Annotated in this window: 97 protein-coding genes, 4 tRNA genes, 1 pseudogene and 1 riboswitch; of the genes and pseudogenes, 54 read left to right on the forward strand and 48 right to left on the reverse strand. The window is 44.2% G+C overall.

Translation table 11 applies throughout. From position 1 onward, the window contains the following. Positions 1–273: 273 nt before the first annotated feature. From FTT83_RS02380 to gspF, 3 genes are all read right to left on the reverse strand, one after another. Positions 274–609: a hypothetical protein gene (locus FTT83_RS02380; RefSeq protein ID WP_086195246.1), complete on the reverse strand. Its 336-nt coding sequence runs from the start codon at positions 607–609 to the stop codon at positions 274–276. A gap of 280 nt (positions 610–889) precedes the next feature. Beyond that, positions 890–1,327, reverse strand: a complete 438-nt coding sequence (gspG, locus tag FTT83_RS02385) for a type II secretion system major pseudopilin GspG (protein WP_086195245.1) — start codon at positions 1,325–1,327, stop codon at positions 890–892. 45 nt (positions 1,328–1,372) lie between these two features. Then, complete coding sequence (gspF, locus tag FTT83_RS02390) at positions 1,373–2,578, reverse strand: type II secretion system inner membrane protein GspF (protein WP_086195244.1); 1,206 nt, start codon at positions 2,576–2,578, stop codon at positions 1,373–1,375. Positions 2,579–2,730: 152 nt separating this feature from the next. Here gspF and FTT83_RS02395 point away from each other — a divergent pair, with 152 nt between their 5' ends. The 8 genes from FTT83_RS02395 (at position 2,731) to FTT83_RS02430 (ending at position 11,164) form a co-directional block, all read left to right on the forward strand. Beyond that, on the forward strand, positions 2,731–4,953 hold the full coding sequence (locus FTT83_RS02395; RefSeq protein ID WP_086195243.1) for a primosomal protein N': 2,223 nt from the start codon (positions 2,731–2,733) through the stop codon (positions 4,951–4,953). 59 nt (positions 4,954–5,012) lie between these two features. Continuing rightward, a complete protein-coding gene (locus tag FTT83_RS02400; protein WP_086195242.1) occupies positions 5,013–6,854 on the forward strand; it encodes a monovalent cation:proton antiporter-2 (CPA2) family protein in 1,842 nt (613 codons plus the stop codon). 50 nt (positions 6,855–6,904) lie between these two features. After that, positions 6,905–7,780 carry an Hsp33 family molecular chaperone HslO gene (locus FTT83_RS02405; protein WP_086195241.1) on the forward strand — a complete coding sequence of 292 codons (876 nt, stop codon included), beginning with the start codon at positions 6,905–6,907 and terminating at the stop codon, positions 7,778–7,780. A 225-nt stretch (positions 7,781–8,005) separates the two neighbouring features. Then, positions 8,006–8,461: a DUF2147 domain-containing protein gene (locus FTT83_RS02410; RefSeq protein ID WP_086195240.1), complete on the forward strand. Its 456-nt coding sequence runs from the start codon at positions 8,006–8,008 to the stop codon at positions 8,459–8,461. A 429-nt stretch (positions 8,462–8,890) separates the two neighbouring features. After that, positions 8,891–9,352, forward strand: a complete 462-nt coding sequence (locus FTT83_RS02415; RefSeq protein WP_086195239.1) for a DUF2147 domain-containing protein — start codon at positions 8,891–8,893, stop codon at positions 9,350–9,352. Positions 9,353–9,495: 143 nt separating this feature from the next. Further along, positions 9,496–10,461 (forward strand): DnaJ C-terminal domain-containing protein, encoded by a 966-nt coding sequence (locus FTT83_RS02420; RefSeq protein ID WP_086195238.1) that lies wholly within the window; start codon positions 9,496–9,498, stop codon positions 10,459–10,461. A 10-nt stretch (positions 10,462–10,471) separates the two neighbouring features. After that, positions 10,472–10,810, forward strand: coding sequence for a chaperone modulator CbpM (locus FTT83_RS02425; protein ID WP_086195237.1), 339 nt, complete (start codon positions 10,472–10,474; stop codon positions 10,808–10,810). A 96-nt stretch (positions 10,811–10,906) separates the two neighbouring features. Further along, positions 10,907–11,164 (forward strand): YdcH family protein, encoded by a 258-nt coding sequence (locus FTT83_RS02430; protein ID WP_086195236.1) that lies wholly within the window; start codon positions 10,907–10,909, stop codon positions 11,162–11,164. 110 nt (positions 11,165–11,274) lie between these two features. On the opposite strand, the gene FTT83_RS02435 is transcribed toward FTT83_RS02430, so the two are convergent. From FTT83_RS02435 to FTT83_RS02460, 6 genes are all read right to left on the reverse strand, one after another. After that, entirely contained in the window at positions 11,275–12,510 is a 1,236-nt protein-coding gene (locus FTT83_RS02435; RefSeq protein ID WP_086195235.1) for a magnesium transporter CorA family protein, read from the reverse strand. A gap of 259 nt (positions 12,511–12,769) precedes the next feature. Then, the gene (gene pnp, locus FTT83_RS02440) at positions 12,770–14,857 is read right to left on the reverse strand and encodes a polyribonucleotide nucleotidyltransferase (protein WP_171263155.1); all 2,088 of its coding nucleotides are present in this window, start codon (positions 14,855–14,857) and stop codon (positions 12,770–12,772) included. Between the two features lie 268 nt (positions 14,858–15,125). Then, a complete protein-coding gene (gene rpsO / locus FTT83_RS02445; RefSeq protein ID WP_005007057.1) occupies positions 15,126–15,395 on the reverse strand; it encodes a 30S ribosomal protein S15 in 270 nt (89 codons plus the stop codon). A gap of 962 nt (positions 15,396–16,357) precedes the next feature. Continuing rightward, the gene (gene recD / locus FTT83_RS02450; RefSeq protein ID WP_180176185.1) at positions 16,358–18,121 is read right to left on the reverse strand and encodes an exodeoxyribonuclease V subunit alpha; all 1,764 of its coding nucleotides are present in this window, start codon (positions 18,119–18,121) and stop codon (positions 16,358–16,360) included. Positions 18,122–18,184: 63 nt separating this feature from the next. Then, positions 18,185–21,883, reverse strand: coding sequence for a UvrD-helicase domain-containing protein (locus FTT83_RS02455; protein WP_180176186.1), 3,699 nt, complete (start codon positions 21,881–21,883; stop codon positions 18,185–18,187). A gap of 8 nt (positions 21,884–21,891) precedes the next feature. Further along, entirely contained in the window at positions 21,892–25,584 is a 3,693-nt protein-coding gene (locus FTT83_RS02460; RefSeq protein ID WP_086195231.1) for an exodeoxyribonuclease V subunit gamma, read from the reverse strand. A gap of 184 nt (positions 25,585–25,768) precedes the next feature. Here FTT83_RS02460 and FTT83_RS02465 point away from each other — a divergent pair, with 184 nt between their 5' ends. After that, the gene (locus FTT83_RS02465; protein WP_180176209.1) at positions 25,769–26,275 is read left to right on the forward strand and encodes a hypothetical protein; all 507 of its coding nucleotides are present in this window, start codon (positions 25,769–25,771) and stop codon (positions 26,273–26,275) included. A gap of 46 nt (positions 26,276–26,321) precedes the next feature. Here the strand turns inward: FTT83_RS02465 and FTT83_RS02470 are convergent, their stop codons facing one another. Beyond that, positions 26,322–27,740, reverse strand: coding sequence for a phosphate--AMP phosphotransferase (locus FTT83_RS02470; protein ID WP_180176187.1), 1,419 nt, complete (start codon positions 27,738–27,740; stop codon positions 26,322–26,324). Between the two features lie 206 nt (positions 27,741–27,946). Here FTT83_RS02470 and FTT83_RS02475 point away from each other — a divergent pair, with 206 nt between their 5' ends. The 16 genes from FTT83_RS02475 (at position 27,947) to FTT83_RS02550 (ending at position 46,928) form a co-directional block, all read left to right on the forward strand. Then, positions 27,947–28,651, forward strand: a complete 705-nt coding sequence (locus FTT83_RS02475; protein ID WP_086195229.1) for a hypothetical protein — start codon at positions 27,947–27,949, stop codon at positions 28,649–28,651. Between the two features lie 168 nt (positions 28,652–28,819). After that, a complete protein-coding gene (gene ubiE, locus FTT83_RS02480) occupies positions 28,820–29,764 on the forward strand; it encodes a bifunctional demethylmenaquinone methyltransferase/2-methoxy-6-polyprenyl-1,4-benzoquinol methylase UbiE (RefSeq protein WP_086195228.1) in 945 nt (314 codons plus the stop codon). Positions 29,765–29,775: 11 nt separating this feature from the next. Continuing rightward, positions 29,776–30,462 carry an SCP2 domain-containing protein gene (locus tag FTT83_RS02485; RefSeq protein ID WP_086195227.1) on the forward strand — a complete coding sequence of 229 codons (687 nt, stop codon included), beginning with the start codon at positions 29,776–29,778 and terminating at the stop codon, positions 30,460–30,462. Between the two features lie 12 nt (positions 30,463–30,474). Further along, on the forward strand, positions 30,475–32,094 hold the full coding sequence (locus tag FTT83_RS02490; RefSeq protein WP_086195226.1) for an AarF/ABC1/UbiB kinase family protein: 1,620 nt from the start codon (positions 30,475–30,477) through the stop codon (positions 32,092–32,094). Positions 32,095–32,297: 203 nt separating this feature from the next. Then, positions 32,298–33,992, forward strand: a complete 1,695-nt coding sequence (locus FTT83_RS02495) for a hypothetical protein (protein ID WP_086195225.1) — start codon at positions 32,298–32,300, stop codon at positions 33,990–33,992. Between the two features lie 53 nt (positions 33,993–34,045). Next, positions 34,046–35,146: an autotransporter outer membrane beta-barrel domain-containing protein gene (locus FTT83_RS02500; RefSeq protein WP_086195224.1), complete on the forward strand. Its 1,101-nt coding sequence runs from the start codon at positions 34,046–34,048 to the stop codon at positions 35,144–35,146. Positions 35,147–35,309: 163 nt separating this feature from the next. Then, positions 35,310–36,389, forward strand: a complete 1,080-nt coding sequence (locus tag FTT83_RS02505; protein ID WP_180080178.1) for a patatin-like phospholipase family protein — start codon at positions 35,310–35,312, stop codon at positions 36,387–36,389. A gap of 230 nt (positions 36,390–36,619) precedes the next feature. Continuing rightward, positions 36,620–37,402: a bifunctional phosphoribosyl-AMP cyclohydrolase/phosphoribosyl-ATP diphosphatase HisIE gene (gene hisIE / locus FTT83_RS02510; protein ID WP_180080181.1), complete on the forward strand. Its 783-nt coding sequence runs from the start codon at positions 36,620–36,622 to the stop codon at positions 37,400–37,402. A 13-nt stretch (positions 37,403–37,415) separates the two neighbouring features. Next, positions 37,416–38,921 (forward strand): 3'-5' exonuclease, encoded by a 1,506-nt coding sequence (locus tag FTT83_RS02515; RefSeq protein WP_180176188.1) that lies wholly within the window; start codon positions 37,416–37,418, stop codon positions 38,919–38,921. 30 nt (positions 38,922–38,951) lie between these two features. Then, on the forward strand, positions 38,952–40,319 hold the full coding sequence (locus tag FTT83_RS02520; protein WP_180176189.1) for an AAA family ATPase: 1,368 nt from the start codon (positions 38,952–38,954) through the stop codon (positions 40,317–40,319). A gap of 390 nt (positions 40,320–40,709) precedes the next feature. Further along, entirely contained in the window at positions 40,710–43,547 is a 2,838-nt protein-coding gene (locus tag FTT83_RS02525) for a monovalent cation/H+ antiporter subunit A (RefSeq protein ID WP_086195219.1), read from the forward strand. Between the two features lies 1 nt (position 43,548). Next, positions 43,549–43,914 (forward strand): Na+/H+ antiporter subunit C, encoded by a 366-nt coding sequence (locus FTT83_RS02530; protein WP_086195218.1) that lies wholly within the window; start codon positions 43,549–43,551, stop codon positions 43,912–43,914. Continuing rightward, positions 43,914–45,722 carry a monovalent cation/H+ antiporter subunit D gene (locus FTT83_RS02535; RefSeq protein WP_086195217.1) on the forward strand — a complete coding sequence of 603 codons (1,809 nt, stop codon included), beginning with the start codon at positions 43,914–43,916 and terminating at the stop codon, positions 45,720–45,722. Before FTT83_RS02530 ends, FTT83_RS02535 begins: the two co-directional genes overlap by 1 nt. Positions 45,723–45,724: 2 nt before the next feature. Continuing rightward, positions 45,725–46,246 (forward strand): Na+/H+ antiporter subunit E, encoded by a 522-nt coding sequence (locus tag FTT83_RS02540; protein WP_086195216.1) that lies wholly within the window; start codon positions 45,725–45,727, stop codon positions 46,244–46,246. Next, positions 46,243–46,518, forward strand: a complete 276-nt coding sequence (locus tag FTT83_RS02545) for a monovalent cation/H+ antiporter subunit F (protein ID WP_086195215.1) — start codon at positions 46,243–46,245, stop codon at positions 46,516–46,518. The genes FTT83_RS02540 and FTT83_RS02545 overlap by 4 nt, the downstream gene beginning before the upstream one ends. Positions 46,519–46,529: 11 nt before the next feature. Next, positions 46,530–46,928, forward strand: a complete 399-nt coding sequence (locus FTT83_RS02550) for a Na+/H+ antiporter subunit G (protein ID WP_086195214.1) — start codon at positions 46,530–46,532, stop codon at positions 46,926–46,928. A 121-nt stretch (positions 46,929–47,049) separates the two neighbouring features. On the opposite strand, the gene FTT83_RS02555 is transcribed toward FTT83_RS02550, so the two are convergent. The 10 genes from FTT83_RS02555 to tpiA all read right to left on the reverse strand — a co-directional run bounded on the left by FTT83_RS02555 (position 47,050) and on the right by tpiA (position 54,147). Continuing rightward, complete coding sequence (locus tag FTT83_RS02555) at positions 47,050–47,457, reverse strand: ribosome-binding factor A (RefSeq protein ID WP_086195213.1); 408 nt, start codon at positions 47,455–47,457, stop codon at positions 47,050–47,052. After that, complete coding sequence (infB, locus tag FTT83_RS02560) at positions 47,457–50,162, reverse strand: translation initiation factor IF-2 (protein WP_086195212.1); 2,706 nt, start codon at positions 50,160–50,162, stop codon at positions 47,457–47,459. The genes FTT83_RS02555 and infB overlap by 1 nt, the downstream gene beginning before the upstream one ends. Positions 50,163–50,172: 10 nt before the next feature. After that, complete coding sequence (gene nusA / locus FTT83_RS02565) at positions 50,173–51,657, reverse strand: transcription termination factor NusA (RefSeq protein ID WP_086195211.1); 1,485 nt, start codon at positions 51,655–51,657, stop codon at positions 50,173–50,175. 40 nt (positions 51,658–51,697) lie between these two features. Then, entirely contained in the window at positions 51,698–52,222 is a 525-nt protein-coding gene (rimP, locus tag FTT83_RS02570) for a ribosome maturation factor RimP (RefSeq protein ID WP_086195210.1), read from the reverse strand. Positions 52,223–52,433: 211 nt separating this feature from the next. Then, positions 52,434–52,510, reverse strand: a tRNA-Met gene (locus FTT83_RS02575). Between the two features lie 92 nt (positions 52,511–52,602). Next, positions 52,603–52,679: transfer RNA gene (locus FTT83_RS02580), tRNA-Met, on the reverse strand. A gap of 72 nt (positions 52,680–52,751) precedes the next feature. Next, positions 52,752–52,828, reverse strand: a tRNA-Met gene (locus FTT83_RS02585). A gap of 46 nt (positions 52,829–52,874) precedes the next feature. Continuing rightward, a tRNA-Leu gene (locus tag FTT83_RS02590) sits at positions 52,875–52,959 on the reverse strand. 53 nt (positions 52,960–53,012) lie between these two features. Next, complete coding sequence (secG, locus tag FTT83_RS02595) at positions 53,013–53,342, reverse strand: preprotein translocase subunit SecG (RefSeq protein WP_086195209.1); 330 nt, start codon at positions 53,340–53,342, stop codon at positions 53,013–53,015. Between the two features lie 13 nt (positions 53,343–53,355). After that, the gene (gene tpiA, locus FTT83_RS02600; protein ID WP_086195208.1) at positions 53,356–54,147 is read right to left on the reverse strand and encodes a triose-phosphate isomerase; all 792 of its coding nucleotides are present in this window, start codon (positions 54,145–54,147) and stop codon (positions 53,356–53,358) included. 280 nt (positions 54,148–54,427) lie between these two features. Between tpiA and pilB the strand changes: the two genes are divergently transcribed. From pilB to coaE, 4 genes are read left to right on the forward strand one after another with little or no spacing between them, the layout of a single operon-like run. Continuing rightward, the gene (gene pilB / locus FTT83_RS02605) at positions 54,428–56,140 is read left to right on the forward strand and encodes a type IV-A pilus assembly ATPase PilB (RefSeq protein WP_086195207.1); all 1,713 of its coding nucleotides are present in this window, start codon (positions 54,428–54,430) and stop codon (positions 56,138–56,140) included. A 27-nt stretch (positions 56,141–56,167) separates the two neighbouring features. Beyond that, the gene (locus FTT83_RS02610; protein WP_086195206.1) at positions 56,168–57,394 is read left to right on the forward strand and encodes a type II secretion system F family protein; all 1,227 of its coding nucleotides are present in this window, start codon (positions 56,168–56,170) and stop codon (positions 57,392–57,394) included. After that, positions 57,394–58,254, forward strand: a complete 861-nt coding sequence (locus FTT83_RS02615; protein ID WP_086195205.1) for an A24 family peptidase — start codon at positions 57,394–57,396, stop codon at positions 58,252–58,254. The genes FTT83_RS02610 and FTT83_RS02615 overlap by 1 nt, the downstream gene beginning before the upstream one ends. Positions 58,255–58,269: 15 nt before the next feature. Next, on the forward strand, positions 58,270–58,860 hold the full coding sequence (gene coaE, locus FTT83_RS02620) for a dephospho-CoA kinase (protein WP_086195204.1): 591 nt from the start codon (positions 58,270–58,272) through the stop codon (positions 58,858–58,860). A gap of 19 nt (positions 58,861–58,879) precedes the next feature. Here coaE and FTT83_RS02625 read toward each other — a convergent pair whose 3' ends face one another. The 3 genes from FTT83_RS02625 to FTT83_RS02635 form a co-directional block, all read right to left on the reverse strand. Beyond that, the gene (locus FTT83_RS02625; protein ID WP_086195203.1) at positions 58,880–59,797 is read right to left on the reverse strand and encodes a DMT family transporter; all 918 of its coding nucleotides are present in this window, start codon (positions 59,795–59,797) and stop codon (positions 58,880–58,882) included. A gap of 31 nt (positions 59,798–59,828) precedes the next feature. Continuing rightward, positions 59,829–60,578 carry a 23S rRNA (guanosine(2251)-2'-O)-methyltransferase RlmB gene (rlmB, locus tag FTT83_RS02630; protein WP_086195202.1) on the reverse strand — a complete coding sequence of 250 codons (750 nt, stop codon included), beginning with the start codon at positions 60,576–60,578 and terminating at the stop codon, positions 59,829–59,831. A 141-nt stretch (positions 60,579–60,719) separates the two neighbouring features. Then, complete coding sequence (locus FTT83_RS02635) at positions 60,720–61,043, reverse strand: pyrimidine/purine nucleoside phosphorylase (RefSeq protein ID WP_086195201.1); 324 nt, start codon at positions 61,041–61,043, stop codon at positions 60,720–60,722. A gap of 514 nt (positions 61,044–61,557) precedes the next feature. Between FTT83_RS02635 and recN the strand changes: the two genes are divergently transcribed. From recN to ruvX, 3 genes are all read left to right on the forward strand, one after another. Continuing rightward, positions 61,558–63,219 carry a DNA repair protein RecN gene (recN, locus tag FTT83_RS02640; protein WP_086195200.1) on the forward strand — a complete coding sequence of 554 codons (1,662 nt, stop codon included), beginning with the start codon at positions 61,558–61,560 and terminating at the stop codon, positions 63,217–63,219. A 113-nt stretch (positions 63,220–63,332) separates the two neighbouring features. After that, positions 63,333–63,887, forward strand: a complete 555-nt coding sequence (locus FTT83_RS02645) for a YqgE/AlgH family protein (protein WP_086195199.1) — start codon at positions 63,333–63,335, stop codon at positions 63,885–63,887. Further along, the gene (ruvX, locus tag FTT83_RS02650) at positions 63,880–64,323 is read left to right on the forward strand and encodes a Holliday junction resolvase RuvX (protein ID WP_086195198.1); all 444 of its coding nucleotides are present in this window, start codon (positions 63,880–63,882) and stop codon (positions 64,321–64,323) included. The genes FTT83_RS02645 and ruvX overlap by 8 nt, the downstream gene beginning before the upstream one ends. A gap of 363 nt (positions 64,324–64,686) precedes the next feature. On the opposite strand, the gene FTT83_RS02655 is transcribed toward ruvX, so the two are convergent. Genes FTT83_RS02655 through FTT83_RS02665 form a run of 3 tightly spaced genes read right to left on the reverse strand, consistent with a single transcriptional unit; the run spans position 64,687 to position 68,025 of the window. Then, entirely contained in the window at positions 64,687–65,697 is a 1,011-nt protein-coding gene (locus FTT83_RS02655) for an HlyD family secretion protein (protein WP_086195197.1), read from the reverse strand. Between the two features lie 32 nt (positions 65,698–65,729). Next, a complete protein-coding gene (locus tag FTT83_RS02660; protein WP_086195196.1) occupies positions 65,730–65,936 on the reverse strand; it encodes a DUF1656 domain-containing protein in 207 nt (68 codons plus the stop codon). After that, positions 65,929–68,025, reverse strand: a complete 2,097-nt coding sequence (locus FTT83_RS02665) for an FUSC family protein (protein WP_180176190.1) — start codon at positions 68,023–68,025, stop codon at positions 65,929–65,931. The genes FTT83_RS02660 and FTT83_RS02665 overlap by 8 nt, the downstream gene beginning before the upstream one ends. 475 nt (positions 68,026–68,500) lie before the next feature. On the opposite strand from FTT83_RS02665, the gene FTT83_RS02670 reads away from it, so the two are divergent. Further along, complete coding sequence (locus tag FTT83_RS02670; RefSeq protein WP_180176191.1) at positions 68,501–69,277, forward strand: IclR family transcriptional regulator; 777 nt, start codon at positions 68,501–68,503, stop codon at positions 69,275–69,277. A 182-nt stretch (positions 69,278–69,459) separates the two neighbouring features. Here FTT83_RS02670 and FTT83_RS02675 read toward each other — a convergent pair whose 3' ends face one another. Then, positions 69,460–70,092, reverse strand: coding sequence for an alpha-ketoglutarate-dependent dioxygenase AlkB (locus FTT83_RS02675; RefSeq protein WP_180176192.1), 633 nt, complete (start codon positions 70,090–70,092; stop codon positions 69,460–69,462). 143 nt (positions 70,093–70,235) lie between these two features. Between FTT83_RS02675 and FTT83_RS02680 the strand changes: the two are divergent. Further along, positions 70,236–70,487, forward strand: a pseudogene (locus FTT83_RS02680) (ABC transporter); the annotation flags it as partial. Positions 70,488–70,749: 262 nt separating this feature from the next. Here FTT83_RS02680 and phoU read toward each other — a convergent pair. Both phoU and FTT83_RS02690 read right to left on the reverse strand, forming a co-directional pair. Then, positions 70,750–71,466 carry a phosphate signaling complex protein PhoU gene (phoU, locus tag FTT83_RS02685; RefSeq protein WP_086195193.1) on the reverse strand — a complete coding sequence of 239 codons (717 nt, stop codon included), beginning with the start codon at positions 71,464–71,466 and terminating at the stop codon, positions 70,750–70,752. A gap of 94 nt (positions 71,467–71,560) precedes the next feature. Beyond that, positions 71,561–72,913 (reverse strand): TolC family outer membrane protein, encoded by a 1,353-nt coding sequence (locus FTT83_RS02690; protein WP_180176193.1) that lies wholly within the window; start codon positions 72,911–72,913, stop codon positions 71,561–71,563. Between the two features lie 270 nt (positions 72,914–73,183). Here FTT83_RS02690 and FTT83_RS02695 point away from each other — a divergent pair, with 270 nt between their 5' ends. The 7 genes from FTT83_RS02695 (at position 73,184) to FTT83_RS02725 (ending at position 79,931) form a co-directional block, all read left to right on the forward strand. Beyond that, positions 73,184–74,251, forward strand: coding sequence for a hypothetical protein (locus FTT83_RS02695; RefSeq protein ID WP_180176210.1), 1,068 nt, complete (start codon positions 73,184–73,186; stop codon positions 74,249–74,251). A gap of 89 nt (positions 74,252–74,340) precedes the next feature. After that, positions 74,341–74,473: riboswitch (TPP riboswitch) on the forward strand. Positions 74,474–74,581: 108 nt separating this feature from the next. Then, positions 74,582–76,465, forward strand: coding sequence for a phosphomethylpyrimidine synthase ThiC (gene thiC, locus FTT83_RS02700; protein WP_180080869.1), 1,884 nt, complete (start codon positions 74,582–74,584; stop codon positions 76,463–76,465). A gap of 77 nt (positions 76,466–76,542) precedes the next feature. Continuing rightward, positions 76,543–77,163, forward strand: a complete 621-nt coding sequence (locus FTT83_RS02705) for an NUDIX domain-containing protein (protein WP_180176194.1) — start codon at positions 76,543–76,545, stop codon at positions 77,161–77,163. 10 nt (positions 77,164–77,173) lie between these two features. Beyond that, on the forward strand, positions 77,174–77,983 hold the full coding sequence (cpdA, locus tag FTT83_RS02710; RefSeq protein WP_180176195.1) for a 3',5'-cyclic-AMP phosphodiesterase: 810 nt from the start codon (positions 77,174–77,176) through the stop codon (positions 77,981–77,983). A 209-nt stretch (positions 77,984–78,192) separates the two neighbouring features. Then, positions 78,193–78,720 (forward strand): RNA polymerase-binding protein DksA, encoded by a 528-nt coding sequence (gene dksA, locus FTT83_RS02715; RefSeq protein WP_086174133.1) that lies wholly within the window; start codon positions 78,193–78,195, stop codon positions 78,718–78,720. A 4-nt stretch (positions 78,721–78,724) separates the two neighbouring features. After that, positions 78,725–79,642, forward strand: a complete 918-nt coding sequence (gene gluQRS / locus FTT83_RS02720; protein WP_373456100.1) for a tRNA glutamyl-Q(34) synthetase GluQRS — start codon at positions 78,725–78,727, stop codon at positions 79,640–79,642. A 55-nt stretch (positions 79,643–79,697) separates the two neighbouring features. Next, positions 79,698–79,931, forward strand: coding sequence for a zinc-ribbon domain-containing protein (locus FTT83_RS02725; protein WP_180176196.1), 234 nt, complete (start codon positions 79,698–79,700; stop codon positions 79,929–79,931). A gap of 15 nt (positions 79,932–79,946) precedes the next feature. Here the strand turns inward: FTT83_RS02725 and ftsW are convergent, their stop codons facing one another. From ftsW to FTT83_RS02750, 5 genes are all read right to left on the reverse strand, one after another. Continuing rightward, complete coding sequence (ftsW, locus tag FTT83_RS02730) at positions 79,947–81,143, reverse strand: putative lipid II flippase FtsW (protein WP_166169579.1); 1,197 nt, start codon at positions 81,141–81,143, stop codon at positions 79,947–79,949. 21 nt (positions 81,144–81,164) lie between these two features. Continuing rightward, the gene (gene murD / locus FTT83_RS02735) at positions 81,165–82,511 is read right to left on the reverse strand and encodes a UDP-N-acetylmuramoyl-L-alanine--D-glutamate ligase (protein WP_180176197.1); all 1,347 of its coding nucleotides are present in this window, start codon (positions 82,509–82,511) and stop codon (positions 81,165–81,167) included. A 177-nt stretch (positions 82,512–82,688) separates the two neighbouring features. Further along, complete coding sequence (locus tag FTT83_RS02740; protein WP_180174162.1) at positions 82,689–82,940, reverse strand: DUF6587 family protein; 252 nt, start codon at positions 82,938–82,940, stop codon at positions 82,689–82,691. A gap of 30 nt (positions 82,941–82,970) precedes the next feature. Next, on the reverse strand, positions 82,971–84,833 hold the full coding sequence (locus FTT83_RS02745) for a ferrous iron transporter B (protein ID WP_180176198.1): 1,863 nt from the start codon (positions 84,831–84,833) through the stop codon (positions 82,971–82,973). Continuing rightward, positions 84,830–85,090, reverse strand: coding sequence for a FeoA family protein (locus FTT83_RS02750; RefSeq protein WP_086195419.1), 261 nt, complete (start codon positions 85,088–85,090; stop codon positions 84,830–84,832). The genes FTT83_RS02745 and FTT83_RS02750 overlap by 4 nt, the downstream gene beginning before the upstream one ends. Before the next feature lie 172 nt (positions 85,091–85,262). Between FTT83_RS02750 and xerD the strand changes: the two genes are divergently transcribed. The 4 genes from xerD (at position 85,263) to thrC (ending at position 89,714) form a co-directional block, all read left to right on the forward strand. Continuing rightward, positions 85,263–86,180, forward strand: a complete 918-nt coding sequence (xerD, locus tag FTT83_RS02755) for a site-specific tyrosine recombinase XerD (RefSeq protein WP_086195418.1) — start codon at positions 85,263–85,265, stop codon at positions 86,178–86,180. A gap of 93 nt (positions 86,181–86,273) precedes the next feature. Next, positions 86,274–87,089, forward strand: a complete 816-nt coding sequence (locus FTT83_RS02760) for a DsbC family protein (RefSeq protein WP_166169589.1) — start codon at positions 86,274–86,276, stop codon at positions 87,087–87,089. A gap of 124 nt (positions 87,090–87,213) precedes the next feature. After that, the gene (locus FTT83_RS02765) at positions 87,214–88,518 is read left to right on the forward strand and encodes a homoserine dehydrogenase (protein ID WP_180176199.1); all 1,305 of its coding nucleotides are present in this window, start codon (positions 87,214–87,216) and stop codon (positions 88,516–88,518) included. Between the two features lie 56 nt (positions 88,519–88,574). Beyond that, entirely contained in the window at positions 88,575–89,714 is a 1,140-nt protein-coding gene (gene thrC / locus FTT83_RS02770) for a threonine synthase (RefSeq protein WP_086195181.1), read from the forward strand. Between the two features lie 102 nt (positions 89,715–89,816). On the opposite strand, the gene FTT83_RS02775 is transcribed toward thrC, so the two are convergent. After that, positions 89,817–90,863, reverse strand: coding sequence for a serine hydrolase (locus FTT83_RS02775; RefSeq protein ID WP_180176200.1), 1,047 nt, complete (start codon positions 90,861–90,863; stop codon positions 89,817–89,819). 220 nt (positions 90,864–91,083) lie between these two features. On the opposite strand from FTT83_RS02775, the gene FTT83_RS02780 reads away from it, so the two are divergent. Genes FTT83_RS02780 through FTT83_RS02790 form a run of 3 tightly spaced genes read left to right on the forward strand, consistent with a single transcriptional unit; the run spans position 91,084 to position 94,744 of the window. Continuing rightward, positions 91,084–91,719: a response regulator gene (locus tag FTT83_RS02780; protein WP_092819249.1), complete on the forward strand. Its 636-nt coding sequence runs from the start codon at positions 91,084–91,086 to the stop codon at positions 91,717–91,719. 27 nt (positions 91,720–91,746) lie between these two features. Next, positions 91,747–93,312 carry a PAS domain-containing sensor histidine kinase gene (locus tag FTT83_RS02785; protein ID WP_180176201.1) on the forward strand — a complete coding sequence of 522 codons (1,566 nt, stop codon included), beginning with the start codon at positions 91,747–91,749 and terminating at the stop codon, positions 93,310–93,312. 19 nt (positions 93,313–93,331) lie between these two features. Further along, the gene (locus FTT83_RS02790) at positions 93,332–94,744 is read left to right on the forward strand and encodes a sigma-54 dependent transcriptional regulator (RefSeq protein WP_171263153.1); all 1,413 of its coding nucleotides are present in this window, start codon (positions 93,332–93,334) and stop codon (positions 94,742–94,744) included. 25 nt (positions 94,745–94,769) lie between these two features. Here the strand turns inward: FTT83_RS02790 and FTT83_RS02795 are convergent, their stop codons facing one another. The 4 genes from FTT83_RS02795 to lptF all read right to left on the reverse strand — a co-directional run bounded on the left by FTT83_RS02795 (position 94,770) and on the right by lptF (position 99,817). Further along, positions 94,770–95,948, reverse strand: a complete 1,179-nt coding sequence (locus tag FTT83_RS02795) for a S41 family peptidase (RefSeq protein ID WP_180176202.1) — start codon at positions 95,946–95,948, stop codon at positions 94,770–94,772. Positions 95,949–95,974: 26 nt separating this feature from the next. Beyond that, a complete protein-coding gene (gpmI, locus tag FTT83_RS02800) occupies positions 95,975–97,522 on the reverse strand; it encodes a 2,3-bisphosphoglycerate-independent phosphoglycerate mutase (protein ID WP_180176203.1) in 1,548 nt (515 codons plus the stop codon). A gap of 122 nt (positions 97,523–97,644) precedes the next feature. Continuing rightward, on the reverse strand, positions 97,645–98,715 hold the full coding sequence (gene lptG / locus FTT83_RS02805) for an LPS export ABC transporter permease LptG (RefSeq protein ID WP_166169603.1): 1,071 nt from the start codon (positions 98,713–98,715) through the stop codon (positions 97,645–97,647). 1 nt (position 98,716) lies between these two features. Next, entirely contained in the window at positions 98,717–99,817 is a 1,101-nt protein-coding gene (gene lptF, locus FTT83_RS02810) for an LPS export ABC transporter permease LptF (protein WP_180176204.1), read from the reverse strand. 159 nt (positions 99,818–99,976) lie between these two features. Between lptF and FTT83_RS02815 the strand changes: the two genes are divergently transcribed. From FTT83_RS02815 to FTT83_RS02825, 3 genes are read left to right on the forward strand one after another with little or no spacing between them, the layout of a single operon-like run. Then, positions 99,977–101,425: a leucyl aminopeptidase gene (locus FTT83_RS02815; protein WP_180080839.1), complete on the forward strand. Its 1,449-nt coding sequence runs from the start codon at positions 99,977–99,979 to the stop codon at positions 101,423–101,425. Further along, positions 101,418–101,825, forward strand: coding sequence for a DNA polymerase III subunit chi (locus tag FTT83_RS02820; protein WP_086195170.1), 408 nt, complete (start codon positions 101,418–101,420; stop codon positions 101,823–101,825). The genes FTT83_RS02815 and FTT83_RS02820 overlap by 8 nt, the downstream gene beginning before the upstream one ends. 25 nt (positions 101,826–101,850) lie before the next feature. Continuing rightward, positions 101,851–102,486, forward strand: a complete 636-nt coding sequence (locus FTT83_RS02825; protein ID WP_349927960.1) for a hypothetical protein — start codon at positions 101,851–101,853, stop codon at positions 102,484–102,486. A 130-nt stretch (positions 102,487–102,616) separates the two neighbouring features. Here FTT83_RS02825 and FTT83_RS02830 read toward each other — a convergent pair whose 3' ends face one another. From FTT83_RS02830 to glnK, 7 genes are all read right to left on the reverse strand, one after another. Continuing rightward, the gene (locus tag FTT83_RS02830) at positions 102,617–103,162 is read right to left on the reverse strand and encodes a VTT domain-containing protein (RefSeq protein WP_180080835.1); all 546 of its coding nucleotides are present in this window, start codon (positions 103,160–103,162) and stop codon (positions 102,617–102,619) included. A gap of 112 nt (positions 103,163–103,274) precedes the next feature. Further along, positions 103,275–103,934 carry a riboflavin synthase gene (locus FTT83_RS02835; RefSeq protein ID WP_180080833.1) on the reverse strand — a complete coding sequence of 220 codons (660 nt, stop codon included), beginning with the start codon at positions 103,932–103,934 and terminating at the stop codon, positions 103,275–103,277. Between the two features lie 27 nt (positions 103,935–103,961). Beyond that, complete coding sequence (locus tag FTT83_RS02840) at positions 103,962–105,254, reverse strand: DNA adenine methylase (RefSeq protein ID WP_166169613.1); 1,293 nt, start codon at positions 105,252–105,254, stop codon at positions 103,962–103,964. After that, on the reverse strand, positions 105,251–106,354 hold the full coding sequence (gene ribD, locus FTT83_RS02845; RefSeq protein WP_180042633.1) for a bifunctional diaminohydroxyphosphoribosylaminopyrimidine deaminase/5-amino-6-(5-phosphoribosylamino)uracil reductase RibD: 1,104 nt from the start codon (positions 106,352–106,354) through the stop codon (positions 105,251–105,253). Before ribD ends, FTT83_RS02840 begins: the two co-directional genes overlap by 4 nt. A gap of 37 nt (positions 106,355–106,391) precedes the next feature. After that, positions 106,392–106,850 carry a transcriptional regulator NrdR gene (gene nrdR / locus FTT83_RS02850; protein ID WP_086174158.1) on the reverse strand — a complete coding sequence of 153 codons (459 nt, stop codon included), beginning with the start codon at positions 106,848–106,850 and terminating at the stop codon, positions 106,392–106,394. A gap of 138 nt (positions 106,851–106,988) precedes the next feature. Next, positions 106,989–108,395, reverse strand: a complete 1,407-nt coding sequence (locus tag FTT83_RS02855) for an ammonium transporter (protein WP_180080831.1) — start codon at positions 108,393–108,395, stop codon at positions 106,989–106,991. A gap of 58 nt (positions 108,396–108,453) precedes the next feature. Then, positions 108,454–108,792, reverse strand: a complete 339-nt coding sequence (gene glnK, locus FTT83_RS02860; RefSeq protein WP_086174160.1) for a P-II family nitrogen regulator — start codon at positions 108,790–108,792, stop codon at positions 108,454–108,456. Positions 108,793–109,071: 279 nt separating this feature from the next. On the opposite strand from glnK, the gene FTT83_RS02865 reads away from it, so the two are divergent. Continuing rightward, positions 109,072–109,299, forward strand: coding sequence for an accessory factor UbiK family protein (locus tag FTT83_RS02865; RefSeq protein WP_180080829.1), 228 nt, complete (start codon positions 109,072–109,074; stop codon positions 109,297–109,299). Positions 109,300–109,367: 68 nt separating this feature from the next. Beyond that, on the forward strand, positions 109,368–110,855 hold the full coding sequence (locus tag FTT83_RS02870) for a YifB family Mg chelatase-like AAA ATPase (protein WP_180176205.1): 1,488 nt from the start codon (positions 109,368–109,370) through the stop codon (positions 110,853–110,855). A gap of 286 nt (positions 110,856–111,141) precedes the next feature. On the opposite strand, the gene FTT83_RS02875 is transcribed toward FTT83_RS02870, so the two are convergent. Beyond that, complete coding sequence (locus tag FTT83_RS02875; protein ID WP_373456101.1) at positions 111,142–111,912, reverse strand: TorF family putative porin; 771 nt, start codon at positions 111,910–111,912, stop codon at positions 111,142–111,144. 1,361 nt (positions 111,913–113,273) lie between these two features. On the opposite strand from FTT83_RS02875, the gene FTT83_RS02880 reads away from it, so the two are divergent. Beyond that, on the forward strand, positions 113,274–114,608 hold the full coding sequence (locus FTT83_RS02880; protein WP_180080823.1) for an OprD family outer membrane porin: 1,335 nt from the start codon (positions 113,274–113,276) through the stop codon (positions 114,606–114,608). Positions 114,609–114,695: 87 nt separating this feature from the next. Here the strand turns inward: FTT83_RS02880 and ppa are convergent, their stop codons facing one another. Continuing rightward, positions 114,696–115,232, reverse strand: coding sequence for an inorganic diphosphatase (ppa, locus tag FTT83_RS02885; RefSeq protein WP_005233448.1), 537 nt, complete (start codon positions 115,230–115,232; stop codon positions 114,696–114,698). Positions 115,233–115,343 lie beyond the last annotated feature (111 nt).

Genomic DNA, 115,343 nt, shown 5'->3' on the forward strand with positions numbered 1-115,343 from the left:
TGCAATATTGGCAGGACTTTCGATTTTACTGAACACTCTTCAACTGCTCTCGGAATATTCAATAGATGAACTGAATGAAATCGCAACAATTGCATTAGGTACCTAAAGATGTGTAGATACCTATGCCTTCTAGGAGAGGGCTAGGGAGAGGTTAATTATTTATGATTAATCACCCTCATCCTCTTGCGGAATATATTCCTCATCCCAGAGGGAGAAGAAATAAAAAGGCACTAAAAACCGAGGTCAATACCTCGGTTTTTTATTACCTTTAATTTATAGCTGAGTCACCAAATAAGACATCATGGCTGCTAAAAATAGCATCGGCATATAACGATAAACTTTCACCACACCCTGTTCTAAAGTTGAAGACTGTTGTTGTTTTAAGTTGAGTACAGTGGCTTTTAATGCAGACCAAAAACACAATACAAATAATGTGCTAAATACACTGATGGCAAAAAAGCCAACCATGATCTGGCTACTGCCTTCGGTTGCATTCCATAAACTTAGAATGCCCTGGCTAATGGGAAGCAAGCTCAAAATCAAAAGAACAGACTTGAGCATTGCCCAGTGAAATTGGTTAATTTCATCCGATACTATTAATGCTTTCATTCCATTCTCCTTGGCTAAAAAATACCATTAAGGATATTATGCTCAGTTTTAATTAAATAAAAAGACTATATTTATTCATATTTTACAATTCTTGTAATCAATAAATATGGGAATAATTCTTATTATAACTCTCAAATAATGATTATTATATATTCTGTTTAAATTCAATATTTTAATATATATTTTATAATTAAGATTTATTATCACTTCAGCTTCTATTGAATATTCAGATGAAGTGAAGTGATATATTCGATAAATTAAAATAAATAGTGATTTCTAATTAAGGCTGATAATAAATATCGGCATCCGTATCTTCACCACCCTCTTTGCCATCAGCACCAAAAGAATATAAATCAAATGGGCGGCCTTCAGCGCCTGGAATCACATATTGAATATCATTGTCCCAGCTGTCTTTCGGATAACCACCTTTAACATATCCGCCCGGCATCCAGTTTTTAGCCGAAGCAGGCTGATTCACCAGTGCATCTAAACCACCATCTTGCATAGACGGATATTTACCATTATCCAGTTTATATTGATCTAAAGCACCAGCAACGCCTTTTAAGGTAATGGAAGTGGTATCAACCTTGGCCTTTTCACCACGCCCCATCACATTAGGAACAATCAGTGCAGCCAATACACCTAAAATTACAATCACCACCATCACTTCAATGAGGGTAAAGCCAGACTGCTTCACTTGATATCGTTTCCCTTGCATCTCACTCTCTCGCACAATCATTATCTTTATAAAATGTAAAATCAGTTAAATCATATTGTTCATATTCACAATTGGCATCATCACAGCAATCACGATTACCAGCACGATACTTGCCATCAAGACCAGCATTAAAGGCTCAAGTAATGCCAGTAAAGTGGAAATCAGTGTAGTCACTTCCCGATCCTGCATGGTCGAGGCGCGCTGCAGCATACGATCAAGCTCGCCGGATGCTTCACCACTTTTGATCATTTGTACCATCATCGCTGGAAAATAACCACTGCGTTCCAATTGTGTCGCCAGGTTACCACCTTCAGTGACACGCTCGGCTGCCTGGTTAACAGAGTCACGGATCACCCAGTTATTACTTACCGCGGCGCCAATTTTAAGTGCATCAACCAAAGGTACACCAGACTGGGTCAAAATCGATAAGGTGCTGGCAAAACGTGCTGCATTTATACCACGCGATAATTTACCAAATAATGGCAATTTGAGCGTTAAACGATCAAAGGCATAATGCCCGGCAGACGTTCTTAAAAAACGTGCCAAAGTGATGAAACCCAGTACACTGGCGATCAGTAAAAACGGCCAGGCCACACGGATGAAATCACTGGCTTTCATCAGCACAACCGTAATCCACGGCAAGGCATCTTTACTTTGATCAAAAGTCTTGACGATGTCGGGAACCACATAGGTCATCAGCCCCATCACAATGGCAAAAGACATCAGCATGAGAATAATCGGATAAATCATCGCGCCCTGCACTTTCTTTTGCATGGCAAAGCGGTTTTCGGTGTAATCGGCCAATTGATCCAGAATTAAATCCAGATGTCCCGAGCGTTCACCCGCTGCAATGGTGGCAATATATAAATCCGGTAAGCGTCCGGCCTGCTGCAAGGCATTGGCCAGTGAATAACCTTCCATTACTTTGGAATGCACTGACATCAACAGGTTTTGCACATGAGCCTTTTCATTTTGCTTGCCTACCGCCCGCAGCGCTTCTTCCAAAGGAATTCCAGCTGCCACCAGAACTGAAAGTTGACGGGTAAACAGGGCTAAATCATAAGCCGTGATTTTTTTCTGAAACCAGCGTTTTGAGTTATGCTTGTCTTTTTGCTCAACAGGATCAACCGTCACAGGAATAAGCGCTTTGTCTCTGAGCTGTTGACGGATTTGACGTGCCGAATCACCCTCTAACACGCCTTTTTGCTGCTTCCCTGAAGCATCAATGGCAGTAAATTGATATGCAGGCATTGTGATGCTCTAATTTTCTAAAATTTGCTTCAGCGCGGTTGCGTCTGACCACCAAAATCATTCATATTCTTAGCTATAAATGATTTGCTCACTCTAACATAACTCTATCCTTAGCACGACGAAATTTGATCAGGACCATTTGACCTTTATTTATGCCAAATACACCACCGACTCCAGCCGACATTTATCGCATTCGTGTTGCCGTACCTGTACATCTCTATGACTGTTTTGACTACACTTTAACGGCTGAACAATATCAGCAAGCTGAAGTTGGGGCACGTGTGGCCGTGTCGTTTGGACGGCAAAATCTGGTGGGCATTATTGTTGAAAAATTAACGGCCGATACCCCGATTGATCCACATTTTAAGCTCAAAGCCATCACTGAACTGCTGGATGAACAAGCGCTTTTAGATCAAAAAATTTTAAGCTTGCTCACCTGGTCCGCGCAATATTATCAATTTCCGATTGGTGAAGTATTTCAGAGTGCCCTGCCGACATTTTTACGTCAGGGCAAACCCTATAATTTATTGGCCCGCATGTGGAAAGTTCTGGATTTGCATGCTGAAGACAAGCTGATGCGCTCTGAAAAACAGCAACAAGCCTATAAAGTGCTGAAATTACATCCTCAAGGCACCACAGAAAATATTTTAAATTTAGCCGGAATTGAAACGGCGACACTCAAGGCACTGGAAAAAAAGGCGATTGTGCAATGCATTCTGGAACATCAGGACTTTAGTCCTCAACCGGTCACCCTGGCACAAATGCCCTTAACCGCAAATGAAGATCAGAAAAAAGCCATTCAACAGGTGTTGAAAGCCCAGAAAAAATATCAGGCTTTTTTACTGGATGGCTTGACCGGGAGCGGTAAAACCGAAGTGTATTTGCAAATCATGCAAGAGGTGCTGAAACAGGGTAAACAGGTCTTGGTTTTAGTGCCTGAAATTGGCCTGACCCCGCAGACCATCAGCCGGTTCCAGTCACGTTTTCATGGCAACATTGTACTACTGCATTCAGGACTGAACGATTCAAAGCGCCTGCAAGCCTGGCAGGCTGCACAAACTGGCAAAGCTTCGATTATTTTAGGGACCCGTTCAACCATTTATACGCCGCTGCCCAATCTGGGCCTGATCATTCTGGATGAGGAACACGACCTGTCTTTCAAACAGCAGGAAGGCTTTCGCTACCATGCCCGTGATGTCGCAATGTACCGTGCCCATCTGGAAAATTGTCCGATTATTTTAGGCTCAGCCAGCCCAAGTATTGACAGCTATGCACTGGTTGAAATGGGGAAAATGACCCGTTTAGAACTGAATCAGCGTGCCGGTGCAGCCGTGATGCCAAAAATTCATCTGATTGACCTGAAAATTGCACAAAAACAGAATGGCATGAGCCAAAGCCTGATTGATGAAATTCAAAAACGTCTGGATAAAAAAGAACAGGTATTGGTGTTTTTAAACCGTCGCGGTTATGCCCCGGTACTGATTTGTGAAAGCTGTGCCTGGCAAGCCAAATGTCCGCATTGTGATGCCAACTTTACCGTGCATCGCCAGCCTTATCAGCATTTGCATTGTCACCACTGTGGCAGCATTCACCGTCTACCGGAACAATGCCCGCAGTGCAAGCATAGTGAATTAAAACCGATTGGCCTGGGCACCGCCAAAGTGGAAGAAAACCTGCAACAACTGTTCCCCCATTTCGATGTGATCCGGGTCGACCGCGATTCCACCAGCCGGGTCGGCAGCTGGCAAAAAATTTATGACAAAATCCAGAAAAGTGAACCGGTGATTTTGCTCGGCACCCAGATGCTGGCCAAAGGACATCATTTTCCCTATGTCACTTTAGTGGCTATTTTAGATATTGATTCCGGCCTGCTCAGTGTCGATTTCCGTGCCACCGAACGCACGGCACAACTGATTGTACAGGTCGCTGGTCGTGCCGGACGCGGTGAACGCAAAGGTGAAGTCTATTTACAAACCCTGAGACCGGATCATCCACTATTAAATACCTTAATTGACAAAGATTACCGGCATTTCGCCAGACAGACCTTAAAAGAACGTCAGGCCGCTGCTTTACCGCCTTTTCGTTATGCAGCCTTAATACGCTGTGAATCGAAAAGTCAGGAACAGAACCAGGAATTTTTACAGCAGCATGCTCAGGCGTTAAGACAGGTTTCGGAAAACCTGATTGATATCTGGGGACCGATTCCTGCCCCGATGGAACGTAAGGCCGGGCGTTATCAGGCGCATATGGTGCTGCTGTCACAAGATCGTGCCCGATTACATTTTTATATCCGTACCTGGTGGCAAAATATGTTGCATGAAAAGCCCTCAAACATGAAACTGACACTCGATATAGATCCTCAGGAATTAAGCTAAATCAAAGGTCAGACGTTGCTTAATTCTTTTGACATTAAAATAAATTCCAGGACAAACTGATGTCGCTACTGTTACAAATTACGATTTTTCTGGGTGCTTCGCTGCTCTTGGTGCCGCTCGCCAAGCGTTTTGGCATTGCCACAGTACTCGGCTATTTGTTTACAGGTATTTTGCTCGGTCCCAGCGTATTGAATATGGCCAGTGACCCGGAGGCGATTCAGGAACTGGCAGAATTTGGTGTCATCTTGCTGATGTTCATTATTGGTCTGGAGCTGCGTCCGCAACGGCTGTGGGAAATGCGTAAATCCATTTTTCTGATGGGCAGCTTACAAGTCGGCATTACCGGAGTTATTCTGGCAGTCGTGACTTTTTTTGCCTTACAGCAGAACCTGGCCGCCAGTTTTGTGATTGGTATGGCGCTGGCGCTATCCTCCACTGCCTTTGTGTTACAGCTGCTCTCAGAAAAGCAGCAACTCAACACCACCTTCGGGCAACAATCTTTTTCCATTTTACTGTTTCAGGATATTGCGGCCATTCCGCTGCTGGCGATTATTCCCTTACTGGCAGGTACTGAATCGACCCACCATGGAGTGGCCTACTTTGCCGCCATTATTGCCACCTTTAGCGGTTTGTTCCTGTTTAGCCGCTATATGATGCGGCCATTCTTCCGCTTTGTGGCCAAAAGCGGGGCGCATGAACTGATTACCGCAGTCGGCTTGTTTATTGTACTGGGTGTCGTGGTGCTGATGGATGTACTCGGCATCAGTACCACCCTGGGCGCTTTCCTAACCGGGGTGTTGCTGGCCGACTCTGAATTCCGTCACGAACTGGAAGCTAGTATTGCACCGTTTAAAGGACTGCTGCTGGGCTTATTCTTCATGACGGTGGGTATGACCACACAATTATCCCTTCTGGTAGATATGCCCTGGTTGATTATTGGCGGTGCCCTCATTTTAATGCTGGTCAAAAGTATCACCCTGGCGGCGATTGCCCGTTATTTAAAATACTCATGGCGTAACAGCTTACTACTTGCGACCTGCCTGGCCCAAGGCGGTGAATTTGCCTTTGTGGTGCTGAAAGTCGCGACGAGTGAAAAAGTTCTTACTCAAGCCATGCTTGAGCCTTTGACCCTGATTGTGACCCTTTCCATGGTGCTCACCCCGATGTTTTACTGGTTGATCAGTCGCTGGATTATTCCTTTAATAGATAAAGAAAAAACGCCAGTTTATGATGAAATTCCAGACATCCATAACCCGATGATCATTGCCGGTTTTGGCCGTTTCGGACAGATTATTGCTCGTATTGCCCATTTACAACACCAGTCTTTTACCGCGATTGACAGTAACCTGGAAAAAGTCGATTTCGTACGCAACTATGGCGGCACGGTATACTATGGGGACGCGACACAACCCGATATTTTACGTTCCGCAGGCATTGAACACGCCAAAGTTTTTGTTCTGGCGATTGATGATATTGAAGACTCCATGAATGTGGCACGTCATATTCGTTTAAACTATCCCAATCTGAAACTTTTGGTGCGTGCCCGAGACCGTCATCATGTGCATTTACTGCGCGATTTAGGTGTCGAACAGATCTGGCGTGAAACTTATTTATCATCGCTAGGTATGGCTTATCGCGCTTTACGCGAATTAGAGATTAGCGAAGAAGATGCGTATAAGAGTATTGAACTGTTTCGTGATTACGATGAGAAATTATTGCTTCAACAGCAACGGGTTTATACTGATGAACAGAAAATTTATGAGACCCATCGTAATGCACTGGCAGAACTTGAGCATTTATTTGAAAGTGATGCTCAAATTCGTCAAGAACCCACTGGCGTCAATTTACAACGCGGCTTAGCACATCAGCGTATTGATGTCACAAGAGATGATAGTAACTAGCTTGTGTTTTACAATATAGACACCATTAACACGGGCTATTGGAGAAATTTATGTCTGAATTACGTCAACGCTTTTATATTGAAAATTGCCCGATTCGTGGTGAAGTGGTTCATCTGGAAAGCGTTCTGCAAACGATTCTCGCGCAACGTGACTATCCGCAAGCCATTCAAATCCTTTTGGGGGAAATGCTCAGCGCTACCGCATTGTTAGCCAGTACCCTGAAAATTAAAGGCCGGATCAGCCTACAAATTCAGGCAGCTGGCACTTTTAAATGGGCTATGGCTGAATGTAACCATCTAGGCCAGCTACGTGCATCAGCCGATTATGAAGAAGATCCACGCTTTTTTCAGGCAGAAAACAGCAGCACGGTATTTAATGCCCTGGTCAATCCGATACTGTTTATTAATATTGAGCCTGAATTCGGTGAACGCTATCAGGGTATTATTGCGCTTGAGCATGATACTTTGGCTGGCTGTTTGATGCAGTACTATGATTTATCTGCACAAATTCCAACAAAAATCGTTTTATCCAGCACAGCTGAACGTTCTGGCGGTCTGCTGATTCAGCTCTTGCCACGCAATAGTGAAGAAGAGCAGCAACGTGTGGATGAAGACCTCTGGCCACGCCTGACCATACTGACCGAGACATTGAAAGCGGAGGAACTCACAGATCTGGAACCGACTGAAATTCTTTACCGTCTGTACAATGAAGAAGATGTGCGTTTACCTGAAGCTGAACAATTAAGCTTTGGTTGTACCTGTTCTAAAGAGCGTTGCGCCAATGCCTTGATTCAAATTGGTGTGGAAGCAGTACGTGAAACTTTAGAGTTCCAGAATCCCATTACCATGGATTGCCAGTTCTGTAGTACCCGCTACACATTTACTGCGGAAGAAGCCTTTGGTTTATTTGGCAAACACTTAAGTTAATTTGATCAAGTAAACAAAATCAGAGCAGCAATAATAATTACTGCTCTTTTTTTATCTTTCCAAAATAAAATACATCATTTTTTACTTTATTTTATAGCGTTTTTTTACACTTGTATTTTAAATATTTTAGCGTAAAATCCGCTTTTAAAATAAAGCAAAACTATCTCAAATAATGCTTTATTTCTAATGCATAAAAATAAATTAATAATTGGAAATATTGACCACATGAACACAAAAATAATGCTTAGTCTATTATTACTGCTGACCTGTCCTTTTATTCATGCAAAAGCTCCTGACTTGGTGGGAACATGGAAAACGATTGATGATAAAACAGGATATGCCCGTGCTGAAGTTCTCATCACTAAGCAAGAAAATGGAGCTTATCGGGGAACAATTATCCAAGTCCATGCCATTCCAAACCGTAGTGCTATTGATCATTGTGAAAAATGCAAAGGAGCACTCAAAAATGCGCCTCTGATTGGCTTACCGATCTTGTCAGGCTTTAAGCAAAACCCTAAAAAGACAGATGAATTTATTGATGGTCAAGTACTTGATCCCCTTTCAGGTCATGTCTATCAAGGTAAGGGACGTCTCAATACACGAGGCAATGTCCTAACCTTACGTGGCTTTATTGGTACTAGCCTGCTGGGCCGCACCGTGTCCTGGATTAGAGTGAATTAACATGCTTTTCATTCAGCACAAGTTTTTATCTCCATCCTGTTAAAAACTTGTGCATCCTCCAGATTTATAATCTTAAGAGTCAGTTCAAGTCTCATTTATGAACTATGAAATAAATTATTTTTTATTAATAACTTGGATATACTAAAAGATAAACTCCCTTACTAAAAATTATAAGAATAATAATTTCTTCATAAAAAACTGTATTTTGGCATTCAGCTAAAATATTAATTAAATAAAAATTTAAATTTTTAATATCTAAATCGAATACTTTTTAATCAAAAAGAAATTAAAAAATAACTCCCTTAGCACTATTAATTATTTATGTGACTTACTCATCAATTTAATCATTTGATTTTATAGATACTTATCGCTATAAATTAGGCGTTTTACTCTAAAATTAAAAAATAGTTCATTCAACAGGGGAAATTAGTGAAGAATTTATATAAAGGGATTTTGACCGGGGTAATTTTAGCTGCTGTTTCATCTTTCAGTTTTGCTGAAAATGATCCATTGGTGGGCAAATGGAAAACCATTGATGACCGGACCGGCTATTCTCGTGCGGATGTAGAAATCAGTAAAAAGCCAGATGGCACTTATGAAGGAATCATCGTCGCAACCCGCAATGTACCCGGTACAGAAAAAATGGTCATCTGTTCCAGTTGCCCGGGCAACTTAAAAAATAAGCCTTTTATTGGCTTACCTTTTATTTGGGGCTTTACCCAAAATTCGGACAATCCTCGTGAATTTAACAATGGCCGTGTACTTGATCCGGTTGGCGGCAAAATCTATAAAGGCAAGGCACGTCTTAGTGCCAGTGGCAAGCATTTGAATCTGCGCGGTTATGTCGGAATTTCCGTGATTGGGCGTAGTGTGACCTGGATTAAATATTAATCGCATTCAGCATTTTTCAAGGTTCCGGTTACGGAGCCTTTTTTTGTCATAATTTGAAACAATAAGGCACAGATCAATACTGTTTCAGAACTATGAAAAGCATAATAATGATTAAAACATGATCAAACCCAGATTCCCATTATATGCCTCAAAATCATTATGAAGTTCTTGGCATTAACCGAAATGCCACCCAAGATCAAATCAAGAAAGCCTACCGGAAATTGGCTCGAAAATATCATCCCGATGTCAGCAAAGAAACCGATGCTGAAACAAAAATGCAAAGTATTAATGTCGCTTATGACACGCTAAGCAATGAAGAGAAAAAAGCTGAATACGATTTCCAGCTGGATCATCCTGAAGCTTTTTATCAATCTGGAGCACAGACTGGCACAGGAGGTTTTGACCATAACCAATTTTACCGTCAGGGTTTTAACCAGCAGCAGTCCGATTTTAGTGGTTTTGAAGACCTTTTTGGACGTTTTGGTTCTGGTTTTGGCGGAGCAAACTACCAATATCAAAAGCAACAGCGCCAACAACAACGCAGTTATCAGGGTGAAGATCAACATGCCAGCATAGAGGTTGATCCGGCAATTGCTTATCAGGGAGCCACTCAGCAGATTACCTTGCAGATTCCGACCTTAAATGCCTATGGCGAGCCGGAGGTTCAACGCAAAACTTTGCAGGTCAAAATTCCTAAAGGCATGAAAGAAGGACAAAATATCCGTCTCTCTGGACAAGGACAAAGTGGCATCAATGGCGGTAAAAATGGTGATTTGTACATTGAAATTCACTATAAGGATACTGCACGGATACGGGTTGAAGGTGCCGATATTTATTACAATGTGAATATTGCCCCTTGGGAAGCCGCCTTAGGTCAAAGCATTGAAATATCTACGCCTGAAGGTAAAAAAATTCAGGTAAACGTGCCTAAAAATGCCAAAACCGGTCAACAGCTACGACTCAAGGACCAAGGGGTTCCAAGCAAAGTACCCGGTCATCTCTATCTGGTTTTAAATATTGTTTACCCAACTGCGCAAACTGAACATGAACAGCAGGCTTACCAGGCTTTTTCCGAAGCCTTTACCAAATTTAAGCCTCGCAATGATTAAGGAGAACATCATGACGACCATTCATTATCGTGAAATTATATCTGATGAATTTAATCCTGCAGATATCATTGATGAACATTACAGTTTTGATTTAAAGCACTTCGCGGATGCATGCGGACAAAGTCCGGAGTGGGTTTTACAGCTACTTGAATACGATATTTTAGACACGCGCCCAGAAGAAAGAATTCATCAATTTTTTGGTCACGATGTTTCGCGTGCACGTCGGGCCTACCGTTTGCAGCGCGACTTTGATGCCAGTTTTTCTGCGGTGGCAATGATGCTGGATTTAATTGATGAGGTACAGCAATTACGTAAACAGGTCAGACACTTGAATGTCAAAAATGCTTAAAGGTACTTTTCAGTCTCCCTGCTATCTTTTATAGATAGGTAGGTGATGACTGACTATTTTGTTCTGAAATTCAATGCTGGAGAATAATCTAGGCTTATGAAAACCAAAGAATGTAATAAAAAAGTGAAGCGCATGTTTCCTGAGCATCAGGAACTCATCCACAAATTGCGTCATGATGATCCTCATTTCGCAAAAATATTTGAGAGTCATCAGGAACTGGATAAAGAAATCGCTCAACTTGAGCTTAATCCGGTTAATTTAGTTAATGAGGATATTGATTTATTGAAGCGCAAGAAGCTGAAAATGAAAGATGAAATTTATAGAATATTGACTCAAAATGCTCAGGTCAGTTGATCTGGCAGCATACAGAAAATGGCCGAGAGCATTTTTTGAATTTAATTGAACTGTGCTGATTGTGCATCGAACACAGTGAATATGGATAAAAATTTGCTGAAAACTGACCTTTATTTAAACTTGGTCAGTTTTTCAACTTCTTTCATGGTTTCTTTGACCGAGTGCTTAATCGGCTCATAGTTTAAAAACCAGAACAGGTTCACGCGTTGATCCTGATGCTGTTGGGCCAGTAAATCAATGACGCTCTTTTCCCCACGACCCACCAGATGGCGACGATAAAAATAATAAACCAGCAGTATCGTCGTGATCAGCATCACGATCAGCATGCTCCAGAACCCGGTCGGAGATTTTAAGCCTGGAATAAACTCAAAATTCATTCCGTAAACCCCGGTCAATAAGGTTAAAGGGGCAAATATCGCGGTAATAATGGCCAGAATCCGCATGTTTTCATTGGTCTGGTTGGCGATTGCAGAAAAATGTAAATCGATGGCTGCCTGAATGGAAGCACGAAGACGAACCGTATGTTTTTGAATTCGACCCACATGGCTAACCAGATCGTCCATCCGTACCAGCATAATATCCTGCCGTTCAGACTTCTTCTTGCCTTTTAAATGAGGGTAATTATCGACAATTTCGTCCCGCAGTTCTTGTAAGACATCTATTTGTTCTTCGCAAAGATTCTCCACTTGTTGAAAAGACATACTTTCCTGTAATAACTGATTCCATTTGGCAAATCTGCGATGGCCTTGCAGTAATTCTTGCTGCCAGAACTCGACACGTCGGGTCAGAGGTACACGCAAATCTAAATAACCATCGATCATGCTATTTAGCAAGCGTAAAGCTAAATCTAAAGGTGTGGTAGAAGCCTTACGCGATTTGTTCTGATCTTGCACAGAACGGGTGAAATTCATTTCAATCCGGGAAATATAATTTTCAACTGCTCTATTGCCTTGTTCACGCACCGTAATCAGCGCCTGAGGTGTAATGATAAAACTCACCGGTGTGGTGGCTAAACCAAACATCTTTTCATGCTGTTCCAGCGCTTGTGCTCCGGTTTTTATATCATCATCCGGGCTAATCAGTTTACGGAAAATCAGCAGGTCATAATCTTCCAGGGTATCGAAACTACAAGGATGCTCCAGATTTAAAATATCTTTCACATGAAATTCATTTAATATCAGCTGAGTATATTGATAGATTTCTTTTTGCCACTCATCCGCACGATTCACGACATCTTCCCGAGTACAATCAATCCACAAAAAGACCGGTTCAGCTGTAACATTTTGGGTTTTCTGTACAAAAATATGCTGTTCAGTGGGATGTTGGTAGAAATAATAAACCTGCATATCAACAATTCTCTAGGGTACTTTTTTATTGTTTAATTAATGGAAATTTCAATAATTTAATCATACTATCTGCGATGAAATTATCAGCTGTGCGAAAGTGTTAAGCAATAACATACAACTGGATTTACATATTTTAAACCGAATTTTTTCGCTGCCCACAAAAAAGCCCCGAGCCAGCCAAAGTGATTGCTTTGACGAAGCTCAAGGCTTTTTTAATCATTTTCATTCACATGAGCTTAGTCATGTGAAATTCAAACCATTAAGCTTGTTCGATGTCTTTCATGGTCAGTTTGATACGACCACGGTTGTCAACATCGGCCACTTGAACCTTGATTTCCTGACCTTCAGACAATACGTCTGAAACGTTGGCAATACGTTCGTTCGAAATTTGAGAGATGTGAAGCAAACCGTCAGTACCCGGAAGAATGTTCACGAATGCACCGAATTCAACGATACGAATCACTTTACCTGTGTAGATTGTACCTGGTTCGATTTCAGCAGTAAGCGCCTGGATTTTCGCAACTGCAGCCATCGCAGCAGCTTTAGTTTCACCAAATACGCGAACTGTACCGTTGTCTTCAATGTCGATTGCTGCTTTGGTTTCTTCAGTAATTGCGCGGATGGTCGCACCACCTTTACCAATCACGTCACGGATCTTGTCAGGGTTGATGCTGATCACCTGGAATGTCGGCGCGTGCATAGAAATTTCAGGACGGGCACGTGAAATCACCTGGTTCATCGCATTCAGGATGTGCATACGACCTGCATATGCTTGATTTAACGCAACTTCCATGATCTCTTCAGTGATACCTTCAATCTTGATATCCATTTGAAGTGCAGTAATACCGTTTGCAGAACCTGCAACTTTAAAGTCCATGTCGCCAAGGTGGTCTTCGTCACCCAAGATGTCAGAAAGTACTGCGAAACGCTCGCCTTCTTTCACTAGACCCATTGCAATACCGGCAACTGGTGCTTTAAGTGGAACACCTGCATCCATAAGTGATAATGAAGCACCACATACAGAAGCCATTGAAGATGAACCGTTTGATTCTGTGATGTCAGATACAATACGGATCACGTACGGGAAGCGGTCAGCTGCAGGAAGTACGGCTTGAACACCACGACGCGCCAGACGACCGTGACCAATTTCACGACGTTTAGGACCAGATTCACGACCAGTTTCACCTACCGAGTATGCAGGGAAGTTGTAGTGAAGCATGAAGTTATCAGTTTTAGTACCCGCTAATGTATCTACCATTAACGCATCACGTGTATTACCCAAAGTCGTTGTTACCAAGGCCTGAGTTTCACCACGTGTGAATAATGCAGAACCGTGAGCACGGTCTAGAACGCCAACTTGTACATCAAGTGCACGAACTGTTTTGGTGTCGCGACCATCAATACGTGGTTTACCTGACAAAATGTTGTCACGTACGGTACGGTATTTAAGGTCTTCAAACAATTCATTCAAGTCATCTGCAATACCAGTTTCGTCATTTTCTGGAACGAACTGAGCAACTGCTTCAGCTTGAAGTGCATCCAATGCCGCATAACGGTCTTGTTTCACTGCAATGGTATAGGCTTCAGAAATTTTCGCTTCAAATGCTTCTTTTAATTTTACACGAAGGTCTTCATTTTTCTCAGGAGCCGTCCAAGTAGACTCTGTTGCACCCGCAGCTGCAGCGAATTCTTTAATGGCCTGGATTGCAATTTGCATTTCGTCATGACCGAAAAGCACAGCGCCTAACATTTGGTCTTCAGAAAGTTCTTTCGCTTCAGATTCAACCATCAATACTGCAGATTCCGTACCTGCAACCACAAGGTCAAGGTCAGATTCTTTTAACTGTTCATTGTTCGGGTTAAGAACGTATTCACCGTTGATTAAACCAACACGCGCACCACCGATTGGACCACGGAAAGGCGTACCTGCAATGGCAAGTGCTGCTGAAGTACCGAGCATTGCTGCAATATCAGCTTCCATGGTTTTATCAGAAGATACCACAGTCGCAGTGACCTGAATTTCGTTGTAATAACCTTCTGGGAACAATGGGCGGATTGGACGGTCGATCAGACGTGAAATTAAAGTTTCAGCTTCAGACGCACGGCCTTCACGTTTACCGTAACCACCCGGGATACGACCAGCAGCATATTGTTTTTCTTGATAGTTAACAGTCAGTGGGAAGAAGTCCTGACCTGCTTTAGCAGTCGGTTGAGCAACCACGGCAACCAGTACGGTTACACCGCCCATAGTGATTAGAACGGTGTTGGCTTGACGCGCAACACGACCTGTTTCTAGTACAACTTGATGTTGACCAAATTGAAATTCTTTACGAACAATATTAAACATTGACATGTATTTTTCTTTCCTAGTTCTTTTGAACAGTTATTCTAGTGGAGACCCCTAAGGTTTGGCATTCACATCAACTGCATAAATGACAAAGCTTAGAAGCCGACCTCACTAGACTATAAAATGTATGAATACACTATTTTTAAACACAAAGAAGGAGCGAAACAATCGCCCCTTCCCCATTACCTAACCAAAGCCAGGTATATTCTTAATTTTCAGCAATACAGCATTTAACATGCAATAGTCCGAAAAAATAAGTTTAATCGAATTAACGACGTAAACCTAAAGCAGCGATCAAAGCGCTGTAACGAGTAGCGTCTTTACCTTTAAGGTAGTCAAGAAGCTTACGACGTTGGTTAACCATACGGATAAGACCGCGACGGCTATGGTGGTCGTGTTTGTGTTCTTTAAAGTGACCTTGCAAATCATTGATTTGGGCAGTTAAAAGAGCTACTTGAACTTCAGGTGAACCAGTGTCGTTTTCAGCGCGAGCAAATTTAGCAACGATCTCTGCGCGATCTGCGTTTGTTAAAGCCATTCGATTTCTCCGAGATGCTTAAAAATTACATTTGATAGAAATCAATTGATTTCTCAATTGACTGCCGTGCATCACTACAGCAAGTGCGTTATTTTAAGGGAAAATCCGGGGGATTGCAAAAAGAGAAACCGCTTTTCATTTTTTTATATCAATTCATTGAAAATTATTCATTTTTTATTTTATCCCTTCCACTTTGAATTGATACCTTAACGCTTAACGTTCATTCTAAAAACTGGGAAAATTGTGTTACCCATGAAAAGCGCCTCTTTTTATTTTCCCGTTACGGATTGAAGATAAAAAAAAGCCCAAGCTGGGCTTGGGCTTTTTTTGCGCTGTAGTTTCTTATGTTTTAATTATTATTCTTTTATTTATAGTCATAATTTACGCTTTTCGCGTTTATCGTTATAAACATTCCTTGTGTGAAGCTTTACTTCCTTATGTGGTAGATTCTGCCACAAAACATTGTGTAAAAAAGTCGACTTTCTCGTATCTCCTTGTAAGTCTTTTCGTACATTAATTATTATTTCTTATATTTCATGTAACCAAAAAAATTAAATATATCCAATAAAATCAAATATGTTAATACAAACCAAAGATGTAATTCATACAAAAACACCTCTATCTACCGTATTTGATTTTTAGCGCTACAACCAGAGTTCAATAGTGGTCATTTCAGCCAATCATTTTTGTAATAAATCGCCTAATTGTGCATATAAAAAAGCCCTGTAGTCTCTCCCAAAACTACAAGGCTTAGCGGCTGTAAGTTTCCTCTTTATACTTACTTCATTGTAAGTTCGCTGCCTTTCGGCATTATTATTATGTTATGGCGATTTTACCCAACTTTCCGTGTTGAGCTTTTTATGTGCAGCCATCATCTCAAAAACATTCCTAAAGCTCTATGCGCCAATTTCTCGAATTGATGTAAGCAATTTCGTACAAATCTTTAAATTATTTATTTACGATTAACAATTTAGCAAATTATTAATTTTATCTAATACTCCGCTTTTTCTTATGGTTTTAATGGTTAAGGCTTGTACAAAAGCCTCTTGATCAGCCAGCACACTCACTACTTTTTTGGCGCGGGTAATTGCGGTATACAGCAATTCTTTACTGAGTAAATTTTTCGCAGCCTCATCCAATACCACTGCGGTATGGGTAAATTCCGAACCTTGTGATTTATGAATGGTCAGTACAAATGCCGTTTCAATACTTTTCGGTAAGCGAGTAGCAGGTACCCATTTTTCCAAACTCGGGAAATAGACTTCAAACTGTGACTGTCCATCGCGGTTACGCTTAAAGCAGATTCCGATATCCCCGTTCGACAAGCCCAGTTGATAATCGTTATAGGTCATCATCACTGGTCGACCAACATACCAATCACCTTGCCTGCTCATCTGTAGCGATAAAGCCTCCAGTAAGCGCTTTTCAATCTGCTGATTCAGCTGGTCTAAACCGAAGGCACCATGACGAATTGCCGCCAAAATCCGGTAATCATCAAAAGTCTTGATCACCGGTGCTACCCAAAGCTCAGGTTCATCGGCGGTTAAATAGCTTTTCAGCACTTCAATATAGGGGTGATAGCCCAACATCAGCTTGTCGTAATAAGTTGTCCGGTCAAATTGCCCGGTCAAATGAGCAGGAAAATACTCAAGTTGGATCTGATCCGCCATTTTTGCCTGCAATGACACTGCCTGGATTTCACCCGGATTAACCACTTGCTGTGCAAACTGGTCGAGTAAGGCTGCACTGGTTTGCACAGCTTGCTGGGTCTGAATGAATTGTGCCATTTGCCCAATCAATGCTCCTGCTTTAAAACGGCGACTGTTGACCAAATTGACCCGATTTTCAGCCAGAGCCGGGACTTGCTGTAAGTCGGCCAGTACGGCGCCCACGTCCACCGCAGCCAGCTGGTCAGCATCGCCCAATAAAATTAACCGTGCCTGATCAGGCACCGCAGACAACAACATATTGGCCAAACTGAGATCCAACATCGAGGCTTCATCAACCACAATCACGTCATAGGGCAAAGGCTGCTGGACATGAAAGCGTGGCTGATAACTACTTCCTAGCCCCAATAAACGGTGAATGGTGATGGGGTTGAGCTGCTTTAACTCATCCGTTACTAAGTCTTGCAGTTTTTCATCATTCAGCGAGTTTTGCAGCGCTTCTTTCATGCGCTGTGCAGCCTTACCGGTCGGCGCAGCCATGGCAATGCGGATATTCGGCATCGCCTGATTCAGCACGGCAATAATTCGCGCCAAGGTATAGGTTTTTCCGGTTCCCGGTCCGCCAGTAATGATATTCAGTGCCTGCTTCGCCACCATCTGCAAAGCCTGAATTTGATAGGGGTCAGTGAGTAAATCGGGATAAGCTGCAAGATCAACAGGGGGAATAGTTTGTTGTTTAAGACGTACCACTTGCTGGGCCAGAGACTGCTCCATCGCCCAGTAACGGTACAGATACAGATGCTGCTGATCAAAAACAAAAGGCGCGATATTTTGCTCGACATTTTCAGCCAAAACCACTAAATCATGCAGCATATCCGCTTGCTGCCGAGTTGCAGAAATACAACTGTCACCGTGTTGAACCGCTTGCAGAACCTGTTCAATAATATCACTGCTATCTTCGTCCTGCGGTACATAGCTAAACGGCTGCTGGCGAATAAACTGACTCCAAGTGCTGATCCATGCAGCGCTTTGATCATCTTTATATTGTTTATTTTCCACACAGTTATCCTCAAAGTTATCCACAGATTAATCTATTGTTTAAAAGCCATTAATTTTCATAAATCAGGCTATTTTGCTGTTTTTATCTTCAGTAAAACTGCCTAAAATAGCATCAAGCCGTAGTATAAATTCGGCCTCCGGCTTCCAATGATAAAAGCCCTGTTGCGCCTGCCCATTCATGCCGCGCAAATACAGATAACTTGCGCCACCCAAATGTTTTTCAATGTCATAATCCTGCAGCTGTACCGTTAAATAGCGATGCAATGCAACCAGATACAAACCAGCCTGTAGCCAATAGCTGGCATGCGACATGCTCTGCTTAATTTCCATCTCAACATAATGCGATTGATCGGTGCCTAAAAAGTTACTTTTATAATCGGCGATGTGATAATGCTGGCCATCAAAATACACCAAATCGATGGAACCGGTGAGATAGCGTGCAGAATTGGCCGGGTTAAAATCTAGCATCTCAATACCATGTTCTGCATAGAGCTGATGAATACGCTGGATGGCCAAAACATGATCTGACAAGGACAGATAAAACGGAAATTCAGCCAGATATTCATGTTCATTCAGTTGATTGAGCTGAAAATCCTGATGTAAGGGTGTCGTTAACACCTCGGCTAGCCATTCACTCATCCAGCCAATCAGCTGTTCTTCATCGACCTGCTGAAACTCCTGCTCATATTTTAACGAAAGTTCTTGCCACAAAGCAGGATAATCATTTTTAAAACGGCGTCGGATTTCCAAAGACCAGTCTTGCTGATCTTTAAAATCAATATGTTCGAAAATTTCATGCAGGAATGTTCCTGCCACTGTGCCCATCGGAAAATTGCGTTTGATCCATGCCAACGGTTGGTTGGCAACAATCTCAATTACTTCAATCACATGGATTTCATCTGCGGCACTTGGCATTTGCTCGGTATTCACCGCCAGCGCATCCATAGCCTGTTTACGGCTTAAATGCTGGGCCAAGGCACTGAAACTGGTTTTGGAACGTGGATAAAAGCGCTGACTAGGGAATTGCAAAGCCTGTAAAGGCAAAAGTTCCTGCTGCTTGGCTTGCAGCTTGACCGGTCTTTCAATCAGTAATGCTTCTTCAGCACTGGCGGGATGCTCAAAGTCTTGCCCGCGCCAGAAAGCCAAACCATGATTGGACTTGCCTTCCTGATCCTGTAACAAGGCATAAACCCGATGGCTGGCCCGGGTCAGGGCCACATACCAAAGCCGATGCTGCTCTGCGACAGCACGGGCATTGTGCTGATCAATTGCGTTTTGATCGAGCAAATGCTTGTCATTCACCGCAACCACACGCTGAATATCCACTTTCCCGGTCACCGGATGAACATGTTCTACCGTGGAAAAGTTTAGGGTTTTGTTCATTTCCCTAAAATCTTTATCTGCCCCAAGCAGGAACACAATTTTAAATTCCAGTCCTTTAGACTGGTGAATGGTCATCAGTTGCACCCCTGCCTCATTGGACAGTTTGCGTTCCAGTTCCCACTCACGTTCCGCTGGAGATTGCAGCTGTTTCAGATACCAATGATAAAGCTTTTGCGCGCCCTGATACTGTTCACTGTGCTGACATAATAATTCGGTCAGATGACGCAGATTAACCACGCTACGTTCATTATCGCGGCTCTGGGTGGCCACCAGGTTTTTCCAGACCTGAAATAAATTCAGACAATATTGCCACGCGGTTAAAAAGCCTTTTTGCAGCCACATTTCCCGAATGCAATCAAAGTTGTAAATGAACTGGCTCAAACCATCGGCCTGGGCTGCAAGCTGTATCAATTGCTGCAAATTAAAGCCTAATAGACGGCTGAGTAAAGCCCGCTTGATTTTGCCTTCGTCATAAGGATGCATAATGGCTGCCAGTACCGCCCCAACATCTTTGGCAATAGCATGATCAAACACACTGCGTTTCGATGGACGATTGACCCGAATGCCCAGACGCTCCAATTCATACTGGGCTTTATCCAGACCATCATGGTTTTTCGATAAAATTGCGATGTCATTTTCAATCAGATATCTGGGACCAGTTTTTTCCGCCAGATAGAGTTTTTCTTCAATGCCCTGATTGAGTAAATCACGAATTTTCCAGGCGACCTGAATCGGCTCGTCCTTTTTATCATTCAGCAACAGCCAGCGCAGCGGTTGATGATTTTCACCCTCTGCATCGATGAGTGCCGGATGAGGACGCGAGCCGGCTTCAACTGGGCTATAAATCACCTCTTCACCAAAGTCCATCTGCCGCTGAAACAGGGCATCCACCGCCTGCACCAGCACTTTAACCGAACGGTGATTATGGCGCAGGCTGTATTGCCGTCCCTGTTTGGACAGCACATCGGCACGGGCTTTGTTATAGGTCAGCATGTCGCCGCCACGGAAACCATAAATCGCCTGTTTCGGGTCACCGACCATGATCATGCAACCTTGCATATAGCGCTTCTGGTCGCGCCAGATCCGCGCCAACATATTGTCCTGATCCTGATTGGTGTCCTGAAATTCATCTACTAAAATCAGGGGATAACGTGCCTGCACAAACTTGGCAAAGCGTAGTCCCTGCTCACCTTGCAAGGCTTCTGAAAGAGTACGAATTTGCTGGGCAAAAGTGGTTTCGCTTTTTTGCTGCAGCACTTGCGGCAAGCGTTTTTTGACTTCTTTACTTAAATAAAACTTCAGATAGGCATCCAGCAAATCCAGATCCAGATTGAGCTTGGACAAAGCTTCGCAAAAACTTTTTAGCGCTTGCATCACTGAGTGCTGTTCAAACTGATGCAATACCTCTTCTGCACATTTATTCAGGACTTTTTTCGTTGCCAGATCGGTCAGATTTTTCAGGGTCGTTTCAAAATGCGGGGCAAATAAGGCATAGCTGCGCTGTTCAGCCAAAGCCTGAATAAAAGCCGGTAAATCCTCACACAGCGTACGCTGCATCATGCTATCAGTGCGCCATTTTTTGCCAATGACCGAATGATACTGACCATCTGCGGAATAATATTCACTCAATCCGGCAATCAGGCTTAAATCCAGCTGGATAAACTCATCCACCAACTGCTCAAACTGCTTTAAATCCAGCTCGGGCGCCTGCACTTCCTGAAACTGTGCCGAAGCAAAGTTCAGGCTATTTTCCACTACTGGCACATAAGCTTCCTGTGACTTCAGCTTTTGATTCAGTAGCAAATAGTCCACCACATTTTGTGGCTGCAACTGAATCCATTCACGCAGCACATCATGAATCAGCTGGTAAGTATAGCTTTTGGCATCATCGGTAATATCGGCCCGTTCAATTTTGCCGCTTTCAAAAGAAAACTCGCGCAACAGCTTTTGGCTAAAGCTATCCAATGTACCGACAAACACTTCATCCAGCTGGTCAATCACCAGTTTTAAACGTTCCCGGGCAAAATCCACTCGCGTAGCATAGTCACTCAGCACCTTTTGAAATAAGGGATCTGTTTCAGCGGCAATTTTGGCCTGAATTTCAGTCTCGGTCAGGGTCTGACAGCGTTCAAAATAACGCAAGGTTTCCACCAGACGTGCCCGAATACGGTTTTTCAGTTCTGCAGCGGCGGCACGGGTAAAGGTGGTGGCAATCACCTGATTAGGCAGATATGGCCCGAGAAAAATCCGCACCATCAGACTGGACAGGGTAAAGGTCTTTCCGGTACCGGCCGAAGCCTCAATCCAGTGCAAACCCTGGAATTGCATGTCGACAATCGGGTTAAAAGACATTTGAGTTAATATTTGGGGAGAATTCATCTTATTTTTTATTCTTCAATGGCCTGTTGATGCATAAATACCGGTTGATAGAGCTGATAGGAAAATTGTGCGCAGGCATCTTCCAGCAATGCAGTTGCATCCTGTTCCTGTAAAATAAACTGCCAGTCGCGGTGCATTTGGGTGGCTTCATTATCCGCCACAGAAAAGCCGCTGAACTTGCCATCTTCATGCCAGTCTTTATAGATCACATCCATATCGTCAATGCACATCTGGTTCTGCTCATTGGCTTGCCAGTTATGCTGTTTGTCTTTCTCAGCAATTTTAAGCAGCAAGGCCGCAGGCAACACCAACGGCTGGCTTTGTCCATATTTCCAGGCCGCCAGCCAGTGATCCAGCCATTCACGGGCTTTATTGGATGTCACGCCATGACACAAGATGGTCCGGTCACTAAACACCACAATCCGCGCCAGTTTTTCGCCACCATCACCCAGATTCAGATAAGCCAGCCAGAGCAGATATTCCAGCCAGACTTTGGCACGGCGCTTGGCACGCGCGCTTGAAGCATCCAGACTGACCCATTTTTCTGCGCCATTTTTCGGCAAATGAATGTTCATATACATGTGATCATTCACCTTCCACACTTGCTGTGTGGTCGGAGTCACTTCAGGGGCATATTTCAGCAAGCGGTCTTTTAAACGCTGCTGTTCAACCAGACTCATTTGCCAGCTGCTTTGTTGCAGTTTGCCTATCGGCAGCTGATCCATCAACAATTCAGGTTGAGCAGTCCCCTCCTGTTTTTGCAGAAACTGGCGCACGGCATAACGCCCCAAACCATCCAGCAACAAGGGTTCCTGTACCGCAGGCAGATCTTCAGGGCGCAGGTTTTCCACCCCCAAGGTTTTTAAATATAAACGTGCCGGAAACGTCACATCCTGAATCCATTGATGACTGTCCAGCACCAAGACATCCTGCTGCAGATGCTGATAAGGCGTATTCACCCAAGATGAACGCTGTCCGGTGGCATGCCGAATCTGTCCCGCTATACAAAACCACTGATCCTGATAACGCACCGGTCGGGCCGATTCAAAGCCCAGTGGATCAAAAGGTAATAAGGGATGCACATGATACAGCGAGCGTAGTTGTTCAGGCACCTCTACACCGCCGATGATTACCGTTTCATCGGCTTCCGCATCGGGCCTTTTGTTCTGCACAATATAGGCCAGATGCTGTACCAGTTCCTGTACCACAGTGGATGGATCACGCACTTCACCATCGTTAATGTCGAAGCCATTATAAAACAGCCACAGGTTGTCCTGCGCCAATAGCAGGTGATCTAAAAATGCCCCCTGATCATCTTCCAGACGGGAACGGTCGCCGAGCTGCGGTTTGAGCAAATCCATCAAATCAAAAGGTAAATGCTGGCTACGATTGGGAAACTTACCACTGTCCAGTCCCAACATCACAATCAGCTTATACGGCACAGGACGAATCTGCCCGATCTGGCTAAAAGTAATCTGCCCGGTCGGTTCAGCATGGTCCAGCTGCATTTCCAAGGTGTTATTAATTTCTGCCAACAGATAAGGCAGAGGCAGGCTTAAACTGCGCAAGGCATGATGATCGTGCTCATCGTAGAAACTGGCCAGTGTCAGCATTCGTTCCTGTTTTTTAATGATTTTATACACGGTCGATAATGACTCGACGCCAGTTTCTTCAAACTCGGCAAGATCCTGCATCAGGCGTTTTAGCCACTGCTCTACAGGGACATTTTGTCCTTGCTCATGCGCAATCATCCAGTCCCGGCGCGCGTCAAAATCCTGATAAATCTGGATCAGCTTGCCAATCAGCTCAAAATCGCTGGGCAGGACCTGGGCAAAACTGAGCGTGCCCTGAAACAGGCGATGCTCAGGAATGGCAATCCCCAAGGCCAAACGGTCGAGCGCAAATTTAAAACTAAAACGATAGTCTTCATCGCCTTCGCACAGGCTACGCTTTAAATGCTCGGCATCCAGTCCGCGTTTAAAACCGGCAGCAATCAGCAATTCCGTAATGCGTTCAATGGCATTGACGTCCAGACTGTAACGCTGCTGGGTCGCGCTTAAACTCAGCCAGTCGGCAAAATCTTCAATACTGAAACGCCCCTGAATCAGTTCAATCCGGCCCAGTACCGCTCGCCAAGCATTCAACGCATCCAGTTGTGCCACACCGGCAATTTGAATGGGCAGATATACACTGTCTTTGGACAGTTGATGACTGCTGCCGGCTTTATGCTGAATCAGGTCACGTTCGCTGGGTGGCGGTGCAAATACGCTGCGGATCAGCGGTTCAAGCTCGCTTAAGCTTGGGCTGAGCACCAAAATATCACTGGGTCTACGCGGTGCTTCTTTGGTGCCCTGTGCCAGCCAGTGAATCAGCTGTTCTTTTAACACTTCCAGCTGGCGCAAACTGGAATGGCAAACATGAATTTGTATCGAATCATCCTGTTCATCCAGTACATATTGATGCTGCTCTGGCTCCACCAGATACAAAATATCAGACTGGATTTTACCGAGTAAATTCGCTTTATATTCATCAATAAAGGCATCTGCCCAGACCCCATCTTCCCCCGAAGATAAATTCGATAACAGGGAGAAATGGTCACGCGCCTGCTTGCCAAAACGGGTCAACAAAGGATGACGCGACTCGCGCTGTTCTGCATTGAAATTTAAAGTAAATTCCTGGAAAAACTGTTCAATGTCGGCATCACTGGCTTTGGGGTTTTTCGCAATAAAGCGTTCTTTGACCCTGAGGTCGTAACGTGCTTTCCAGTTCGGATCGACACTGTCGGCCCAATATTCCTGTGAAGGGTTGTAATGCAGAATATAAATATCAAGGTACTGCCCCAGACGGCGTAAAAACTCCAGCTGCATGGGAGGCAAATCCAGCAGGGTAAAAATTACCAGTTGTTGTGGCAATTTTTTTAATGCTGCCTTGCGGGTCTCAGGATGATCCAGCGTTTCCCAGAACATAGCATCAATACTCTGCATCTGTTCAAAGTCCTGATGAAACACTTCCTGCCACAGCCAACGCTGCCAGGCTTCCAGTTCACGCGCCTGATTCAGGGTAAATTCAGAAATGTCGCTATTGGTTTTAAAGAACATGTCCTCAATCGGAAGTTCTTTATTTTGTCCCCAAGCCTGCAGCCAGTTAGTTGGACAGCTGCACATATTGGGAGGGCAATTTTTCTGGCAATGGCCGCGATATTCCATGTAATGGCTAAACAGGCGTGATACCTGCTCTGCCACCCAATACAGCATGCCCTGCTTTTTCAGCTGCTTTTCAATGCCCTGTTCCAAACGGTCGGCGCTGTCATAAATCCGCTGTACGATGGAATATAAAGGATGATCAAGCTGTAAAGAATTTTTTTCGCCCTGAATAAAGGCTTTTAATGCCTGAAACACGCGCCACTTGATAATAATTCGTGGAATATTGGCTTTACGCACCTGCTCTTTTTGATCGACCAGCACCCATTGATAGGCTGACCATTGGAAACCACGAATCCGGTGATGAAACTGGGTATTGGCACTGATGCCTTTTTGCTCTGCCAGCTTTTGGGTCAGCCAGGCTTCAACCGCATGCGACGGCACAATAAAGTGTTGAGTTTGCAGCAGCTGAAAAGGTGTTGTGGCAGGCTTATTCACGGTCGTCAGCATGGCGTGCACCAGCACGTCTATACGCTGACTTTGAATCACATGAATGGCCATGACTGCATTACCCCAATATTTTTTAAAAAATGAAACGCCTACAAAAGCATAAAGATTATTTACTATACAACGGCGTCTGTCTATGTCAGTTTTAACTGCACATTAGCTTTAAAAAGGCTTTGAAATTCACACCTTAATGATGGTTGAATAGAACAAATAACACAAAATTTAAGGTATTTACATGATGAAAATAGATAAAATTCCAGACACAATCGATCCTCAGTTAGACTTGGAAAGCATTCGGGCAGAATGCCTGGAACTTGTCAAAAAACGTGCTTACTGTTCTGCAGGTGCAGCCGTCATTCCGGTTCCATTTCTGGATGTGGTCATCGATGTCGGAATTTTGTCACAACTCATTCCGGAAGTGAATGCACGTTTTGGTTTGGCTCCGGAACAAATCAGTGTCTATGACCCTGAAACCAAAAAAGTACACTGGCATGAACTGCGTAAACGGGGGGTAGAATTTTCCGGCCTGGTGGTGGCACGTACCGCAGTGAAAAAATCCCTCAACAATGTGGTAGCAAAGGTCATCACCAAACAGGTGACTAAATTTATTCCGCTAGGTGGTCAACTTGTTGCTGCAAGTTTAGGCTACATTGTGATGAAGAAAGTCGCCGAAGCTCACGTAGAAGACTGTTACAAAATTGCCAAAGGGATTCAACAAAAACAGCAAGCCCAAGCGGCGAGTTAATCATCCCTCGCTCTATTAATAAAAAATTCCGCTTGCAGCTGAGAACCTAATTGGTTCTCAGCTGCTTTAAAATGGTTCTTAATATTTCTAAACGTGCGGTATTTTTGTCATCGTTGGCAATAATATGCCACGGTGCATAAGTGGTGCTGGTATGTTCGAACATATCCGCAGCTGCATCCAAATAAGCATCCCATTTTTCCCGATTGCGCCAATCCTCTGGAGTGATTTTAAAGCGTTTGTTTGGCGTCTCTTCACGGGCTTTAAAACGGGCGGCCTGCTCATCCTTGCTAATCGCCAGCCAGAATTTGATCACTACAGTTTGACTATTGGCCATATCCCTTTCAAAGCGGTTAATTTCATCATACGCCCGCTGCCACGCATGCTCACTGACCAGTCCCTCCACGCGTTCCACCAGCACCCGTCCATACCAGGAACGGTCAAAAATCCGGATGTCTTCATCAGTCTGCAACTTGGTCCAGAAACGCCACAAATACGGATGACGCATCTCATATCGTTCAGGAGCCGAAATACTATGAATGTCATATTCCCGCGGATCAAGATTTTTCACCAGCCGTTTGATGGTACCGCCCTTGCCTGCCGCATCCATACCTTCAAATACAATAATGGCTTTACGGTCATCAAAACGTAGCGCCTCGGCCACTTTTACAGATAGTTCTTTCAGCTCTTTTTTATAGTCTTCTTTGGTCGTGGACTGATTTTCTGGATGCAGCAACAACTCTGGAACAGGCGCCTGTTCCCATTCGGTTTCTACTTCGCTCAAATGCTCCGGACAGTTTTTCATAGCCGCCAAAATGATCTGTGCAAATTGTTGATTACGTAATTTTTCATCCTCGCAATCAATGATGTTCCAATCCTTGGTAAAACGCTGGCTGAGCTTTTGCAAACTGTCGTACTGCTTTTTATTACGCCAGTCCAGACCATGTAATTTATGCCAGCGCACTTCATGGGGATCCAGATTATCCATTCGCTTTTGCAAAGATTTCCAAGACAGATCAAACCAGACCTTCACCACATCGACATGATTATTTTTTAAGTCCTGCTCAAAAGCCTGCATATTGGCAATATAGGTATCAAACTGCGATTCATCCAGAGGCTTGGATACATGCAGGGCGGTGGCCAGCAAATCACTATACCAGTTGCCAAACAACACCATGAGCTGGCCTTCGGCAGGAATAAAGCTTGCATACGGCTGCCAGTAGGTCTGTGTGTTATTGAACATGTTGGCGGCATCAGCCTTAACCAGTAAATAACGCGGATCGACCCATTCACGCAGCTGCTTCACCGCCTCGCCCTTTCCAGCCAGTTCAATGCCATTGACCAGCACCAGTACGCTTTTGGCATTACTCTGACCACGGGTATTTCTTAACTGATATTGTGCTTCAATCAAATTCAGGGAAAGTTCATCTTCATCCAGCAGCAGATTTTTTGTTTTTTTCAGTGTCATCTTTTCCCCTATCCTTTTTTCTAAATTTCAGTCTATTCAAGCATAATCCTAGACTAAATTTGACCACATAGTGTTTATGTTGCTCAGAATTGCTGCGATTCCCGGCAAACTGACTTAATTTAAACCATTTTTCTTGCTGTTTGTCATAGCGACTTTGCCCGTCTCGCTCTAATATTTAGCCATCTAAAAAATAATAGAGACACAGCATGTCTAAACTGGCTGCATTGGATGATCTTTTAGAATTGTATTATCAATTGAATTATCATCAAAATCCTGACATTTTTCGGCGCCTGCAAGATGTACAGGCCTGGCAAAAACAGCGCATGCAGGCCACCCATAGTAAACAGTTTGCTGAAAAGCAGAATGTATTGATGTCAGAGTATTTTCTGAACCGTCTCTATGGCGGTCCAGATTTTGACGCACTGGCTGAGCAGATTGCCCGCTTGATGAAATATGCACACAAGGCTGAAAAGCTGATTCCTGAAAATGCGGTGAAAACAGGCACATCAGGGGTATCTTTAGCCATTTTGGCGGTACAGCTGGATGAACAAGTGGCCATGCAGCTACTTGAAGATTATCATCCGCACGAAGCTTTAAATGATGAGATGATGCGTTTGACTTATCTTAAACTCGATCAGGGGCAGTCTCGTTTAAAACAGCTGGATTTACTCGACCAGCTGGGTTTTAGCCTGGATAAATACATGCGCTCGTTTATGGTTCAGGCTGCATTTAAAATGTGTAAGGGAGCAGCCAGCAAATATAATTTCAACATCATGTATGAATTTATGCAGGATGGCTTTTTGGCCATGAAACCGTTAAAGTCAGCTGAGAAATTCGTGAAGGATTTTACCGCAGTTGAACGTCAGATTATCCATAAGGTTCACGCAGGCGATCCTCACCCGTTTCAGTAAATTATGTTGTGATGGAAATAACAAATTGCGCAGTGAATAAAAACACAGAGCAGATTTTATGTATATTATTCATAACAATTGCATGCGGATTGCTGTACAACGTCCTAGAATCTGTCATCATGCAAGCACTGCAACATTAACCCTATTTTTATGTTAGGAGTGACTCTAATGTCTAACGAAAAGCAAACGCCTCCCTCTACCCCTGAGTCGGCACAAAATACAGACAAAGTGAGTCCTTTCTTAACTGAGCCTCTTCCGCAAGGCACTGCCCAAGGTCAGCAACAATCTTTACAACAACAGTTAACCGATACGCCAGTGACCGGTTCAGTACCCAAATACAATCTGCCTCGTGGCGCCAACACTGGTAATGTCGGTCCGACTACCCACTTCGGTTACCAGACCGTCAGCAGTGAAGATAAAGCCCAGAAAGTGGCGGAAGTTTTCCATTCAGTCGCCAGCAAATACGACATCATGAATGACCTGATGTCATTCGGTATTCACCGCTTATGGAAACGTTTTGCCATTAATATGTCAGGCGTACGCCGTGGTCAGCATGTGCTGGATATTGCCGGCGGTACAGGGGACCTGGCCAAAGTCTTTAGCCGTGAAGTCGGTCCTACCGGTCATGTGGTATTGTCTGACATTAACGAGTCTATGCTGAACGTCGGTCGTGACCGCCTGACTGATGCTGGCTGTACCAATGTAGACTTCGTTTTGGCCAATGCTGAAACACTGGAACCCTTTGCAGACAACAGTTTTGACTTGTTGACCATCAGCTTCGGTTTACGTAACGTGACCGATAAAGATGCTGCGCTGGCTGCCATGTACCGCGTGCTTAAGCCAGGTGGCCGTTTGCTGGTACTTGAATTCTCTAAACCGGTGTTTGAGCCATTCTCTAAACTGTATGACCTGTATTCATTCACGGCTTTACCGATTATGGGTAAAATTATTGCCAACGATTCTGAAAGTTATAAATATTTAGCCGAATCCATCCGTATGCACCCAGACCAACGCACATTAAAAGGGATGATGGAAAATGCCGGCTTCCAGAACTGTGATTACCACAACCTGACGGGTGGTATTGTGGCGGTTCACCGCGGCTTTAAACTTTAAGGTTTTATACTATGTGGTCGATTCTGGCACTGGGTGCAGTTGAACGGTTAATTCATCATGTGATTGATCTGGATGCCATTACCCGCATCCAGCTGAATCAGTTGCAAGGCAAGATGCTGCGGGTGGTGATTGACTCACCGCAACTCTCTGTTGATGTGTTTTTTGACGAAAATAAAGTGCGCCTAAAACCGACCGTCACCGGTCAGGCAGAACGTCCGTCCATTTTTGAGCAACGCCCGTTTGACCCGCAACAAACATCTATTATGCCAGCCACCGCAACCTTACAGGTTAAAAATGTGGTTGAGCTGATCAAACTGCTGCTGGCAGATAATGTGGGCAATATTCCGCTACAGGGTGACTATCACCTGCTACAGGATATTCAGCGCATCATGCAACAAGCTGAACCTGATCTTGCTGCCCATTTAAGTCCCTGGATTGGTCCTGCCCTTGCACATGAACTGGGTAAAATCCAGCTGGCACCAAAACATTTAAAACGTTCCTTAGAAAGTTATTTATTCTTTGCTGAAGATGCGTTAAAAGAAGATACAGGTTTATTTGCTGCACGTTGGCAAATGGACGATCTGCAACAAGATACCCGAATTTTCAATCAAAATTTAGACCGTGCTGAAGCCAAGATTCAACAGCTTCAGGCACAGATTGATGCTGATTCAGATACACCCGCTTCATCTCAAGACTAGGTAATTACATTTATGATTCCGCACGTTTCACGTTTACTCGAACTTTGGCGCATTGCCGCGCACTATAGACTCGACACGTTGTTTCCTGCGGAAGAATTACCGGAAAAAGCCCGCCATGCTTTAAGTTTCATTCGCATGCACCCTGCGGCATGGTCAAGCCGTGAACGTAAAAATCCCCTCAAGCTGAAACAGGCTTTAGAGGAAATGGGACCGCTGGCGATTAAATTGGGACAGCTACTTTCTACTCGTCGCGACCTGATGCCACCTGAAGTGTTACAACAGCTGGTATTACTGCAAGACCGAGTCAAACCATTTGACAATAGCGTTGCCAAAACCCGCATTCAAGAATCGCTCAAAGCCGATGTCAACACGCTGTTTGCCCGCTTCGATGCGCAACCCTTGGCCGCTGCCTCGATTGCACAAGTACATACTGCAGCGTTACATGATGGTCGCGAAGTGGTGGTGAAAGTTACACGCCCCAATATCCGCACTCAAATTCTGCAAGATTTTGAAATTTTGGACTGGCTGGGAGCAGCGCTGGAAAAACGTCTGGAAGCAGCACGTGCCCTGCATTTATCGGAAATTATTCAGGACTATCGTCAGATCATTTTAAATGAGCTGGATTTGACCCTAGAAGCCGACAATACCCGTCGCATGCGCCATTACTTCACCGGCTCTAGCATGATGTATGTGCCTGAAGTGTATATGGACAGCAAAGATGTCATGGTTGCTGAACGCATCACCGGGGTTCCGATTTCTGATACCGCGACTTTTGACCAGATGGGTATGAATCGTGCGGACCTGGCAGAAAAAGGCCTGACCATTTTCTTTACCCAAGTGTTCCGTGACAACTTCTTCCATGCCGACATGCATCCTGGTAACGTGTTTGTCGAAACCATTAATCCAGCTAATCCACGCTTTATTGCACTGGACTGTGCGATTATGGGTGAGCTCTCCAAGCATGACCAGATGACCGTAGCACGCATGTTACTTGCGGTCATGAACAGTAACTTTATGCAGCTGATTCAGATTGTGCACCAAGCTGGCTGGATTCCACCGGGTACCGACCAGGATGCTCTGGCCCGTGAAATGCGTCGCACCGTAGGTCCAATGGTATCAAAACCGATGAGCGAGTTGGACTTTGCCGGCATCCTGATTCAAGTGATGGATATCGCCCGCCGTTTCCATCTGGAAATTCCTCCGCAGCTGATGTTATTGCTGAAAACACTGGTTCATGTAGAAGGTTTGGGCACCGACCTCTACCCGGACCTTGATATCTGGAAACTGGCGAAACCGATTCTAACTGACTGGATTAAAGTCAATATGAATCCAGTGAAAAACATGAAGGAAATTGGTCAGCAAATTCCAGACCTTCTGCTGGGTGCACAGGATTTACCAAGTCTGATGATTGACAGCCTGAATGGTTTAAAAAACCAGTCCGCCTGGCATTCCAAACAATTGCATGAACTGCAAAGCATGCGTCTGCAAATGGAACATCAGCAAAAACGCAGCTGGATTTTTGGCAGCATTATGGCCATTTTGCTATCCATTGCGATTATTGCACCATGGTATGTATCTATTATTCTGATCATACTTGTGAGCTTGCTGGCTGTCTGGCGAATTGCGAAATAAGATTCTCTATTCAAAAATAATATCAGCCCGTTTATAATGGGCTGATTTTTTTCATAATATCTAAAGTGATTATTCAATTATTATTTATAATGATTTGTTGCATTTAGTTCAATTTAGGTGTTTTTTTCACTTATTTTTTAACCATTTTTTTGTTATAAAGTTAAGCATCACTCATAACTAAAACTTAGGCTTTAGGGAATACTATGTTCAATCGAACTTTTAAACTAACAACATTAGCAATTGCAACTTCATTATTGGCGGCTTGTGGTGGTGGGGGAAGTAGTTCGTCTACGCCTGCTGCACCCACTATTAGCGGTCTGGCTGTAGATGGGCCACTAGCAGGTGCTACAGTAACTTTCACTGAATGTAATAATGCTACCACAACAACAAAAAGTGACGGTACATTCACCTTCCCTCAAGGCTGTACATCAAGTCCTGTAACCATCACTGGTGGTATCGACACAGCGACTGATTTACCGTTTACTGGAGAAATTAAAGCGCCAAAACGTACATCAAATGAGCAAAACACCATTGTAGTTTCGCCAATTACTACACTCATTCAAGCCAGTATCACAGCGGGTGCTACACCTGAAGAAGCAACCACAAAAATTGCAACGGCTTTGGGCTTAGCAGGTAAAGATTTACTTTCAGTAGATCCAATGAAAGATCAGGCTGTCTATGCAAAGACGGTTGCAGTACAACAAATGGTTGAACAGATTCAAACCGTTGTCGCGTCTCTAGGCGGTAGCACCACTCAAGCGGACTTAAATACTGTAGCATTTTCTGCATTACAAACTGCATTATCTGCTCCTACCTCAGATAATAACTTAACAAGCACAGCTACAATTACAGCTGCAATTTCGGCAACTGTAGAAGCAGTAAAAGAAGATTTACCAGCCGAAACTGCGGCAAACTTGGCAAATGTACAAACCAACCTCGCAGCTTTAAGTGCAGAAGTCATTTCAAGCAATGTTCAATCTGTAGAAACTGCGATTCAAAATGTACCTGCTGCGACATTCAGTCAAGGTACTGAGAGTATTAAGGCAGCGACTGAAACCGTAGTTGTTGAAGCCAAAGAGTCTATTGCTGTGGAAAAAATTGTCACTGCTTTGGCACCTGTCCTAACTCAAGCACCTGCTCAAGTTGAAGATTCACTTAAAGCAATCAGTACAGCTGTTGCCGATCCTACTGCTCCAACATCTAATACTGCCATTGCGAATGCAATTACGCAGATTCAAACTAACGTTCCAACAGTGACTCTTCCAGCTGAAACAACTACATCTGTTCAAAATGCAAATGATTTCTATGCAGACTATTTAGAATTGAATGGCTTTAATGTACAGGGTGTAAACCAAACGATTACAGCACTAAATGCTTCTCTCACTAACCCGATTCAAGTAGCAAGTTTAAATAACCTTTTGGTGGGTATCACTCCTAAAGGTACATATGCAACAACGGCTAGCCCAATTGTTGCTACTGCTGCATTAAACATTAATACTGGTACTAAAACATTAACGATCTCTGCAAATAAGTTAAATCTTAACTTTAATGCAGGTACATTAACTGCAGCTACCATTCCAGCAGGTACAGAGATTAAGGTTGATTCAACAATCAATAGCTTAAAAACTACTTTCACCATAAACGCTGATAAAGATGTACTGAGTAACGGTAAAATTGCGCTAAATACAGCGACTTTAGGTTCATTGTCAGCATCTTTAGCAACTCAGCTCAACAATTTTAGCTTAAAAGGTGACACAGTTACCATGACTGCAGTCCTTAAAGCAACACCTGTTTTCGCTATTACTAAAGCTGATGGTTCTCCAGTCCTCGCATCTAAATATACTTTAGGTACAATTGATGGATCAGGTGTATCGGCTAAATTTAAAGTAACGCAATAATTGAAACTAAAGAGCTGCTGCAAAGCAGCTCTTTTTTATCATCTGGAAAAAATATGAAGAAAATATCTGCCATTCTGGGATTATTTTTAGGTGGTACTGCTATTGCTTACGCTGCTCCGAATGATCCGTATCTAAATGCAAAAAACTTTAATGCTCCTGCTTCTACACTGCAAATAGATCTTGCCGTGGACGCAGTCAATGACAGCATTGATATATTTAATATGCGTGAAAGCGAAGGGGTCAGTGATAGCTCAGCTGGAGATTACCAAGGTTTTCATTTGTCTGGTCAGTATGAACTAAATCCCCAGTGGTCCATTGAAGCAAGCTACTGGCAACGTGAAATTGAATACCGTCAGGATAGCAACAAAATTGACAGTGCCTTGCTCGCCTTACGTTACACGCCGGAACTACAGCTGAAAAAGCGCGATGCATTAAGTTTCCGTGCCAGCCTCTGGGGTAATACTGCAGATACCCTATCTAAATCCAGTCCAACCTTGGTGAATCAGCAAACCTTTAATCAGGTTCAGGTACACAGCCCAGAAGACCTTCAGCTACAGCTCGATGCCATCTTCTCGCGTAAACTTGATCCGATGAACCAGCTCAATGCTTTTGCCAGTGTAGGTTATAGCAAAGTAAAAGTCAGCAATGTTGACCTTCAGGCTAAGCTGGCAGGCTGCTTAATGGACATCTCAGTCAATGACAGTAATCAATATAATGCACAGTTGGCTCAGCCTTGCTCAAAAGATGGTATTACTATCAATGAGTTGAACATTCAAGGTAATGCCAACGAGTTTGGTTTTGATATCGAGAAAGACCTGAATTACGATAGTTATTATGCAGGCCTAGGCGGCTCATGGAACTGGCGCTATAAACAGTTTGAAAGCCAAATTGCCTATCAATATCAGCGTTTATGGCGTAACGATATTGATGATCGCGTGAGTAATTTTGGTAATACCGCGATTAAAGACAACCATACACTTGGCGTAAAATTCAGCTACGATTTCACTCCACAGATCACTGCTTTCTTGCAGGGTGAAATCTATCAGAACAACTTTGTTGGCAATATTCCCTTTCTCTATAACGGGGTCACGGCATCACGCCTAGATAAACGTTATGGACTGGCTTCTTTAGGGCTCAATATCCGTATGTTCTAGGCTTAAAATCCTTTTAAAAAACCGTTTATCGATCCGCAGCTTTACGTAAGATGCGGATTTTTATTTTTACTGACTCATCAGTCATTCACTGAATGATCTCGCCATTGTTGCGTACCCCAGACAGATTAGAATAACAGTACACCTGTAGATTGAATGATAGATCATGATGCAAATCTTGCAAAAACGCCCTTCTTCTCTAAATGTCCGTGCTGGCCGGTTGGCACGCCAACTCATTGAAAAAGAAGGTTTGCAGGCGAATTTTGTCGATATTGTTCCCGGTGCAGCAGGTGGCCCCAAAGGCCTTGGCATTCAAGGCCTCGATCAAGCCATTTTTGGCGATTTCCTGGCACAAGCGCCACGGCGCAGAACCTTAATTGGTTCATCCATCGGTAGCTGGCGCTTTGCCAGTATTGCTGCATGGGGTGCGAAGGAAGGCACCGAACGCCTTGCGGAGCTTTATACCAACCTGCATTTCCATAAAAAAATGTCACGGCAGGAAGTGGGGCAAATTTGCCATAACATGCTGCTCGATCTGGTGCAAGGCAAAGAACAGCAGCTGGTTGAGCATCCGGACTATCATCTGACCGTCATCTCGGTCAAAGCCCAGCACATTTTCCAGAGTGACAGATCCCTGCCTTTACTGGCATCGGTTGCCGGCATTATTGGCAGTAATGCCGTGGCACGTAAGCACAACCGTCTGTTTATGCAAAGGGTAATCAGCCAACCGGAAATGGGGACACAATTTAAAGTCGATGATGATTTTACCACGCATTATCAGCCTTTAAATCTCAGCAATGTCACCTCCTGGCTGATGGCTTCTGCGTCTATCCCTGGAGTGATGGCGGCAATCCGCGATATTCCCGATGCACCGAAAGGCAGTTACCGTGATGGCGGTTTAATTGATTATCACCTTGATCTGCCGTTTCAGAGCCAAGGCATTGTGCTATATCCGCATTTTAGCGACAGCATTACTCCGGGCTGGTTTGACAAAATGTTGAAAAAGCGCAAGGCTAATCCGGAAAATCAGGCACGCACCTTATTGCTTTCCCCCTCAATCGAATATTTACAGTCCCTACCACTCGGTCGTTTGCCGGATCGTAAAGATTTCACTTTAAAAGGGCTGGACCAGAAACAGCGGATTCAAATGTGGAATCAGTCGATAGCAGAAAGCCAGCGCATGGGGGATGAGTTTTTGGAAATGGTGGAAAAACAGAATTTTCCGCAGCTGATGCAGGATTTATAAAATCAAGTAGAGGAAAAACTATAGGCGCTTGATTAAGTGAATCAGTTTATTTTCCTATGCTTGGAATATTATAAAATTCTTGGTGAATAAAGCATCTGAACCGTTTGAATCAGAAATCAAAAGGTTCATACGTATATTTTTTTCTCAAACAGTCGCTAATCACGTACACTATACAGCTGCGATTTTGATTCGCTGTTTTCCATTTTGAACATATTTTTGGTGAAATTCTCATGAACAACGCGCAATGGCTCGATGAAGTAAAATTTAACGAACAAGGTCTGATCCCTGCCATTGCCCAGCATCATCAAAGCGGACGTGTCCTGATGGTGGCCTGGATGAACCGTGAGGCTTTGGCACTCACTGCCGAGAAAAATCAGGCCGTATATTTCTCCCGTTCACGCAACAAGTTATGGCACAAAGGTGAAGAATCCGGTCATTTCCAGACTGTGCATGAAATCCGTCTGGACTGTGATGCCGACGTGATTGTGTTGCAGATTGAACAGCACGGCGGTATTGCCTGTCACACTGGTCGTGAATCATGTTTTTATCGCAAATTGACCGCAAATGGCTGGGAAATTGTCGATGCACAGTTGAAAGATCCAAGCCAGATTTATGCTGAAAAATCAACCAATCCACATACTCTGGCCATGAATGCCTCGACTGCCCAGTCTGAAGAGGTCGAAGTTCTGGATTATTTGGGCCAGATGATGGCAGAGCGCAAGAAAGCCGACCCGGATTCATCTTATGTCGCCAAACTGTATCACAAAGGCTTGAACAAAATTCTGGAAAAAGTCGGTGAAGAAAGCGTTGAAACCATCATCGCAGCCAAAGATTTTAAATCTGAAGCCAATACAGACAATAAAAACGACCTGATTTACGAAGTTGCCGATTTATGGTTCCACACCATTGTGATGCTGGGTTATTTCGACCTCGACCCACAACTGGTATTAAACGAGCTGGCGCGTCGCCAAGGCCTGTCTGGCCTGGTGGAAAAAGCCAATCGTCAGCATTAATTCAGTCTTTACCGTGTCAGTATCTAAAAAGCCTAATCCCACCTATGAGCAAGCGCTTGCTATAGATAATGCACGTCTAGGCAATTCCTTCAAAGTGATTGCCTATGCTGGCACAGGTAAAACCACTACCCTGCAAATGATCAGTGATGCCATGCCCGAGCGCCGTGGCATGTATCTGGCATTTAACAAAGCCATTGCAGCAGAAGCACAAAGTAAATTTCATCGCAATGTCGACTGCCGGACCTTTCACTCGCTGGCTTTTCGCAGTGTGCCACGCGGTGTCACCGACAAACTGCGCTTGCCGCGTTTAAGTCCGAGCTTTATTGCCAAGGAATACCGGCTACAACCGATTACCCTGCGCCGAATGATGGGCGGCCGTTATGAAAAATATGTCATGATGCCGTCACGTCTCGCCAGTCTGGTAGCCAATGCCGTCAGCTATTTCTGCTCAACCAGTTCGCAGTATCCGGCACCGCGACATCTGCAGGCACCGAGCTGGTTGCATCCAGACGATATTGAAGAATTGCAGAAGCATCTTTATCCGGCCATTGAACGGCGCTGGTTAGAATCGATTGATCCCAATCATCAGGCCGGTATTGGGCATGATATTTATCTAAAGCTTTGGGCCTTGTCTGAACCGAATATTCCTGCAGACTATGTATTGTTTGATGAAGCACAAGATGCCGACCCGCTTATGCTCGGAATTTTGCTGCGTCAAAGAAATACCCAGGTCATTTATGTCGGCGATGCCCATCAACAAATTTATGCTTGGCGTGGTGCGGTCAATGCCATGCAACAGCTACCGCTGCCTGAATCGCGCCTGACCACCTCGTTCCGTTTTGGTGAAGAGATTGCCTTAAATGCCAACGCCATTTTAGGTGCATTAAACGAAACCGTGCCCTTGCTCGGCAACCCGTTACTGAATTCCAAAGTGGTGAATAAACCGCATACCAAACAGCGCGATGCAATTTTGTGCCGTACCAATGCCCGCGCGATGGAATTGCTGCTTTCAGGACTGGTGCATGGTGACAAGGTCAGTTTGCAGGCCGATCATGTCAGACTAAACCGTTTTGTTGATGCAGCCAGTATGCTGAAACAGGGCCGCCGTGTCACCGATGTACCCGAACTGGCTTGGTTTAATTCCTGGCATGATGTGCATGAATACTGTGAAACTAATGATGGCAGTGACATTAAACCACTGGTGAAACTGGTGGATGATCACGGCACCGATCCATTAAAACGGGCGCTGGCCAAAATCACCCCGATTGAACAGGCCGACTACATTATTTCGACCGCACACAAAGCCAAAGGCCTGGAATGGGACCGTGTGCATATCGAAGATGACTATCAGTTTAAAGTCAATGAAAAAGACCATAAAATTAGTGACGAAGAGTTACGATTGCTTTACGTGGCTTGTACACGTGCTAAAGTAAATTTAAATATTCACCACATTTACGATTTGCTGCAACAGCTGAAAAAGCAAATGCCGGTCTCGCTGCGGAAAGCTGTGGGAGAATAAGTTTCGCTTTAGCTGCAAGGCAGGTGTTTTATGAAAATTGACTCCATTCAACTCAAACATGCACTTCATTTTGCCGATCTCAAGCTGAAATTTAATGACAAACCCATCACCCTGATTTTGGGCGATCAAAGCTCCGGTAAAACCGGCATTTTAAAATTCACCTATCAGGCACTCACCTGGTTTGCATCCCGTTATAAAGACTCGCGTGCTGCCGGTGTGGTCATGCAGGACCAGGACATCATGTTTACCCGCCTGCAATCCAAAATTGATATTCGGGTTCAGATTCCTCCAGATATTGGGACTTTAAATGCCTCTAGCGAAGCTGGAGACAAGCCCCTGACGACGTGTGACTGGCAGATTTATAAAACTTTAAATAGTCATGGCATTGGCACCAGCAAAGCCGAAACCCAGCAATTAGACAATCTGGTGGAACTCTATCATAACGCGCTGAAGCACGATCAGCAGCAAGGCTTGCCCTTAATTGCCTATTATCCGGCAGAACGTTTTGTCCATGAAATGAATATTCAGAGCAAAAATAATCCTGTGGTGTTTCAGACTTCACATGCCTATGAAATTTCCAGCATTCCCTATACCACCTTTAGCCGTTTCTTTGAATGGTTTCGTGAAATCAGCGATATTGAAAATGCTCAGATTGCGCAGCTGTTTCAACAGCTCATTACCAATTCGTCCATCCAGAAAAATAAAGACAAAGATTTTTTACAGCAATTGGTCAATGCCCAAAAGCAAATGAATGCGCCGAGTCTGGACGCTTTAAAACAGGCTTTGAGCACCGTTCTTCCCAATTTTGAAGACATTTATGTGCAGTATCAGCCTAAATTGCAACTGATGGTGAGTTATGCGGGAAAAATCATGCTCTATCAGCAACTTTCCAACAGTGTTAAAAACTGGATCGCCCTGATGGGAGATATTGTACGGCGTTTGTGCCTGCTCAATCCCAAAAGTTTATATCCCTGTCTGGAAGGTGACGGCATTTTGCTGATTGATGCCATTGATCACCAGCTGGATCAAAATACCTCGCAAGTGATTTTGCAGCGCCTGCATCAGGCTTTTCCGCGCCTGCAAATTATTGCCACTGGCAACCGCACTGAATTATTGGAACATGCAGCTGAATATCAATGTTTAAAACTGGAGCATAAACAGCTGTTTGATATGCAGCTACAGCCGTTACAGGAAAAGTTTGACACGATTTATGAAAATCTGGTGTTTAATGAGGAAGTGATTGAAGCCGATGCCTTAACTGAGCCTGAATCAGAAAGCATGACCCCACAAAGCCTGTTAGAGCAGATCCAGCAATATTTAACACCCGAACAACAAACAGAATTATTGCACTTAATGCAACAGCAGGATGACACCTCTTCCTCTCATCCTATCTCATGACACAACAATTTGAATGGTATTCGAAAATACTCAGTATCTCTTTAAAAAATCCTGTTTAGCATTGTATCTGGCTAAACACGCTACGCCCCTCAAGCATGCAGGGGCGTATAATAAGTCAGGCAAGTATTTATGAAATGTTAACAAACCCAAGTGTGCGCGCAAAAATAATTGATGTTGTTTTACTCATGCAATAAGATCATGTATATTTAAAGTTTAATAGTAAAATCCGATTCTACTATGACTTTTTTACAGGTTGCGCAACACAGCTTGTTTTTCATTTTTTAACTCAAACCGGCTTTCAAGATTGAGAAGTTTGGATTGTTCTTTGCATTCCTGTAATCGTTGGAAGATAAGATTCACGCTTAGGTGTTTATAGCCTAACTCACGACTTTGGATATGAGTGTGCTACCGATTATTATTTTGCTACCGTTAGTACTAGGCACAACCCTTGTCTCGTGGCTGAAATTTTCACGCGGGCTAACGGCTTTAGCCGCCTTAGGGGTCAGCCTGAGTAGTCTGACCCTGTTACTGCTGGAAGCCAAAGATGTGTTTAATGGCGTAACCATCACACAAACCTGGGCCTGGTTACCCCAGTTAGGCATTGACTTAAGCTTTCGTCTGGATGCCTTAGGCCTGTTGTTTTGCTTGCTGATTAGCGGGATCGGAACGCTCATTTATATTTATGCCTATTATTATTTAAATCCTAGAAATTCTCTGAGCAAACTCTATCTTCTGCTGATGCTGTTCATGGCCTCCATGCTCGGGATATCACTTTCTAACAATTTAATTTTACTGCTTATTTTTTGGGAACTGACCAGTATTTCCTCCTTTCTGCTGGTCGGTTACTGGAGCAATTACGAAGCGGCACAGCGCGGTTCACGTATGGCTCTGACCATTACCGGCATGGGCGGTCTGGCCATGCTGGGCGGTTTCATTCTGCTCGGCCAAATCACCGGAACCTATCAGATTGACCAGATTTTGACGATGAAGGATCAAATTCAAAGTCACTCATTATTTGTTCCAAGCTTGCTGCTGATTTTACTGGGTGCCTTTACTAAAAGTGCACAGTTTCCGTTTCACTTCTGGCTGCCGAATGCCATGGCAGCTCCGACGCCAGTTTCAGCCTATTTGCACTCTGCCACCATGGTCAAAGCCGGAATTTTCCTGCTGGCACGTTTTACGCCAATTTTTGTCGGTGCAGCGCTGTATCACAATATCGTGACTTTCGTGGGCTTGTTCACCTTATGTATGGCTGCCTTCTTTGCCATTTTCAAGGAAGACTTAAAAGGCTTATTGGCTTACTCCACCATCAGTCATTTAGGCTTGATTGTGTGCTTACTGGGATTAGGTTCACCACTGGCAATTGCTGCTGCCATTTTCCATATTATTAACCATGCCACCTTTAAAGCGGCTTTGTTCATGATTGCCGGGATCATTGACCATGAAACCGGAACCCGTGATTTGCGTAAACTTAGTGGGATCTGGCAACTCCTGCCCTTTACTGCCACCCTGACCATGATCACCGCCGCCTCTATGGCCGGTGTGCCACTGACCAATGGCTTCCTGTCGAAGGAAATGTTCTTTACTGAACTATTGGCCAGTCTTTCAGGTCCTGTGCTTATTGTTTCTGCCATTCTGGCAACCCTGGCCGGAATTTTTGCCGTGGCTTATTCGGTCCGTTTAGTGCATGGGGTATTTTTTGATGGTCCAATTGGTGCAGGGGTCCCGAACCGGCAAGCACATGAGCCGCCGCTGGGCATGCGTATACCCGCCATACTGCTGGCGGTTTTATGTATTCTGGTCGGCCTTGTACCTGCGCTGCTGGTGGAAAACATTGTCAATGCAACTGCACGTGCCAGCACTCAAGTGTCTGACTTTGCCGGTAGCCATTTAGCCATCTGGCATGGTTTTAACCTGCCTTTAGTGATGAGTATTGTGGCACTGCTGGGCGGGATCATTTTCTATTTTGCTTTGGCCAAAGGCGGTCGCATTCGGGAAATTGATCTTGATCCTATCTTGGGCAAATTCCAGGGTAGAGTGCTGTTTGATTTATTTTTAAAACATCTGTTACTGAGTTCACGCAAGTTCAAACGGCAAACTGAAAATGGTTCACTGCAAAGCTATCTGATGTGGATTGTACTGTTTAGTGGTGCTTTGCTGACTATGCCCTTTATCAATCAAGGCCTGACCACTGGTACACGTGAACTCATCCATGCGCCAGCAATTGCCATTGTGTTGTGGCTGCTCTTGTTCTCAGCCTGCTGGATGATGCTGTGGTTTCACCATGAACGGATTAAGGCCGTGCTGATTAGCGGTGCTGTCGGACTTGTCGTGACCCTAGTGTTTGTGACCTTGTCTGCACCTGATCTGGCATTGACTCAAATCACGGTAGATGTAGTCACTACGGTATTGCTGCTGATGAGCCTGTCCTTACTACCACAACTCACTCCTTATGAGTCCAGTGTGTCACGGCGCTGGCGCGATGCCCTGATTGCCATGGGTGGTGGTCTGGGGATTGGCTGGATTACATGGCTAATGCTGACCCGTGACCACAACTCGATTTCATGGTTCTTTCTGCAGCAGTCACTGCCACTCGGTGGCGGTTCCAATGTGGTCAACGTAATTCTGGTCGACTTCCGTGGTTTCGATACCTTTGGGGAGATTACCGTACTGGGTATTGCTGCAATTGGCGCACTGTGTTTAATGGATGGCATGCGTGCGCACGGCACCACCATTACCCAGGGCCTGACCTACCGCTTTAATCCCTCTCCGCTGATGTTTCGTATTACTGCATCCTGGGTATTGCCTCTGGCGCTGGTGGTGAGCCTGTATATCTTCCTGCGTGGCCACAACTTGCCCGGTGGTGGTTTTATTGCCGGTCTGATTACCGCTTTGGCCCTGGTGATCCAGTACATTGCCTTAGGACAAGACCAGGCTGAACAGATGCTCAGAGCCAAATCCGGCCGCTTATATGAAATCTGGATTGGTTCAGGTCTAAGCATTGCAGGACTGACCGGACTCGCTGCCTGGTTCTGGGGACGTCCATTCCTGACCAGTGCCCATGTGCATATCGCTCCACCCCTGTTAGGTGATATCCATTTGGCATCCGCTGCATTATTTGATGTCGGGGTCTATGTCACCGTCGTGGGTGCCACCATGTTGATGATTTCCGTCCTGGGTGACTCACGCCACTCCAGCATGTCTGGTCCAGTATTGAAGGGGGAATAAAATGATTAGTCTAGAGTTTTTAGTTGCCTCTGCCATTGGTTTACTGGTTGCCACGGGAATTTATCTGATCTTGCGTGCACGTACTTTTCCCGTGGTTTTAGGACTGGCCATGATTGGCTATGCGGTCAATCTGTTCCTGTTTGCCATGGGACGGATTCAGGTCAATGCCCCGGCTATACTGACTGAAACCAGCAAAGTGACCGATCCTTTACCTCAAGCGCTAGTCTTGACAGCCATTGTGATCGGTTTTGCCACTACGGCCTTTATTGTCCAGCTGGCTTTACGCAGCCGTTATGAAAGCGGTACCGACCATGTCGACTCAAAAGAAGAAATCACCCCGATTGACCCGCGCGAGGATGAGCCTTAATGAATGCATTCATCCAGTTCTGGACTGAACACACCCCAATATTTAGCATTTTAATTCCGGCATTTACCGGTTTCTTACTGGTTCTTTTGGGCAATCCCGGCAAAGGTTCATTAGCACACGACTGGCGACAACCTTGGCGTCGTGGCATTAGTTATGTCTCGTCAATCCTGGGCTTAAGCACTGCCATCGTGTATTTAATCTTCGCCAGCAGCGGACAAATCAGTACCTATAACCTCGGTGAATGGGCTGCCCCGTTCGGTATTGTGCTGGTTCTGGATCAGCTTTCCGCACTGATGCTGGTGCTGACCTACGCTCTGGCTACACCCATCTTATGGTTTGCCAGTCATGCATGGGATACTCAAGGGCGTTATTTCCATGCCATGTTCCATTTTTTGCTCATGGGCTTGTGCGGTGCATTCCTGACCGGGGATTTATTTAATTTATTCGTATTCTTTGAAATCCTGTTGATGGCCTCTTATGTCCTGCTGCTACACGGACAAGGCAAGGCCCGTTTTCAACTCGGTATTCACTACGTCACTATAAACCTGTTGGCCTCTGCACTGTTCCTGATTGGTCTAGGCATGATCTACGGCAGTATCGGCAGTTTAAACATGACCGATATTGCACGTTTAATCCCGCTGCTAGAACCAGATCAGCATATCCTGGCCGTTGCAGGCGGCTTGTTGTTATTTGTGGTCTTTGGCATCAAGGCTGCAATGTTACCAGTCGGTTTTTGGCTACCGAAAACCTATGCCGTAGCCACCACTCCGGTCGCTGCCATTTTCACCATTATGACCAAAGTGGGGATCTATGCCATTCTTCGAGTCAATGGCACGATTTTTGATGATGATTTCAGTCAGGATATTCTGGCAAACTGGTTACTTCCGATCGGTTTGGTCACCTCGATTTATGGCGTGATTGGTGCCATTGGCGCGGAGCGTTTACGCCGTTTTGTCGGCTTTATGATTTTATCTTCGATTGGCACGCTGCTGATTGCCATTTCATTATTTAATACTTTGGCCTGGGCTGCAGGACTGTACTATCTGGTGCATAGCACCATTATTGGCGCTGCCTTTTATCTGCTTTGTGGCTGGATTACCTCACAGCGCAGTACATTCAAAGATCATTTCAACATCGCTCCGAAAATGAAACAGCACAAAGCAGTGTCATTGACCTTCTTTTTCATTGCCTTGATGATGGCGGGTTTACCGCCTTTTAGCGGCTTTTTAGGCAAGGTTTTTATCTTGCAGGCGACTTCACATTCCCCTTATCAGGGTGTAATTATTGCGGTGGTGCTACTGGTGAGTTTACTCAGCATTATTGCCTTTACCCGGGTGGGATTCATTCTGTTCTGGCGTGCCAGCAAACCTGAAGATCAAGCGGAAACCGAAGCATTTAAAGCATATCAAGCCATACCCAATCATGCCCCGATACGCAATGACAAAACCATTTATTTGCTGTTGTCAGGCTTGGTACTCTATATGGTTTGCGCAAATCCGATTCAGCAATACATGTTTAAAACGGCTGAACAGATCCAGAATAATGCTGTGTATGAAGATGTCATTTTACACAAAGATGACCTGAATCAGGTGATTAGCGTACAGCCTTATAATCCTGAAAATTTACCTGAAACCAAATATGGCGGTGAAACCGTCGATCCAAATGCACATCTGATTCCGTATATCATCTCGAAAAAGACTTTAGAAGGTGAGCACATTTCAGAATATAAACAACGCCAGATCAGACAGCAGCAAGACCAGCAAGCCACTGATCCGGATGATGCCAAACTCAAGCCTATGGAGCCTTAAACATGCAAAAAACATCGTTTTTGGACCGCTGGCTGCCGCATCCCTTCGTCTCCGTGATTGTGGCCTTAAGCTGGATCATGCTGGCGCATAGTCTGGATCTGGCAACCTTGCTGATGGCTTTATTGCTGGGCATTGCCATTCCATATCTAGTCAAACCGTTTATTGGCAACACCCCAAATATTCACTGGATTCTGGCCATAAAATTATTCTTTGTGGTGTTATGGGACATTATTGTTTGTAATATTAAAGTAGCCAAACAGGTGCTTGGTCCCACCCATAAACTGCATCCGAAATGGTTTCGTGTGCCTCTGGAAACCCAGCATGAACAGGTCAATGTTTTACTGGCCCTGATTATTACCACCACGCCGGGTACCGTGACCGCAGGGATCGATCACGATCGTGGTGATATTCTGGTTCACGCCCTGAGTACTGATAATGCCGAGATCGATATTATCGAAATTAAAAATCGTTATGAAAAAGCACTGATCGAAATTTTTGATGTGGAATTAGGAGAAGATTCATGAGTATTTTGCCTTATGCACTTGGTCTGTGTATGGTCGCAATCACCATTTCCATGTTTCTTTGCCTGATCCGTATGGTAATCGGCCCTTCCATCGTGGACCGGCTTTTAGCACTGGATACCCTGTTTCTGAATGCGACCTGTCTGGTGGTCATTCTGGGTATCTACTGGGCAAGTACCTCCTTATTTGAAGGTGCCTTATTGGTTGCCATGCTTGGATTTGTGTCTACCGCAGCGCTGGCACGCTACTTTACCACTGGCCATGTGGTCGACTAGGAGCAACAGCGATGCAACTTCTCATGGAAATCCTGGTCTCAATTTTTTTGTTGATTGGCTCATTCTTCATGCTGGTGGGCGGCATTGGGATGGTTCGTCTGCCCGATTTATTTATGCGCCTGCATGCGCCGACCAAATCCAGTACCCTGGGTCTGGGCAGTTTCCTGATTGCTGCCATGATCTTTTCAGCCTTTCAGGGACGCGTTGGTTTTGCCGAACTGTTATTGACTTTGCTGGCATTCATTACTGCACCCGTGTCTGCAAATCTTATGGCACAGGCAGCACTGCATTTACGTTTACGCTCAACCAGTGGTGAAGTACCTGAAGCACTTGAACGTCCCTTACCCTGGCAGCGTACCCGGCGTCGCAATCCCAAAACAGAAAATGATTCACATAATGATGTCAGCTAAAACCGTTCTTGTTGTTCTAAACTTAACTTAAAATTTTATACCGTTTTACACAAATTTATTCTTCTGAGCAGAATTTTCAGCCACAAAAAAGCCACCCGAAGGTGGCTTTTCTTTTTAGCGATTATTCATCATCTTTTTTTGCATCATCAGCTGGAGGTAAATCCTTCACTGCTTCTGCAATCAGACCAAACATATAGTTGCCATACGCGTTGGTTTTGTCGTAATGGAAACGCAAGCGAGGCGTTATACGTGTCTTGATACGACGACTGAGTTCGTGACGCAGGAAACCGGATGCCTTATTCAAGACATCTAACGTTTCCTTGTTTGCCGCTTCACTTTGCTCATCGCCCAGCTCACGCCCCATCACGGTCACATAAACTTCGGCATATCCTAAATCTGGGCTAACTTTCACCGCAGAGATGGTCACCAGACCACCCAGGCGTGGATCTTTCAGCTCTTGGCGAATCAGTTCAGACAACTCGCGCTGAACTGAATCGGCCATACGCTTCAGACGTTGACTACCCGCCATTAAAGACTCCGTTTAATCAATTGAACATCATACACTTCGATCTTGTCTTGTGCTTTGATGTCTTTATAGCCTTTCACTGCAAGACCACATTCCATACCGGCACGAACTTCTTCCACCACTTCTTTATAGCGACGAAGAGATTCAAGCTCACCTTGGAACACCACCACGTCATCACGAAGAATACGGATTGGTTTATTACGGTGCAATACACCTTCAAGTACCATACAACCTGCAGCCGCACCGAATTTGCTTGAGTGGAACACTTCACGCACTTCAGCCACACCCAGAATTGTTTCACGGTGTTCAGGAGCAAGTTTACCGCTCATTGCTGCTTTCACGTCATCAATCAATTGATAGATGATGCTGTAGTAACGAATGTCGATACCGTCTTCATCGGCTTTTTGACGCGCAGTATTGTCGGCACGAACGTTAAAGCCAAGCAATACCGCTTCAGAAGATTCAGCCAGCGTTACGTCAGACTCAGTGATTGCACCGACACCTGAACCAATAATACGTACTTTCACTTCATCAGTTGCCAGTTCGGCAAGTGCCACGTGTAATGCTTCCAAAGTACCGCGCACGTCAGTTTTGAGTACAACGTTCACGATAGGCACATCTTTCTTGCCCATCGATGCCATTATGTTCTCAAGACGCATTGCAGATTGACGTTCAAGACGTTTTTGACGTTCACGATCCATACGCGCATCGGCAACTTCACGTGCTTTTTTCTCGTCATTCACAACAAGAACTTCGTCACCGGCCATTGGTGCTTCCGGAAGACCCAAGATCTCTACAGGAATTGATGGACCCGCAGATTTGATACGTTGACCATTTTCATCCACCATCGCACGAACGCGACCGTAAGATGAACCTGCAAGGACAAGATCACCTACATTCAATGTACCGTTTTGAACCAAGATAGACGTTACCGCACCACGGCTGTTGTCTACACGTGCTTCAATGACCACACCTTGAGCAGCACCTTCTTCAGATGCTTTCAACTCTAGCAATTCTGCTTGAATTGAAATCAGGTCTAGAAGTTCATCAATACCTTGACCTGAGTGTGCTGAAACCATGGCAACAGGTACATCACCGCCCCATTGTTCAGGTACGATCTGTTTCGTGGTCAATTCATTCAATACACGGTCAGGATCGGCAGACTCTTTATCCATCTTGTTAATTGCAACAATGATTGGCGTACCAGCAGCACGTGCATGGTCAATCGCTTCCGCAGTTTGTGGCATTACACCATCATCCGCTGCAACAACCAGCACCACGATATCAGTCGCTTTCGCACCACGTGAACGCATTGCGGTAAACGCTGCGTGTCCCGGGGTATCCAAGAAAGTGATAATGCCTTTATCCGTTTTAACGTGATAAGCACCGATATGCTGGGTAATACCACCCGCTTCGCCTGCAGCCACTTTGGTACGACGGATACGGTCAAGCAGCGATGTTTTACCATGGTCAACGTGGCCCATGATGGTTACGACAGGAGCACGAGTCGTTTGAGCACCACGTGCTTCTTCAGCTGCTTCAAGCAAGTTGTCTTCAGCCTGAGTATCAGAAACTAGAACTGGGTTATGACCCATTTCTTCCACCACAAGCGCTGCAATCTCTTGATCAATCGCCTGATTCTGAGTAACCAATTCACCCATTTTCATGAGTGCCTTGATAACTTCACGCACCTTCACTGCCATTTTCGCAGCTAAGTCAGCTACGATGATGGTTGAGCCGATTTCAACATCATAAATTTGTTTTTTAACTGGTTTTTCAAAGCCATGCTTGTTCGCCTGACTTGATTTTAAACCGCGTTTATGCGAGTTATCACGGAAAGATTGCTCTTCGCCACGACGGCCACCTTTTTTCGGTGCACGCGCATTGGTGGTATTGCCACCACGTTTAATTTCACGGTCTTCTTTCGCAAAAGAATCTTCATACGCCTGACCAACCAGACCGGCAGCCAGTGGAGAATCATCAATCACACGAATTGTTGCCGTGGCATCTTCAGAAGAATACTTGGAAGCCATTTGACGCATTTGTTCAAGCGTACGTTGTTGTGCTTCTTCAGCCGATTTACGACGTGCTGCTTCTTCAACTGCTTTTAACTGTGCAGCTTGTGCTTCACGTGCTTTCTTCTGTTCTGGTGTTTCAGTCACTTTAACCGGCTGTTTTACAATCGGCTTGTTGTTTGACTTGCGTTTTACCACAACCGCTGCTTTTGGTACTTCTTGCTTCGCAGTTTCTTGCTTCGCTGCTGCACGCATTGCTTCTAAAGCCTGTTTTGCTTTAGATTCAGGTTGTTGCTTAGGTTCTTCAGCTTTCGCTGCTGGCTTTTGCTCAACTTCACGCGAATTCTGTTCGGCTTGTGCCTTCGCTAAAGCTTCAGCTTTAATCTGTTCCGGATCTGGCTTAACAAATGTATGCTTCTTACGAACTTCTACATTAATTGTTTTCGCCTTACCTGATGTACTGGCCACTTTAGCAGTACTGGTTGTTTTACGTTTCAACGTGATTTTTCCTGCATTCCCATCGTCCTGACCATGAACTTTCTTCAAATGGTTAACGAGGGTATTTTGTTGTTCAGTGGAAATAATATCTTCAGCTTTACGTTGGGGTAAACCTGCGTCACGAACCTGCTCTAGGAGCTTCTCAACGGGGCGATCCACGCTGAGAGCCAACTCTTTAATCGACTTGTCCGTCATATATTTCCTCCTAGTTAAACCATGATTCGCGCGCTTTCATAATAAGTTGACCCGCTTTTTCCGTACCTAAACCTTCAATATCTTCAATATCGTCAGTGGCTTGGTCAGCTAAATCATCTACAGTCACCACACCGCGAGCCGCAAGGGCATATGCGATTTCCTGTGTCATCCCTTGCATTGCCACAAGTTCAGCACTTGGTTCTTGAATGTTTTCTTGTTGTTTCAATGCATCAGCCAAGGTAATTTCCTTCGCACGGCTTTGCAATAATTCAACTGTTTCAGCATCCAGTTCGATTTCATCAAATGTTTCAGCTGGAACATAAGCAATTTCTTCCAAAGAAGTAAAGCCCATTTCAACCAAAGCCATTGCCAAGTCTTCTTCAATATCCAGACGGGTGACAAACATGTCGAGATATTGTTGAGCTTCATTTTGTTGACGTGCGTAGAATTCCTCTTCGAGCATCATATCCAATTTGTAGCCAGTCAATTCAGAGGCTAAACGGACATTTTGACCTTGTGAACCAATAGCACGTGCCAACTGATCGCTCGCCGCAAAAATGATATCTGCACTGTGAACATCTTCATCAATCACAATACTGGATACATCTGCAGGTTCTAGCGCACTAGCAATGTACTGTGCCGGATCATCAGACCACACCACCACATCAATACGTTCACCATTGAGTTCTGACTGTACAGCCTGGATACGTGTACCACGCATACCAATACATGCACCTACAGGATCAATACGGTGATCGTTGGTTTTCACAGCAATTTTAGCACGAACACCCGGCTGGCGTGCAGCTGCTTTAATTTCGATGATTTCTTCAGAAATTTCAGGAATTTCTTTTTTCATCAATGCAATCAGCATTTCAGGACGTGCACGTGACAATAACAGTTGTGCACCGCGACCTTCACGGTTCACGCTATATAAAATCGCGTTTACACGTTGCTTCGGACGAAGAATTTCTTTAGGAATCATCTCTTCACGGGCAAGATAAGCTTCCGCATTGTCACCCAAGTCAATAATAAAGCCATCTTTGGTTTGCTTTTTCACTTCACCGTAGATGAGTTCACCGACTTTAGATTCATAGGCATCAGCAACCAGAGCACGTTCAGCTTCACGAATTTTTTGCACAATCACCTGTTTGGCAATTTGCGCAGCAATTCGGCCGAAGTCGATCGATTCCACTTCGAGTTCACGAATGTCACCAATAGACCATTTGGCAGGATCCACATCCGAAATTGCATCCTGACATGCCGGCATTTCGTGATCTTCATCAGCCACCACTTCCCATTGACGGAAAGTACGGTAATCACCTGTTTTACGATCGATTTCCACACGTAAACGTGCTTCTTCCGAGTTTGTGCCTTCATAAAATTTCTTTTTAGTCGCAGCAACAAGCGCTTGTTCTAGCGCTTCAAAGATCGCTTCACGAGGTACACCTTTTTCGTTACTAACCGTTTCTACTACGGTAAGAATTTCACGTGCCATAAGTCACCTATTCGTTCAGATTCTTATTTATTTGGATAAATTAATCTTGGTAAATCAAATTTGCTTTGTCGATATTATGACTATCAATTTCAAGGATTTGTTGCTTTTCAACTTCCACTTGAATAAGTTCATTTTCAAGATCAACAGCAATCAGTTTGGCTTGAAATTTACGACGGTTATCTACAGCACTGATCAGACGCAGCGCAACGGTTTGTCCGATATAACCAGCCATCTGTTCAAGCTGGAAAAATGGACGGTCCCAACCCGGAGAAGAAACTTCAAGTGAATACTCACCAGAAATTGGATCATGTACATCAAGCATAGCACCCACTTGCTGTGTTACGCGAACACAGTCTTGTACGCCTATACCTCGACCCTGTTCAAGCTCGCCATCTTCATTCATGACAGGTTGTTCGTTATTTTCATCTGCTTTATCGATATAGATACGCAATAAAGAACGTTTACCCTGAGGAAGAAATTCAATTCCCCAAAGATCGACATTGCATGCTTGCACTGCAGGAGCGATTAGGTCTTGGAGTGCTTGAGTTTTATTTGATAGCTTCATTTACTCTCGTCATTATGGTGCGATTCAATGGTCGCGGTGACCGGTTCAGACTAACTCAACTATATTAGTAGTGAAACATGACGATTTGACCAATAAATGTCGGACACTACACGATAGCCAATAAAAAAGGGCGTAATCGCCCCTATTTACACAGAAAAACCAAAGTCCACTGTGCAAAAAGGCCCACCTTTTTGTGAGCCTTTTAGAAACTTGGTAGCGGGAGCTGGATTTGAACCAACGACCTTCGGGTTATGAGCCCGACGAGCTACCAGACTGCTCCATCCCGCATCAACGTGCAAAAATTATATACAATCTGCTGATCATTTTCAATCAAAAACTGTTCAGTGATTGCTTGATTAAGTTGCACCCTAATCAAATAGTGGTAGCGGGAGCTGGATTTGAACCAACGACCTTCGGGTTATGAGCCCGACGAGCTACCAGACTGCTCCATCCCGCAACAACATTACAAAAAATTAATCTCACCTTAAATTATCAAAGTGCTTATTTTAGTTTGCATCTAAAATAAGATTGGTAGCGGGAGCTGGATTTGAACCAACGACCTTCGGGTTATGAGCCCGACGAGCTACCAGACTGCTCCATCCCGCATCAACAGATTTGCTGCTTACACCAACTTATGCTCTGGATTATAAGTTGGTGCGGAAGGGGGGACTTGAACCCCCACGCCCGAAGGCACTACCACCTCAAGGTAGCGTGTCTACCAATTCCACCACCACCGCAGCTGTGACGCATTCTAGTCGGATCAGACCCAAAAAGAAAGAACTAAATATATTTATTCGCTAGTTTTTGGTGCAACTGGTGAAGTTTCAGTCGATTGGCTTTGTGCCGGAGCAGTCGTTTGTACCGATTTTAAGCTATAGGCATCAGTAGTTTGCTTTTTAGCAAACACCGCTAAACTTAGGCTGGTGACAAAAAACAAGGCTGTTAAAATTGCCGTTAAACGTGTTAAAAAATTAGCCGAACCTGAAGCACCAAAGACGGTTGCTGCTCCACCACCACCAAATGATGCACCCGCATCGGCACCCTTACCATGTTGTACCAGAATCAATACAATCATTAAAATGGCTAAGATAATATGTACTACCAGCACAAATGCATGCATGCTGAACTCCTAATTATTTTGTATTTGCAAAAGCCTGGGCAATTTTATAAAAAGACTCTGCATTTAAAGATGCACCACCAACCAGCGCACCATTAATGTCTGGACAGGCTGCCAACTCTACTGCATTTTCCGGCTTAACACTACCACCATATAAAATTGCCATGCCTGTACCCAAAGGGGTAATTTGGGTTAAACCTGCACGGATTTTGGCATGCATTGCCTGTGCGTCTTCAGGTGAAGCTGTTTTACCCGTACCAATTGCCCAAATGGGTTCATAAGCCACCACTATATTTTTCCACTGTTCAGCCTGAACAACTGTGGCAATATCACAAATTTGTTGCAACACCACCTGCTCGGCCTGACCATTTTCACGCTGCTCTAGACTTTCACCTACGCAATAAATAATGGTTAATCCTGCATTTAAAGCATTTTTAACTTTTTCATTCAAAATTTGGGCAGTTTCAGCAAAAATCTCACGACGTTCTGAATGACCAATCAATACAAAACCAATTTGCTGATCTTTGAGCAGTTCGGCACTCACTTCACCGGTATATGCTCCTGTACCTGCAATACGGGAAACATCCTGTGCAACAGTATAAATAGAGCGCACTGAACTTGCCAATTCTGTCTGAACACTACTCAAAGCCAGCATGGTCGGTGCAATACCCAAATAACAATCTTGTTCTTTAATTTCATTATTTTGCAATAATTTTTTAAAATCTTGCAGCAACGCTTTTGCATCTGCCTGCATTGGGTTCATTTTCCAATTGCCGACAACCCAAGGAGTAATAGCCGAACCCGACATACAGTAACCTATTAAAAACAATTCATTAAACCGCGCACATTCTACACGGAATTCAAGATTTTTCAGAAAATTTTCACATGGCTTTTTTATGCGATTCTTATTTTTTTGCAATCCCCTTTTTTACGCTCAAGAAAAACTTCACCCTGTAATACGACTGGTTCAAAGTTTTATCTGATATTAAGTAGATGACAACATTTTAAGATATGGTATTTTTATATAACAAAAGTATAATTCAATGATACCAATTATAAACAAATTGATTAAGCAGGCATATTAGAGCATGGCAGCATTACAAGGTTCACCAAGATTTACGGGTTTTATTCGATGTTTAGTCGAAGATGGCTTAGTTTCTGCCGAAAATATGCAGAGTGCAATATTGAATGCAAAAAAAGCCAATCAAGATATTGTGCCTTTTTTAATTGATCAATTGAAAATTTCCTCCTTGGCTATTGCAGAAAAAATTTCTCAAGAATTTGGAGAACCTCTTTTTGATTTGAGTGCCTATGACTCTGCTCAAATTATCCGAGAAGGGCTGGATGAAAAGATCATTAGCAAACATTGTATTCTGCCCATTTTTAAACGCGGGAATTTACTCTACGTCGCAACCAGTAATCCCACCAATATAGAAGCCATGGATGCGATCCGCTTCAGCAGTAAGATGAATATCGAAGCGATTATTGTAGAGCACCAGAAATTACACCAGCTGATTGAACAAAACTTTACCCAGGCGGACAGTTTTGAGTTTTCTGATGAAGATATCGATCTAAATCTAGAGCAAGATGATTTAAGTCAAAAAGAAGATGAAGATGATGGTCCTCAAGGGGATGAAGCTCCCATCGTTAAGTACATCAATAAACTGTTAATTGATGCCATTCGTATGGGTGCTTCGGATTTACATTTCGAACCGTATGAAAAGTCATATCGGGTGCGTTATCGTATTGATGGCGTGCTGCGTCAAATTGCCAATCCGCCGTTACAGCTGTCCACACGTTTAGCCTCACGTTTAAAAGTCATGTCGCAGATGGATATTTCTGAAAAACGCTTACCTCAGGATGGCCGGATTAAACTTAAGCTTTCAAAAACCAAAGCCATCGACTTCCGTGTTAACTCATTACCTACCCTATTTGGGGAAAAACTGGTCCTGCGTATTCTGGATCCATCCAGTGCCATGCTGGGTATTGATGCATTAGGCTATGAACCAGAGCAAAAAGAACTGTTTATGCAAGCGCTGGAAAAACCTCAAGGCATGCTACTGATTACAGGTCCGACAGGTTCCGGTAAAACCGTATCTCTCTATACGGGTTTGAATATTCTGAATCGTGAAGATACCAATATTTCCACAGCTGAAGACCCGGTAGAAATTAACCTGGAAGGGATTAATCAGGTCAATGTTAATGCTAAAGTCGGTTTAACCTTCTCTGCTGCGCTTAAATCATTTTTACGTCAAGATCCAGATATTGTCATGGTCGGTGAGATTCGAGATCTGGAAACAGCTGAAATTGCCGTAAAAGCGGCCCAGACCGGTCATATGGTGATGTCGACCCTGCACACCAACAGTGCACCAGAAACCTTAACCCGTTTACGCAATATGGGTGTTCCTTCCTTTAACATTGCAACTTCTGTCAACCTAGTGATTGCACAACGTTTAGCACGTCGTCTATGTCCTCAGTGTAAAATTCCGGCAGAGATTCCTGGACCCAGCCTGCTGGAAATGGGCTTTACCGAAGAAGATTTGAAACATCCAGACTTTCAGGTATATCAACCGGTAGGCTGTTCCGAGTGCCGTGAAGGTTATAAAGGTCGTGTCGGTATTTATGAGGTCATGAAAGTGACCCCTGAAATTTCGAAAATCATTATGGAGGATGGTAATGCACTTGAAATTGCAGCAGCATCTGAAAAATCGGGGTTTAATAATTTACGCCGTTCAGGATTAATTAAGGTTATGCAGGGGGTGACTTCCCTTCAGGAAGTCAATCGTGTAACCAGTGAATAAATGAAAATTTAAAATAAGGATAAGCGCATGGCTGTCAAAAAAGCACAGATGATGCCCGTCTTCAGTTATGAAGGTGTTGATCGTAAAGGGGAAAAACTTAAAGGGGAACTTCCTGCGCGGAATATGGCACTTGCTAAAGTGACTTTACGTAAGCAGGGGATCACCATTAAACATATTCGGGAAAAACGTAAAAATATTCTCGAAGGTTTAATGAAAAAGAAAGTGTCCACCTTGGATATCACGATTTTTACCCGCCAGCTGGCCACCATGATGAAAGCCGGTGTACCACTTGTGCAAAGCTTTGAAATTGTTGCGGAAGGCTTGGAAAACCCAGCGATGCGTGAAGTAGTACTTGGTATTAAAGGTGAAGTTGAAGGCGGGAATACCTTTGCTGGTGCACTTAAAAAATATCCTCAATATTTTGATAATTTATTTTGCTCACTGGTCGAATCTGGCGAACAGTCAGGTGCGCTGGAAACCATGCTAGATCGTGTCGCGATCTATAAAGAGAAAAGCGAACTTTTAAAGCAAAAAATCAAAAAAGCCATGAAATATCCGGCAGCTGTCATTGTAGTTGCCGTGATCGTGACCATTATTTTGATGGTTAAAGTGGTACCTGTGTTCCAGGACCTCTTTAGTTCATTTGGTGCCGATTTACCTGCCTTTACCAAAATGGTGGTAAATATGTCGGAATGGATGCAAAAGTACTGGTTTATTCTGATTATTGCCATTGGTGCAATGATTGCCGGATTTCTTGAAGCAAAAAAACGCAGTAAAAAATTCCGTGATTTTCTGGATAAAGCAGCCCTCAAAGCGCCTATTTTTGGTGACCTGGTCTATAAAGCCATTATTGCCCGTTATAGTCGTACGTTAGCAACCACCTTTGCTGCTGGTGTTCCCTTGATTGATGCCTTGGAATCCACTGCAGGCGCAACTAACAATTGTGTTTATGAAGCAGCGGTGATGAAAATCCGTGATGATGTAGCCACAGGCCAACAGCTACAATTTGCCATGCGGGTTACCAACAAATTTCCATCCATGGCTGTACAGATGGTGGCGATTGGTGAAGAATCGGGTGCCCTCGACAGTATGCTGGATAAAGTTGCCACCCACTTTGAAAATGAGGTCGACAATGCGGTCGATGGTTTAACCTCCATGATGGAACCCCTCATTATGGCCGTGCTGGGTGTGCTGGTTGGTGGTCTGGTGATTGCCATGTATCTTCCAATTTTCCAAATGGGTTCTGTGGTTTAATGCAAGATTTCATTTCTTATTTTATGATCAACCCAACTGCTTTATATATTGCAGTTGGGCTTTTTAGTCTCTGTATCGGCAGTTTTCTCAATGTCGTGATTTATCGAACGCCGAAAATGATGGAGCAAGAGTGGCGGCAGGATTGTCAAATATTGCTGCATTCTGAACAGGTCATTATTGACGAAACAAAAATCACCCTCAGCAAGCCAGATTCTACCTGTCCGAAATGCCAAACGCCCATTCGCTGGTATCAGAATATTCCTGTCATCAGCTGGCTGTTTTTACGGGGCAAATGCGGTTCTTGCAAAAATCCGATCAGTATTCGCTATCCGCTCATTGAATTGTTAACTGCAGCATGTTCCCTGATTATTGTGGCAGTATTCGGCCCTACCCTGCAGATGCTGTTTGGCCTGATCCTCACCTGGGTACTGATCGCACTCACCTTTATTGATTTTGATACCCAGCTTCTCCCAGACCGCTATACCTTAACTCTGGCCGCCTTAGGTTTGGGAATCAATAGCTATAGTATCTATACCAGTCCAACCTCTGCCATCTGGGGCTATATTATTGGTTTCCTGTGTTTGTGGATTGTCTATTATCTGTTTAAGATGATTACAGGTAAAGAAGGTATGGGCTATGGCGACTTTAAACTTCTGGCTGCCTTAGGTGCCTGGATGGGGCCATTGATGCTCCCATTGATCGTATTGCTTTCTTCTTTCGTAGGTGCCGTGATTGGCATTATTCTGCTGAAAGTACGCAAAGAGAACCAGCCTTTTGCATTTGGTCCTTATATTGCCATTGCCGGATGGATTGCTTTTATTTGGGGTGAGCAGATTATGAAAATCTATTTAGGACAATAATTTTTAGGGATATATATGACTTTTATCTTGGGTTTAACTGGAGGGATTGGCAGTGGAAAATCGGCCGCCAGCAACTGGTTTGAAACCCAGGGCATTACTGTGGTCGATGCCGATATTGTCGCGCGCGAGATAGTAGCCAAAGGACAGCCAGCCTTACAACAGATTCATACGACTTTTGGCGATTGGGTTCTATTAGACAATGGCGAGCTGAATCGTCGGGCTTTACGCGAACATATTTTCAAATATCCTAAAGCACGTAAAACGCTGGAAAGTATTACCCATCCTGCAATTCGAGAGTCTATTATTCAACAGCTGCAGGCTGCGACCAGCCCTTATGTAATATTGGTCTCTCCCCTGCTGTTTGAAACCAACCAACATGAACTGACTGATCATACCCTGCTGATTGATGCATCGATTGATTTGCAGATTCAGCGGGCTGCTATGCGTGATCACCAGTCCATTGAACAAATTGAAAAAATTATTCAGTCCCAGATGCCACGTGAACAAAAGCGTCGTTTGGCTGATGATATTGTGCTGAATGACGGTCATCTTGACCATTTATACAGCCATTTAAGACCGCTGCATGAAGCTTATTTGAAACGCTGAAATTAAAAAAAACAGTCGATTAGGACTGCTTTTTTTGTTGATCAAGTTGCTGCTGCAAACTGTCTTGATGACCTATCCAGCGCCATGGCTGTAATGCACCAATCGCCATCCCGATCAAGCCACAAATAATGGCCAGACTTAATGGTTCACCCAATAGCGGTACAGCCAGAATGGCCGCCATAAACGGGGCCAAAGTCACGATACTTCCGGTCTTGAATGCACCCAAACGCTTAATCGCTTCTACATAAGTCAGTGTTGCCACAATGACCACAAAGATACCGTGAAAAATCACCTGTACCATTAAATGCACAGGTTCAGGTGCCGTTAAATTTTTCGGTAAAAACAGCAGATAAATCGGTACATAGATAATCGCCGACCAGATGGCAACGCCTGCCATAGAATGCCAGGCAGAAAGTTTCCATTGGCGTAACAATACGGTGAATACACCCCACCAGATCGCACTCAAGAAAAATAGCATGTCACCAAAACCAAAGGCCACACCGGTTTCCTGATACATCAAGAAGCTCATTGCAGTGATCGCACTCAGCATAATCACCAAACTAATCCGGATGTGTTTATCTAAAGGCTGTTTAAATAATACCAATCCAGCTAAAGCTGTACACAGCGGAATACAGCCATTCAGGAAAATGGCTGCATGCGCTGCTGGTACATAATGAAAGGCACTATAAGAGGTCAGACAATACGCTACCCCACCGATCATTGCCAGAATAAAAGGTTCTTTTTTCCATAAAAAAGCGGTGTCTTTTTTATAGAGTAAAATGGGCATGAGAATACAAAATGCCAAGGCAAAACGTAAGGCGGTAATATCCCAAGCACTAATTCCCCACTGGGCATTCAGGCGAGAAGTAATGGTAAATCCACCCCAAATACACATGGTAATGGCGACATAAAGATAACCTTGAGACCGGGGAGACATAGCAAACAACTTTTAAATAGCAAAGAAAAAATTACAGGTTACGTTGACGACAGGCTTCATACAGTGCCATCCCCGTCGCCACACTGACATTTAAGCTTTGCAAGTTCCCTGCCATTGGAATATAGACCTTCTGATCACATTGTGACTGGGTAATTGGACGCAGACCTGTATCTTCAGCCCCCATCACGACACACACTGCCGTACCGGTAAAATCAAATTGATCAATCGGTAAGGCTTTTTCATCCAGCATGGTTCCAACTACACGTACATTAAATTCATCTTTGATATGGCCCAAAGTACGCGCCAGATTGGTCACCTGAATAAACTTCACTTTTTCTGCGCCACCGGCAGCAACCTTACGCGCAGTTGGCGTTAGGCTTGCAGAACGGTCACGCGAAACCACTACGGCTTCAACCCCCATGGCAGCAGCTGTACGGATACATGCGCCCAAATTATGCGGATCGGTGACCTGGTCCAGTGCCAGCAAAAGCGCTTGAGGATTTTGCTTCAGCACGGCATCCAGATCCTGTTCATTCAATACCGGATGCGGACGCACTGCCGCAACTACACCCTGATGAAAAGGTTGGCCTGCCAGTTTTTCCAGTTTGTCACGGCTGGCTTGTTGCACGCTAATACCAAAAGGTTCAGCCAGAGCCAAGACGTTTTTCAAACGCTGGTCATCACGGCCTTTCAAGGTAAATAAAGTCAGTACGCGCTCAGGCTCGAGTTCTAATAATGACTCCACTGAGTGAACGCCATAATAATATTCTGGTTTTGCCATGAACGGCCTCTAAAATCTATGGTGACTATGGGTAATTATACAAAAAGAAAAATCCTGCAAAGCAGGCTTTACAGGATTGATGCTTGAATCTAGTTTAACCGATTCAGGTTAAAATTTCTTTGTCTTATCCGGGACGAATGCTTAACCTTCGAAATGACAGACATAATCGAGCACTTCATCAGTCTCGATTTTAAAACGGCTATTGCCTGGTACATAGAAAGACTGACCGGCACGGAACAGTTCACTTTCAGTTTTGTCACCAATTTGGACACGACATTCACCTGAAATAATTTCCATACGTTCAGGTACATGTGTTTGAAAGGTCAAAGCCTGTTCTGTTGGCAAAATTACCCCTAAGGTCTTTTTGGTGCCATCTTCAAACTGTACGGTATGACTGATACACAACCCATCGAAATAAACATTCGACTTTTTGACAACCGAAACGTGATCAAACTGATTTGACATGCGTATTCTCCAGATAATGCGCATTTATAATTTTTGCCCGAGCTAGTTTAAAGCCGAGTATTAAACTAATCAATCATTGTTTCTTCCAGTCAAATCAATATTTTTCAAATTTTTACAAATATTTTTTCTATAAACTTCAAAGAAAAGCTGGAGAGTGATGCACGAACTTCTGCATAAATGAAATGCTAAGCTCAAATTATTGCCAATTTCTTCCCAACCAAAGGTGAATAATATTCCCCAGCATTAATCCTACCTTCAAATCATCCGCATTATATGGTTCAGGTTTTGCGGGACTGGATCGAGCTGCGCATCAGTTTTTTATCTTTTTTCTAAAATAAGAGGCTATTGATCGATGGCAAATTTTATCGGCTATTTTCAACTGCGCGTTTTATTTTCTGCACTCAGATAAGGTAAGATATTGATGTTTTAAATCCTTTTAAAATAAAAGCTGTCTTGTGACCAAAACAAAATTTCACTATCTTAGATTAAAACTTTTCGCAGCTTGGATGCGTTTATGCTGACACATTTAACTCTCATCAATTTTGCTTTAGCTGATCACTTAGCCATTGATATTGAAAAAGGTTTCAATGTCCTGACGGGTGAAACCGGGGCGGGTAAATCGTTATTACTGGATGCCCTGTCTGCCTGCCTGGGTGAACGTACCGATACCAATTATGTACGTTTCGGTTCGGATAAAGCCGATGTGACGACCATTTTTAGTTATCAGGAACACAGCCCTGAAGCCCAATGGTTAAAAGCACACGAGTTGGATGATGAGTCAGGCGAAATTCATTTACGTCGGGTGATTTTTGCTACAGGTCGTAGCAAAGCCTGGATTAATGGCCGTCCAAGCAGCTTGTCAGAGCTGAAAGAAATTGGGCGTTTGCTGGTACAACTCTATAGTCAGCACAGTCAGCAGCAACTGTTAGAACCGCCCTATCCCAAGCACTGGCTCGACCGTTACAGCAACTTTTATCAGCCTGCGCAAGATGTTCGTAATGCCTATAGCACCTGGCAAAAAGACATTCGCCAGCATCAAGCCGCTTTGGATGCTCAAGCAACCCGCAAACAGCGGATCGAAACTTTAGAGTTGCAACTGGAAGAACTCGAATACATTACCCAGATTGACTATAAAGAGATTGAACAGGAATTTGACCGTTTAAGCCATCATGAACATATCATGCTTGACTGCAGTTATAGCTTAAATGTGCTGGATGAAGCCGAACAAAACCTGACCCAGGAACTTTCTTCAATTATTCGTCGTCTGGAATCACATGCTGGTCGTAGTGAGCAGCTTGCTGAAATCTATAATTCACTGATCAATGCACAAAGTGAAATTGATGATGCAACGGCAAACTTGCGTCAGTTTATCGATCGCCAAAGCTTCGATCCTGAACGGATGGAAGAATTGAACTCACAACTGGAAATTTTCCACCGTTTAGCGCGTAAATACCGCACTCAGCCAGAGACACTAAAAGAAGAATACCAGGCCTGGCAGACAGAATTGGAACAATTGCATCAGCTGGAAGACCCGGAAACCCTGGCTGAACAGGTCGAGTTATCGCATCAGGAATTTTTAGCCAAAGCACAATATCTGGATGAAATTCGCCGTGAAGCCGCAATCCCCTTGGCAAAACAACTGACTGAACAGGTCAAGCAGCTGGCTTTGCCAGAGGCCTATTTTGAATTCAAGTTTGAACCTTTGGAACAGGTTGGTGCCGAAGGGCTTAGCTTTATTCAACTGCTGTTTACTGCGAACAAGGGTATTCCGCCACAGCCTTTGGCACGGGTCGCTTCCGGAGGTGAGCTGTCGCGTATTGCCCTAGTGATGCAAGTCATGAATGCGGAAAAAACCGAAGCGGAAGTGCTGGTCTTCGATGAAATCGATGTCGGGATTAGTGGCGGTACTGCAGAAATGGTCGGCCGTTTGCTGGCTGATTTGGCCCAGCATGTACAGATCTTATGTATTACCCATCAGGCTCAGGTGGCAGCACAATCCGATCAGCATCTACTGGTGAAAAAGCGTCAGACCGATCCGGCCAGCAGTACCATCATTAATCTTGCAGAAGAACAGCGCATTGATGAACTGGCCCGTATGACCGGCGGCGTCGAAATTAATGATACGACCCTGCAACATGCCAAGCAGTTACGTCAACTTAAGTTTCAACAGGTATAGGTTTGAGGTTTAAATCACAAAAAATGATTGGCGAAACCCAATTAGTTTAGTAACTTGGTCATAAGCGCTTAGTTAATTTAATCAGTTTTTGATTTTAAGGGGGAATGGCTTAGATGACTAAACAATATCTGACACATCGCTGTCTCATTGCACCTCCTGATTTAGCCGATGACTTTTTTGCCAATACGGTAATTTATTTGGCACGCCATGATGAAGATGGTGCACAAGGCATTATCATTAACCGCCCATCCGGTCTTTCAATCAAGGAATTGTTGAATGATCTGGAAATTGAAGCGGACAATGTCAATCCTCATGCAGTCTTGCAAGGGGGACCTTTGCGTCCTGAAGCCGGATTTGTGCTGCATACCGGTCAACCGACCTGGCATTCATCCATTGCTGTGGGCGAAAATGTCTGTATTACCACGTCCAAAGATATCCTCGATGCCATCGCCCACAATGAAGGCGTTGGACGTTACCAAATTGCTTTGGGTTATGCCAGCTGGGGCAAAAACCAGTTAGAACAGGAAATCGCACGTGGTGATTGGCTGATCTGTGATTCTGATATGGATTTGATTTTTAACTTACCTTATGATGACCGCTGGGATGCTGCCTATAAAAAAATGGGCCTAGACCGCACCTGGCTATCATCAGAGATTGGACATGCCTGATTTATCAAAACCGCACATGATTATGGCATTTGATTTCGGTACCCAGAAAATGGGCATGGCAGTCGGTCAATCGCTGATTGAAAGTGCCAATCCGCTTGCCTTGTTTCCGATGAAAGATGGCATCCCGAACTGGGATGCTTTGCTGAAAATCGTCAAACAGTATCAACCGAGCTTATTTTTGGTCGGTTTACCGTTAAATATGGATGATAGTGAATCTGAACTTTCTGCGCGTTCACGCAAATTTGCCCGACGCTTGCGTCATCAGACCAATATTGAAACATTGATGGTCGATGAGCGTCTGACTACCCGTGAAGCACGTGATGAACTTGACCAGTATCAGTCTCAAGGTCGTGGCAAAAAACTGGCGGCTGACAGCATTGCAGCTGCGCTATTCATCGAAAGCTGGTATCGCAATCCACAAGGGGTAGCACCTTAAAGATAAAAAATATCTTTTAGAATAATGCCAGTCCGTTCAATAATTGACTGGCATTTTTATTATAAATTCAGCATTCTGTTTGATACACGGAAACGTCATCCGCAATTGTTTGAGGCAAGATTACATAAAAAAGTGGTTGTTTCTGCGATACATTCTTTAGTTGATGGTAATGGACGAGTTTTGCGGATGACAAATGGTTTTGGTTACTTTTGCCAAAACAAAAGTAACATACGAGCTCCAAAAATTTGATTTAAGGAAGCAAGACTCTGTCGTGAACCACTTAAAAAATTAAGGCGTTGTTACCAACTCCTTAGATCAGCATTAATCTCTCGTATGCTTTTTTTGAAATGAACAAGGGCTAAGTTATGGCTGATCTTTTTTCAGGATATGTACGGTTACAGTACGTCCTGCCACAAAGGCCAGCTGGTTCTTCGGCAATTCATCAATCATAATTTTTACTGGTACACGCTGTGCCAGACGCACCCAGCTAAAGGTTGGATTCACATTGGCAAGTAATCCCGTAGTGGATGTACGTTCGCGGTCTTCAATCCCGGAAGCAATGCCCTGAACATGACCTTTGAGTTTTTGTGAATCGCCCATCAGCTGGACCGTTGCAGGAGCACCAACATAAATCTTGTCGAGTTTAGTTTCTTCAAAATACCCCACCACATACAGCTGCTGACGGTTTAACAGTGCAGCCACTGCCTGCCCGACTTTGACATAGTTGCCTTGTTGTAATTCAAAATTGGATAAGGTGCCATCAGCCGGTGCCACCACTTCAGAGCGGTTTAAATTTAGTTCGGACAGGTGCAGATTACTGTTGGCTACTTCAATCAAGGCTTTTTGCTGCACAATATTGGCTTTGGCCTGATCAATCGCAGCCAGCATTTGCTCATGTTCGGCATGTGACTGATCTCGCGTTGCAAACATCTGGTCCTGTTCCTGTTTTGAAATCGCACCCTCCATAAGGTTGGCATAGCGGTTGGCATTTTTATCCGCCAGATTGATATTGGCTTGAGATTTCACCAGATTGGCTTTGGCCTGAGCCAGTTCTGCTTCGGCAGCAGCCAGGCCTGCCTTGGCTTTAGACAGGTCCGATCTGGCCTGTTCCACATCCAGGGCTTGACGGGCCACATCAATTTTAAACAGCACCTGCCCTTTTTTCACAGTCTGGTTATCTTGCACCAAGACCTCGGTGATCAAACCCGCAACATCTGAAGAGACTTGAATCACATCGCCGCGTATTCGGCCATCACGGGTCCATGGCTCAGAATTGTAATAATCCCAGATATGTTTTACCGCCAAAATTGCAACGACAGCGACTATAGTAAATAGCACCGGTCGGACGACTTTACGCAAGTCTAAAGATGTCATGGAAAACCTCATTCATTTCAAAAAATGTCTGCTTAGCCCAAGCAGACAATAAAACCCCAATGCATTAACCACAGCAGCGCAAGATAAATACAGAGATAAAAAATATTCGGCAGCGGAATCCAGCCCTGTTCCACAACACGGTCAAGCACGCGCATCACTACACGCAGTACAACGTAGGCCAGAACCGCCTGAATCAGCAGAATCGGGACATATACCCCATAGACATTTAACTCACCCATGGACAACTTCTCCAAGTTGTATCTCTTCTTTAAGCTGCGCTGGTTCATGACATAAACTGCTGCGAATATTGTTTAAAGACATCTGTATTCGCCAGGAAGTTTCAGCATGTTCCAGTTGTTGTGCCTCTTTTTTCAATTGGCTGATTTTTAAAATAACCTGCTGATGAAGCTCTGTAATCAGCTGTTGTTGCGCATTTTCTTTGGCACGAAAATAGTCATCCAGACCTTGTTGCAGATCTTCCAGACTCACCAAAATGGCTTGCTCTGAATCAAGTCGATGCATCAACTCTTGCAGACGGGTCAGGTCAATCACGGCACTGGTTTCCACCAGGGCCAAATTAATCTGAGTCTTTAATTTTTCCGACTGCACCATCTTGGTATTCAATATTCCAATCCGGTCCAGCATACTGCGTAAATGAATACGAAACGGCACGCCATAAGGAAGATATAAAGCCTGACGAATGGCCTTGTAATGCAGCGACAGAATCCGCTGTACCGTAATTTCAGGAGACATCGCCCGAACCAGATGAATGATGTAAATCGAAATAATCGGCCCCAGCACCGAACCGATGGTGGCATCAAAGAAAAAAACCTGATCCAGCGTGTAATGGTTTTGCAAGTTCAAGCCCATGATGGTTCCCATCAATAAGGGCAAGGCAATCCCGGTGAGTGGCGGATGAGGAAACATCATCAGGCAATAGATCACAAAAGGGGCCAGTACCAGTGCCAATTCCCAGAACGAGGTCACGTGCGGAAAAATGCCATAGGCATAAATAAACACCATCATCCCTGCATAAATATTGCCACGCACAAACATCTTCAATGCCGGTACCGGGTTATCTATGGCAGTTAAAATACAGGCGCTGATCGCTGCCATTTCAGCCATCATAAAACCGGCTTTCCAACCACTGAGTATCCAGAATCCTGTCGCGATGATCACCACAATAAAAGCGGAAATTCCGCCCCGCACCGCAACCCCATGGTCACGGTATAAATTGGGATAGGTGGTGCTCAGGGGTGTGACGCTTTCTGGCAATGAAGCATCGCCCTGTTGGATGCGTTGCCAAATTAGTCTGATGGCACGAATATTTTGAATGAAATGGCGGATATCCATTTTCAGGCTGGCCAAAATCACCTGCTGTTCAGCAGGTACGGTGGTCATTAAACGGGCAAAATCCTGCTCAAAATTTTCAGGCAACAGATTTAAGGTCTGTTCCTGAATATCCTGATCATCTTTTAAAAATGTGGCGCTATGATCATGAATCACCTGAAGCTGGACACGGTATTGCCGATCCATTTGATCCAGCTGTTTGATCCGTTCGGCCATCGCCACCAGGTTGGCTACCAGCATGCTCAGTTGATGTAGCATCTCCTGTAGGGGTTTGGTCATGCCCTGCAAGGTCGATTTCTCATAGGACAAGTGCACTGCCATGACATGAATTTCAGCAATATCACGGGCAATCTGACTGAGTGCGGTACTGTAATTTCCCAGTTCGGAGGGATTGAGTAAAATCTGGTCAAATAAAGTTTTGGTGTCTTTAAAGGTTTTAGATACCCGTGCCGCCACGGCTGGCCCAATATGCAGCGGAAAAATTGTCGTAGTCACAATAGCACTACAGACCACCCCAACCAGAATCTCTAAGAAGCGGCCCACGGCCATATCAAACATCGATGCCGTATCGATGCTATAGATAATGTTATAGCTGATAATAACCGTGGTATATCCCGCCAGCATAAATACATAGCTACGTGGAGTCCGGTCGAGCAACGAGATATATAAACAACCTCCTACCCATGCAGCTAAAAATAAAGTGAACAGCCACGGCGTGTTGATTAGTAGCGGAGTCACTGCCACAGAAACTACCGCACCCAACAAGGTGCCCAGTGCACGATACATACTTTTGGAAGAAGTCATCCCGGAAAAGGGATTGGCAATCACAAAGACGGTCCCGATTGCCCAGATGGGATAGGCCAAATTCAGTGCAAAAGCCACATACAGCGCAAGCATGCCTGCCAGAAACGTTTTAGTCGCAAAAATCCAGTCCATCTTGTTGGGACGAAATGCGAGTACTTGTTTAGTAAGCAGCATGGGTTGATCTCAAATTAGGGGGTTACTTCCTCTGCCTGATTTTTGAATGACGACTACAATGCACGATCTACCTGGAAGATGGATCGTGTAAAAATAGGGAGGTTTAAACATGCCTCAGATGAGCGTCATTCAAAACGAATGGAGAAGATTTCACATCATCCTGTTGATGTGAAATAGCACAGGAAAACAGCCAGCCTGAAAAGGTTGAAAATTCACCATTAGACATTTATTTTTATTATTTTTTCAAACAAAGCCCATAAAGTCAATAATAATATCTTATTGTGATAATTAAACATAAATTAATAAGACCTATTAAATGAATATTGCCTGATTTTCTCATGCTCACCGTAAAATATTTTTAGATGAGGTACAAATACAACATTAGCTTCACAAAAGCCCTGCTCTACCTAATTTTTTGTTATAAAGTAATACTTATTCGTTTTTCTTTTTATATGCTTTGACCAAGCAGGTACTTATGGCACTTTCTAGTTTTGGTAAAATTCTTACCGTTTTGGATCTCTTTTCAGTGTCTCGCCCGATCATTAATGTCGATATCATTAGTGAGGAATTAGGACTCTCTAAACCCACAAGTTACCGTTATTTAAAAGAATTGGTTTCGGCAGAATTATTACAACGCCTCAGTGGAACTTCAGGTGACTACACACTAGGTTCTAAAATTGCCGTACTGGATTACATTTCCCGTACCACGGACCCTTTGGTACAGATCAGCATTCCCTTTATGCAGCAAATTGTAGAACGTACCGAATTCGGCTGTCTGCTCACGCATTTAAATTACGATTCATGTATCGATATTCATCACGAACTATATAAAGACCTGACCACGCTGATTTATGGTCGTGGTTGTCCTCGCCCAATCTATAAAGGCTCTTCTGCCAAGGTGATTCTGGCACATTTACCCAAACAGCGCGTTTTGGATTATTATCGGCGCTTTGTGACTGAACTGTCTAAAGTTGGCTTTGCACATAGCGAAGAAGAATTTCTGTTGCAAATGAAACAGATTAAAAAACAGGGCTATTATTTCTCGAGTGGAGAAGTCGATCCAAATCTGGCCAGTCTTTCTATTCCAGTGAAATTTTCTGCTAAGGAACCGCCTTTGGCCTTGACCCTGTTAGGCTCGAAAAACCGCTTTGAATTTACCAATTTCCAGAAGTTGATCGAAATATTACGCGACAATGCCAGTTTAATCGAAAAGAAATTTATGACCTTGACGCATCAGGAAGACATATTTTAACTTGAGGAACAGCAATACATTTTAATCTAAAAAATGTTGAATTCATTATTATATTCTCATAATATGATTATTGTTCTTCATCATCCAGTGTTCCATGATAACGTGATGCCATGTTAAAACTCTCCCCAAATTAAAAAAGCTCATCACAGGATGGGCTTTTTTATGCACTTATTTCCAATATTCTATTGCTTCTCATGCGGATAAAAATAACGGAAAGTCAGATTCACCCGTGGCTCAATAATTTTCACCGATTTCCTTAAAGTATGCTTCCAGTACTGCTGAGTCTTGCCACGCATCACAATCAGCTGACCGCTCTGTAACAGCACATCAACTTTGTCTGGCTTTTGCTTGTGCTTAAAACTGAATTTCCGGGTTGCCCCAAAACTTAAGGAGGCAATCACGGTTTCCTGACCTGTATTAGATTGCAATGTAGACTCATCATCACTATGCCAGCCCATGGCTTGAGTGCCATCTTCATACAAATTGGCAAGACAGGAATTAAACGCATGGCCAACCAAATTTTCGATATGCTGCTTTAAACGGAATAATCCGGGTGTCCAGACATGAGCTTGCTTGAATGTACCTGAATAATGATATGGGTAATTTTCATCGCCATACCAGGCCACTTTGCGTGCAGTTTTATAGTGTTTTCCATACAACAGTACTTCATCATGTTGCCAGGCCAGATGAGCTAAAAAATACTGCAAATATTGTTCACTCTGCTGAGGTGTTAAAATCAGGCCATAGTCTTGCACAATGCCGTCATAGGGCAACAGATTGGCTCGGACTTCAGGCTCAAACAATTCAAAGTTCATCGGCAAAAATAAATCTAAAATTCATTTTATTCTAACGAATGATTTCTGTTCACAATTGAGAATATTGTATGCGCTTGTGACATAGGCTATCAGGCTTAGTCTCAAAAAAATTGCATATGAATTTATGACACTTATTTCAAAAAATTCAGCCTTTTGTCCAAACCTACAGCTTACTGGTCATCGAATTTGACCCTGATTGCTTCCTTCACCGCTCAGGTCAAGGCGCTAATTGCAATATGCGGTTAATAGTATTAATCGACTGATTGAATCGGGGGTTGGGGCTGCCTGAAGGCTGCCATATTCTGATCACCATCTCTGCCATTTTACTGGCTAAAGAAGTCATCAATGCCTTAGTGCAATTAGGGCAACAATTTTATGGGGAAAAGCTGCGTATTAGCGGATGCTGAAGAAGAAACGCATAGTTGATTATATTATGAATATTTTTATAACAGCGTGCTCACATGATCCCTTTTATGAGCGAAACTCGTTTACTTCTTCTTAGGGCAAAATTAAATTTTAAAATAAATCATTCATAGAAACATGGTCTTTCCGCTTGGCTCCATTCCCAAACCATAGCTGATAACCACCTAGTCATGAAGTCATGAGCAATAAAAAAAGCCTGCAAATTGCAGGCTTTTTATTTAATTATGAGAGTAATTAACGCTGAACTTTCTGTTCAATCTCTTCGACGCTGGTATGGCGAACATCTAGCCCTTTGACCATATAGATAACCTGTTCAGAAATATTACGGGCATGGTCACCAATCCGCTCCAAAGAACGCAACACCCACATCACATTAATGACCCGTGAAATATGACGCGGATCTTCAATCATATAAGTCATTAAGGTACGGGTCGCAGACTGGTATTCACGGTCAATATCGGCATCCGCAAGCAATACTCGTAAAGCCTGATCAACATCCAGACGTGCAAAGGCATCCAGCGCATCATGAATCATCACACGAACCTGATTACCAATGTGACGGGTTTCCATATAGCCACGTGGAGAACTGCCTTCTTCACATAAATTTTGTGCAATGCGGGCAATTTTTGCCGCTTCATCGCCAATACGTTCCAGGTCGGTATTGGCCTTTGACATGGCAATCACCATACGTAAATCAATCGCAGCAGGATGACGGCGTGCCAGAATCAGGGTCAAGGCTTCATCAATCTCGGTTTCCATACGATTGACTACATTATCCTGAAATTGCACTTCAATCGCTAAAGCGGCATCAGTGTCTAACAGGGCATGAATACTGTTGGCCACTTGCTGCTCGACCAAGCCCCCCATGGTCATAAACTTGGTATTTACATCTTGCAAATCTTCATTAAATTGCGAAGAAATATGGTGATTTAACACCGGATTGTTTGGCAAGGGACGTACTCCACAACAGCGATTTTAAAATGAATGATCTTGTTTAATATTAAAGCATACCTACTATGAAGTTTTTATGACAAAAACTGCAAGATTAGCTGACTGGCTTGAACGACTTGTCAACCAGCCAGGCATTCATTTCTTCAAGGTCTTTTTCGGTCAATTTACCGACCGATGCTTTTAAACGCAGCACATTAATCAAATAATCATATTTTGCATTTAAATAATCCTGTTTGGCAGAAAAAGCGTTGCGTTGTGCCAGCAGCACATCGACCATGGTTTTTAGACCTTCCTGATATTGTGCTTTAGAGGCTTGGGAAACCACTTCCGAAGAGTCCATTGCGGCTTTTCGTGCCTGTAATTTGGCTTGATCAGTTTCTACCTGCATATAAGATTTTTTCACATCGGTGCTGGCTTTGCGAATTGCAGCCTCCAGCTGGGATTCGCTTTTCTTCACATTCACCGCGGCTTTTTGAATGGATTTTTGCGTTCTGCCCCCGGTATAAACATTCCAGTTCATCTCTACGCCAATCTGGTCAAACTGGCCATCACTGGATACCACATTTTGCGGGGACTGCTTGATATATCCATACGTCCCTACTGCCTCAATTTGTGGATATAAGGCAGCTTTTTCTACCCGTTTCTGGTCTTCTGCATAACGCTGCTGGATACGTGCCTGCTGAACAGAGAGATTCTGACTCAGTGCCAGCGCTGTCCAGGCATCCAGATCAGCAGGATAAGGCTTTTGAAATTGAAAATCGTCTCGGAGTACGGCCAAATTTTCTTGATAAGGCCCGATTAACTGGGTCAGCTGTTCCTGTGCCAAAACCAGTTGTACATGCGTGGCAATCCGGTTAGCCCTGGCACTTTGATATTGCGCATTGGCCTCACTAACATCGCTTTTTGCTACCAGTCCTTCTTTTAATTTGGCATTCATCACATTCAGCTGTTCAAACAGGGCTTTTTCTTCCTGCAGATTGGCTAGGGTTAAACTCTGCTGACGCAATATATTAAAATAACTTTCCGAGACGTTTAAAATGTGTTCCTGGCGCTGTAATTGTAAAGTGATTTCACTCAGATTAACGGAAGTTTTGATCTGCTTTAAACCTTCCCAGGCATCCCAGCGAAATAGTGGCTGACGAGCAGTAATGGCAATTTGTCGAGTAGTGGACGAGGAAGCCGTAAATGCATCTGCCGGAAAACCCGGAATACTGCTATCACTGCTCTGCTGGCTTTTACGCACCACATTTCCAGAAACAGTCACCGTTGGCAATAAATTCCCTTTGGCAATGCCCAGATTGAGTTGATCTGCTTCATACTGTAAAAGATTGGCTTGCCAATTGGGATCGCTGTTTTTCGCCCGTTGATAGGCTTGCACCAAATCCAGAGCATGACTCCATGGACTGAACAGCAACACATATGCACCAATGACTATTTTAATATCCATTTTTTATCGTAAATCCCAACCTGCGACCATCCATAGACATGCATATTTATAATAAAAGCTATGCAATATTAAAATGATCTGCTCAATTTTCCGTATGATTTTTATTAATTTTTGCCATCTGCTCAGCTGTTATTCATCAACCTCCACATGACTGCTCCATCATCACAGCACGTAACCAAAATCCTTCACAACACTACACAGACAAAGACTTTTTCAGTTATACAATACCCGCATACCCTGCAAATCATTGCCGCATGTACCCGATATAGAATGACTGTGCCGTTAAAAACAAAATTTTCTGTTAAGCAATACTTACCTTTCTTTATTTTTATCCTTCTTATCGGGTGTCAAAAACCCGAACCTCAACCTATTCAAGAACCGGTACAAAAACAATCACAACAAGATGAAACGGTAGATTTAACCCTATTATGCAAAAATCTTGAGAAAAACATGCTGGCCATTAATGCGGAACGCACCACTTTTGCCCTGGAACAGATTAATCAGGATCTCAAGTTATGCTTGCCGCTGTCTACCTTAGCAGAACAACAACATTTATTAAAACTGTCCAATCAAATGTACAACAACTTCCTTAGCGTGGATAGAACAGCGCCACAGCAAGTTGCTTTCGAAGAGTATGCTTTTGATTTATCGCAGCATCCGACCATTCAACAAAACCGTTTTGAACAACTGACGTTACGTGATCAATATTTATTAAAACATAAAGGGCAAGCTTATATAGAGCTGTATGATCGCGGTAAAGGCCAGATCAATTATCGCCGTAGCCCCGAATATTTAGCCAGAATTTTTGCGCCTTATATGCCGCAAGCCGAACAGGTCTTTATCGAAAATCTGGCGGCACAAAATACGCTGCCGGTATTTTCAGAGCATATCTTGATGATTGAACCGCATGAAATTGTGACCCGGGCTTTATTCTGGGAAGAATATTTAAATCAATACCCGAAAAGTAGCTATCGTAAAGATGCGGAATATCTTTTACAGATGTATAGCCTGTTTTTATTTAAAGGCATGCATGATTCGCCGGTCTCGGATACTTACCTGGATAAATATGCAGTACAAAGCAGTTCAATGGATGAAATTGAAAAATTAGCCCAGGTCAAAAACTCGCATTTAGCCGTTCAAGCGAGCAAGTTTCTGCAATTTCTACAGTTATCCGAACAGCAGCGCTTACAAGAAATTCCTGTTCAGCTTAGCCTTAAAGAACAACTGTCGATGTCTGAAAAACAGCTCGCACTCAGACAGTTAGATGAATATTTGGGTTTACAAAATCTGAGCCTTTCCAACCCGCGTGACTGTTTTAGTGATGCCGTTTGTGTTTAAGCTGCCTGTCTGTCTCCGATCTGGACGCCAGCCGAAAAGCGATGTTTTATGTGAATGTTTTTTAGTACATGGACATGGTAGTATTGATTCATAGCTTGACGGAGCGCGAGTAACAACTCGCTGAGATCGCCTAAATTCTATATGCAAATATGGCATTTGAGGGTGAGTACCGTTGAACCTGATCAGGTTAAGACCTGCGTAGGAATCAAGCCATCAAAAAACCTAAGCCTTCAATTGATTTGTGTTGATTTTAAAATCATTCAATCAGATCAATCTGCCACGTTTTTGGTCGTGCTTGATTCGTTGATATTATTCACAAGGATCATTACCATGGACCAATTAACGAATCGCTCTGCAACAGATATTTCCGCTCAGCATGAGCAAGATGCCAAAGATCTCACCCGAATTTTACCCGCTTCCAGAAAAGTCTACATTCAAGGTTCGCGTAGTGACATTCAGGTGCCTATGCGTGAAATTTCCCTGACCGAAACCCCAACCGGTCTGGGTGGTGAACACAATCCGGCCATTATGGTCTATGACACTTCAGGCGTTTATACCGACCCGAACGTGGCGATTGACCTGAATAAAGGTTTGCCCAATGTGCGTGAAAGCTGGATTGAAGAACGTCAGGATACCGAACGTTTAGATACCTTGAGCTCTGCTTTTGGACAGGAACGTCTGAAAGATATTCGTACGGCAGAAATCCGTTTCGCCCATATTCAAAAGCCACGCCGTGCTAAAGCGGGCAAAAATGTTACCCAGATGCACTATGCACGTCAGGGCATCATTACTCCGGAAATGGAATATATCGCCATTCGTGAAAACCAGCGCCAGCAGGCAGGTGTCGATGCACGCCAGCATGCCGGTCAAAACTTCGGGGCCAAGAATCTGACGGAAATTACCCCTGAATTTGTGCGTCAGGAAGTAGCGGAAGGCCGTGCCATTATTCCGGCCAATATTAACCATCCTGAAATTGAACCGATGATTATCGGACGTAATTTTCTGGTCAAGATCAATGCCAATATCGGCAACTCCGCACTCGGTTCCAGCATTGATGAAGAAGTAGCGAAAATGACCTGGGCCACCCGCTGGGGTGCTGACACCATTATGGATTTGTCGACCGGCAAAAATATTCATGAAACCCGTGAATGGATTATCCGCAACTCTCCTGTTCCAATTGGGACAGTTCCTATTTATCAGGCACTGGAAAAAGTTGATGGTGTAGCCGAAGATCTGACCTGGGAAATCTTTAAAGACACCCTGATTGAACAGGCAGAACAAGGCGTGGACTATTTCACCATTCATGCCGGCGTGCTTTTAAGATATGTACCGCTGACGGCTAACCGCTTAACCGGAATTGTTTCTCGCGGCGGCTCTATCATGGCGCAGTGGTGTCTGGCGCATCATCAGGAAAACTTCCTGTATACGCATTTTGATGAGATCTGCGAGATCATGAAGGCCTATGATGTGTCCTTCAGCCTGGGGGATGGCTTACGTCCAGGCTGTATTCAGGATGCCAATGACGAAGCACAGTTTAGTGAACTACGTACCTTGGGTGAACTGACCCATCGTGCCTGGGAGCATGATGTACAGGTGATGATTGAAGGTCCGGGGCATGTACCGATGCACATGGTCAAAGAGAATATGGATCTGCAACTGGAAGTCTGTAAAGAAGCGCCTTTTTATACTCTGGGGCCTTTAACCACTGATATTGCTCCGGGATATGACCATATTACTTCAGCGATTGGCGCTGCCATGATTGGCTGGTATGGTACCGCCATGCTGTGCTATGTCACGCCAAAAGAGCATTTGGGCTTACCGAACAAGAAAGATGTCAAAGACGGTATCATCACCTATAAAATTGCAGCCCATGCCGCCGATCTGGCCAAAGGCCATCCGGGTTCGCAAGTGCGTGATAATGCCCTATCTAAAGCACGTTTCGAATTCCGCTGGGAAGATCAGTTCAATTTGAGTCTGGACCCGGATACGGCACGTAGCATGCATGATGAAACCATGCCGAAGGAAGCGCACAAATCTGCGCATTTCTGTTCTATGTGCGGTCCTAAATTCTGTTCCATGAAAATCACTCAAAATGTGAGGGATTATGCGAAAAATCAAACTAATGACGGACAGGATACAGAGATTGAAGCAGGTTTGAATGCCATGAAAACCAGCTATCATGAACATGGTCAAAAATTGTACCACAAGCTGTAATTCTTAAAAAAAAATCTTTTATTTTCATAAAATTCTCAGTTAGGATGAATGTATGCTTTTCATCCTGACTGAGCTATATGAATATTATTAAACAAGCCACATATAACAACGACCAAGTTAAAATTCAGTCGCGTGAATATCTTTTTCGTGGCTTCATTCAGGTTGAAAAAGTCAATCTCTGCCATCGTTTATTTAACCAGAGCAAATTCACTCCTGTTATGCAGCGTGAACTGATTCACCGCCCTGAAGCTGCCGGTGTACTGATTTATGATGATACCCAGCAAAAATTTGCCTTGATTGAACAGTTCCGTGTCGGTGCAATGGATGATCCAGAATCCCCCTGGCAACTGGAAGTGATTGCCGGTGTACTCGATGGTGATGAATCGCCGGAAAGCTGTATACGTCGTGAGAGCGTGGAAGAATCAGGCTGCGAGATTGACCAGTTACAGCATTTATTCAGCTTTTATCCTTCGGCTGGGGCCTGTTCTGAACTGTTTCATTTATATAGTGCCCAGGCGCATCTTCCTGAACACGGCGGAGTGTTTGGCATGCCGGATGAAGGGGAAAATATTCAGCTGCATATCATTGATTATATTGAAATCACTACCTTATTGAGTAATGGCCGATTAAGGAATGCGCCAGTCATTATGGCCTTGCAATGGTTGCAACAACATATTAAAACAACAAGGAATGTCTAGGGAGTCGGACATGACTTTATACCAACCCAATGAAGACCAGCAAGACTGGACCATTATCCAGATTTCAGACACACATTTGATGGATCAGGACGATCTGGAATTTGTAGAGATGAATCCGGAACAGAGCTTTCATGGTGTGATGCAACAGATTCAGCAGCAATATCCGAGTACCGATGCCATTATTCATACTGGGGATCTGGCGCAAGTACCGGTCAAACAGACGTATACACGTTATTTATCTTATATGCAGAATCTTGGTATTCCCTTTTATCAAATTCCAGGCAATCATGATGATATTGATCTGTTCCCTTTCTATCAGCATAAAAATCAGGTACACGCCATTCATTTTGGCAGATGGAGCGTGCTGCTGCTAAACACAGCCGTAGGCGGCAGAATAGATGGCCGGATTGAACCAGAGCAATTACAACAGCTAGATCAGCTACTGGCAGAACTGCAACAGCAATTTGTGATCGTGGCATGTCATCATCATCCCTTTGCCATGCAATCAAAATGGATCGATCAACATAAACTGAAAAACCCTGAAAATTTGACCGCTGTTTTAGCCAGGCACAGTCATGTCAAAGCGGTTATTTTTGGTCATGTGCATCAGGATTCGTGTCATAAATGGCAGCACATCCGGTTTTTCTCAACTCCGTCGACCTGTGTCCAGTTCAAACCTTTCAGTGAAAATTTTGCCCTGGATGACCAGGCCCCGGGGTTTCGTGTCCTGCATCTGAAAGCCAATGGTGAGCTTGAAACCCGAATTCAGCGTGTCCAAACAGTACGGCAACAAATTAATAGCGAAATTTCAGGTTACTAACTTTTCATTTTGCTTTTTTTCTATTACTTTATGGCTTCCGAAGGAAGCATGATCGATAGAATCCAAGCATCAAAGACTATCAAAAAGCACAAAAAGTCTATATGATGACGACCCTCGAAGGAGAATCTCCTTAGGGTTGGATAAAAACACTTGCATATCACCATATTTTTTGCGTATAGATAATACGCATATGATGAGGAATGCCCTATATGGCGAATGACAACCAAAATCAAGTCTTGGACGAACAAACTGATGTGGTAGATGAAAAATCTACCAAACGCGTGCGTAAAACAAAGCCAAAAGCGTCAGAAAGTGGTTCTACTGCTAGCTTATTTGGTATTGCACCTTATCAGCCTAAAAAAAATGAAGAATACATGTCTGAAGGACAGCTTGAGCATTTCCGCCAGATTTTATTGGCGTGGAAAGCGGAGCTCATGTCTGAAGTAGACCGCACCCTCAACACCATGCAAGACGAAAATACCGCTTTGCCTGATGTGAATGACCGTGCCACACAAGAAGAAGAGTTTGCGATTGAACTCCGTACCCGCGACCGTGAACGCAAGCTGATTCGCAAGATTGAGCAATCCATCGAAGCGATTAAAAACGACGATTACGGTTTCTGTGAAACCTGTGGTATTGAAATTGGTCTGCGTCGTCTTGAAGCACGTCCAACCGCTACCCTTTGTATTGACTGCAAAACCTTGGCAGAAATCAAAGAGAAGCAAAATAACGGTTAATACTGTGTTAAGTAATCCCTCCCTGACCCTCCCTTTAAAAAAGGGAGGGAAAGCTGAAGAGAATTACGTGGGTCGGTTTGCGCCATCGCCAACCGGCCCTTTGCATTTTGGCTCGCTTATTACAGCGGTGGCCAGTTATTGTGATGCACGTGCCCATCAGGGGCAATGGCTGGTTCGGATTGAAGATACCGACATGCCACGTATATATCCCGGTAGTGAAGAACATATCCTGCGTTCAATTGCAGCGTTCCAGTTTGAACCCGATACCGAAATCATTTTCCAGAAAGACCGCCTAGAGCTGTATGAACAGGTCATTGAACAGCTGCATCAGCAAGGCTGGGTCTATGCCTGCCAGTGCACCCGTAAAATGCTCGGCTCCAATCATATTTATGCCGGAACCTGCCGGGATTTGAATCTGCCTTTTGATCAACAAGCCATCCGTGTCAAAGTACCAGATCAACAGATCTGCTTCACAGATCGCCTGCAAGGAACACATTGTTCCAACCTGCAACAGGATCTGGGCGATTTTGTGCTGAAGCGCCGTGATGGCATTATCAATTATCAGCTCGCCGTAGTGGTTGATGATTATCTGCAAGGAGTCACCCACGTAGTTCGCGGTGCCGACCTGCTGGACAATACCGAACGGCAAATCTGGCTCGGTTCGCTGCTCGGTTATCCGCAACTTGAATATATGCACCTGCCGCTCGCGATGAATGATCAGGGACAAAAGCTCTCTAAACAGAACCTGGCTCAAGCACTCGATCTCAAGCGTGCTCCTGAATTATTACAGCAAGCCATTCGTGCTTTGCATCAGCCCGAAGTTGCTTTAGACACCCCAGCACATATGCTCAAGCAAGCCATAGCGCAGTGGAATACAGACTGCATTCCGCATACAACTGAGCTACACGGCAGCTATTTATAAAACTCGGATGATCGTTAAGCTAAAAACATCTACAGCCGACAATGGCAGACTTAAAATGTTTTTTATCTTTGGTATTGGTCCTAAAACCAAAGTGGTCGAGAAAAATCAGGTTCTATGCCCGGTATGCAGAACGCGTAGCGCTTATGAATTGAAACAGCAACGCAATTATTTTTCTATATTTTTTATCCCACTGATTCCCCTTTCCAAGGCGAAAGGAGAATTTGTGCAATGCTTACATTGTGGAACGGAAATGCCGAGCACCGTATTAAACCATGCTCAGCCAGACTGATCGTCCGAATCAACGCTAGAAGCTTGATTCTTCTTTACTTGGGTTGGCTTTTTGCGTGGTGGCATCAATTTTCAAAATCAGGCTGATCATCACGGCACACATAATTAACGATGAACCGCCATAACTGATAAACGGCAAGGTCAAACCTTTGGTCGGTAACATGCCCATATTCATCCCGGCATTCACTAGGATTTGTAGCAAGAAAATAATACTGATGCCATAGGCCAGATAACCTGCACGCAAATATTGATACTGCAAGGCACGATGTCCAATCTTGATACAACAGACCACCATCATGAAGGAAAGAATCAATACGGTACTGATACCGAAAAAGCCGAATTCCTCACCTAAAATCGCCAACATAAAGTCAGTATGCGCTTCAGGCAGATAAGACATTTTCTGGATACTATGACCCAGTCCAACTCCCATCCATTCACCCCGACCAAAGGCCATCAGCGCATTAGACAACTGATAGCCGGTGCCCAAGGGGTCAGCCCAAGGATTGGTAAATGATAAGGCACGCTGTAAACGGTAAGGCTCAAAGATAATTGCGGCGGCCAAAGCAAATATAATCGCGATCAGGAAGAAAATAAACTGAATCGGCGGTGCACCAGCCAGGAAGAAAACACCTAAAATCATCAGGACAATTACCGCAGTCGCACCCAGATCGGGTTCCAGCAGGATTAAGCCTACAGTGATGATCATCACGCCGACCAAGCGGTATAGGCCGGATGCACTGCTTCGCACCTCTTTTGCCCGTCGTACCACATAATCCGCAGTAAAGATGGCCATCATGACCTTGGCCACTTCCGAGGCCTGCAAGGTAAAACCGGCTATACGAATCCAGCGGGTGGAACCGTTGACTTCGGTGCCAGCAACCAATACCACCGCCAGCAGCAGAATGGTCATAATCCACAGGGGAAAGGTATTGTTAAACCAAACATTCAGCGATACTTTATAAGCCAGAAATGCAGCTACACCTGCCACAAAAATGGAAATGCCGTGTCGGATTACATAATGAAATGCATTTTCATGTAAGCGGTCGGCATAGGGCATCGATGCCGATGCCACCATGATTGAACCGATACAAAGCAAGGCAATCACACAAAAAATCAGCACATTACGTGGCGTAACTTCAGCGGGAATTTTCGCTCCCCACTCATTGTAGACCTGATTAATTTTATTTATGGTCGTCTGAGCTAACCCAGCCATACAACTTTCCTTATCATTTTTCTAAGCAAGTGTGTTCACACATTCAACAAACTGGTGCCCACGTTCACTATAACCTTTAAACATATCAAAACTTGCACATGCAGGTGACAATAACACCACATCATGGGCTTGGGTATGTTGCTGGCATAATTCCACCGCTTCTTTTAAAGATTCGGCATGAAGCAATGTCGTGGTTCCTTCAATGGCGGCTTCAATAATCGGACGATCCTCACCAATTAACACCGCGACTTTGGCATATTTGCTTAAAGACTCGCGTAAAGCAGTGAAATCCTGACCTTTACCCTGCCCGCCCAGAATGATCGCCACTTTACCCTGTTGTGGCTCAATTGCTGCACCCAGGCCATCAATCGCCGCCAAGGTTGCGCCAATATTGGTGCCTTTAGAGTCGTTATAATAACGAACACCATTGACTTCTTTAACAAATTCACAGCGATGCTCTAGGCCTTTAAAGCTTTTCAGCGTTTCCAGCATGCTGTCCAGCGGCAAACCGATCGCTTCACCCAAAGCCAGGCAAGCCAAGGCATTGGCTACATTATGTGTCCCTTGAATGTACATATCTGTGCTTTTTAACAGGCGTTCACGACCACGTGCCAGCCAGATCGTGCCATTATCTTCTTTTAAAATGCCGTACTGATTTAAATCCGGCGCATTCAGACCAAAGCTCTGCATGGGTGTCGTATCTGGAACCAGTGGACGAGTAAGTGAATCATCACGGTTAAACACGACTTTTTTCACGCCCTGGAAAATACGATGTTTTGCAGTGTGATAACCAAACATATCACCATGACGATCAAGATGATCTTCACTCATGTTCAGTACCACTGCCACTTCGGCATTTAAATTGGAGGTAGTTTCCAACTGGAAGCTGGACAATTCCAGAATATACAGTTCAGGGTCATCTTTGGTTAAATCCAGTGCAGGACGACCCAGGTTACCGCCTACCGCCACTTTCTTGCCGGCATCTTTAGCCATTAGGCCAATCAGAGTCGTCACGGTACTTTTGGCATTTGAACCGGTAATTGCAACAATCGGTTTATCGGTGGCACGGCGCAAAACCTGAATTTCACTGATTACCGGAATGCCTTGGGCAATCGCTGCCTGAATTTCTGCAATCTTTGGATCAAGCCCCGGACTAATCACAATTTCTTCAGCTTGTAATAACAGATCTTGATCAAGCTGACCAAAACTGGTCTGAACATCGGCAGGAATCTGATCATGCCCGGGAGGTGTCTTTCGAGAATCTGTTACTGCAACGCGGTAGCCATGTTCATGTAAGAAATTGACTGCTGCAACACCTGAAATTCCGAGTCCTGCAACAACTTTTAATCCACCACGCTGTATTAACATTTTTGCCCCATTTTATGGTCTGTTTTTAAAACTGACAAAATGTTAGCACTTTGCTGTTTTGAATGCTTTTTCTGTTTTGACTTTATCTCGGCTTTTTTGTGTCAGCGCGTAAAAAAACCGTCATAAAAATGACGGTTTTGCAAAATTCTTATTGAAGATGGAAATATGACCTGAAAGTTATTTCCATTTTACCGCTTGCACTTCAGGTTTTTTCTGAACCAAGTCGGGATTTGCAGCACAGCCACAGCTTCCTCCGCAACCTGAAACCATCGCCGGTTTTAACCACTTTGCCAAAGCTGCCCAACCTTGCTTTTCACAGTGCTTGGACAATGCCGTGAAGGCTGAATTTGATGTTCTGGGAAAAACTTTCTTAAACACCACGACAGCACTCCAAAGGACCAAAGCAGCCACAATCAGAATTTCAATCATTTCAGTCTCCTTTCACAGCCTTAAATCACACTATCCAAAGTAATGTGAAGCAATTTGATAGGTCAGGAATGACATCAGATATGCCAGACCAAACAGGTACAGGGTCATGACAGACATGGTTTTCCACGACCCCGTTTCGCGGCGCACCGTCGCTAAAGTGGCCAGACAGTGCGGTGCATAGATAAACCACACCAGCAATGACAAACCGGTCGCCAATGACCAGCCCAATTCACCTGTGCCACCGATAATAGAAGCCAGACCCTGTGACATGGCATCTTCATCTACCGCAGAAAGTGCATAGACGGTACCCAATGCAGCCACCACCACTTCACGAGCCGCCATTGCAGGAATTAAAGCAATACAGATTTGCCAGTTAAAGCCCAGTGGGGCAAAAATTGGCTGCATCACATGACCCAGCATCCCGGCAAAGGAATAATCAATTGCCGGGGCAGTCGCACCGTCCGGTGCTTGCGGGAAGGTACACAGAAACCACAGTAAAATAGACAGGGCGAAGATGATGCCACCGACACGTTTCAGGAAGATTTTGGCGCGATCCAGCAGACCAATCCAAACGCTTTTGACATCAGGAAAACGGTAGCTTGGCAACTCCATTAACAACATATGCTGTGACTTGTCTTTCTGGAAAAATTTCAGCACGGTCGCCACAATCAAGGCACTAACAATCCCAGCCATATATAGACCGAACAGCACCAAACCCTGTAAATTGAATATACTCCAAACCATTTTTTCCGGAATGAAAGCGGCAATCAGCAAGGCATAGACCGGCAAACGGGCCGAGCAGGTCATCAGCGGTGCCACAAAAATCGTGGTTAAACGGTCACGTGGATCACTGATGCTGCGGGTTGCCATAATGCCCGGCACCGCACAGGCAAAGCTGGACAGTAGTGGAATAAAAGCACGACCTGAAAGACCGGCTTTAAACATCAGCTTATCCAGCAAAAATGCCGCACGCGGTAGGTAACCCGATTCTTCCAGCACCAAAATGAAAAAGAACAGGATTAAAATCTGGGGCAGAAAGACCACCACACCACCAGCACCGGCGATAATTCCATCCACCACCAGACTGTTCAATAGCGGATGGGAAATCTGTGCACTGACCACTTCACCCAGCCAGCCAAAAAAGCGTTCGATGCCATCCATGAATGGCGCAGCCCAGGCAAATACCGCCTGGAACACGATGAACATCATCACGGCCAGACTGACCAGTCCCCCCACCGGATGTAAAAATATCTTGTCCAGAAAATCGGAGCGTTTGTCTTCATGGTCAACAAAAACCACCACATCTTTTAGCAGCTGAGCAATTTTTTCATGATTTGAACCCGAAATTTTGACATCACTCAGTTCAGCATTGGGCGTTCTAAACGTTTCTGCATCCAGTGCACCCATCAGGTTTTCAATCCCTGAATTACGTACTGCAACGGTTTCTACCACAGGAATGCCTAAACGTTGCGATAGTTTTTGCGTGTTGATCTGCATGCCACGGCGGCGTGCCTCGTCCATCATGTTTAAGACCAGTAAAATCGGACGGCCCAGCTCAATCATTTCCAGAACCAAACCGAGATGCAATTTTAGGTTAGTTGCATCGACTACACATAGAAAGGCATCTTGCTGACCTTCTTCTGCAATTTTTCCTTGCACCACATCGCGAGTAATGGCTTCGTCTGGACTAGTGGCATTTAGACTATAGGTCCCGGGTAAATCCAGTACACGAACCGCACGAGCTGAAGGTAAAGTAAACTGCCCTACTTTACGTTCAACCGTGACCCCGGCATAGTTACCAACCTTCTGCCGTGTTCCGGTTAAATGGTTGAATAATGATGTTTTACCGCAGTTCGGGTTACCTACAAGGGCAATACGTAGCGCATCACTCATGCAGTGATCCCCTCTTCAATTTCAATTTTTTCAGCTTCAACTTTGCGCAGTGCGAAACGGGTAAACCCCACCTGTATCAGGATAGGATCACCACCAAAAATACCTTTGGTAATGACCTGAACTTTTGTTCCCGGTACAAAGCCCAAAGTTTCCAAACGACTCGCCACCAGATCAGTCTGAGCTGTATCACCATTCAAAGTACGGTTGACTTTGCGAATGATGGCCGTTTGTTTCACTTTCAAATCAGATAATCGCACCGCATCTAATCCTAAAATATTTGCTACAGTATACAAACAAATGAGAATAATTACCAAGTAAGGTTTGATTCCAATTCTCATCTTGTCTGTAGCGTTCGACATTGCAAAAAAATTGGTCTACATTGATCAACACCAAGAAAAACTTGGATTTTTCATTCAATGTAGAAGTGACATGCTCAATAAAAAGCCTCGTATTCCTGCACCGGTAAATATTCCTGAACATTTAAGTTTTTTACAGGGGTTTCGAGATTATTTAATTGCTCAAACCGTCAGTCCGCATACGCGTAATGCTTATCTATCTGATTTAATTCAATGTAGTGAATGTCATGCGGTTTCAATGCCAGACTGGAATAGTGATGACATCTCCGATGTTTTATTGAATTTGACCAAACAGGGCAAAAGTCCGCGCTCGATTGCCCGCTCACTTTCTGCACTGCGATCCTTTTATAAATTTTTACGTGAACAAAAATTACGTAGCGATAATCCTGTTGCAACCCATAAAACACCTAAGATTGGCCGGGCCTTGCCTAAAGATTTATCTGAAGCCGATGTTGAAGCCCTCATTAACGCTCCAGACATTAATACGGCTCTGGGCTTACGCGACCGGGCCATGTTTGAAGTCCTGTATGCTTGCGGCTTGCGGGTATCTGAATTACTCAATTTAAGACTGGAACTGATTAATTTAAAACAAGGTTATTTGCGCATTGTCGGTAAAGGTAACAAGGAACGTCTGGTGCCTTTGGGACAAGTCGCTTGCGAATGGATTGAAAAGTATCTTAATGAAGCGCGTTCCCATTTATATAAAACTGCCACTGACTATGTCTTTTTAACCCAGCATGGCGGCATCATGAGCCGGCAGAATTTCTGGTATGCCATTAAGCGCTATGCCTTGCAAGCAGGTATTCAAACCGAACTTTCGCCGCATACCCTACGCCATGCCTTTGCCACCCATTTGCTCAATCATGGTGCCGACTTGCGTGTGGTGCAGATGCTGCTTGGTCATAGTGATTTATCGACCACACAAATTTATACCCATGTGGCTCAGGTTCGCATGCAGCAATTGCATGCCACTTATCACCCACGCGCTTAAGGGCAGCAAATTCAGACCAAGAAGTTTTATCGCGGGCATTTTTTTTTGTTATGCTTAGGCACCTGTTTTTATGCCTACAAGAAAGGGTTGTTTATGTTATTTACCCGTTCAAAAATTTTTCTCGCATGTACACTTGCTGCTGGCTTAGGATTAACGGCCTGCTCCAATTCGAATAATGATGAAAAAAAACAAAGTACTTTAACCGCTAGTGCACCTGCTACCGGCCAGGCCTCCAATCTTTCAGAACGCAATGCACAGCAACGTCTGGTAAACACGCTGCAGCAGCACTTCAAGAAAGCCAATATCAATGCCAAAATTTTAAATATCAAGGCAACCGAAGTTCCTAACCTGTATTGGGTTAACCTGGAAGGCATGTCATCAGTTTATGCCACCGCTGATGGCAAATACATTATTCAGGGTGACGTGCTGCGTCTAGGTGACAGTAAAATTCACAATGTCAGTGAAAACCTGCAATCCGAAGCCAATAAAAAGCTGCTGGCTAACTTAAAAGTCGAAGACTTGCTGGTTTATAAAGCCCAAGGCAAAACCAAGCATATCGTGTATGTGTTTACCGATGCCAGCTGTCCGTACTGCCATAAACTGCATGAGCATATGAGCGAAATTAATGCCAAGGGCATCGAAGTACGCTATATCGCTTGGCCACGTGGCGAACAGTTCATGCCAGCCATGGAAAGCGTGTGGTGTAGTAAAGACCGTCAGGCGGCTTTTAATCAGGCCATTGCCGGGACACCACTTGCTCCAGCGACCTGTAAAAATCCGGTTCGAGATCAATATCAGCTGGGGCTAAATATGGGCGTCAATGGCACTCCGGCCATTTATAACAGCGAGGGCATTTACCTGGGTGGATATCTCTCGCCTGAAGAATTGGTAGAGCGTTTAAATAACTAATTTTTATCAGTTCATCTACTAAATTTAATAGGTAGAGATAAAGTGATTTCTGCCCTAGAGTCTGGCCGTTTTTTTAGCTATGATCTAGATTCGCTTAAAGTTGAATACATATTTGGAGTGTGACGTGAAACCAGTTCGTCTGGCAATCCTCGGTCTTGGTACTGTGGGTGGTGGTGCCCTTAAACTACTAAAAGAAAATGCTGCTGAGATAAAACGTCGTACCGGTCGAGAAATCCAAATTACCCATGTGGGTACACGTCGCTCTCGTCCTGATCTGGATTTGCCTGCTTCGGTGAAACAAAGTGCTGATCTGCTCGATATTGTTCGTCAACCGGATGTCGATATCGTGGTAGAAGTCATGGGCGGCATTCACCCTGCTTATGAAGTCATCATGGAAGCGATGAAACACGGCAAGCACATTGTGACAGCTAACAAGGCCCTGCTGGCTGAACACGGTAATGAACTGTTTAAAGCGGCCGAAGACCATGCCGTGCAAATTGCCTATGAAGCAGCCGTTGCTGGTGGTATTCCAATTATTAAAGTCATTCGTGAAGGTTTGGCTGCCAACAAGATTGAATGGCTAGCGGGCATCATCAACGGTACAGGCAACTTCATTTTAAGTGAAATGCGTGAAAAAGGGCGTGCTTTTGCAGATGTGCTAAAAGAAGCACAGGAGCTGGGTTATGCTGAAGCCGATCCAACCTTTGACGTTGAAGGCATTGATGCTGCACATAAACTGACGATTCTGGCTTCATGTGCCTTTGGTATTCCGCTACAGTTCGACAAGGTATTTACTGAAGGCATCAGCAAAGTGACTGCTCAAGACGTGAAATATGCCGAAGATCTGGGCTTCCGTATCAAGCACCTGGGAATTGCCCGTCGTGCTGCATCTGGTATTGAATTACGTGTTCATCCTACTTTAATTCCAGATGATCAACTGATTGCCAATGTTAATGGCGTGAAAAATGCAGTCTTGGTTCAAGCCAATGCGGTTGGTCCAACACTGTATTACGGTGCTGGCGCAGGTGCTGGCCCTACTGCTTCTGCGGTAGTCGCAGACATCGTGGATATTGTCCGTGATATTATTTACACAGAAGATGGTGCCGGAACCATTCCACAGCTGGCTTTTGAAGCTTTAACAGATTTGCCAATTCTGCCGCGTGAAGAAATGACCACGGGCTATTACATCCGTATTAATGCCGAAGATCAAACCGGTGTTCTGGCAGATGTCACCACCATTTTAAGCCGTGCCGGTATTAGCATTGACGCGATCATGCAACAGCCGCGCTTAAAAGACCTTATTCCTATCGTGATTCTGACTGATCCAGTCAAGGAATCAAAAATGGATGAAGCCCTTCAGCAAATTCAAGCATTGCCCGTCATTCATGGCGAAATTGTACGAATTCGTTTAGAATCGCTTGATAATTAATCGGGTTGAGGGGAGTATTCCCCTTGCCAAGCTCTACACACAATTGGAACATCATCATGTCTAATGCCAATCGTTATACTGGTTTAGTTGACCGCTATCGCGACCGTTTACCAGTGTCTGCAACTACTCGCGCAATCTCTTTAGGCGAAGGGAATACGCCACTGATCAAGCTTGAGAACATTCCACGCATTATTGGCAAAAATGTTGAAATTTATGTGAAGTACGAGGGCTTAAACCCGACTGGTTCATTTAAAGACCGTGGTATGACCATGGCGGTTACTAAAGCAGTTGAAGAAGGCTCTAAAGCGATTATCTGTGCTTCTACCGGTAACACTTCTGCTGCTGCTGCTGCTTATGCTGCCCGTGCTGGCATCAAAGCATTCGTTTTAATCCCAGAAGGCAAAATTGCCATGGGCAAAATGGCACAAGCGATGATGTATGGTGCTGTCACCATGCAAATCCGCGGCAACTTCGACGACGGTATGCGTCTGGTCAAAGAAGTGGCTGACCAAGCACCTGTGACGATTGTAAACTCTATCAACCCTTACCGTTTGCAAGGTCAAAAAACCATTGCGTATGAAATCGTGGATGAGTTAGGTCGTGCTCCAGATTATCACTGCTTGCCAGTGGGTAATGCAGGTAATATCACGGCTCACTGGATGGGTTATACTGAAGCTGTTGCCAACCAGCCTAAAGAGCAGTTTGAACAAGTGGTTTATGATGCTGCAACTGATCAGTTCACTGGTCCTAAACCTGAAGGCTTGCCAACCATGGTCGGTTACCAGGCATCTGGTGCTGCGCCGTTCCTGCGTGGTGCACCGGTTGAAAACCCTGAAACTGTAGCTACAGCGATTCGTATTGGTAACCCGCAAAGCTGGCATCATGCCAAAGCGGTGGTACGTGATTCAAAAGGCTGGTTCGATGAACTGACTGATACTGAAATTTTAGAAGCACAACGCTTACTTTCTATGTATGAAGGTGTATTCGTAGAACCTGCTTCTGCAGCGTCTATCGGTGGTGCGATTCGTGATATTAAAGCAGGTAAAATTGCTGAAGGTTCTGTTATCGTATGTACAGTAACCGGTAATGGCCTGAAAGACCCTGACACTGCCATCAAACAGTGTTCTGATGCCGTGATGTTGTCTATCGATGCCTCTATGGATCAAGTGAAAGACTCTATTCTTTCTAATATGTAATGCATATTTAGACCGAAGAAAAAAAACCCTGCGATCGCAGGGTTTTTTCATTTAGAAGCATTCAAATGTTGAGTAGATTTGAAGACTTCTCCAAATTCAGCCTTAAATACGCTTGGGTAACTGGCTAACCCAAGTCATTAAACGGGTGGCATCATTGGTACGTGCGGCAGAAGAATCTGCTCCAAGCAGTACAACCACAGCCGGACGGTTATTTAAAGTGGTATGCATGGCTACACAACGTCCTGCTTCATTGATATAACCGGTTTTAGAAATATTGATATTCCAGCCACCATTACGGACTAACGCATTGGTATTGTTCGATTTCAATACTCGGTAACCAAGGTTAAAGTCATAGCTTGGAGTGGTCGAGAACTGGCGAATCAAACCATATTGCGATGCGGTATTGACCAAAATACCAAGGTCACGCGCTGAAGAAACATTACCCGGGTTCAAACCTGTTGACTCCAGATAATGGGTTGAATTCATTCCAAGTACTTTGGCTTTTTTGTTCATCGCTGCGATGAAAGCCGAACGTCCCCCTGGATAAGTACGTGCCAATGCAGAAGCAGCCGGATTCTCAGACTTCATTAAAGCAAACAGTAAAGCTTCAGCGCGATTCATGCTATCACCCGCACGGAGCGTTGAGCTTGAACTCTTACAGCCTGAACAAGAAAAGTCAGCCTGTTGTAAGGTAATTGTCTCAGACATGTTTAAACGCGCATCAGCAATGACCACAGCAGTCATCAGCTTGGTTAGAGAGGCAATTGGAAAGGCAGTATTACTATTTTTACTGTATAAAACCTCACCTGTCTGGCCATCCATCACCAAAGCAGCACGGGCATTAACCGAAGGCTGATTGCCATAGCTGGAATTATTTAAAATCTGTACAGCCTTGGGTGCAGAATGAGTAGCTGCAGCATTTGAACTGCGTACAGAAGTGGTTACTTTTGTTGAACCTTGTGGAGAGACTTCTTCAGCTGAAGCATCACCGTTTAATAATTGGCTCACATCTTCAGAGGACCAGTTTAACGTCGCTTGTCCCGCCCCTTTAGACGCATCCATCACCAGCTCAGCAAAACTGGTTGAACTTATGCCTAGCAGAATCGATATGCCTAGCACATGCATTAAAGATTTTTTCGAATTTTTCACGGTGATTTACTCAACTCAAGAAGGCAATATACATTTGTATATTCCCTCAAAAATGCTTACATTTAAACACAAATATGAACACTTTTTGTTACTCACAACATTGTGTATAACATTTAATGGAAAGATAAAGAATAGGATTGCTAATTTTGTCATTTCATTGCAAGCTTATTTTGCTTTATGTAACAAAAAAATGCATTTTTTTGAGATGAGGGAGAACTAGGTGATCACAGTTTTAGTGGTAGATGACCATGAATTGGTACGTACCGGAATTTGCCGTATGCTCGAAGACCATGCGGATGTTCAAGTGATTGGTCAGGCTGAATCTGGTGAAGAAGCGATTAACTTAGTCCGTCATCATCATCCGAATGTCGTTTTGCTGGATGTCAACATGCCGGGCATTGGCGGAGTGGAAACCACCCGACGCCTATTGCAAACAGCCCCTGAAACCAAAGTACTGGCTGTCAGTGGTCTGGCGGAGGAACCCTATCCTTCCTTATTACTGAAAGCCGGGGCGAAAGGCTATATCACCAAAGGTGCACCGGTTTCCGAAATGGTACGTGCCATCAACAAGGTCATGCAAGGCGGAAAATATTTCAGTGCCGACATTGCCGAACAACTGGCCAGTTCTTACCTTTCCGACACCCAGCAATCTCCTTTCGATGCCTTGTCGGAACGCGAAATGCAGGTCGCAATGATGGTGGTCAATTGTATTAGTGCCCAGGAAATTGCCGATAAACTTTTTGTCAGTGTTAAAACGGTGAATACTTACCGTTACCGCATCTTCGAAAAGCTGAATCTAGATAGTGATGTCAAATTGACTCATCTGGCCATTCGCTATGGCCTGATTAAACCTTAAGGCCCTTTGGCTTGCTAGAAGACTTGCATGACGCAAAATACCCATAATTTAGAGTTTAACCAATATCATTTAGGTATTTGGTATAGCACCTATAGACTCATTATTGCGACCAGTCTTCTGCTGATTTTCTTACTCACGTATCAGCGCTTAAGTCTAGATTACCACTACCAACAGCTTTATCTTTACGTGCTAATCGGCTACGTATCGGCAAGTTTTATCCAGTTAATAATACTCAAAAGCATACGCTTTAAAACTGCCCAGCAACTCCCACTGTTATTTGTTGTCGATGTCATTGCTTTAAGCTTGCTCACCTTGGCCGTCGATGGTCCGAACCTGCAATTGAGTTTGCTGTTTGTGATTACTATCTTCGCGGCCTCGTTATTACTTGATGCCCAAAAGGCTTTGATCATTACCCTGATTGCCGTGATCAGTGTGATTTATCAGCTTTTTTTAGGCAGTATTTTTGATTTTTCTTCACTGAATAATATTGGCAACAGTGCGATATTGGCTTTTCTGTTTTTAGTGGTGTATGGCAGTGGGCAAATTGCAGTAAAACGCTTTCAACTGCTTGAAAATTTAAATTTTTCGCAGTCTTTGGAATTAAACCGGCTGCAAAACCTGAATCGCTATATTCTGGAACAGATCGAACTGGGGTATCTGGTTTTAGATGAAAATTGTCATATTGTGCTGAGCAACCCGGCTGCCTGCCTGCTTTTAGGCATTCCTCCACTCTATGCTTATGACAAATATCCCTTATACAAGGCTCAGCCGGATTTATTTGAATTGCTTAAATTTGATCAACTGCGAGATGGGGAAAAATTTCAGTTTGAGTCACAACTCAGTCATTATCATATGCATATTGAAGTGCAAAAGCTCATGGTGCCACAACAAACCCTGACATTATTGGTATTGCAGGATGCCACCAAGCTCAATCAACGTGTACAACAATTAAAACTCGCGGCACTTGGGCAACTGTCCGCCAGTATTGCCCATGAAATTCGCAATCCTCTAGCCGCCATTGTTCAGGCCAATGAACTTTTGAGTGATAGTGACCCGCAGCAACAGGCGGTATTGAGCCGAATGATTGCCAAGCAGACACAGCGTATTGACCGGATTGTACAAGACACGCTGAATATGGTGCGCAATAAAGAAACCCACCCCTCAACCATTCAGTTGAAACAGTTTATTCCCCTACTGATTCTGGAAGATTTGGCTGATATTGCACCCCAAATTAAATATACTGTTCAAAGTAAAATTTTTGTTCATTTTGACGAGGCACAACTTCGTCAAGTGCTGATTAACCTGATTCGCAATGCCATTCGACATAATGCACCCGAGCATTCACATATCGAGTTGAATGTTTACTTACATGACAACAATGTGCGTATTGATGTTCGTGATTTTGGTGCCGGCGTTGCATCCAAGGATTTGGCTTATTTATTTCAACCTTTTTTTAGTACCGAAATCACAGGAACAGGTTTAGGATTGTACTTATCACATAGTTTTTGTGAAGCCAATCAGGCAAAACTGAACTATGTAAAACAAGAAAAGGGAGCATGCTTTCGGATAGAATGCCTGCAAGTTGCTTTATAAATGAAAATTGCTGGGGTGTATTGTGGAACAACAACCACTTGTCTTATTGGTGGATGATGAGGAAGATTTGTGTACCCTCATGCAAATGTCGTTATCTCGTATTGGAATTAAAACCCATATTGCCTATCGTCTGGAACAGGCCAAAAAATTCTTGTCCGAATACCGCTATGATGCCTGTCTAACCGATTTAAATTTACCGGACGGCAATGGACTGCAACTGGTGGAATGGATTAACCAGCACTTTCCATCCGTACCCGTGGCGGTACTGACGGCATATGGCAATATGGAAATTGCCATCGCAGCACTCAAAGCCGGTGCCTTCGATTTTGTCAGCAAACCCGTAAATCAGAAGCATCTGGAACAGCTCCTGCAAAAAGCCTTTAACAAACCACAAGATCATTTGCAGATCAAGGAAGATAGCCTGGAGCAAAAACTGTTAATTGGACAGTCACTGCCAATTCAACAGTTACGGGTGACCTTAAATAAAATTGCCCGCTCTCAGGCACCTGTTTTTATTACCGGTGAATCCGGAACAGGAAAAGAAGTCATTGCCAATCTGGTGCATCGCCTCAGTAACCGTAATGAAGGTCCTTTTATTGCCATTAACTGCGGCGCCATTCCGACTGAATTGATGGAAAGCGAACTGTTCGGGCATAAAAAAGGCAGCTTTACCGGCGCTACACAAGACAAACAGGGTCTAATTCAGTCTGCCCACGGCGGCAGTCTGTTTCTGGATGAAATTGCCGAACTGCCTTTAAACATGCAGGTTAAACTGCTGCGTGCCGTACAGGAAAAACGGATTCGTCCAGTCGGCTCAGATGGTGAAATTGATGTCGATTTCCGGGTGATTAGTGCCAGCCACCAGGATCTGGAAGCCCTGGTTCAGCAAGGCCGCTTTAGACAGGACTTGTTTTTCCGTATCCATGTCATGGATCTGGTCTTGCCTCCACTGCGTGACCGCGGTGACGATATTATTTTATTGGCGCATCACTTTATTCAGAAAATTAGTCAGGAATGGGATATTCCGCAAAAACAGCTGACTGATCGTGCGAAAAGCTTTTTACTGAGTCAGTATTATCCCGGCAATGTCCGCGAACTGCGCAATATTATTGAACGCGCCATTACCTTAAGCGATGATGAAAGAATCGATTTGCAACACCTGCAAAGCGCACCTTTACGCTACCCTACTGTAGCAGTGCCAGAGGTAACGGAAGACCCGCACAGCTTGCGCAGTGACATCGTGATGTCTTCCAAGAAATTACCCGATGAAGGTTTGGAGCTTTATCTGGAAAATATTGAAAAAGATATTTTACTCAATGCATTAAATTTAACCCATTGGAACAGAACACTGGCTGCCAAGAAACTGGGCATGTCTTTCCGTTCCTTGCGTTATCGACTGAAAAAATTTGGTTTAGATACCGACGAGGACTAGACCATTTTTTAAGGATCAGGCCGTTTTATTTATGAGTTAAAATGATCTCTGCAACATGTTCTAGATAGTTTTCTTCTTTCATTTCATGTTGCAGATAGTGTTGATTGGGCTGAATACCTACCCCTTCAATCATCTGCCCTTTAGGAGTGTAGTAATGCGATACCGTCATCTGTAAAGCTGCACCGTTGGAAAGTGGGAACAGTTTTTGTACCACCCCTTTTCCGTAACTCTTATCCCCGATCACCCAGGCACGGCCATGATCTTTCATCGCGGCAGTAAAGACTTCAGCGGCAGAGGCAGAACGGTTATTGATTAAAATACCCAACTTTAAATTCTGAAACTCAAAACTGGGCAGGGCCTGAAACTGCTGGTCGCCTTCGGAACGGCTTTTGGTTGAAACAATGATTCCCTGGTTCAAAAACAGATCAGCCGATTCAACCGCAGCGGACAACAATCCGCCAGGGTTATTTCTTAAATCCAATAACACCGTTTTCAAGCGTGAAGTAGAATGCTCTTCAATCAGGCGTTTGATTTCATTGGCTGTATCTTGCTGAAAAACCCTGACCTTGATCACCAGCACCTGATTATGCAATAAGGTTGCCTGAATATCGGTTTCTATTTTTTTATTGCGGACTAAAATCAACGGCTTGCTATTTTGTGCAAGCTGTAAACTTAAGGTCGAACCAATCGAACCATTCAGTAGGCTATTCACCTGATCATGATTGAATTTTTTCAGCTCCTGGTCATCAATCTTGAATACACTGACACCATTGCGCAAACCTTGCTTGGTTGAATCCGCATTTTCCTTTAAGCCTTGAATGACCCATTGATGCAATTGCGGATCATAGGTCAGTTCAAAGTCGACAGAGGCGATATCCCCTTCAGTGTATTGTAATAACTGCTTATATTCTTCTGGACTTAAATAACGGGAATAACGGTCTAGCCCGCTCACCAAACCTTTAATCGCTTGTTGAAATAAGGCTTCGTCATTTTTTTCATTGACATAATTTTCTTTGACAATGCTATAAATCTGCACGAACTGCTGAATCGATTCCACCGGAACTTCAGCATAGTTCTGTTCAGCTTCATCATCAAAATCTAAAACAGGCTGTACCTTGCCTTTTACCGCAGCAAAAGCGGAATGGCTCACACACATGAATAACGTTGTTAAAATGACAACCTTTTTCCAGCGCTGTAAAGCCATCCATCCACCTGTTTATACGAAATTTTTTATGATTTTAAAGTAATCAAATTACGACCTTTCATTTCTTCAGGTACAGGAATTTGCATGAGGTTCAACAATGTCGGTGCGACATCTGCAAGTACACCACCTTCAGCAATGGTGGCAGAAGTTGGGCCAACATATATAAACGGAACCAGTTCAGTGGTATGTTGCGTATGTACCTGACCGCTCTGGTAGTCCTGCATTTGCTCTACATTACCATGATCGGCAGTAATCAGCATATGACCTTTTTGTGCCATCACCGCTTCATAGACACGACCGAGGCATGTATCTACTGCTTCCACTGCTTTCACTGCGGCATCAAATACACCAGTATGCCCCACCATATCACCATTGGCATAGTTCACAACCAACAAGTCATATTCGCCTGAATTAATCGCAGCAACCAGTTCATCAGTCACTTCGAAAGCACTCATTTCCGGTTTCAAATCGTATGTTGCAACATTTGGAGATGGAATCAGAATGCGCTTTTCACCCGGGTATTCATCTTCACGACCACCACTGAAGAAGAAAGTCACATGGGCATATTTTTCTGTTTCGGCAATACGCAGCTGTGTTTTACCCAGACTTGATAAATACTCGCCAATCGAGTTTTTCAGCGCTTCAGGCATGTAGGCCACAGGTGCATCAATGGTCGCCTGGTAACGGGTCAGCATCACAAATTTAGACAGGTTTGGAACCACTTTACGTTCAAAACCGGAAAAATCTTTTTCGACAAAGGCCTTGGTGATTTCACGCGCACGGTCGGCACGGAAGTTCATGAATACCACACTGTCGCCATCCTGAATTTTCGCCACATCACCGATACGGGTGGCTTTGACAAATTCATCGCTTTCTTCAGCTGCATAAGCCTGTTCCAGACCTTCAACGGCTGTTGCAGCAGTACGTACAGCTTCACCTTCAGTCAGCAGACGGTAGGCCTGTTCTACACGATCCCAACGGTTGTCACGGTCCATGGCAAAGTAACGGCCGATCAGGGTAGCGATACGGCCTTGACCCGGATATTGGGCAAACAATGCATCGAGTTTTTCTAGAGATGGCTGTGCACTTTTAGGCGGTGTATCACGACCATCTAGGAAAGCATGCAGATAAACTTTTGCACCACGTTTTAATGCCAGTTCAGCCATGGCTACAATATGATCTTCATGCGAATGCACGCCACCTTGCGACAGCAAGCCCAAAATATGGACTGCACCATTTGCGGCTTTGGCTTTTTCAACCGCATCGACCAGCACTTCATGCTCGAAAAAAGCACCGCTACGGATGTCTTTGGTAATACGAGTGAAATCCTGATACAGCACTCGACCTGCACCAAGGTTCATATGACCCACTTCAGAGTTGCCCATTTGACCGTCAGGCAGGCCGACATCTTCACCTGAACCTGAAATCAAACCATGGGGATGCTGTTGTTGCATAGCCGTTAAGTTAGGTCGTTTTGCTGCCAGGAAAGCATTGTCTTCGACCACTTCGCGATGACCCACACCATCCATGATTACCAATACGTGAGGGATTTTGCCAGCAGTTGCATCCGTCATAATGAACACTCTTTTGTTTACAATTTCATCGTCATATCTTACCGAATTTTCGGTCAAGACTCTATGTGCAGATCATGACTAAAGCTGATCATGCACATTCTTTTTATCACTGTCGGAGCAGTTTAACGTGCACGGCGCAGTAAATAACCACCGACCAGTAGCATCAGCACAATCGGCACAAACACGAACCAGGCCGGTGATGGTGAATAGACCAGACTGGCATAGCCCAAAAAGTCCTGCAGATAGAAGAATCCCAAGCCAGTAAACAAGGCAATGACCAGACGGAAACCCATCGACTGTTGACGTAAGGGACCAAAAATAAAGGAACAGGCAATCAACACCAAGGCAATTAGGGCAAATGGCGAACCGACTTTTTGCCAGAATGCCAGCTGGTAGGTTTTCGGCACCTGGCTATATTCACGCATATAGCTCATAAAACTTACCAGTTGACTTGGAGATAAATCCTCAGGGTCAATGGTGACCATATGCACATATTTCGGTTGCAGGGCTAAAGCCAGCGGTAGCTGTGCGCTCTGTAGCAGAGTAGAATTGCCTTGTGGCAGAATATCCATCTGGGTTGCCTGCTGCAGCTTCCAGTCACCATCTTTAATGAACTGGCCCTGTTCTGCATTCAGTACACCTTTCAGATAATAATTGTCATCAAAGTCGACCACCTGAACACGCTGAAGCTGGCCTTGTGCATTGGCATAATCAATATAAATAAAACGCTGGCCTTCACGGGTCCAGTAGCCCCTCACCTCACCCAATGCACTGGCGCTACGGTGATCTTTGACACTTTTGGCCTGTTCATTGGTATACGGAATCACCCATTCACTTAAGACAAAGGATAACACCACCAGAATCAGCGCTGAACGAATCACCCAGCCCACAATACGCCACAGGCTGATGCCCACCGAGCGCATCACCACCAGCTCACTATTGGAAGCCAGAGTACCTAAACCCAGCACCGCCCCAATCAGGGCAGAGATCGGCAAAATCTCATAGAGATAACGCGGTGCACCCCATAATACATAGAGAAATGCCTGCCAAGCCCCATAGTTTTCGTTCAGCGAACCCAATTCACCCAAATAGGTGAACAGCACCTGTAAAACAGAGAGCACTGCGGTTGCACCCAGCATGGCAAGTGCCGTGGTTTTGGTCACATGTTTGGCGACTATTCGACGTGCTAACATTTTAAGACCTCACCTGCTGAATTCGTTTCTTGATTTTGGGTCCCAGTTTCTGTTTCCGGGAAAACAGTGCTGCGGCAACAGCATAGGCCAGCAACACCAAAGGATAGGCCCAGATGCCCATTTCATCTTTACTGATGCGCGTTTTGACCGCCATCAGAGCCACAATCAGACTGGCAAAAATCAGTAAGGCCGGGAACAGTTTTAAATAACGTCCCTGACGTGGGCTTACTTCACACAGTGCAATCGCCAGCATTAAGGCAACCACAATGGAAAAGGGTACGAAGAGACGCCAGCCCAATTCACTCACAACGACAGGATCATTGCGGTTGTTCCAAAGTTTGGCAATTGGTAAGGCTTCCACTTCAGCACTTTCAAATTTTGCTTCTTGATCACTTTCTAAACGTAAACGATAAGATTGAAACTCTGCTTGTGTATATTTCGGTGTTCCCGGGAAAATTTCATAACGGCGCCCTTCTACCAAATCCACAATACTGGCCGTTTCATTAGCCACTTCTACACGGGTGGCTTCCTTCGCCAAAATCATGACATCAGGTTTGCCCGGTTTTTCAGCACGCTGATAGAAAAACACATCTTTTAAATTGTGACGATCTTCCGACAAATCCCCTGCATAAATGGTATAGGGACCAGAGGAAATAAACTCTTTGGGGCGGACCAAATCGAAACCGGTTCTCACCGCCTGATTGGTGATCAGTTCTTCAAAGTGACGTAGTCCCCAAGGGGACATCCACACCATCAATACTGTTTGAACCGCAAGAAAAACCACAGTCAGTGGAATCAGCAAACGTCCCAACTGATTACGGCTGATGCCACTACCATTCATGACTGCCATCTCATGATCGACGTAGAGACGGCCAAACACCAGCATCAGACCAATGAAAAAGCCGAGCGGAAGAATTAATGTTAAAAATTCTGGCAGTCGATAACCAATAATGCTAAACAAAATACTGGTATCTAAACGACCTTGTGCCGCCACACCAAAAAACTTGATCAGCCGACCACCCATCATGATTAAGGTCAATAAAGCAATGACCACCAGGGAGGTAGACAGCACTTGCTTGACCAGATAACGCCGAATAATCAAATTAATTCTTCCCAAAAAAGAAACAAATAAAACTAGCGCTAGTTTACCCGAATGGTGAAAATATAAAACCTATACTGTTGTTGCGCATTGAAACCCTATTCATAGAAATGTTTCAATGGTTTAATGATTTGCAATCTTTCCAAGGCATGAATACAGCACATGAAACTGACCATTAATACGTCATTCCAAGAGAATGCATCTAGCCCATGTTTATTGATATTAGTAGATTCCGAACAGCTGCAAAAGGCCTCGACCACTTATCAAATCAATGATTTAAATAGTTTAGTCGAAGCTGCACAATTCAAGGCGAGTCTATGCGAATCTTTAACCCTGATCGGCAAAGTGGCTGCCTGTACCAATACCACGCTGATTGGCCTAGATAAAGCAGCTGAAATTCAGCCGACCAAATTAGCAAAAATCGCACAAAATATTATCAAAGAGTCACAAAAAAAATTCAAACAGATCAGTATTGATATTTCTGCCCTAGCCCCTGAACAGCATTATTTATTTGCACTGGCGCTGACTCAGGCCAGTTATGCATTTGATGAGTACAAATCGAAGAAAAATGAATTTATCCTTGAAGAAATTCATCTGATTGCCGAAAACAGCACATTAAACCCGCAACAATTATCTTTGATTCATGCAGTGCAATCCGGTCAAAATTTGGCCCGTGATTTAGGCAATCGCCCAGGTAATATCTGTTTCCCTGAATATTTAGCCGAACAGGCCCAAGCCTTGGCAGCACAATATCCGGACTTGCTGAAAGTCACTGTGATTAATGAACAGCAAATGGCAGACTTGGGCATGAATGCCTTCCTGGCGGTGAGCAAAGGTTCAAACCGTCCAGGTCGTGTGATTACCCTCGAATATAAAGCCCATACCGAACAGGCACCTGTGGTACTGGTCGGTAAAGGCGTAACCTTTGATACCGGCGGCATTTCACTCAAACCGGGTCTGGGCATGGATGAGATGAAATTTGACATGTGCGGCGCAGCATCCGTTCTCGGCACCATCCGTGCCCTGTGTGAATCTAAACTGCCAATTCATGTGGTCGGTGCCATTGCCGCTGCTGAAAACATGCCTTCAGGTCATGCCACCCGTCCAGGTGATATCGTGACCACCATGAGTGGACAAACGGTGGAAATTTTAAATACCGATGCAGAAGGCCGTTTGGTGCTATGCGACACCCTGACATACATCAAGCGTTTCAATCCGGCGCTGGTGATTGATATTGCAACCTTGACCGGTGCCTGCGTGGTGGCCTTGGGTTCAGTGTTGTCAGGTTTATTTACCCCGGATGACGAATTGGCTGCTGAAATTACCGCTGCAGGCCAGGCTTCATTTGACCGGGTATGGCGCATGCCGGTGATTGAAGACTATCAGGAACAGTTGGATTCACCATTTGCCGATATTGCCAATATTGGTGGACCGAAAGCCGGTTCTGTGACGGCTGCTTGTTTCTTGCAACGCTTTACCCGTGAATACCGCTGGGCGCATCTGGATGTTGCCGGTACAGCTTGGAACTCAGGTACAGCCAAAAGTGCAACCGGTCGTCCTGTACCATTACTGGTTCAGTTCCTGGCCAATCGTGCGCAGTCAAATGGCTAAAGTCAGCTTTTACCTGTTTGAAAAAAGCAATGAACGGCAAGTGCAAAGCACTTGCCGTTTGTGCCGCAAGATTCTGAAACAGCCGGCACAGATCTGGTTATATTGCGAAAATACCGACTTGCAGCAGCAGCTTGATGAACAGTTGTGGAGTTTTGATCCTGGCAGTTTTATTCCGCATGGCATTGATCAGGAACAGGCTAGCATTTGCATTTCATCCCGCCTGCCGCAAGAGTCTGACTGGATTGTGTTTAATTTTAACAATCAAGCCCTTGAACAGATTGATAAATTTAGTCACATTATAGAAATCATCGAAAATAATGAATCGGCAAAACAACTGGGTCGTGAAAAATTTAAACAATATCGACGCTTAGGTATTGAGCCTCGAACGTTCAAGCTTTAACCGATCAATGGAAATAAGGAGAGATGTGGTGGCATTAAATGTCGGTCAAGATTTTAAACAGCGCTGGTTAAACGTACCTGAGGCTGTTCGTCAGGCATTTATTGATGACCTACACCGCGTCTGCAATGTCCTCAAACCTGAAACCAATATTCAGAAGTGGCTAGAAAAAGACAAAGAAGCCCAGCAGCAATCTTATGAAAAGATTGAACATGCCTATGCCGAACGTAAGGCCCAGCTGATTGAAGAAGCGCGCTTGCGCAAGCAACGTGCACTGGAACAGTCGCTGGAAAATAAGCGTGCCGAACAGGCGGCTTATGCACGGGCATTACAGCTAGACGAAGAAAGACAATTTGCCGAGCAGGTTCATACCTTGGCTTTTATACGTCAAAATATAGAGCATGAAACGCAAACCTATACTGCACGTTATCACAAGAACCCTGCGGGCCCGGCCTTGAATTTTGCCAAGGGCATGTTCTCTATTGCTGACCATGAAATATTATCGGAGCTGGAAAGCCTGCGTTTGCGTCTGGAATTGGAAGCTGAAACGCTGATTGAGCAAGCGGTGACTGTATTTCGCGCCAAGTTGCATCAAGCCAGTCAGGAAGAAATTGACTATATTTTAAAGAACTCTAATTTATCTTCGGAAAAACCTGGCACTTGAGTTTCAGCATGGCGACTTCAGGTATTTTTTAAATATTGTTGCCATGACAAAAAAAAGTCCATTTCGGTGGACTTTTTTTTGAGCCAATCATGTGAAATGCTGCTGGAATCTAAATCCCAAGCATCCTAAATTAAAACAGGTTCACTGCTAGACCCAGTATATTCCCGGCACCGTAGCCTATACTCAATAATACCGCAATCCAGATTAAACCACCGGCCACGTTATACAGCATAAAACTCAAGAGATTCATGTGCCCTGCCCCAGCAGCAAAGGGCGCAAATGAACGTACAAATGGAACAAAGCGAGCCATCAGAATGGTTTTACCGCCATGCTTGGTAAAATAATGGTTGGTTTTTACGATATAGGTCGGTTTTAAGTAGCGTGAATGTTCATGGAAAAACTTAAACCCCAAAATCTGCCCAGTATAATAATTGACAATATAACCCAGTACCGCAGCACTAAACAGCAACAGCCCCATGGTATTTAAATGGATCACATCTGTGGTTGAGCAGAGGGCACCAATCGCAATCAGCAGGCTGTCTCCCGGCAAGAAGAACATAAATACGGAACCGGTTTCTGCAAAGATAATCAGAAATAAAATGGCATAGATCCACAAACCATACTGATCCAGCAAAGTAGGTAACCATTGTTCAATATGCATTAGAAAATCAAGCATCTTCAGCTACTCACTTTAACCACATTATTTTCATAACTTATTAAAAATAAAAACAAAAAACAAAAAAAACAGCCTGACTTTTCAATCAGACTGTTTTCTATTCTAAGATGTTTTATTTCAAGAAGCCATTTTCTGCTAAAAATGCCATGCTTAATTTGGATTGCTCTTTGACTTCAGCAGCTTTATCCCCCAGCATTAAACGCTCGATATAACGCGCTAAAACATCGACTTCCAAATTCACTTTGGCGCCGGTTTTCCAGGTGCCAATATTGGTTCGTTCTGCCGTATGCGGAATCAGGTTCAGACTGATAATATTGCCACGCAGGTGGTTAATGGTCAGACTAATGCCATCTACCGTGACCGAGCCTTTTTCTGCCAGATATTTGGCAATTTCAGCCGGAGCCGTTACCTCATAATAAATGGAACGGGCATCTTCACGTACCAGCGTGATTTCACCCACTGCATCGACATGACCACTGACAATATGTCCACCAAAACGGGTGGTTGGCAACATGGCTTTTTCCACATTAACCGGCTGACCGACTTTCCAGGTACCTAAAGTAGTTCGATTCAGACTTTCACGTGAAACGTCAGCAGCATACCAGTTTTCGCCCCATTCAATCACAGTCAGGCAGATCCCGTTGGTGGCAATCGAATCGCCCAAATGCACATCAGACATGTCGAGGTCGGTGCCAATACGCAGACGCACATCACCACCCACATTTTGCAAGCTTTCTACTTTACCTAGACTTTCAATAATGCCTGTAAACATAACTTTTTCTCTAATTCTGTCGTTGTTTTACCACAATGCCAGTTGCGTACTTACACCGGTCGTATCCACACCGCCAAGCTCAGCAAAATGATACAGCTGACCCAAGAGTTGACGTAATGGCGGACCCGATTTGGCATGGGTATCGGTGATGACAATAAATTCTAGCACACGTGCGCGTTCTGACTGGCGCTGCTTGCTCACCCGGTAACGCGGTACATCTTGGGTCAGCAAGGTGACGCGACCACGCTTCAAGTTAGCCTGCAGCAAATCGCCCGCTTCAATATTACCATCGGTCGAATAGCTGGTCAGAATATAACGTGCATTAATGGTTGCCAATAATTTTTCATAGGCTTCTTTGGCATGCTTGGAAGAATTGTACTGGCTCGGACGTTCTTTACGCCATGCCCGGTCAATCCCGCTTTTAAAGCCTTTGGTGTCTGGACTCGGCAAATCTACCTGATCCCACAGCGTCAAGGCATTTAGCACATGATAGTTACTGCTATAGGCATGCTGGTTATACGGTGGGTCCAGATAAGCGATATCGACTTCAAAATGACTCATCTGGTTGGCCAGATGCTGGGCATCAACACACCACATTTCCGCGGCCGGTTTTTTCGGGTCGCCGATTTCACAGAAACGGCTTGGGGTCAGCCAAAGTAAGGATTCAATCCGTTCCAGAGCCGTTTGGGTTTTACCACCCCAGCCATGGTGGAAACTTTTAAATACCCCAGAAGTATTACTGACGAAACTGGCGGAATACAGCAAGGGAGCCAGTAATGCCGACATTTCCACATCATCAATCGCACCTTGTGCCTGCCAGGTGGCAATCTGCTGGCGGATGGCATCAATACGCATGCCATTACGGCGTTTAAAGAACAGACGGTCGCGGGTCGGATCATAAATTTCGTCATTGCGCGGACACAGGTTATGCGTCACCCAGCCTTTGACTTCCGGCAAACGGTTCAGATAATCAATCGCTTTTTGATAACCGCCCAGCTCTTTAAATGCTGGTGCTTCGACACAGGACAAAATCGCGCTATTTAACGCATGGCTGTAGGGTTCCCAGTCATTGGCAATGACCCGATAGCCATTTTGTCGCGCCAGACGCGAAACCACGCCGGAACCGGCAAAAAAGTCAGCAAAAATTGGCGCACGACCATTATGATTATTTAAGGTTCCCGTACTCTCAAGCGCTTCCAAAATCAGATGCAGTAACCGGCGTTTATTGCCTAAATACGGAACAAGCTGGTTGAAAAGGTATTCATCTGTAGTACGTGCTGAATGACGACGTTTATGATAAACCGAAGACTCTGAATTCATACTGTCTCTTGAGAAGGGATTAACCTTAAGCGCACATCATTCCCGACTTGAACCAGGTCGATGAGCTTAAATCGAAGTTGCTCTGCCATACGGTCGAATTCCGCATTAAACATCGCACGAGCGGTTTGACCTAAAAAGGTCGGTGCAACATAGCTGATCATTTCATCCACCAGCTGTGCCTGTAAAAAGGCCGTGGATAATGTTGCCCCTGCTTCCACCAGCACATCATAAACCTGATGTTGGGTAGATAAGGTCTGTAGCAAGTCTTTTAAAGGCTGTACTGGCAATTGTAGCACGCCCAAATCGGCCAGTTCCTGACGAAACGGTCCCATCACCATGAGCGTTTCGGGCTGCTGCAGTATTTTTGCAGTCAGCGGCAAACGTCCCTGGCGATCCAGTACCAGACGTTTGGGCTGCACAATAGTACTGATATCTGCAATGCCATTCAGCTGACGCACATTCAGCTGGCAGTCATCGGCAAGTACCGTTTCAATGCCAGTAATCACCACACCGGAAATGGCACGCCAGTGCTGTACATCCTGACGGGCCTCGCTTCCGGTAATCCATTTCGATTCACCCGATGCCATGGCGGTTCGACCATCCAGGCTGGAAGCGACTTTTAAACGCACATAAGGCATGCCAGTGGCCATGGTTTTTAAAAAACCCAGATTGAGTTTTTCTGCTTCTTGTTCGCAAATACCAACACTGACGTCAATACCGGCATCTTTTAAAATCTGCACGCCTTTACCCGCCACTAAGGGATTCGGGTCCGGACAGGCCACAATCACTTTTGCAATTCCAGCTTCGACCAGACCTTTGGCACACGGCGGTGTACGGCCATAATGCGCACACGGCTCCAAAGTGACATAAGCTGTTGCGCCTTTGGCTTGCTCACCGGCCTGACGCATGGCAAATACTTCTGCATGCGGTTGTCCGGCCTTCGGATGGAAGCCCTCACCGACCAGTTGACCATTTTTGACGATAACACAGCCGACATTAGGATTGGGTTTAGTGGAATATTGTCCAAGTCGTGCCAATTCGATTGCACGCTGCATCCAGAGCTGATCTGGCTGAATGGAATCTTGTTTTAACTCGGACATTGCATGACTCTTGGAAAATATAATTTTAGTGTTCGATTTAGTGTTCGCGCTGCTGCATCTGTTCAATTTGACGACGGAAGGCTTCAACATCCTGAAAGTCTTGATAGACTGAAGCAAAACGGACATACGCGACATGATCAAGGGCAAATAAAGCCTGCATCACAATTTCGCCAATAGTACGGGATTTTACATCTCGCTCACCTAAACGACGAATTTGCAACTGGATATCGCTGAGTACGGTTTCAATCTGTTCCTGGGTCACCGGCCTTTTTTGCAGAGCATGCATCAGGGAACGACGCATTTTTGCTTCGTCAAACGGTTCACTCTTACCATCAGATTTAATCACCCGGGGCATCACCACTTCATAGGTTTCAAAGGTGGTAAAACGTTCTCCGCAGCTGATACATTCACGACGTCGGCGAATCTGGCAACCTTCAGCAGCCAAACGCGAATCGATCACTTTACTATCTGCAGCGTTGCAAAATGGACAGTGCATAGCGGTTTAATTGAACAAATCAAATCGGATTCAGAGTGTAGCAAAAATTCTGCCCTTTGTAGAGACTTACGCAAGATATGGAAAAAAAACAGCCCTGACGGGCTGTTTTACACAATATATTGATTTTGGGTTTTTATATTATTCTACACGTTCGCCATGTTGACTCAGGTCCAGACCCATACGTTCGTCATCACTCGCAACACGGATACCGATGACCAGATCAATCACTTTCAGAATGATAAAGGTCAATACTGCAGAGTAAGCAATGGTTGCCAGTACACCTTCAAGTTGCACCCATAATTGATGCATCATGTCTGTCGGCACTTTATCGCCCATAATGAATTCACTGGCAAATACCGCAGTCAGGATTGCACCGACAATACCACCTACACCATGCAGACCAAAGGCATCCAGAGAGTCATCCGCTTTCAGTGCACGTTTAAGCGCTGTAATACCCCAGAAGCACACCACACCACCGATCAAACCCATCGCCAATGCACCGCCTACAGTCACGAAACCTGCTGCCGGCGTAATGACCACCAAACCTGCAACTGCGCCAGATGCACCACCCAATACAGAAGCTTTACCACGAATCACTTTTTCAGTGATCAACCAGGCAATGGCTGCTGCCGCTGCTGCAACTTGGGTTACGATCAATGCATAACCTGCTGAACCGTTTGCGCCGAGTGCAGAACCGCCATTGAAACCAAACCAGCCGACCCATACCAGGCTTGCACCAATTACGGTTAAAGTCAGGTTATGCGGAGCCATCGATTCACGGCCCAGACCCATACGTTTACCCAGCATGTAAGCAGCAACCAGACCTGCAACACCCGAGTTGATATGAACCACCGTACCACCAGCAAAGTCGAGTGCGCCATCATTCGCTAACCAGCCGCCGCCCCATACCCAGTGGGTAATTGGCGCGTAAACTACGATGCTCCAAATGGTAATGAAGGCAACGAAAGCTCCAAATTTCATACGTTCTGCAATCGAACCTGTAATAATGGCTACAGTAATGATGGCAAATGTCATTTGGAAAATGACAAACAGAATTTCTGGAATCGTTCCGGTTAAGGCATCTGTGGTAATGCCGGATAGCATGATTTTATCCAGGTTACCAATAAAAGCATTGCCACTGCCAAAGGCCAGGGTATAACCAATCACCACCCAGGTAATACTGACAACGGCTGCCGCAACAAAGCTATGTGCCATGGTGCCCAGTACGTTTTTCTTACGAACCATACCGCCGTAAAATAATGCGAGTCCCGGAATGGTCATCAATAAAACCAGAGCTGTAGACACTAAAATCCATGACGTGTCACCTGTATCTAATTTTGGTTCTTCTTCGGCAGGTGCTGCTGGTTCAGCTGGAGCAGGGGCTGCAGCCAATTCGGAATTTGTTGTTAAAGATGGATCAGTAGTTTCAGTGACTACTACATTTTCAGAAGGAGTGGATGCTGCTGTTAGCGCTTCTTCAGCCCATGCAACAGAACCACCTAAAAGTGCGCCAGATAAACTCAGCGCAATAAGCATTTTTTTCATTCGTATCCCCCAACCTAGTTTTGTGAGTTATTAGCTACTCAGCAAACTTCATGCCAAATTAAACAGCATCTGCACCTGTTTCACCGGTACGGATACGGATGACTTGTTCTAAATTAGTAACGAAAATTTTACCGTCACCAATTTTTCCTGTACTTGCTACACGGGTAATCGATTCAATGACCGAATCTACCATTTCATCGCTAATGGCGATTTCAATTTTTACTTTAGGCAAAAAATCAACAACATATTCTGCACCACGGTAAAGTTCAGTATGACCTTTTTGACGACCAAAGCCTTTGACTTCAGTTACGGTGATCCCTTGAACACCAATGTCAGAGAGTGCTTCACGCACATCATCCAATTTAAAGGGTTTTACAATTGCAGTTACGAGCTTCATGTTTGTTTTCCTTCGGCTTCTTTCACCAGTAAGGTTTTATGTTCAAATTCCGTGCCAAAAATTCTAAGGTTGGGGGAAATAGAAACTTTGACACGAGTTTTCTTTATAACCTATTTTATCCTTTTACATGTAGTCTGAATTCCAGAAACTAGACATTTTTACTATAAAATTAACGATTTTAAACATCGGATAAAGCTATATCCGGTCGAGTGGGACTATGGTCCAAGTAGCAGCAATGTTACACTAATGCCACTTCTCCATCCTTATATGGGTACTGCAATGATTGAAACCTTATTACAAGCCATAATGGAACAGCTCGATCAACCGAAAAAAGATGTTGAGCATAATTTACGCGCCTTACTGAATGAAGCAGTCAGCAAGATGGATCTGGTTTCCAAAGAAGAAATTGAACGTCAACGTACTGCATTAAATCATGCCAACCTGCGCTTGAATGAACTGCTTAAACAGGTTGAAGCTTTAGAAATTAAAATCAAGAACAATAAATAAGCACTTGTTTAGTGCATAAAAAGACCAAAAACGATTAAAAATAACGCACCATAATGGAACAATAATAAATGTCTTTTGCTAAAATTTACACTCGAGGTCTGCTTGGACTTCATGCACCTTTAATTGAAGTGGAAGTTCATGTCAGTCAGGGCTTGCCTTCTTTAACCATTGTCGGGCTGCCTGAAGCAGCAGTTCGGGAAAGTAAAGACCGGGTACGTTCTGCCATTATTAATAGTGGTTTCCAATTCCCCACCAAACGTCTCACCATCAATTTAGCGCCTGCAGACTTACCCAAAGATGGCTCGCGCCTGGATTTACCCATTGCTTTGGGGATTTTAATCGCTTCAGGCCAACTACCTGAAAATGCGACAGATCAGCTGGAATTTATTGGTGAACTGGCCCTGGATGGTCAACTTCGTCCCATCAGCGGTATTTTAAGCATTGCCATTGCCTGCCAGCAGTCTGGACATCAACTGATTCTGCCGCAGCAGAATGCCCAAGATGCTTCGCAACTGCCCAATTTTGAAGTATTTGCTGCCCACCATCTAAAAGATGTCTGTGAACATTTATCCAGACAACATCCGCTTCAGCAATATCAAGCCCCTAGCAGCAATCCAATCAATCAGTACAAATTTGATTTAGCCGATATCAAAGGTCAATTGCGCCCGCGACGGGCTTTGGAAATTGCTGCCGCTGGTGGACATTCACTATTGTTTAAAGGCCCGCCCGGTACAGGAAAAACACTGTTGGCTTCACGGCTGGCCAGCATTTTGCCCCCTCTGGACATGCAGGAGAATCTGGAAGTAGCCAGTATTTACTCGATTGCCAATAGCTCACATCCCTTTGGGCAGCGCCCTTTTCGTGCGCCACATCATACCGCTTCCGCAATTGCCTTGGTGGGAGGGGGTTCACATCCCAAACCGGGGGAAATTACGCTGGCTCATTTGGGCGTATTATTTTTAGATGAGCTGCCTGAATTTGATCGCAAGGTCTTGGAAGTATTAAGACAGCCGCTCGAATCCAAGGAAATAGTGATTTCCCGTGCCTCCAGGCAAATTACCTTCCCGGCCAACTTTCAACTCATTGCCGCAATGAATCCCTGCCCTTGTGGTTATGCTTTTAATCAGGATATCCGCTGTCAATGTTCCCCAGATGCAATTAAACGTTATCAAAACCGGATTTCAGGCCCCCTCCTGGACCGGATTGACCTGCATATCGATGTGCCGCCTTTACAAGCCCATGAATTACAGGCAACTACACCAGTTGAAAACTCACACACGGTTCGGGAACGGGTAATTCAAGCCTATAATTTACAAATCCAGCGACAACAATGCCTGAATCATGCTTTAAGTCCCAAACAGCTGGAACAGTTTGCCTGCCTTGATACGCAGGCACAGAAAATTATGGAAATGGCCCAGCAACGCTTAAACCTGTCTGCCCGGGCTTATCATCGGGTATTACGTGTGGCGCGAAGCATTGCCGATTTAACCCAACATACTGACATTCAAAGCCAGCATTTAACTGAAGCGCTGTCCTATCGGGCACAACAGGGTTAATACTAGATGCGAAACTTTATTCTGCCATCCTGAAAGTCTTGTCGATGCCATACAGATGGGCTAAATGATTAAACAGACATTTAAAGGTCAGCCCGGTTCAAATGATAGCGAATACCTGATTGCCAATACCTTGGCTAGCTTTTTTTACCTGGATAGTCATAACACGGCATCAATTCAGTGCTGATCCGCGCTGCATTTTCTGCAACAGCCTGCACATCAGATCCTGACCTATAAAAAAACCTCCAAAGTCATGCTTTGGAGGTTTTTTAATGCTTTGAAATTACAATTAGAATGTTTTGGTAAGGGTAAATACCGCACCGGTATCCACCGCACGTTCTGCGACATCCGATAAACCATTAGTATCAATATTGGTGCCTACAGCTGCCAGTTCAGCACTGGCACCTGAAATGGATTTAAAGCCATACGTTACCCCCACTTTCCAGTCTACATAATTATCATCACCATTAAAGGTATATTTGTCTTCATCTACAACGGTATAGCCTACAGCGCCGACCCCACCAAAACCTGATGAACCAAATGGAACTGAATAACCCACATTCACATTCCAGCTGTCTGCATCTGCACCGGCATAGTCATTGGTATAATTGAGATTGGTTAAAATGCTATCGCCTTCTGCAATCACACTTTTGAAGCCTAATTTGCCATATAATTCTGCCCAGTTCAGATCGCTGGCACTTGGATAATTATAGTACACCACCCCAACATCTACTGTCGGTTTGCTGCTGAAAGCTTCAAGCGTGGTGGCATAGCCAAGCGATGGATCTAGTTCCAGGCTAGGTGTGCCGCTGCCAAAATTCACATTGGAACCCCACAAGCCAAAATATAACCCTGAAGTATGAGCTAGCGTGAATCCTGCTTGTACGGCTGGATCATTTTCCGTTTGAGTCACACCACGGAAACGATAGTCTGTAGTGACGGCTGCACTACCACTAAAAGACAGGCCAAAAGGTAAGGCAGGAGCATCTGCAGCAAATACAGCACCTGACATAGTAGCTAAAGTGGTCACAGCAAATAATTTTTTAAGCATTTTATAGATCCCCGACAGATTTTTATGGATTCAAGAGATATCAGCAATTGCTATGCCAGTTTAAAAAACAACACAGTAATTTTTAGCCCGCAAATCACCAATAATATATTAATATATTGATATTTATAAATTTATTATTTAAAAATAAAAACAAAACCTAGTCATTTTTCGAGCTTTACCAGATTGATAGCTTTCTCTCTTTTAGATGGTCTGCATGCTAATACGGCTTAAATATTTATTTACAACCTGCCTTATTTTGAGACTGTTTTTTCCGGTAGAGCTAAAAATGCCTAGAAAAAGTGCACAAAAAATATTCACTGTACGCTTGTTTATGCATCTCTCTCCTTCTCTGGCTAAAATCGGCCAGTTAAAACCCCAATCCACCGGCTCAAAAATCTGGATCAAAATCAGCTGCTACCTTCTCAAGTTTTAATCAAACAATATTGGCCATGTTTGACTTACTGACATATTAAGCATGCATCGCAGTAAATGTCGGGAGCATGAGCAGCTCCTGCAAAGTTCTGTTTAAAACCTTCATCTTGATCTGCACACGATTATTCAAAAGTCCTGACATAGACTGGACAATAGCTGCGGAACCAAGGATGAATCAGCTTTTATGTACCTATGCCCTACTGATAGCTAAAAAAGATCATTATTTTTATCTCACTGCCCACATTTTATGCACAAAAGCATCGCATGGACTTTTTTGCTGATAATCAGACCGTATTTTCGACTCATATAAATCAGGAACTTATTGCGCGAAAAAATAATACAATTTTATCTGGACCTAGCAGAATTTATTCCGACTATGGAATGATTAATATTTTACCCAATGATAAACTGAACAACAATAATTAAAAATTTATCTATAATTTTTGGTCAATTTTTTGATCATTTTAAAGCATATTTATTGAACAAAAAAAATCGACATGTAAGCCTAATTTTTTGACCAGAATGTCTAATTACTTCAGCCAAAAGTCAGCTGATTTTGCTACTTTTTTAAAAATTAAATCATTATAAAGAGGTGTTTCTGCTGATATCACTGGTTGATAAAAGCCATGTTTTAGGCCTGATATCAAAATTTAGGATGCTAAAATAGCATTTTTCAAAACCACAACTCCCTATCAATTTTTAATGAGGCATCGGCATTAGCCCAGAATTTATTTAGAGTTAAAATATCATATTGTTTTGTAAAAAAATTTACACAAATAATAATTTTTTAATATTTTGTTAACCAAAAGGTATAATTTACATTTGAATACGTTATAACTTTAATTAAATAAAATGTATTAAAAAAAGCTTTTTTTGCGATACATTACGTATACAATTCTGCCAATTTCTTCTCCCATTTTGTATAAGGCTCTCTCCCAATGCAAAAAGCTAAAAAACTTACCTTAGCAGTTTTAATTCAAGCTGCCTTAATTTCAACTGTATATGCTAGCGAGCAAAGCGAATCGAAAGGCTTTGTTGAAGATGCAGAAGGTTCTGTATTGTTCCGTACAGGCTATTTAAGCCGTGACAAAAAAAATGGCGTAGATGACACAAGCTCTTTTGCTCAAACAGCAATTGTGAACCTGGATTCCGGCTACACTCAAGGCCTGATCGGTTTTGGTGTGGGTGTCGTGGGTGATGCTTCATTTAAATTGGGCGAAAATAAACATGCCGGTAATGGCATGATTCCACGTGAAACTGGCCTAAACAGTCAAGGTCAACTCACTAAAGGTGCAGGTGATACTTATGATCACTGGACCCGTGGTGGTGCCAATGTAAAAGCACGTGTATCTAATACTGATGTACGTTATGGTACTCAAGTTTTAGACTTGCCTGTATTAGCCAGCAATACAGCCCGTTTAGTTCCTGAATATTTCGACGGCTTCCTTGTAACAAGCCGTGAAATTAAAGGTCTGGAACTAACCGCAGGTAAATTCACTAAAAACCAGTATTCAGACCAGATCAATTCAGATGGTAATGAACTAGACCGTGCTGTGGTATGGGGTGCTAAATATAAAGTGAATGATGCTTTAAATACTGCATACTACGGTGTAGACATTAAAGATAAATTAGAACGCCATTATGCCAATGTAAACTTTAAGCAAAGTCTTGCCAACAACAGTTCACTCACTTATGACTTCAGTGGCTATCATACTGAATGGGATCGTGGTGCCAATAGCAACTTATATTCATTCATTGGTCCAGCTGATGGTAATTACCAAAACTCAATTTGGGCAGTTTCTGGTACTTATAACAAAGGTCCGCATAATGTCATGTTGGCTTACCAGCAAAACTCAGGCAATACTGGTTATGACTATGGTTTAGGTCGAGGTGTGGGTGATGGTCATCAAACCATTTACATGCCAAACTCTTATCTGTCAGACTTTATTGGTAATGACGAAAAATCAGCGCAAATTCAATATACTTATGACTTTGGTGCAATGAATGTTCCTGGTTTAACCTGGACATCAGCGTTCGTTTACGGTTGGGATATCAAAGCAACTGATAATAAAGGAACAATGATCAGTGACAATGCTCAAGAACGCGAGTTCTTTAACCAGGTGAAATATACTGTTCAAAGTGGTTTTGCTAAAGATGCTAGCCTTCGCCTACGTAATTCTTACTACCGTGCAAGCAATGATTATCAAAGTAATTACATTGGTGATACCAATGAATGGCGTATTTTCCTTGATATTCCTGTGAAATTATTTTAATTCACAGTAAGTTCAAGAGATAAAAAAACCTGCACAATGTGCAGGTTTTTTTATCTAAGCCTTTCAGGCTAAATTCGAAACAAACAATTATTTGTTTGCTTCTGCATAAGCTGCAATTGAGCTAAGCACTTCCTGTTTAGCAACATCAGCACCTTCCCAACCACTTAACTTCACCCATTTTCCTGGCTCTAAGTCTTTGTAGTGCTGGAAAAAATGTTCAATTTGGCTGATTAAAAGCGGAGGAAGATCGGTATATTCCTGAACGTCTTTATAGATCGGTGTTAATTTGTCGTGCGGTACTGCAACCAGTTTCGCATCAACACCACCATCATCTTCCATGTTCAATTTACCTACAGGACGGCAACGAATCACTGAACCTGGTTCAACCGGGTGTGGAGTCACAACCAATACGTCAAGTGGGTCACCATCAAGTGACAATGTGTTTGGCACATAACCGTAGTTTGCCGGGTAGAACATTGCAGTACCCATGAAACGGTCTACAAATAATGCATCAGAATCTTTGTCGATTTCATATTTGATTGGTGCTGCATTTGCAGGAATTTCAATAATTACATAGATGTCGTTTGGTGCATCTTTACCCGCTGGGATATTGCTGTAGCTCATAGCATCACTCTTTAACAAGTTAAATCTTTTTTAAACCGCGACGATTATAACGGTTTTTGCGTATTAAATAACTTTTCGATTATACATCTGCTGGGTGAAAATATGTATTTC

This window comes from Acinetobacter sp. YH01018, assembly GCF_013420295.1.
GTDB lineage: Bacteria > Pseudomonadota > Gammaproteobacteria > Pseudomonadales > Moraxellaceae > Acinetobacter.

What these genes read in the sequence shown, in the direction of transcription:
- FTT83_RS02380 (WP_086195246.1), bottom strand. Translation starts at nt 609, where the DNA reads ATGAAAGCATTAATAGTATCGGATGAAATTAACCAATTTCACTGGGCA.
- gspG (WP_086195245.1), bottom strand. Translation starts at nt 1,327, where the DNA reads ATGCAAGGGAAACGATATCAAGTGAAGCAGTCTGGCTTTACCCTCATT.
- gspF (WP_086195244.1), bottom strand. Translation starts at nt 2,578, where the DNA reads ATGCCTGCATATCAATTTACTGCCATTGATGCTTCAGGGAAGCAGCAA.
- FTT83_RS02395 (WP_086195243.1), top strand. Translation starts at nt 2,731, where the DNA reads ATGCCAAATACACCACCGACTCCAGCCGACATTTATCGCATTCGTGTT.
- FTT83_RS02400 (WP_086195242.1), top strand. Translation starts at nt 5,013, where the DNA reads ATGTCGCTACTGTTACAAATTACGATTTTTCTGGGTGCTTCGCTGCTC.
- FTT83_RS02405 (WP_086195241.1), top strand. Translation starts at nt 6,905, where the DNA reads ATGTCTGAATTACGTCAACGCTTTTATATTGAAAATTGCCCGATTCGT.
- FTT83_RS02410 (WP_086195240.1), top strand. Translation starts at nt 8,006, where the DNA reads ATGAACACAAAAATAATGCTTAGTCTATTATTACTGCTGACCTGTCCT.
- FTT83_RS02420 (WP_086195238.1), top strand. Translation starts at nt 9,496, where the DNA reads ATGCCTCAAAATCATTATGAAGTTCTTGGCATTAACCGAAATGCCACC.
- FTT83_RS02425 (WP_086195237.1), top strand. Translation starts at nt 10,472, where the DNA reads ATGACGACCATTCATTATCGTGAAATTATATCTGATGAATTTAATCCT.
- FTT83_RS02430 (WP_086195236.1), top strand. Translation starts at nt 10,907, where the DNA reads ATGAAAACCAAAGAATGTAATAAAAAAGTGAAGCGCATGTTTCCTGAG.
- FTT83_RS02435 (WP_086195235.1), bottom strand. Translation starts at nt 12,510, where the DNA reads ATGCAGGTTTATTATTTCTACCAACATCCCACTGAACAGCATATTTTT.
- pnp (WP_171263155.1), bottom strand. Translation starts at nt 14,857, where the DNA reads ATGTTTAATATTGTTCGTAAAGAATTTCAATTTGGTCAACATCAAGTT.
- rpsO (WP_005007057.1), bottom strand. Translation starts at nt 15,395, where the DNA reads ATGGCTTTAACAAACGCAGATCGCGCAGAGATCGTTGCTAAATTTGCT.
- FTT83_RS02455 (WP_180176186.1), bottom strand. Translation starts at nt 21,883, where the DNA reads ATGAATTCTCCCCAAATATTAACTCAAATGTCTTTTAACCCGATTGTC.
- FTT83_RS02460 (WP_086195231.1), bottom strand. Translation starts at nt 25,584, where the DNA reads ATGGCCATTCATGTGATTCAAAGTCAGCGTATAGACGTGCTGGTGCAC.
- FTT83_RS02465 (WP_180176209.1), top strand. Translation starts at nt 25,769, where the DNA reads ATGAAAATAGATAAAATTCCAGACACAATCGATCCTCAGTTAGACTTG.
- FTT83_RS02470 (WP_180176187.1), bottom strand. Translation starts at nt 27,740, where the DNA reads ATGACACTGAAAAAAACAAAAAATCTGCTGCTGGATGAAGATGAACTT.
- FTT83_RS02475 (WP_086195229.1), top strand. Translation starts at nt 27,947, where the DNA reads ATGTCTAAACTGGCTGCATTGGATGATCTTTTAGAATTGTATTATCAA.
- ubiE (WP_086195228.1), top strand. Translation starts at nt 28,820, where the DNA reads ATGTCTAACGAAAAGCAAACGCCTCCCTCTACCCCTGAGTCGGCACAA.
- FTT83_RS02485 (WP_086195227.1), top strand. Translation starts at nt 29,776, where the DNA reads ATGTGGTCGATTCTGGCACTGGGTGCAGTTGAACGGTTAATTCATCAT.
- FTT83_RS02490 (WP_086195226.1), top strand. Translation starts at nt 30,475, where the DNA reads ATGATTCCGCACGTTTCACGTTTACTCGAACTTTGGCGCATTGCCGCG.
- FTT83_RS02495 (WP_086195225.1), top strand. Translation starts at nt 32,298, where the DNA reads ATGTTCAATCGAACTTTTAAACTAACAACATTAGCAATTGCAACTTCA.
- FTT83_RS02500 (WP_086195224.1), top strand. Translation starts at nt 34,046, where the DNA reads ATGAAGAAAATATCTGCCATTCTGGGATTATTTTTAGGTGGTACTGCT.
- FTT83_RS02505 (WP_180080178.1), top strand. Translation starts at nt 35,310, where the DNA reads ATGATGCAAATCTTGCAAAAACGCCCTTCTTCTCTAAATGTCCGTGCT.
- hisIE (WP_180080181.1), top strand. Translation starts at nt 36,620, where the DNA reads ATGAACAACGCGCAATGGCTCGATGAAGTAAAATTTAACGAACAAGGT.
- FTT83_RS02520 (WP_180176189.1), top strand. Translation starts at nt 38,952, where the DNA reads ATGAAAATTGACTCCATTCAACTCAAACATGCACTTCATTTTGCCGAT.
- FTT83_RS02530 (WP_086195218.1), top strand. Translation starts at nt 43,549, where the DNA reads ATGATTAGTCTAGAGTTTTTAGTTGCCTCTGCCATTGGTTTACTGGTT.
- FTT83_RS02535 (WP_086195217.1), top strand. Translation starts at nt 43,914, where the DNA reads ATGAATGCATTCATCCAGTTCTGGACTGAACACACCCCAATATTTAGC.
- FTT83_RS02540 (WP_086195216.1), top strand. Translation starts at nt 45,725, where the DNA reads ATGCAAAAAACATCGTTTTTGGACCGCTGGCTGCCGCATCCCTTCGTC.
- FTT83_RS02545 (WP_086195215.1), top strand. Translation starts at nt 46,243, where the DNA reads ATGAGTATTTTGCCTTATGCACTTGGTCTGTGTATGGTCGCAATCACC.
- FTT83_RS02550 (WP_086195214.1), top strand. Translation starts at nt 46,530, where the DNA reads ATGCAACTTCTCATGGAAATCCTGGTCTCAATTTTTTTGTTGATTGGC.
- FTT83_RS02555 (WP_086195213.1), bottom strand. Translation starts at nt 47,457, where the DNA reads ATGGCGGGTAGTCAACGTCTGAAGCGTATGGCCGATTCAGTTCAGCGC.
- infB (WP_086195212.1), bottom strand. Translation starts at nt 50,162, where the DNA reads ATGACGGACAAGTCGATTAAAGAGTTGGCTCTCAGCGTGGATCGCCCC.
- nusA (WP_086195211.1), bottom strand. Translation starts at nt 51,657, where the DNA reads ATGGCACGTGAAATTCTTACCGTAGTAGAAACGGTTAGTAACGAAAAA.
- rimP (WP_086195210.1), bottom strand. Translation starts at nt 52,222, where the DNA reads ATGAAGCTATCAAATAAAACTCAAGCACTCCAAGACCTAATCGCTCCT.
- secG (WP_086195209.1), bottom strand. Translation starts at nt 53,342, where the DNA reads ATGCATGCATTTGTGCTGGTAGTACATATTATCTTAGCCATTTTAATG.
- tpiA (WP_086195208.1), bottom strand. Translation starts at nt 54,147, where the DNA reads ATGTCGGGTTCGGCTATTACTCCTTGGGTTGTCGGCAATTGGAAAATG.
- pilB (WP_086195207.1), top strand. Translation starts at nt 54,428, where the DNA reads ATGGCAGCATTACAAGGTTCACCAAGATTTACGGGTTTTATTCGATGT.
- FTT83_RS02610 (WP_086195206.1), top strand. Translation starts at nt 56,168, where the DNA reads ATGGCTGTCAAAAAAGCACAGATGATGCCCGTCTTCAGTTATGAAGGT.
- FTT83_RS02615 (WP_086195205.1), top strand. Translation starts at nt 57,394, where the DNA reads ATGCAAGATTTCATTTCTTATTTTATGATCAACCCAACTGCTTTATAT.
- coaE (WP_086195204.1), top strand. Translation starts at nt 58,270, where the DNA reads ATGACTTTTATCTTGGGTTTAACTGGAGGGATTGGCAGTGGAAAATCG.
- FTT83_RS02625 (WP_086195203.1), bottom strand. Translation starts at nt 59,797, where the DNA reads ATGTCTCCCCGGTCTCAAGGTTATCTTTATGTCGCCATTACCATGTGT.
- rlmB (WP_086195202.1), bottom strand. Translation starts at nt 60,578, where the DNA reads ATGGCAAAACCAGAATATTATTATGGCGTTCACTCAGTGGAGTCATTA.
- FTT83_RS02635 (WP_086195201.1), bottom strand. Translation starts at nt 61,043, where the DNA reads ATGTCAAATCAGTTTGATCACGTTTCGGTTGTCAAAAAGTCGAATGTT.
- recN (WP_086195200.1), top strand. Translation starts at nt 61,558, where the DNA reads ATGCTGACACATTTAACTCTCATCAATTTTGCTTTAGCTGATCACTTA.
- FTT83_RS02645 (WP_086195199.1), top strand. Translation starts at nt 63,333, where the DNA reads ATGACTAAACAATATCTGACACATCGCTGTCTCATTGCACCTCCTGAT.
- ruvX (WP_086195198.1), top strand. Translation starts at nt 63,880, where the DNA reads ATGCCTGATTTATCAAAACCGCACATGATTATGGCATTTGATTTCGGT.
- FTT83_RS02655 (WP_086195197.1), bottom strand. Translation starts at nt 65,697, where the DNA reads ATGACATCTTTAGACTTGCGTAAAGTCGTCCGACCGGTGCTATTTACT.
- FTT83_RS02660 (WP_086195196.1), bottom strand. Translation starts at nt 65,936, where the DNA reads ATGGGTGAGTTAAATGTCTATGGGGTATATGTCCCGATTCTGCTGATT.
- FTT83_RS02665 (WP_180176190.1), bottom strand. Translation starts at nt 68,025, where the DNA reads ATGCTGCTTACTAAACAAGTACTCGCATTTCGTCCCAACAAGATGGAC.
- FTT83_RS02670 (WP_180176191.1), top strand. Translation starts at nt 68,501, where the DNA reads ATGGCACTTTCTAGTTTTGGTAAAATTCTTACCGTTTTGGATCTCTTT.
- FTT83_RS02675 (WP_180176192.1), bottom strand. Translation starts at nt 70,092, where the DNA reads ATGAACTTTGAATTGTTTGAGCCTGAAGTCCGAGCCAATCTGTTGCCC.
- FTT83_RS02690 (WP_180176193.1), bottom strand. Translation starts at nt 72,913, where the DNA reads ATGGATATTAAAATAGTCATTGGTGCATATGTGTTGCTGTTCAGTCCA.
- FTT83_RS02695 (WP_180176210.1), top strand. Translation starts at nt 73,184, where the DNA reads ATGACTGTGCCGTTAAAAACAAAATTTTCTGTTAAGCAATACTTACCT.
- thiC (WP_180080869.1), top strand. Translation starts at nt 74,582, where the DNA reads ATGGACCAATTAACGAATCGCTCTGCAACAGATATTTCCGCTCAGCAT.
- FTT83_RS02705 (WP_180176194.1), top strand. Translation starts at nt 76,543, where the DNA reads ATGAATATTATTAAACAAGCCACATATAACAACGACCAAGTTAAAATT.
- cpdA (WP_180176195.1), top strand. Translation starts at nt 77,174, where the DNA reads ATGACTTTATACCAACCCAATGAAGACCAGCAAGACTGGACCATTATC.
- dksA (WP_086174133.1), top strand. Translation starts at nt 78,193, where the DNA reads ATGGCGAATGACAACCAAAATCAAGTCTTGGACGAACAAACTGATGTG.
- FTT83_RS02725 (WP_180176196.1), top strand. Translation starts at nt 79,698, where the DNA reads ATGTTTTTTATCTTTGGTATTGGTCCTAAAACCAAAGTGGTCGAGAAA.
- ftsW (WP_166169579.1), bottom strand. Translation starts at nt 81,143, where the DNA reads ATGGCTGGGTTAGCTCAGACGACCATAAATAAAATTAATCAGGTCTAC.
- murD (WP_180176197.1), bottom strand. Translation starts at nt 82,511, where the DNA reads ATGTTAATACAGCGTGGTGGATTAAAAGTTGTTGCAGGACTCGGAATT.
- FTT83_RS02740 (WP_180174162.1), bottom strand. Translation starts at nt 82,940, where the DNA reads ATGATTGAAATTCTGATTGTGGCTGCTTTGGTCCTTTGGAGTGCTGTC.
- FTT83_RS02745 (WP_180176198.1), bottom strand. Translation starts at nt 84,833, where the DNA reads ATGAGTGATGCGCTACGTATTGCCCTTGTAGGTAACCCGAACTGCGGT.
- xerD (WP_086195418.1), top strand. Translation starts at nt 85,263, where the DNA reads ATGCTCAATAAAAAGCCTCGTATTCCTGCACCGGTAAATATTCCTGAA.
- FTT83_RS02760 (WP_166169589.1), top strand. Translation starts at nt 86,274, where the DNA reads ATGTTATTTACCCGTTCAAAAATTTTTCTCGCATGTACACTTGCTGCT.
- thrC (WP_086195181.1), top strand. Translation starts at nt 88,575, where the DNA reads ATGTCTAATGCCAATCGTTATACTGGTTTAGTTGACCGCTATCGCGAC.
- FTT83_RS02785 (WP_180176201.1), top strand. Translation starts at nt 91,747, where the DNA reads ATGACGCAAAATACCCATAATTTAGAGTTTAACCAATATCATTTAGGT.
- FTT83_RS02795 (WP_180176202.1), bottom strand. Translation starts at nt 95,948, where the DNA reads ATGGCTTTACAGCGCTGGAAAAAGGTTGTCATTTTAACAACGTTATTC.
- gpmI (WP_180176203.1), bottom strand. Translation starts at nt 97,522, where the DNA reads ATGACGGATGCAACTGCTGGCAAAATCCCTCACGTATTGGTAATCATG.
- lptG (WP_166169603.1), bottom strand. Translation starts at nt 98,715, where the DNA reads ATGTTAGCACGTCGAATAGTCGCCAAACATGTGACCAAAACCACGGCA.
- FTT83_RS02815 (WP_180080839.1), top strand. Translation starts at nt 99,977, where the DNA reads ATGAAACTGACCATTAATACGTCATTCCAAGAGAATGCATCTAGCCCA.
- FTT83_RS02820 (WP_086195170.1), top strand. Translation starts at nt 101,418, where the DNA reads ATGGCTAAAGTCAGCTTTTACCTGTTTGAAAAAAGCAATGAACGGCAA.
- FTT83_RS02830 (WP_180080835.1), bottom strand. Translation starts at nt 103,162, where the DNA reads ATGCTTGATTTTCTAATGCATATTGAACAATGGTTACCTACTTTGCTG.
- FTT83_RS02835 (WP_180080833.1), bottom strand. Translation starts at nt 103,934, where the DNA reads ATGTTTACAGGCATTATTGAAAGTCTAGGTAAAGTAGAAAGCTTGCAA.
- FTT83_RS02840 (WP_166169613.1), bottom strand. Translation starts at nt 105,254, where the DNA reads ATGAATTCAGAGTCTTCGGTTTATCATAAACGTCGTCATTCAGCACGT.
- ribD (WP_180042633.1), bottom strand. Translation starts at nt 106,354, where the DNA reads ATGTCCGAGTTAAAACAAGATTCCATTCAGCCAGATCAGCTCTGGATG.
- nrdR (WP_086174158.1), bottom strand. Translation starts at nt 106,850, where the DNA reads ATGCACTGTCCATTTTGCAACGCTGCAGATAGTAAAGTGATCGATTCG.
- FTT83_RS02855 (WP_180080831.1), bottom strand. Translation starts at nt 108,395, where the DNA reads ATGAAAAAAATGCTTATTGCGCTGAGTTTATCTGGCGCACTTTTAGGT.
- glnK (WP_086174160.1), bottom strand. Translation starts at nt 108,792, where the DNA reads ATGAAGCTCGTAACTGCAATTGTAAAACCCTTTAAATTGGATGATGTG.
- FTT83_RS02865 (WP_180080829.1), top strand. Translation starts at nt 109,072, where the DNA reads ATGATTGAAACCTTATTACAAGCCATAATGGAACAGCTCGATCAACCG.
- FTT83_RS02870 (WP_180176205.1), top strand. Translation starts at nt 109,368, where the DNA reads ATGTCTTTTGCTAAAATTTACACTCGAGGTCTGCTTGGACTTCATGCA.
- FTT83_RS02880 (WP_180080823.1), top strand. Translation starts at nt 113,274, where the DNA reads ATGCAAAAAGCTAAAAAACTTACCTTAGCAGTTTTAATTCAAGCTGCC.
- ppa (WP_005233448.1), bottom strand. Translation starts at nt 115,232, where the DNA reads ATGAGCTACAGCAATATCCCAGCGGGTAAAGATGCACCAAACGACATC.